The 115343-nt window shown below is 43.6% G+C and carries 70 protein-coding genes, 4 tRNA genes and 1 pseudogene (1 of these 75 only partly in view); 60 read left to right on the forward strand and 15 right to left on the reverse strand.

The genetic code is table 11. The features are described from left to right. The 8 genes and pseudogenes from AC1EKB_RS00200 to AC1EKB_RS00235 all read left to right on the forward strand — a co-directional run. On the forward strand, nt 1-2455 hold the 3' portion of the coding sequence (locus AC1EKB_RS00200) for a DNA-directed RNA polymerase subunit beta' (protein ID WP_481248496.1). Its footprint begins 1565 nt before the window's first position; only the last 2455 of its 4020 coding nucleotides appear in the window; the start codon falls outside the window, past its left edge; it ends in the stop codon at nt 2453-2455. A 911-nt stretch (nt 2456-3366) separates the two neighbouring features. Further along, on the forward strand, nt 3367-5268 hold the full coding sequence (locus AC1EKB_RS00205) for a SpaH/EbpB family LPXTG-anchored major pilin (protein WP_481248497.1): 1902 nt from the start codon (nt 3367-3369) through the stop codon (nt 5266-5268). Nucleotides 5269-5486: 218 nt separating this feature from the next. Then, nucleotides 5487-6554 carry a class C sortase gene (locus AC1EKB_RS00210; protein WP_481248498.1) on the forward strand — a complete coding sequence of 356 codons (1068 nt, stop codon included), beginning with the start codon at nt 5487-5489 and terminating at the stop codon, nt 6552-6554. A 58-nt stretch (nt 6555-6612) separates the two neighbouring features. Continuing rightward, nucleotides 6613-14744 (forward strand): annotated as a pseudogene (locus AC1EKB_RS00215) (cell wall-binding protein). Between the two features lie 132 nt (nt 14745-14876). After that, a complete protein-coding gene (locus tag AC1EKB_RS00220; protein ID WP_481248499.1) occupies nt 14877-15656 on the forward strand; it encodes a hypothetical protein in 780 nt (259 codons plus the stop codon). 355 nt (nt 15657-16011) lie between these two features. Further along, nucleotides 16012-20934, forward strand: coding sequence for a PD-(D/E)XK nuclease family protein (locus tag AC1EKB_RS00225; RefSeq protein WP_481248500.1), 4923 nt, complete (start codon nt 16012-16014; stop codon nt 20932-20934). After that, nucleotides 20924-25144, forward strand: a complete 4221-nt coding sequence (locus AC1EKB_RS00230; protein WP_481248501.1) for a UvrD-helicase domain-containing protein — start codon at nt 20924-20926, stop codon at nt 25142-25144. The genes AC1EKB_RS00225 and AC1EKB_RS00230 overlap by 11 nt, the downstream gene beginning before the upstream one ends. An 87-nt stretch (nt 25145-25231) precedes the next feature. Then, complete coding sequence (locus AC1EKB_RS00235) at nt 25232-25912, forward strand: GNAT family N-acetyltransferase (RefSeq protein WP_415694648.1); 681 nt, start codon at nt 25232-25234, stop codon at nt 25910-25912. Nucleotides 25913-26339: 427 nt separating this feature from the next. Here AC1EKB_RS00235 and AC1EKB_RS00240 read toward each other — a convergent pair whose 3' ends face one another. Further along, on the reverse strand, nt 26340-27755 hold the full coding sequence (locus tag AC1EKB_RS00240; protein ID WP_481248502.1) for an MFS transporter: 1416 nt from the start codon (nt 27753-27755) through the stop codon (nt 26340-26342). Nucleotides 27756-28283: 528 nt separating this feature from the next. Between AC1EKB_RS00240 and AC1EKB_RS00245 the strand changes: the two genes are divergently transcribed. From AC1EKB_RS00245 to AC1EKB_RS00270, 6 genes are all read left to right on the forward strand, one after another. Further along, entirely contained in the window at nt 28284-28427 is a 144-nt protein-coding gene (locus AC1EKB_RS00245) for a hypothetical protein (RefSeq protein ID WP_415694650.1), read from the forward strand. Nucleotides 28428-28617: 190 nt separating this feature from the next. Beyond that, the gene (locus tag AC1EKB_RS00250; protein ID WP_415694651.1) at nt 28618-30573 is read left to right on the forward strand and encodes a ribonuclease J; all 1956 of its coding nucleotides are present in this window, start codon (nt 28618-28620) and stop codon (nt 30571-30573) included. A 108-nt stretch (nt 30574-30681) separates the two neighbouring features. After that, nucleotides 30682-33294 (forward strand): aminopeptidase N, encoded by a 2613-nt coding sequence (gene pepN, locus AC1EKB_RS00255; RefSeq protein ID WP_481248503.1) that lies wholly within the window; start codon nt 30682-30684, stop codon nt 33292-33294. 165 nt (nt 33295-33459) lie between these two features. Further along, the gene (locus tag AC1EKB_RS00260; protein ID WP_481248604.1) at nt 33460-35040 is read left to right on the forward strand and encodes an aminopeptidase P family protein; all 1581 of its coding nucleotides are present in this window, start codon (nt 33460-33462) and stop codon (nt 35038-35040) included. Between the two features lie 290 nt (nt 35041-35330). Then, complete coding sequence (locus AC1EKB_RS00265) at nt 35331-36227, forward strand: carbohydrate kinase family protein (RefSeq protein WP_415694653.1); 897 nt, start codon at nt 35331-35333, stop codon at nt 36225-36227. 12 nt (nt 36228-36239) lie between these two features. Then, nucleotides 36240-36539: a hypothetical protein gene (locus AC1EKB_RS00270; protein ID WP_464405659.1), complete on the forward strand. Its 300-nt coding sequence runs from the start codon at nt 36240-36242 to the stop codon at nt 36537-36539. A 91-nt stretch (nt 36540-36630) separates the two neighbouring features. Here AC1EKB_RS00270 and AC1EKB_RS00275 read toward each other — a convergent pair. Continuing rightward, a tRNA-Ile gene (locus AC1EKB_RS00275) sits at nt 36631-36704 on the reverse strand. A 122-nt stretch (nt 36705-36826) separates the two neighbouring features. Further along, on the reverse strand, nt 36827-37543 hold the full coding sequence (locus tag AC1EKB_RS00280; protein WP_481248504.1) for an ECF transporter S component: 717 nt from the start codon (nt 37541-37543) through the stop codon (nt 36827-36829). A 469-nt stretch (nt 37544-38012) separates the two neighbouring features. On the opposite strand from AC1EKB_RS00280, the gene AC1EKB_RS00285 reads away from it, so the two are divergent. Continuing rightward, entirely contained in the window at nt 38013-39467 is a 1455-nt protein-coding gene (locus AC1EKB_RS00285; protein ID WP_415694656.1) for a bifunctional folylpolyglutamate synthase/dihydrofolate synthase, read from the forward strand. Between the two features lie 25 nt (nt 39468-39492). Here AC1EKB_RS00285 and AC1EKB_RS00290 read toward each other — a convergent pair whose 3' ends face one another. The 6 genes from AC1EKB_RS00290 to AC1EKB_RS00315 all read right to left on the reverse strand — a co-directional run bounded on the left by AC1EKB_RS00290 (nt 39493) and on the right by AC1EKB_RS00315 (nt 45187). Then, on the reverse strand, nt 39493-41274 hold the full coding sequence (locus AC1EKB_RS00290) for a UDP-N-acetylmuramoyl-L-alanyl-D-glutamate--2,6-diaminopimelate ligase (RefSeq protein ID WP_481248505.1): 1782 nt from the start codon (nt 41272-41274) through the stop codon (nt 39493-39495). 172 nt (nt 41275-41446) lie between these two features. Then, on the reverse strand, nt 41447-42217 hold the full coding sequence (locus AC1EKB_RS00295; RefSeq protein ID WP_481248506.1) for an exonuclease domain-containing protein: 771 nt from the start codon (nt 42215-42217) through the stop codon (nt 41447-41449). Nucleotides 42218-42425: 208 nt separating this feature from the next. After that, nucleotides 42426-42500: a 50S ribosomal protein bL37 gene (locus AC1EKB_RS00300; protein WP_369803150.1), complete on the reverse strand. Its 75-nt coding sequence runs from the start codon at nt 42498-42500 to the stop codon at nt 42426-42428. Between the two features lie 69 nt (nt 42501-42569). Next, nucleotides 42570-43070, reverse strand: coding sequence for a Cys-tRNA(Pro) deacylase (gene ybaK, locus AC1EKB_RS00305; protein ID WP_004130002.1), 501 nt, complete (start codon nt 43068-43070; stop codon nt 42570-42572). Between the two features lie 127 nt (nt 43071-43197). Continuing rightward, complete coding sequence (gene gap / locus AC1EKB_RS00310; RefSeq protein WP_481248507.1) at nt 43198-44253, reverse strand: type I glyceraldehyde-3-phosphate dehydrogenase; 1056 nt, start codon at nt 44251-44253, stop codon at nt 43198-43200. A 196-nt stretch (nt 44254-44449) separates the two neighbouring features. Beyond that, nucleotides 44450-45187 (reverse strand): thiamine diphosphokinase, encoded by a 738-nt coding sequence (locus AC1EKB_RS00315; protein WP_481248605.1) that lies wholly within the window; start codon nt 45185-45187, stop codon nt 44450-44452. 245 nt (nt 45188-45432) lie between these two features. Here AC1EKB_RS00315 and infC point away from each other — a divergent pair, with 245 nt between their 5' ends. The 5 genes from infC to AC1EKB_RS00340 all read left to right on the forward strand — a co-directional run bounded on the left by infC (nt 45433) and on the right by AC1EKB_RS00340 (nt 49515). Then, nucleotides 45433-46200, forward strand: a complete 768-nt coding sequence (gene infC, locus AC1EKB_RS00320) for a translation initiation factor IF-3 (RefSeq protein WP_481248508.1) — start codon at nt 45433-45435, stop codon at nt 46198-46200. Continuing rightward, a complete protein-coding gene (rpmI, locus tag AC1EKB_RS00325) occupies nt 46181-46375 on the forward strand; it encodes a 50S ribosomal protein L35 (RefSeq protein ID WP_004132712.1) in 195 nt (64 codons plus the stop codon). The genes infC and rpmI overlap by 20 nt, the downstream gene beginning before the upstream one ends. Before the next feature lie 55 nt (nt 46376-46430). Continuing rightward, nucleotides 46431-46814, forward strand: coding sequence for a 50S ribosomal protein L20 (gene rplT, locus AC1EKB_RS00330; protein WP_004114536.1), 384 nt, complete (start codon nt 46431-46433; stop codon nt 46812-46814). Nucleotides 46815-47087: 273 nt separating this feature from the next. Then, nucleotides 47088-48518 carry a phosphoglucosamine mutase gene (gene glmM / locus AC1EKB_RS00335; protein WP_481248509.1) on the forward strand — a complete coding sequence of 477 codons (1431 nt, stop codon included), beginning with the start codon at nt 47088-47090 and terminating at the stop codon, nt 48516-48518. Nucleotides 48519-48861: 343 nt separating this feature from the next. Next, the gene (locus tag AC1EKB_RS00340; protein ID WP_004130015.1) at nt 48862-49515 is read left to right on the forward strand and encodes a peptide deformylase; all 654 of its coding nucleotides are present in this window, start codon (nt 48862-48864) and stop codon (nt 49513-49515) included. Nucleotides 49516-49584: 69 nt separating this feature from the next. On the opposite strand, the gene glnA is transcribed toward AC1EKB_RS00340, so the two are convergent. Continuing rightward, a complete protein-coding gene (gene glnA, locus AC1EKB_RS00345) occupies nt 49585-51021 on the reverse strand; it encodes a type I glutamate--ammonia ligase (RefSeq protein WP_016819218.1) in 1437 nt (478 codons plus the stop codon). Between the two features lie 144 nt (nt 51022-51165). Between glnA and AC1EKB_RS00350 the strand changes: the two genes are divergently transcribed. The 5 genes from AC1EKB_RS00350 to AC1EKB_RS00370 all read left to right on the forward strand — a co-directional run bounded on the left by AC1EKB_RS00350 (nt 51166) and on the right by AC1EKB_RS00370 (nt 58486). Next, the gene (locus tag AC1EKB_RS00350; RefSeq protein ID WP_481248510.1) at nt 51166-52785 is read left to right on the forward strand and encodes an AI-2E family transporter; all 1620 of its coding nucleotides are present in this window, start codon (nt 51166-51168) and stop codon (nt 52783-52785) included. Beyond that, nucleotides 52782-54008, forward strand: a complete 1227-nt coding sequence (locus AC1EKB_RS00355; RefSeq protein WP_481248511.1) for a glycosyltransferase family 2 protein — start codon at nt 52782-52784, stop codon at nt 54006-54008. The genes AC1EKB_RS00350 and AC1EKB_RS00355 overlap by 4 nt, the downstream gene beginning before the upstream one ends. 148 nt (nt 54009-54156) lie before the next feature. Beyond that, on the forward strand, nt 54157-55020 hold the full coding sequence (locus tag AC1EKB_RS00360) for an ABC transporter ATP-binding protein (RefSeq protein WP_481248512.1): 864 nt from the start codon (nt 54157-54159) through the stop codon (nt 55018-55020). A gap of 20 nt (nt 55021-55040) precedes the next feature. Next, on the forward strand, nt 55041-56693 hold the full coding sequence (locus tag AC1EKB_RS00365) for a hypothetical protein (protein ID WP_481248513.1): 1653 nt from the start codon (nt 55041-55043) through the stop codon (nt 56691-56693). Between the two features lie 140 nt (nt 56694-56833). After that, nucleotides 56834-58486, forward strand: a complete 1653-nt coding sequence (locus AC1EKB_RS00370; RefSeq protein ID WP_481248514.1) for a D-alanyl-D-alanine carboxypeptidase/D-alanyl-D-alanine-endopeptidase — start codon at nt 56834-56836, stop codon at nt 58484-58486. Here AC1EKB_RS00370 and tilS read toward each other — a convergent pair. Then, complete coding sequence (gene tilS / locus AC1EKB_RS00375) at nt 58483-59562, reverse strand: tRNA lysidine(34) synthetase TilS (RefSeq protein ID WP_481248515.1); 1080 nt, start codon at nt 59560-59562, stop codon at nt 58483-58485. The two genes, AC1EKB_RS00370 and tilS, sit on opposite strands and share 4 nt — an antisense overlap. Nucleotides 59563-59631: 69 nt before the next feature. Here tilS and hpt point away from each other — a divergent pair, with 69 nt between their 5' ends. From hpt to AC1EKB_RS00415, 8 genes are all read left to right on the forward strand, one after another. After that, complete coding sequence (gene hpt, locus AC1EKB_RS00380) at nt 59632-60186, forward strand: hypoxanthine phosphoribosyltransferase (RefSeq protein WP_016636126.1); 555 nt, start codon at nt 59632-59634, stop codon at nt 60184-60186. A 170-nt stretch (nt 60187-60356) separates the two neighbouring features. Next, nucleotides 60357-63215 (forward strand): ATP-dependent zinc metalloprotease FtsH, encoded by a 2859-nt coding sequence (gene ftsH / locus AC1EKB_RS00385; protein WP_481248516.1) that lies wholly within the window; start codon nt 60357-60359, stop codon nt 63213-63215. Beyond that, the gene (locus AC1EKB_RS00390) at nt 63215-63724 is read left to right on the forward strand and encodes a DUF3180 domain-containing protein (protein WP_481248517.1); all 510 of its coding nucleotides are present in this window, start codon (nt 63215-63217) and stop codon (nt 63722-63724) included. The genes ftsH and AC1EKB_RS00390 overlap by 1 nt, the downstream gene beginning before the upstream one ends. Before the next feature lie 97 nt (nt 63725-63821). Next, on the forward strand, nt 63822-65498 hold the full coding sequence (gene ettA, locus AC1EKB_RS00395; protein WP_415701747.1) for an energy-dependent translational throttle protein EttA: 1677 nt from the start codon (nt 63822-63824) through the stop codon (nt 65496-65498). A 202-nt stretch (nt 65499-65700) separates the two neighbouring features. After that, a complete protein-coding gene (locus AC1EKB_RS00400) occupies nt 65701-66741 on the forward strand; it encodes a lipid II:glycine glycyltransferase FemX (protein ID WP_415694668.1) in 1041 nt (346 codons plus the stop codon). A gap of 511 nt (nt 66742-67252) precedes the next feature. Next, nucleotides 67253-67423: a hypothetical protein gene (locus AC1EKB_RS00405; RefSeq protein ID WP_481248518.1), complete on the forward strand. Its 171-nt coding sequence runs from the start codon at nt 67253-67255 to the stop codon at nt 67421-67423. Beyond that, complete coding sequence (locus AC1EKB_RS00410; RefSeq protein ID WP_481248519.1) at nt 67386-73181, forward strand: MiiA motif-containing surface protein; 5796 nt, start codon at nt 67386-67388, stop codon at nt 73179-73181. Before AC1EKB_RS00405 ends, AC1EKB_RS00410 begins: the two co-directional genes overlap by 38 nt. 760 nt (nt 73182-73941) lie before the next feature. Beyond that, nucleotides 73942-75816 (forward strand): DEAD/DEAH box helicase, encoded by a 1875-nt coding sequence (locus AC1EKB_RS00415; RefSeq protein WP_481248520.1) that lies wholly within the window; start codon nt 73942-73944, stop codon nt 75814-75816. A 137-nt stretch (nt 75817-75953) separates the two neighbouring features. Here AC1EKB_RS00415 and AC1EKB_RS00420 read toward each other — a convergent pair whose 3' ends face one another. Beyond that, on the reverse strand, nt 75954-76376 hold the full coding sequence (locus tag AC1EKB_RS00420; RefSeq protein ID WP_481248521.1) for a DUF3052 domain-containing protein: 423 nt from the start codon (nt 76374-76376) through the stop codon (nt 75954-75956). A gap of 237 nt (nt 76377-76613) precedes the next feature. Between AC1EKB_RS00420 and nrdD the strand changes: the two genes are divergently transcribed. The 6 genes from nrdD (at nt 76614) to AC1EKB_RS00450 (ending at nt 84725) form a co-directional block, all read left to right on the forward strand. Beyond that, the gene (gene nrdD, locus AC1EKB_RS00425; protein WP_481248522.1) at nt 76614-79061 is read left to right on the forward strand and encodes an anaerobic ribonucleoside-triphosphate reductase; all 2448 of its coding nucleotides are present in this window, start codon (nt 76614-76616) and stop codon (nt 79059-79061) included. Between the two features lie 149 nt (nt 79062-79210). Next, complete coding sequence (nrdG, locus tag AC1EKB_RS00430) at nt 79211-79918, forward strand: anaerobic ribonucleoside-triphosphate reductase activating protein (protein ID WP_481248523.1); 708 nt, start codon at nt 79211-79213, stop codon at nt 79916-79918. 404 nt (nt 79919-80322) lie between these two features. Then, the gene (locus AC1EKB_RS00435; protein ID WP_481248524.1) at nt 80323-82296 is read left to right on the forward strand and encodes an ABC transporter ATP-binding protein; all 1974 of its coding nucleotides are present in this window, start codon (nt 80323-80325) and stop codon (nt 82294-82296) included. After that, a complete protein-coding gene (locus tag AC1EKB_RS00440) occupies nt 82286-84421 on the forward strand; it encodes an ABC transporter ATP-binding protein (protein WP_481248525.1) in 2136 nt (711 codons plus the stop codon). The genes AC1EKB_RS00435 and AC1EKB_RS00440 overlap by 11 nt, the downstream gene beginning before the upstream one ends. A gap of 115 nt (nt 84422-84536) precedes the next feature. Next, nucleotides 84537-84610, forward strand: a tRNA-Asp gene (locus AC1EKB_RS00445). Nucleotides 84611-84652: 42 nt separating this feature from the next. Next, nucleotides 84653-84725 (forward strand) — tRNA-Phe (locus tag AC1EKB_RS00450). A 74-nt stretch (nt 84726-84799) separates the two neighbouring features. On the opposite strand, the gene galE is transcribed toward AC1EKB_RS00450, so the two are convergent. Continuing rightward, nucleotides 84800-85810 carry a UDP-glucose 4-epimerase GalE gene (galE, locus tag AC1EKB_RS00455; RefSeq protein ID WP_481248526.1) on the reverse strand — a complete coding sequence of 337 codons (1011 nt, stop codon included), beginning with the start codon at nt 85808-85810 and terminating at the stop codon, nt 84800-84802. A gap of 188 nt (nt 85811-85998) precedes the next feature. On the opposite strand from galE, the gene trmB reads away from it, so the two are divergent. The 7 genes from trmB to AC1EKB_RS00490 all read left to right on the forward strand — a co-directional run bounded on the left by trmB (nt 85999) and on the right by AC1EKB_RS00490 (nt 93984). After that, nucleotides 85999-86952, forward strand: a complete 954-nt coding sequence (trmB, locus tag AC1EKB_RS00460) for a tRNA (guanosine(46)-N7)-methyltransferase TrmB (protein ID WP_481248527.1) — start codon at nt 85999-86001, stop codon at nt 86950-86952. 145 nt (nt 86953-87097) lie between these two features. After that, nucleotides 87098-87169, forward strand: a tRNA-Glu gene (locus AC1EKB_RS00465). Between the two features lie 575 nt (nt 87170-87744). Further along, a complete protein-coding gene (locus AC1EKB_RS00470; protein WP_481248528.1) occupies nt 87745-88482 on the forward strand; it encodes a hypothetical protein in 738 nt (245 codons plus the stop codon). 25 nt (nt 88483-88507) lie between these two features. After that, nucleotides 88508-91231 (forward strand): HAD-IC family P-type ATPase, encoded by a 2724-nt coding sequence (locus AC1EKB_RS00475; protein ID WP_481248606.1) that lies wholly within the window; start codon nt 88508-88510, stop codon nt 91229-91231. 62 nt (nt 91232-91293) lie between these two features. Next, a complete protein-coding gene (locus AC1EKB_RS00480) occupies nt 91294-92772 on the forward strand; it encodes an L-serine ammonia-lyase (RefSeq protein ID WP_481248607.1) in 1479 nt (492 codons plus the stop codon). A gap of 267 nt (nt 92773-93039) precedes the next feature. After that, a complete protein-coding gene (locus AC1EKB_RS00485) occupies nt 93040-93447 on the forward strand; it encodes an FKBP-type peptidyl-prolyl cis-trans isomerase (protein ID WP_004132678.1) in 408 nt (135 codons plus the stop codon). A gap of 57 nt (nt 93448-93504) precedes the next feature. Then, on the forward strand, nt 93505-93984 hold the full coding sequence (locus tag AC1EKB_RS00490) for a GreA/GreB family elongation factor (protein WP_481248529.1): 480 nt from the start codon (nt 93505-93507) through the stop codon (nt 93982-93984). A gap of 187 nt (nt 93985-94171) precedes the next feature. Here AC1EKB_RS00490 and lexA read toward each other — a convergent pair whose 3' ends face one another. Then, the gene (gene lexA / locus AC1EKB_RS00495) at nt 94172-94894 is read right to left on the reverse strand and encodes a transcriptional repressor LexA (RefSeq protein WP_128813948.1); all 723 of its coding nucleotides are present in this window, start codon (nt 94892-94894) and stop codon (nt 94172-94174) included. Nucleotides 94895-95054: 160 nt separating this feature from the next. On the opposite strand from lexA, the gene AC1EKB_RS00500 reads away from it, so the two are divergent. Next, on the forward strand, nt 95055-95417 hold the full coding sequence (locus AC1EKB_RS00500) for a LysM peptidoglycan-binding domain-containing protein (RefSeq protein WP_481248530.1): 363 nt from the start codon (nt 95055-95057) through the stop codon (nt 95415-95417). Nucleotides 95418-95729: 312 nt separating this feature from the next. Next, nucleotides 95730-96176 (forward strand): transcriptional regulator NrdR, encoded by a 447-nt coding sequence (gene nrdR / locus AC1EKB_RS00505; protein ID WP_481248531.1) that lies wholly within the window; start codon nt 95730-95732, stop codon nt 96174-96176. A 246-nt stretch (nt 96177-96422) separates the two neighbouring features. On the opposite strand, the gene AC1EKB_RS00510 is transcribed toward nrdR, so the two are convergent. After that, the gene (locus AC1EKB_RS00510; protein ID WP_481248532.1) at nt 96423-98699 is read right to left on the reverse strand and encodes a HelD family protein; all 2277 of its coding nucleotides are present in this window, start codon (nt 98697-98699) and stop codon (nt 96423-96425) included. Nucleotides 98700-98898: 199 nt separating this feature from the next. Here AC1EKB_RS00510 and mraZ point away from each other — a divergent pair, with 199 nt between their 5' ends. The 12 genes from mraZ (at nt 98899) to AC1EKB_RS00570 (ending at nt 114984) form a co-directional block, all read left to right on the forward strand. Beyond that, nucleotides 98899-99687 (forward strand): division/cell wall cluster transcriptional repressor MraZ, encoded by a 789-nt coding sequence (mraZ, locus tag AC1EKB_RS00515; protein ID WP_481248533.1) that lies wholly within the window; start codon nt 98899-98901, stop codon nt 99685-99687. Then, a complete protein-coding gene (gene rsmH / locus AC1EKB_RS00520) occupies nt 99684-100754 on the forward strand; it encodes a 16S rRNA (cytosine(1402)-N(4))-methyltransferase RsmH (protein ID WP_481248534.1) in 1071 nt (356 codons plus the stop codon). Before mraZ ends, rsmH begins: the two co-directional genes overlap by 4 nt. Then, nucleotides 100754-101470 (forward strand): hypothetical protein, encoded by a 717-nt coding sequence (locus AC1EKB_RS00525; protein ID WP_481248535.1) that lies wholly within the window; start codon nt 100754-100756, stop codon nt 101468-101470. Before rsmH ends, AC1EKB_RS00525 begins: the two co-directional genes overlap by 1 nt. Then, the gene (locus AC1EKB_RS00530; protein ID WP_481248608.1) at nt 101470-103536 is read left to right on the forward strand and encodes a peptidoglycan D,D-transpeptidase FtsI family protein; all 2067 of its coding nucleotides are present in this window, start codon (nt 101470-101472) and stop codon (nt 103534-103536) included. The genes AC1EKB_RS00525 and AC1EKB_RS00530 overlap by 1 nt, the downstream gene beginning before the upstream one ends. A 22-nt stretch (nt 103537-103558) precedes the next feature. Next, nucleotides 103559-104740, forward strand: coding sequence for a UDP-N-acetylmuramyl peptide synthase (locus AC1EKB_RS00535; protein ID WP_481248536.1), 1182 nt, complete (start codon nt 103559-103561; stop codon nt 104738-104740). A 47-nt stretch (nt 104741-104787) separates the two neighbouring features. Further along, nucleotides 104788-106596: a UDP-N-acetylmuramoyl-tripeptide--D-alanyl-D-alanine ligase gene (locus AC1EKB_RS00540; protein WP_481248609.1), complete on the forward strand. Its 1809-nt coding sequence runs from the start codon at nt 104788-104790 to the stop codon at nt 106594-106596. Further along, the gene (gene mraY / locus AC1EKB_RS00545) at nt 106593-107696 is read left to right on the forward strand and encodes a phospho-N-acetylmuramoyl-pentapeptide-transferase (protein ID WP_018619883.1); all 1104 of its coding nucleotides are present in this window, start codon (nt 106593-106595) and stop codon (nt 107694-107696) included. The genes AC1EKB_RS00540 and mraY overlap by 4 nt, the downstream gene beginning before the upstream one ends. 79 nt (nt 107697-107775) lie before the next feature. Further along, a complete protein-coding gene (gene murD, locus AC1EKB_RS00550) occupies nt 107776-109344 on the forward strand; it encodes a UDP-N-acetylmuramoyl-L-alanine--D-glutamate ligase (protein ID WP_481248537.1) in 1569 nt (522 codons plus the stop codon). Then, nucleotides 109337-110704 (forward strand): FtsW/RodA/SpoVE family cell cycle protein, encoded by a 1368-nt coding sequence (locus AC1EKB_RS00555; protein WP_481248538.1) that lies wholly within the window; start codon nt 109337-109339, stop codon nt 110702-110704. Before murD ends, AC1EKB_RS00555 begins: the two co-directional genes overlap by 8 nt. Nucleotides 110705-110932: 228 nt before the next feature. Beyond that, nucleotides 110933-112141: a UDP-N-acetylglucosamine--N-acetylmuramyl-(pentapeptide) pyrophosphoryl-undecaprenol N-acetylglucosamine transferase gene (locus tag AC1EKB_RS00560; RefSeq protein WP_481248539.1), complete on the forward strand. Its 1209-nt coding sequence runs from the start codon at nt 110933-110935 to the stop codon at nt 112139-112141. Between the two features lie 2 nt (nt 112142-112143). Then, on the forward strand, nt 112144-113652 hold the full coding sequence (gene murC / locus AC1EKB_RS00565) for a UDP-N-acetylmuramate--L-alanine ligase (RefSeq protein WP_425663425.1): 1509 nt from the start codon (nt 112144-112146) through the stop codon (nt 113650-113652). A 138-nt stretch (nt 113653-113790) separates the two neighbouring features. Beyond that, the gene (locus AC1EKB_RS00570; protein WP_481248610.1) at nt 113791-114984 is read left to right on the forward strand and encodes a cell division protein FtsQ/DivIB; all 1194 of its coding nucleotides are present in this window, start codon (nt 113791-113793) and stop codon (nt 114982-114984) included. Nucleotides 114985-115343: the final 359 nt, after the last annotated feature.

Consider the following 115343-nt stretch of genomic DNA (forward strand, 5'->3'; position numbering starts at 1 on the left):
AATCCACTTGCCACCACTTGCTTGCGCAGCATTCAACGCAGACTTCGATGGTGACCAGATGGCAGTGCATTTGCCACTTTCCGCCGAAGCTCAAGCAGAAGCTCGCAGCTTGATGATGGCATCCGACAACATCTTGAAGCCAGCAGATGGTCACACCGTTACAATGCCATCTCAGGATATGATTTTGGGCTTGTACTACTTGTCTACCGTAATCGACGGTGCAAAGGGTCAAGGCCGAATCTTCTCCTCGCTTGCCGAAGCTCAAATGGCGCTAGACAAGCACGAGATTGACATGCAAGCTAAGGTGTTAATCCGCGTTCCTGCAGACTTTGTTTTGCCAAAGGATTGGGAGCCTTCCGAGCTTAAGGTCGTAGACCCAGAGCCAGGCAGCCCAGATGTTGTTCACGAAGAGCGTTTTAAGGATGGAACTGTTCTGTTTGCAACGTCTTGCGGTCGCGTGCTGTTTAATAGCACTCTTCCAGAGGACTATCCGTTTGTAAATCAGCAGGTTCCAAAGGGCGTGCTTTCTAAGATTGTTGACGACATTGCTACGCGATATTCCACCGCGCAAGTGGCGGCAAGCCTTGATGCTTTGAAGGATCTTGGCTTTACGCGCGCACCTTGGTCTGGCGTTACAATGGCATTCTCGGATATTGTGCTTCCTCCAAATCGCGAGCAGATTGCGCAAGATTACGAGGATCAGGCTGCAAAGATCAACTCCCAGTACGATATGGGTCTTCTTACAGACGAAGAGCGTCGTCAAGAGTTGATTAACTTGTGGACAGAATGCACCGATAAGGTTGCAGACGCAATGCGCGAGAACTTCCACGACGACAACAACGTGAACATTATGGTTCAGTCTGGCGCGCGTGGTAACTGGATGCAGATTCGTCAGATTGCTGGTATGCGAGGCTTAGTGGCAAATCCTAAGGGCGAGATTATTCCTCGTCCTGTTAAGTCAAACTACCGCGATGGCCTTTCCGTGTTGGAGTACTTCATCTCTCAGCACGGTGCTCGTAAGGGCTTGGCAGATACCGCACTTCGTACAGCAGAATCTGGCTACTTGACTCGTCGTCTTGTGGACGTTTCGCAGGAAGTTATTGTTCGCGAAGAAGATTGCGGCACAAAGCGTGGTCTTATGATGAAGATTGCGGATCGCGACGAAAATGGCAATTTGACGCTTGTTAAGGCTGCTGATGGTGGCCCATACTCGCGCTTGCTTGCTGCAGACGTGCTCGATCCAGCAGACGGAACAACAGTTTTGGCAAAGTGTGGAGACGCGCTTTCTATGGACGTTTTGCGTGACTTGGTTGCGCACGGCGTTGAAGAAGTTAAGGCTCGTTCTGTGCTTACTTGCGAGTCTAAGCGTGGCGTTTGCGCAAAGTGCTACGGCTGGTCTTTGGCTACAAGCTCTCTTGTTGATGTTGGCGAGGCTGTTGGTATTGTTGCAGCACAGTCCATTGGTGAGCCTGGTACGCAGCTTACGCTTCGTTCCTTCCACTCTGGTGGCGTTGCTTCGGCAAGCGATATTACGCAGGGTCTTCCTCGTGTTACCGAGCTTTTTGAGGCTCGTACTCCTAAGGGCGAGGCTCCAATCGCAGAGTTCCCAGGCGTTGTGAAGGTTGAGGACACTGACCACGGCCGTCAAGTCACTTTGACTCCAGACGATACAACCGTTGAGCCAATCGTTTATCCAGTAACTCGTCGTGCTCCAATGCTTGTTAAGGATGGCGATCACGTTGAGGTTGGCACGCAACTTATTGAGGGTTCTGTGGATCCTAAGAAGATTCTGCGAATCCTCGGCCCGCGTGCAGCTCAGGTGAATATTGTGGAAGAAGTTCACAACGTTTACCGTTCTCAGGGCGTTGATATTCACGATAAGCACATTGAGGTTATTGTTCACCAGATGCTCCGCCGTATTACGGTGATTGATTCTGGAGACACCGAGTTGCTTCCAGGTGAGCTTGTGGATCAAGCAAAGTTCCGCGAGGCAAATCTTGCTGCCGTTAAGAATGGCGGTAAGCCTGCTGCTGGTCGACCAGAGCTTATGGGTATTACCAAGGCTTCTTTGGCTACGGATTCTTGGCTTTCTGCCGCATCCTTCCAGGAGACTACACGCGTGCTTACTGAGGCTGCTTTGAGTCAGAAGGAAGATGATCTTAAGGGTCTAAAGGAAAACGTGATTATTGGTAAGCTCATCCCAGCTGGTACTGGTTTGGCGCGCTACCGTAATGCGGATGTGTCTGCGGATCCAGAAGTTCGTGACGCTATGTATCCAAACCTTGCTGTGACTGCTGAAAATAGTACTCCATCAAACTTTGGTGAAAGCGACATGGCAGATGTTGACTTCTCTAACATTGATTTTGGAGACATGAAGCTCGGTGATGATTTTAATCCAGATGATTACCTTGACGATCAAGGTGGCCAGAGTGATTACGATGATGACATTGAGTAATTGCTTAACTAAGTGATTGCTTGATTGTGTGATTGCTTAATTGCAAATCCGCTTGATTGGGTGATTGTGTTATTAAGCGATTGCTGAATTAAGCAAATCTGCTTCGATTAGCCGTTGCAAGTTGTTTTACGCATCTTGCAGCGGCTTTTGTTTTTTGCACGCGAATCGACTTGCATGAGCGCTTAAAGCGTAGAGCGCGAATGCACTTCGATTCGCTGAGCCGCTCAAAGCAGAAGCACTGCTTCTGCGCGGCGAAGACGTTCGCGCGCTTAGACCGCGCGAACGATGACTTGCATGGGCGCTTTGACTGAGCTTGAAATTGCATAACGCATTTCAAGCTCCTTCAAAGCGTGATTTGGCTCAGATGTAAAGTCCAGTGGACTTTACATGCCAAATCAGCCGAACGGCTACTAATAGCCGTGAGGAATAGCGTAGAGCGCGAATGCACTTCGATTCGCTGAGCCGCTCAAAGCAGAAGCACTGCTTCTGCGCGGCGAAGACGTGAGCGCGCTTAGACCGCGCGAACGATTACATGCGCGAACGATAACGACGCGGTTAATTCGACACGCCGATGGGCTTGTTTTGTCAAAAATTTGGAAAGAATTCTAAAAAATTTAAGCAATTTTTATTCTTTATAGGTCGTAAACTCCAAGTATTGCAACAATACCTGGGGGGGGGGGTATCAAAAGCTTAGTTTAGTAAGCTTTTATTAGTATATTTTTCATTTTATTAAAATGATATTATTTCCTTGATAGATAATACTAGGCGAGCGCTTTTGCGTGCCTAGAAGCTCGGTGAGAGGAATCTGTAATTCGCAGTATTTATGCGAATTGTGATTGGGAGACTAATCACGTGGGCGATTGTTTGAAAACAAAATTCTAATAATGCGGATTCCAAAGAAGAGAGGAAACATGCGTTTGAAAACAAATTCACTAAAACGCACCGTTGCTGTTTTGGCTGCGGTTTGCACGCTTGGAACATGCTGTATTGCTGGCTCTGTTGCTTTTGCGCAGGGTGAGACTAAGGGCGCTGACACTGGAAACATTAATAAAGATACGCCAGTTTCTTTGTCTATTCACAAGTATAAGGGTCCTGCAATAAAGACGACAGATGGTAAGAAGACAGATATACGTTCTAACGGTACTGATCAGTCAAAGTTGTTTACAGGTGATAACGCTAGGAAACCAGTTAAGGGCGTTGAGTTTACGCTTTACAAGGTTCAAAAAGACGGAAAGGATATCAATTTAGCAACATCAGATGGATGGAAGCAGATTACATCAATTACTGATGACGCTAAAACGCCTTCTGACCTTGTAAAGACTGGTAAAGATGATAAAAATGCAAAGCATGTGTTTACTATTTCTGAAGTCGGTAAGGGCACAACGAATTCTAAAGGTCTTGTAAAGTTCGAAAAAACAAAATCTGAGAATGCTGGTGATGACTCTGGAGAATTTGCAGTCTCAGACTTGAAGATGTCTCTTTACGTAGTTAAAGAAACCAATACAGATGGTGCAATTATTGATGGAGAACATGTTACGGTTACCGGTCGCGTAGATCCGTTCTTCGTAACTTTGCCATTGGCCAATCCGAAAGATAATACCTGGAATTACGACGTTCACGTGTATCCAAAGAACGACACAACAAATCAGGTGCCAACAAAGACAGCTAGTGACCCAACTCGTATGGATGTAGTTGCTGATTCCAGCAAAGATAAGACAGATGGTACTCGTATCACTTGGAAGATCGCTATCCCACTTCCATCACCAGCTAAAGGTCAAGCGTACGATGCTATCGGCTTTAGCGATAAGTTGGCTAAGGGCTTGACTTTCGATAAAGTTCAGAACGTTAGGCTTGTGAAGTACACCACAGATGGAAAACCAGTTACTACTGGTACTGGTAATACAGAGGATCTCAAAAAGGATGATACAAATACTGATTACACAGTCACACAACCTACTGATGATAATAAACAAGTGCTTACGTTCGACTTAACTAAGACTGGTACAAACGGTTTAGCCAAGGCTTACACTTTTTATTCCGCTGCTAAGAAGGCTGGTCAGATTGCTAAGCTCGAGGCTGAGGTGGTAACTAAGGTTGGTGCAGATGTGAAAGACGTGAAGAACATCGCCAACACTTGGGCTGATAACAACAAGACTGGTAAAAAAGATAATCCTTGCGATCCTGATGTTGTACATAATGGTGATGGATGCGATACTGCACCATCAGATACTTCTTATTACGGCACATTGAAGGTCATAAAGGTAGACACTGATAACAACAAGCGTTTGGACGGTGCAAAGTTCGATGTGTACGAAATTACTGATACTACTAAAAAGAAAGATGATGTAAAGTCTGCCACAGAGAGTAATGGCACTTACAGTTTCGCAGGGGATAATAACACTGCTATTGCTAGTAAAAAGGTCGGAAGTTCTTTGGAAACAAAGACAGTTGGCGAAAATGCCGACAAAGAGAGCGGTGTTGACTCTGTAAAGTTGTTCGTAAGAAAAGAAAGCGATAAAAAGACCACGAACAAGACATATTGCATAGTGGAAACTGAAGCTCCAGCAGGTTACGATGCTATAACTACTCCAACTTGCTATGACCTTGTAGAAGATAGTGCAAATACTGCTGCTACAGCAAATGTGAATACTGTTAAAGATGCGAAGTCGACTCCAATGGGCAAGATCCTTGCAGCACTGCCATTAACAGGTGCGCGCGGCTTGGTTCTTCTTACAGCTTGCGGCATTGTTGGCTTGGGCGGCACGTTGTTCTACATCATCACCCGTCGTCGCAAGGAACAAGAAGAAGCGTAAGGCTTACTTGGTTTTGTGATTATTTTGTGATGGTTTTGTGATTAAAGCTGTATGCGAGTGTTTGCGTATTCAAGTGAGTGAATTGCGCGGATTCGCGAATACTCGCATCGGCTCACAAAATCGAAAATCAAATCGCAGATTAAGTCGCAGATTAAATCGCAAATAAAGTCGCAAATAAAATCACAAGTCCAGTTTCAAGTCCAATCGCAAAGCAACAAATGCTCAGGTTTTTATTCTTAAATCGAAACGTTGCGGTTAAGCATAAGAAACGCGATAAACGAAAGTGGAGATTTTCTAAATCTTCTATCGTTCCAGCGATTCTATTAACAGCATCGTTTGCCTCACTGTTATACCCACATGCAGCAATGTGGTTAAGCCAGTATCACATGTCGGAAGTAGCTGCGGAATACGCTAAGCTAATCACGCATGCTGTTCCGGCTCCGCATGAGCAGCTGCAGCGTGCGCGCGAGTATAATCGCCAGCTATCCGTAGGTGCAATATATGAGGCGAATACTAATATTCCAACATCCCATGGCGAAACGTCTGACGTTAGTCAAAACTATTGGGATCAGTTGAAAGCGAATGACGATGGTCTTATGGCTCGCCTTCGCATTAAGAAAATTGACCTAGATTTGCCTGTGTATCACGGTACGCAGGACGATACTCTTCTTAAGGGACTTGGGCATTTGCGCGGCACTTCTCTACCAGTTGGAGGATTAGGAACTCGTTCCGTGATTACTGGTCATCGTGGTTTGGCTAGTGCGGAAATGTTTACGAGGTTGGATGAGATTGGCAAGGGCGATTCTTTTACGATCGAGGTTTTTGACGAGATTCTCACTTACAAGGTGATAGAAAAAATTGTTGTAAACCCAGATGAAACAAAGAAGATTGCTGCAGTGCCTGGTAAGGATCTTGTGACTCTGATTACTTGTACGCCGCTTGGAATCAACACGCAGAGAATCTTGGTGACGGGGGAGCGAGTAATACCGACTCCTGCCGCGGACAAGTCTTTGCTTGGTAAAAAGCCGGATGTGCCTAGATTCCCTTGGTGGATTGTTGGGAGCATTGCAAGCTTGGGTGTAGTTTGTGGCTACATTTACTGGGCTGGTCTGCCGATTGTTAAGAAGAAAAAGAAGAATAATGACGAGCATGCTGATGGCGAGCATACTTATATGGATTCAAAAGATGCAAGAAGACTTAGTCAGCAATCCTTTGAGTCGATTATTGATGGTTTTGCTCAAGGCAAGCGTCCGAAGGCTTCTAAGCTTAGAAAGATGAAAAATTAATAAGTTAAATTGAGATTTTGAAAACAATGCGTTGATTATTACGGAGATTTTGTCACACATGAGTTTAAGCAAAACAACTAGAAGTATTTGGACGATTTTGCTAAGCGTTATCGTTTGGATTGTGTGTTTAGCTATGAAGGCGACTAAGGCTACGCTTATTTGCGTGATTTCGGTGGCGATGTGGCTGCCGATGTGCCTAACTGCAAACACTGCTGTAGCTGCTGATAGTAACACTGCTTCGACTGTGGCTAGCTCTGGTAATTCTGATAAAAAGGCTGATAATTCTAGCGATAAAGCTAAAGATGGTAAAAAGGCTGGTAAGGCTTCCGATAAGGTTGCTGGTAAGGCTGCGGGTAAGGCTAATGCTAGGTCTGCTGATAATCTTAATGCCAGTAATAGTGCCGATACTGCTGGTGCCGATACTGCCGATATTTCTGCGCCATCGCAAACTCCAGTTTTTGTAGATGGACCAAAAAATGCGTTTGCAAAGCTGCAAATGCAAAATGGTGTAAATAATAATCTTTCCAACAGCGCCGCTAAGGGTGATGGGTCTGTCAAAGGACTTATTGACAGTGCCATGATGAGCGCTGCTGAAGGTATGGCTTCGCAAAGCGGAGCTTACGGAGCTTTTGTCAATACTGATCGTGCTAGCAGTGGTAATCGCTCAAGCAATAGTAATCGTGATAGTAATCGCAATAGCAAAATGGAGTTCCGCCCAGGTTGTTATAAAGAGTACGCTCGTTCTGAATGCATTACTGATGACGGCGATAAAATGGGTCACCGCGCATCTAATGGTGCTGATATGGAACGTAAACCTAATCCTTGGAGTACTGTATATAGCAATTTTGCTAGTCCTCAAGGTATTTACACTGAAAATGATCCAAACTTTACGCCGTATCCACGCGGAACGTATTTACAAAAACGTCTTCGTAATTTGCCGTATGATGCAGGCAAAAGCGGTGTTGATCCTTTGGCCTTTAATCAGCTTGATGATGTGCACGATTACATTTTTATGAAGCGTACTCCTAAACGTGATGGTAGTGGATATATTTGGGATGTGCTCGTCAATATGGGTGCGCGTATTCATGGTGCTGCTAAAGCTTTGACCTATTTTGTTGTTCCTAAAGATCAGAAACTCGACGCAAGTAATGGTCAGTATGACCAGTATGTGGAACGTTTGCATTTTAATGCAGATAATCGTAATTGTGGAAAGAATTGGGTTAATCCTAATGGTTTTTGTACTGATGAAGGTACTGTTAAGACTCCACTTGAGGATAGTGAAACTCTCGATAAAGCATGGACTCGTCTTGGCAATGGTGGAACAATCGAGAGCGTCGGTGTTTTTGAAGGTGGTACGCAGCGTAGCAGAAACAATAGCAATCGTGGTCTCGGTTTGTGCGAATCTTACGGTTTTGATTGCTATCACAGTACTAATTATGCTTTCCCAAGTGACGGAGAGCACAAGGGCGGTACTCGTCTTCCTCCAGACGGTTCGCAAAGATTCAATGACACTTATATAAAATTAATAGATAATCTATTTTTTGAACTTAGAGGACCTGATGAAGAGCCTCGAGCAAAGATCTTTGCATTGCGCAATCAATTTGATGAACAAAAGTCACCTTATAGTTACCATATTCATTATACGACTTCAGATAATGGACAATATGGAAAGCTAAGTACTTCCTATTACGGTGCAGGAACTTATTACGGTAATACGTGGCATGGTCCAGGAACTCGATATGGTCAAAACGATCCGTATCAACACAACAAAAAGTATTCATTAGCTGATTGGCGTTTAGGTAAAGGTCACACTACGTACGAGTACACGACTTTGTACCAACAGTGGTACGGTATACCAAATCTAGTTGATATGCGAGTCCCGCATTTCCAGTTCCTTCGCGGTACTCATTTAGGACCTTTAACAAGCAATAATGGTCAATTATTGGCAAAGACTAACAATATTGGTGTTGCAAGCTTACTTTTCCGCCCTTCGAGGCAAAGAGTGTGCGAGGGGGCCAATGAAGATCAGTGCACAGGTAAAGTATGGGCAAAGGGTCAGATTTCTCTTTATCCAAAATACAATTCCGCAGATAATAAGTATGCGCGAGGAAATCGTTGGTGGAGAAATCCGTTAGATTCAAACACTCATATTAATACTCAAGATTCTTCTTTTGGCCCTCACCAGATGACAGTAAAATATTGGAACGATAAACTTCAAATGGGCTCGATCATGCCTTTTAAGTACGACATTATTGGCCAAGCGGACGTGTTTAGACCTTTGCAGACTCAAGAATGGAATGATAACGCTAAGTATCGTTCTCAAAAAGATAAGCTTAAAAATCCGTTGGATTACGTGCAATACTTAGATAAAAAAGGAGACATTTACGAGTTTGCGCATGATTTGAATCCAAGATTATACTGGCCAGATTCGCACAGTGGCAGAAACATAAGTCTGTATAAGGATTACTCTGATGCTAATGAAACTGTTTACTACGGTTCTATTAAAGATGGTAAGAATCCTAATGCTGACGACCACTATGGTTTAGAATACCCGCTCACTGAAGCCTATAACTATAATGATGAACTAGGGGCGAGCAAAGCGATTAAAGATCGTGCAATTTATAGTGTTGATTGGACAGATGAAAAAGGTAGCGTTAAAAAGTCAGACACCTTGCAAGATGCAGAAACAAAGATTGCTGTAAAAGTTCCAGTAGTAAACGTAGTAGATCCTTGCGAAGGCGACGATGATAAAGCTGCAGATAAAGCTGCAGATAAAGCTGCAGATAACGCTGCTGAAAAGTCTGCAGAAGATGATGCGAATAAAGACGGTGGTTGCAAACCGCAACCGTTGAAAAATACGAAGCGTTATATTTGGAAACTGTATGATGCGCCTCAAGGTAAATCCGTTGATCAGAAGTTGAGTGAAACTGAGAAAACAGAATATTACAATCGCGCTGTGAAAGACTTCTCCAAGCCAGTAAAAGAAGAATACGCAACTCCAACTAATTCTAATAACGACAATCGTATTATGATGCAGTCTGACAAGCAGCCTGAAGTAAAGCCAGTATACGTATTAGCTAAGTATGCGAAGATTACGTACTGGGATGAGTCTAAGGATGTTTTGCCACTCGTATTTACGCATATCGACAGCGAGAAGCCGACTATAGACGTGAAAGTAAGCGTTGACGGTGGCGAGCCTCAGTCTGTTCATGAAAGCGGATTGAACGTATCTGTTGGTAGCCGCGTTAGATTCTTAGTAACAGGTCATGACGATATGCATGTGCATATGGGTACTAAGGAGAATGTGCCTCATACTAATAGCACAGATGTTTTGGAAGCTAGTAAAAAATGGCATAACAGTTTTAGTAAATATGATCAGAGTAAACAAGCTTGCGGTAAAACAGCGTGTGTTGATACTCTTAAAGATCAATCCGGTTATGTAACTACAAATGATCCTAATGGTTCTCCGGCTTCGGCTAATGATGGTCCGTCTAAAGAGTTTACATTCCATGCTTGGGATGATGCTGGAAATAATGTTCAAAAAACTGTGAAGTTGAATATTATTGATGGCAATTTTATTGTTCCTAATGTGCGTTGGCAGAAGCAGAATGATGGTAAGTATGTTGGTAAAGTGACGCTTTCTAAAAACGCTACATCAGTGAAAATGTTGGTAGTGCGAATTTGGGGACGTGGGAAAACTAAGCCTTTTGAAGAAAAAAATGGAACTCAAACAGATATTTATAGGACATGTAACGCTCGTACTGATGGTTGCCAAGGAATAATGCTGCATCGTCAAGACGAAAAACACGATTGGACACAGCTAAATTCTCAAAATGATACGACTTTCACAAAAATTATGCCATATGAAAAAGAGATTACTTTTAATCCAAAAACTGGTGAAATTACTATTCCAGAAAATTTGACAGAAATCGGTTCAAGAATTTATGTTGGCATAGGAAGATATGACGGTACTATTAATACTAGTGACCACGCTGTTTCGCAGCCGCTTCCGCTTGAGATGAAATGGCCAGACGATGACATGGTTCAAGTGAGCCCGTATGAGCTGAATCCTTCCGAAAAACAGGGTTTGATAGATAGAATTAAGCAAAAGAATCCGCGTTTGTTCGATTACCGAAAAGATGAGATTGGTTGGTCGAAAGATGAAACTAAATATCTTGGCGGAAAAGCGATAAGTATTCTTGCGCGAACAACACAAAGCAGTATAAAATCTGCCTTTCTGTAACTCCTGACGGTAAAAATACTGGTCAAAATAAGTCTGGTTCAGAAAAGACTTTTAATGTAGTAAAAGCAACTGGCACAGGCACTGACACTCAAGATGATCAAAAGCAGGAAACTGTGCTTGATCCAAAGCAGAAGAAAATCACGCGATTTGTTAATATTCGTGCAGATTATGATTGGTCGTACGGAAGTGGAAAAATAAACGGTCGTAACACAGACGATGGCTTCATGTGGTATGGTCGTGATGAGAATAGTACGCAATTTTTAGTGTATAGATTCAATATCAACCAAGGTAAAAACTTCAATACGAATGACGCTTTGAGCTTATTCAAAGGCACAAAGAAAAAATGGCTTAAAGACCAAATACAGCCATCATTGTACGACATGTTTACAGGAAAAGATGATGCTACGAGTAAAATCGGAGTTGAAGGCGCATGGAATAATGGCTGGAATGGTCTTCCTAAAAGAGCTCAAGACAATGGTAATAATGATCGTTCGTATGCTAAGTGTCCGCTGCATGAAACAGATAAAAATAAGAAATGTAGTGAAGATAGTCAACGCGGAGAATGGGTTAATATTGTCGATTTAGTAAATGAAAACCTTGGTGGCGCAATAACAATAGATACTAATAATATTACTGATAAAAATAGTTCCTTGCAGCCACAAGGTTACCTTATGCCTGGTGGTGAAGGCTATAATCAGCAGGCTTCAGGCGCAAACTTAGGATCTGCAATTCTTAAGAATGGTCAGAAAACACCAATACGCACTCAGCTCTATATTTTCAACGGTAGACCATGGAAAGATTTGGAAGCTCGTGGCGAAGGTGATAAAACTCAAACTCCAAATGTAATTAACGTGTGGTTTGTGCCAGTAGACAAGAATAAGCCGTGGATTTCAGTAAAAGATCCTAATAAGAAGCTTTTAGGCGAGTGCAATCCTACTAAAGATAAGGCTGATTCTTGCGGAACTGCTACGAATATTGATATGAATAAGACTGATATTACAAAGCAGTCGGGCTTGTTCAACGTAGTTGATTTGCTTGCAATGGATGATGATTTCAATGTGGCAAATCCTGAAACACATGTAAGCGAAGCTTTGAAGAACACGCTGAGCATAGATATTGAAGCAGACGGTGTAGGCATAACAGATCCAAAAACTAAAAAAGCTCCTCGCGTAAGATTTGTTACAGGCGGGAATATCAATAAGGAACTGTTGCGTGCATTCATAGAAAAATGGCGTGGGAATGATGCTACAAAGTCTCCAACCTTCAAGATGATTGCTCAAGTAACTGACGATTCTAGAAATAAGAGTAATGAGGCAGTAGTAGGCAAATTCAAGTTCAGTTGGACTGTAGCTAAAGCTCCAATTGTGCGAGCATACGATGGTCATCATTATGGTGACTCATCAAAATCTGTCGTGTGGCTTCATGATTGGGAAGGAGCTGTTGCGGATAGGTACTACAATGCTGTGTCTGTTGTTGCAGGGGAAAATGCGACTCGACTCGTAGTGTATTTCACTCGTGCGCTACAAGAAAAATCTGCTAGCTTACAATCTAATAATAGTAATAATCTAATGTATAGCTTTGGTGCGCAGTCTAGTTTGAGTAGTAACAATGCTGCTTCTGCAAGCGATACCGATACGAGTGAAGCATTAGCATTATGCAAATCGGAATCAACGAATAAGTGGGAAGTCTGTGAAGGTTATACGCTACCTCAAGGCGCTACGTTGAATTCTAATGACGAAGGAAAGAATAATTCTGCAATAATATTTAATCTTGGAATTTTGGCTCCTGGAAGCGTAGTGCGCGCAAGGGATCGAGCTGGTTCTTATGGGCCTTGGTCATATATGCCTGGCGTTAAATCAGGAAATTTGGATGAGTTATCGAATAACACAAATTCATCTCAATCAGGCGATAGTGAGAATCCAACTCATGTAAGTAGCTCTGTAGATAGCAATTCGACGAATAATGACGCGTCAAATGTGTTAAAAGAAAAAGAAGAAGACATGCGCAACGTGCTATCTGCTGACTCAATGGTTGCGCAACGTAGTAATGTATGTAGGCCTGAAACAAAGTCGCCAAAAGATTGGAACTCTCCTTCAGATTGCGTATTCTTCCCAGTCGTAGTAAATAAGAAAGTTGTACAAGTGCATCCATTGCTGCTGAACGACTCTGAAAAGCGTGCTGTGAATCATGTGTTGCGCAACGGAAATGCGGGAGGCAAATGGCTTGGTTTTGGAGATGCTGACCGTCTTATAAGCGTGGATGATAATGATACACTTTCTGCAAACCAGTCAGAAGTTGCTTGGAAACGCGGACAATATGTTGCTCCTACTGAGCAGAAAGATAAACGCAATAATTACTCTGATGCAGCAGGAAACGAGCAGGATTCGTTTATTCTTTTGCGCGGATGGCGTAGGCGAAATGTAACGCCAGAGCCAAGATATAATGTTGTAACAAGATTCGCTAGGTTGCGAAGTGTTGGTAAGGATGCTGCTGACTCTGCCGACTACACGATTACTTGGGATAAGAAGAAGCCATATATTGGCGAACGTTCTAGCGACCCAGGATTTGAGCTGGTTGGCGCGCCTGGTCATCAATCGCTTGTGTACCGTTATAACGCGAGTAGTAGCGGTCAAATCGGTTTAGGTGATTTGCAGAATGCGTTAAAGCTTATGCCAGTAAAATTGGAAGAAGCAACAAAAAACAAAACTGGCAAAGAGCTACAGGAAGCTAAAGATGCTTTTGCTAAAATCCAGCCATCCCTACGTGTTGTTAATGGCACAGATAAAGGTGATGCTGAACATAATGAGAATGGTTTCAAGCGTCCTGGATTCTTCACGCTGAACGATGAGTTTACTAACGCGCCTGACTTGGTTACTGCAAATGGTTATTATGGCGGTGGTAATAGCGTTTCAGTTCGTAATTCAAATAATGGTATGAGTGCTAGTGTTTTGGGAAACGATCAATATAACAAGATGACGCCGAAATCAGCTGATATACCGGAGTGGGGAATAGGAGATGTAAAGTCGTCTCAATTCACGCTAGATAAAGTCCTTGGTGGTCTTGACGGCATAAAATACGTTAATAATTCCTCAAACTCTTCGCACTATGTGCTTTCACTTTCAAACCGTTATGCTAGGGAGAGTCTGCAAGGCACATACGGCTATGAAGCAAAATCTGACTTTAGCGATATTGCTGGAGCGCAGTCAATTCTTCCAGTATATGTAGTGCCGATTGATGTAATAAAGCCTAAAGCTGAATCTATAGGTTCGCTTAATAAATCGACTATGGATGAGCCTTACGAGGTTACTGCTAACGATATTAAGTTCACTTTTACAGGTAATCCAGATGCTAACGGTAAAGTTAAAGGCAAAGAGCTGTTAGTAGACGCTAGCGATGATTTTGATTCTCGAGATGTAGTTGAGAAGAATCTTCAAGTATGCGTGCGATGGATGAACAATAACAAGCCTCAAGATAAAGATTGCACGCCTATTTTGAAGCGCGATAATAGCGGAAACGCAAGTGTAGATTCTGACAAATTGCAGCAGATGCTTGTCACTCATGGAAATACGGCTGTTTACGCAGTGTACGCGCAGACAAAAGATCAGTCAGAGAATAAGAGTGTTGGATATGATGAGAGTAAAGAAAAAGCTCCAATCATAGGCTATATAAAGATTACTGGCATCAACGTGTCGCCAATTCCGCTGCCGTTTACTGGTGGAAACGCTGCTATTACGTACACCTTCTTATTTGGCATATTGATGGCGCTCTTCATAGCGTCGGGCGCATTCGGTAGGCGCGGATGGTTGGTGTCTGTGCTTAGCGGAAACGGCATCAGTGGCGAGCTAACATACAGCAAGCATTGCAACGCTTCGGCAGAATCCTTGCGATGCGGCAGATTGTTTGGCGGTCGCAAATTGTTTGGCATTATCTACAAAAATCGCCATTGAATTTTGCACGTTTTGCTATTCCTAGGTCGGAGTCAAGTATAGTAAATCTTATTTATGTAAAACGAAACATGTTTATGTGAAAAATCGAAGAACATAAATAAGAATTACAACTTATTTGAAAGCGAGCTTAAAATGAGCGAAACACTAGTTCTAACGCGCAAAGAGTACGTTGTGCGAACTGTAATCCGCATTATTGCAATCGTATGCTCCGTGTACGGAATGGCAATGTCTTGGGATTCAATGGCGCTAACGTATTTTACGAATCTTTCTAACTTGATGATTTGCGCGGCGTTGCTCGGCTCGCTGATTTTAGACACACGAAGTGCTCTTAAGTCTAAAAGCGATGAGCAGGGTGAGAAGGCTGAGCAAAGTGAGCAAACTGGCGGATGGGTGGATTCAAAGCCAAACGCATGGTACATTTTTAAGTTTATGATGACGATTTCAATCGCCGTCACTTTTACGCTGTACCTGTGCTTTTTGGCTCCTACAAACAAACTCGGATTTGTTGGCGCGTACATGAATAATGGGTGCTCAAGCTTATGCGTGCATTTTATAACGCCGTTGCTTGCGATTTTTGACTTTATTCTTTTTGATTACAAGTACAAGTCCAGCCGCGCTCACGTTTATTTTGCTACGATTCCGCCGCTAGCTTACGTTGCGTACGCTGTTGCGCTAAGCGAGTTTTTGGGGTTGCGTTGGGGGGATCATGCTATGGCAGCGCCGTACAATTTTTTGAACTACAAGGCTCCTGCAGGGTGGTTTGGATTTGCGCCAAATACGTTTAACTCCACCACACTTGGAGTGGGCGTTGTTTATTTGCTTGTGATTTTTACGCTGATTTTTATTGGCATTGGAATAGCATTTCTTGCGATTAAAAACGCTCGCGCTAAGCGACTTTCTAATCAACAATAGTGCGCGCGACGACCTGCCTTTTTCGCTTAAAGCGTAGCGCGAAAAGGCAATTCGGAGCGCTGAGCAGCTCAAGGCAGAAGCACTGCTTCTGCGCTGCAAAGCGCTTTGACTGAGCTTGAAATTGCATAGCGCGTTTCAAGCTCCTTCAAAGCGTGATTTGGCTCAAATGTAAAGTCCAGTGGACTTTACATGCCAAATCAGCCGAGCGGCTACTAATAGCCGCGAGGAATAGCGCAGCTAATCTGCGCGAACGACTTTCCCGAGTTTGTTCCCAAAATTGGCTGAAATGTAAACAAACGTGGGGGAAAAGAAACAAACGCAGGAATAGCTCGCGCCAGTTGGTAGAATTGTGTCTATGTGTACGGAAGATTCTGCGCTGGCTGCTGTTCAATCGTTGTTAAATGGCACTCTTAAAAACGCGCATGGACGCAACACCAATGTTTTGCTTGTTTTTGGAGCTCCAAACGCTGGCAAGTCAAGCTTTGCGCTTAACGCGTTGCTTTTGGGTTTGCGTTTTGATTGGAGTGCGGCAGATGGTTCGTCGTGCTCGCTAGATAGCGGCGCTGCGCAGCTTTTGCTAAAAAATGCTATTCGCAGTGATATCGCTGTTGCTGCTGCTCAGAATCGCTCCACTGCTGCACGAATGTCGGATTACGTGATTCAAAACTTGGGTGTTTCACACCAATCGCGACCAGTTGGAACACTTTCCGCGCTTGCGTTTAGTTTGATTTCCGCGCGAAATAAGCTTTTTGGCATGCCTGCGCCTAAGCTACTTAATGGCGCCGAGCAAGACGCGCTTCTTCGCGAAGTTGTGCGCGTACACGTTAATCACGTTTTGCAAGGCGATAATGGCAATTGCAAAGTTTGCGCTCTTTTTAGTGAGTATTTTGCTGGCGACTATTCCAATGATTCTTCTTCTAAAGATTCTTCGTCTAAAGATTCTTGGATTTACACAATTTCTAAATTACAAAACGCGCAAAATAGCGATTCGCTCGATTCACCTGATTCGCTAGATTCTAATTACATCTCTAACATCTCCGTAAATACCGCTTTTATTCACCAACTTCGAGATATGCTCGCGCGCTTAGACGAGATGGGCATTGTAAGCGATTTTGCGGAAAAAAATATGCTGAACAGCTTGGACTCGCATCTTAGCGTTCACTCGGATTTTGTATCGTCTATTATTGTTAGCCGCATTAGAACTCAATGGAATTTGGCTTTTGCTCTTAGAAGCGAGTATGCGGATTGCGTGCGCAAAAAGTACCCAAACGCTTTTAGGCTTGATTCTTCTAGGCTTTTGGCAAGTGGCGTTCAAATTTTGAACGATATTTTTAATAATTTACATTGCAATAGTGCTAATGAATCTTGCGAATCTTGCGATTCTTCCCTTGAATTTTACGCTCTTAAACTCTTCCTTCCGCGCATGTTAGTTGTTGACGATTTTCACGACGTAACGCTTGCTGGCTTGGCTTTTCTTGAGTCGCTAGCGCGCTTGGGCGTGAAAATTGTTTTAACGGCAAATCCCGACGAATCCGTTCAATCCTTCCGCGGATCGTACCCAGATTACGTTGTTGAATCAGCGCAAAATGGCGTTATGCAAGCTGCTGTTTCTAAAATTTGCGATTATAAGGTCGAAGGATTTGGCGAAGATTTTGCAAAACAGGCGTCGCAAGATGTAAAGCGCCAAGAATCTCAAAATATACACGATTTTCTAAACCATTCCGATCGCTCAATTGCGCTAAATCTTTTTTCTGCGCGCGTTTCTCTTTCGATTGCTTCGCTTATGCCAACGCAAACGCCAATGGCCCGCAGGGCTTGGAAAATGGCCAATATTCAAGGTGCTTTTCCTATAGAAAAAATCGAATCAAATTCGCAAAAAACAGAAAATTCTTCGGTTTCTGGCGATTTGTACAGAACTCCTAGCCAAGAGATGGATTGCGTTATTTGGCAAATAAAACGCTCTCATTTAGACAATAAGATTCCTTGGAAAAACATGGCAATAATTGCGCACGATAATGCAACAGTTCGCGCGTTTGGTGAGCGTCTTAGAAAAGACGGAGTTCCTGTGCGCTATTCGAGTGTTACGCGCGCGCTTAGAGATGAGCCGTTTATTAAAGCGCTTTTTGCGATTATTGAGTTAGCGCAATTTAGCCAAAAAAGCGTTGACGATTTAGCAAAAAGCGTGCATTCGGGCAATTACACGCTTTATTCGATTGCGCATTTTGTTCGTTCTAGAATAAAGACGGTTTTGGAAAGTCCGCTTGTGGATTTTGGCGACTACAATTGCGCAAGTTTGTCTGCTGTTGACTCGCTTATGCGCTCAATTTGTTCGCTTAGTGAAGTGATTTCAGGCGCAAACGCAAGCGGTGTAAAGGCGAACGGTGTAAATGCAAGCGAAGAAAATTCGCCATTACACGGTCTTATAGAGCAATGGAAAGTGCTTAGCAATCGCCTTTTAAGCGCAAACGAGCCATCTGCAATTGAAAGCGCAAGCGTTACGGTTGACAATCGCGTTTTTAGCGCGCAACCGAACGCAAATAGCACGCAATTTAGCATTGAGTCGTGTTATCTTTTGATTCTTAAGTCGCTTATTGACGGCTGCTCTGCGGATTCTGGTGATTCTGCGGATTCAGGTGATTTAGGTGATTTAGAAAACGAAGAGAATCAAGGCGCAAAGTCTACAGAAATCTTTTCTGTTTTGCAAAAAATGCGCCCAAACAGTGTTCATATGCGTGCGTTGATGCGCGTGTTTAATATTGTTCTAAGACTTTCTAAAAATCTAAAAAATAACCTTGAAAAAGTTAAAAACAGCGGAGAAAATCAAGTTAGCTACGTTTTAGGCAAGGCTTGGAATCTTTGCAATTGCGCTAAAAAGTGGCAAATTCAAGCGCTTAGCAACAATGATGAAGGCCGCGCGGCAAACGATAGGCTAGACGCTGCAATGAGGCTTTTTGAGTATGCGAATTCGTTCTCGTATACGGTTGCGCAAGAACAGCAGACGCCTAATGGAGGTTTGGCTGCTCCAACAATCGCGGAGTTTATTGATCAAGTTCGCCAAATGGAAATTGAAGCGGATTCGCTTGCAAGTGTGGCGCCTCTTCCAGACGCTGTGACTCTTACAACGCCTTCTGGTTCGGTTGGAAGACTTTGGGATTACGTGTGGATTCCTGCGGTTCAGCAGCGAGTTTGGCCGAATACGGCCGCTAGAAGTACTATGTTTGCTTCGGAAACGCTTGTTGATATTGTGCTAAATAGCAGGATTTTGAGTGGAGAAAGTGGCGATAAATCCGATAGTAGCGATATTAACGATATAACGTACTTCTTTGATGCGTATTCTAAAAATCCTAATGGCATTTGCGTAAGCGATAAACAAGCGATTTTTACTGGCGAACAGCGAAGTTTGCTAATGGCAATTACGCGCGCTCGCAAACATCTTTGCATAAGCGCGGTTAATAGTGATGATTGCGTTCCTTCGGACTTTTTGTACTACTATTTGCCAGAGATTTATTGGAGAAATCAAGACGGAAGCTGCGATTACACAGATTTTTGTGGCGATTTTGCGGCGGTTGATGCCGATGCAAGAGGTCTTGTTTGTGCGTCTAGAATCACGCTTGCTAAAGAGGAGTGTGGCTCTAATAATGGCCATAAAATGGCAAAAAATTCTACGATTCAAGATGCGTTAGATGCGTTAAATCTGCTTAAAAACAACGGAGTTGATGCAGCAAATCCAAATAATTGGGATTTTATGCGTAAAAATTACGATTCTGCGATTGATTCTGCGAAGTCAGAATCGCCAGCAACCGCAGAATCGCAAGAAGAATCGCCACTAAAATCACAAGAAAAATCACAAGAAAAGTCACAAGAAAAAGTCTCCACTAGTAAAAATCTTGTAACTCTATCTCCTTCAATGGTAGATAAACTTTGGTCTTGCCCAGTTTGTTGCCTTTTGGAAAGTAAATTTGCGGGGCCTGCCGTAGGAAGCACGGCAGCACAATTTGGTACGCTTATTCACGAAACTGCAAGGTGGGCAAGTCAAGATGAGCATTTAGACAATGATTATTTGCGCAAAAACTACCCACAGCTTGAAGCTTTTGTTAGTGGGTTTGTTGGCGCTCGAGCGCAGGAATTTTCGGACTTTGATTTTTCGTTTGAATCGTTTAGCGCTTTGCAAAAAAAGGCGATTGAAGATGTTGCGAATAAAATGATTGATCATTATTATTCGATTTGCCCAAGTGATTCTAGTATTTCTAATGTAAAAGACCGCTACCGTTTTATAAAAAACGATTTGAATGTTCGCCGCGCGCTTTATACGATTGCTCAATATTTTGTAGGCTCGCTAAACGGGCAAAATTACCCGATTCTTGCGCAAAAAGACGAGGATGGTGTTGTAACAAAGATTCTGCCTGCACCCGAAAAGTCAAAAACAGCAAAGCCGACTATTGCAGATGTTCCTTTGGGTAGTCTTGAGGAAGCTTATTGCGAGTGCCAAATAAACGCCACTTTTGGCTTTGACGATATTCTAAACGCGTACAATCTTGCTGCTAAATCGCAAACAAGCGTGGAAGATCTTTATTCAATAATGGGATTTTTGGTAGGCGGATGGCCTAATGGCGGCTCATGCGATTTGCGAGTTAGAATCAAGGGGCGAATCGACCGCATGGAACTTAGAAAGTTAAACGACAACACGCAACAAATTCGCCTAATCGACTATAAAACAGGAAAAGTTCCTAAAACACAGCAAGTTTTTAACGATTTGCAGCTTATTTGTTATCAGCTTGGAATTGTTTTTTGCTCAGAAAATAATAAAGACTATGAGCAATTGCTAAAGCTTAAGCACACAAAAATCGCGCGAAGTGCGCTGTTCCACGTTGTGTACAAGGATTCTCCTGCGCAAGATAATGGCGTTGCAGAGAACATTTGTCAGCCTTCGCTGTTTGATGAGGATGGCTCGCTAAGCGCTAGTGAAATCACAAGTCGTTACAGATATTCTAACAATAATCGACTTTACGATCTTCCAAGCATTGATGCTCAAAATCCTGCGCAAGGCGTAAGTCAAAGTGCGTGGGCGGATTTTGTAGGCTTGCCAATGCGTGCAAAATGGTCGCTTATGATGATATCTCGCGTATTTTTTGCTGCTGCTGCTGTTAAGTCAACAAGTTTTGCTGTAGAGCCAAAAGCGGATCATAAAAATTATTGTAGATGTTTAGACGTTTGCCCTGCGTGTGCAGAAAAAGTGGACACTGTTTACGAAGTGATTGAAGGTAAAAATGAGCAATAACAACGTTAGCGCCGTAAAATCCACGCCTAATAGTGCTCCGAGTTTAGAGCAAAAAAACGTTATAGAAGCGCCGATTAATCAAGACGTGCTAATTGTTGCTGGAGCTGGAAGCGGCAAAACGTACACTATGACTCGCCGCGTAATACATTTAATTAAAAGCAAAGTTCCACCAGAGTCCATATTGGGTTTAACGTTTACAAATAAAGCTGCTGCGGAATTGCTAAGTCGCGTTTCTTCGGAGGTTAGCGCAAGCGGAGCAAAGTCATTCTTAAAGCCAGAAGTTATGACGTATGACGCGTTCTTTCAATCAATCGTAAGAAGATACGGGCTTTTGGTTGGCTTTAATCAAAACACAATGCCATTAAGCGACGCTGGCGCGATGGAAATCATAAAAAGTATAATCGGAAAATATTTAGATAATCCACAAAATAACGCTAAAAATTTAAGTAAGCTATATAATTTTGACACTTTGTGTGCTGATGTTATTAATCTTTGTGCCGAAATATCGTGCTCGATGATTGGAGTAGATAGTATAGGCGAAACGTGCTCAAGCGTGCCTCAAGCTGTTCAAAAAATACGCGAGTGGAATAATGAGTTTGCAAAACACTTAAAAAATGTTATTGGAGATAAAAAGGTAGAATCGCCACTTGCGTCAAAAGCTCCAGCGATTCCAAAATACAAAAAAGTCAAAAAAACGGCTGGAATGAGTGAGCAAGACGTAGCGAAAGTTTCTGCGGAAAAATTTAAGAATGCGTGCAAAAATTACGAAAAATATTGGGATGATTCGTGCTTGCAATTTTGCATAAATCTATACAACGCTTGCCTAAAACGAGACATTTTGCTAGACCTTGTTTTGCAATTTGACGCCGAAAAAAAGCGCGTAAACATGGCGCAATTTAGCGATTTTACGATTGCAGCTTATTATTTGGTTACGCATTTTCCTTCGATTTGCGCGCAATACAGGAATCAATATTCGCAAGTTCTTTTAGACGAGTATCAAGATACTTCTACAACGCAAGCAATGCTTATAAATACGCTGTTTTATGGCGGTTTTGATGCTGTAGAGGGGGGTCGCACGCATGTTATGGCAGTAGGCGACCCATTCCAAGCAATCTACTCGTTTAGAGGTGCTTCGACTGGAGCTTTTTGTAAGTTTGAACAAGACTTTAACATAAGCGCGCAAAACAAGTATTCGCTAACTGTTACGCGCAGAAATTCGCTGTTTATACTAAAAGTTGCAAACGCGCTAACCGAGCCGATGCGCGCGGAAAATGGCGATAATTCAACGCAAAACGCAAGTCGTAGATTTAGCAGCATTGACGATCGCGAAGTGCAAGTGGAAACTTTAAAGCCAAAAGATGATGCGCCAAATGGAACTGTTTGCGCGTTGTTTATGCCAAATCAAAGCGAAGAAATTGATGCAGTTGTGCGATTTGCTAAAAAAATCGTTGAAAAATATGGCGAAAATCCGCTCGAACCGCAACTTGCGATTCTTTTTAGAAGTAAAGCAAAAATGCCACAATATGCTCAAAAGCTGGAGGATGCTGGTATTCGCACGAGCATAGTTGGCTACTCTTCGATTATTGAAAAGCCTGCTGTTAAAGATGTTTTGAGTTTGTTAAGAGTGATTCAAGACCACAGCGACTCCAATTCGCTTATGCGTCTTCTTGCCACTCCTCGTTTTGCGCTATCTACCGCGGATTTGGGTGTGTTGGCATCAATCGCAAATAGTGCGAATACGGAATATCTTTACAACGTGTACGCAGCGGCTGGTCTTGTTGAGGAGGGATTGCCTAGAAGTCAGTGGGATTGTGCTGTTCGAAATCTTAGGAATAAGGCAAATAGTGGGGAAATATCGGCGCAAGTCATAAATATTTATGGCGGAGTGTATTTGGCTGATTTGATTATGCGCGATTTTGGGGATTTTGGGGCGAGTGGCGCGAGTGGCGCTGCTTGCGATTATTGGGTTAGCCAAATGCGAGAAAAGCTGAGCGCGCATGCATTCGCTGCCGTAAGCCGACTTAGTAAAATCCTAAATAAAGTTGATCGCGTGCAAAGAAATTCGCTAACAAGCGTTATGCAATCAGCTGTTGAAGCGCTTAACGTAGATATTGATAGCGCTGTTGGAGCGGCCTTAAAATACAAGGATTTTAGCAATCAAACAATGCTTAACGACATGCACAATGTGCTAGATTCGCTAAACGCGATTGTAGAAACGTATGTGCAAGAGATGGGCGAGTGGCAAGATGTTAGTTTGCGCGGACTAATCAATTGGATTGACTCAGCAAAAACGCTTGATTTGCAAGCTTCCGGAACAGAGCAAAATAGCGCGCAAGTTGTTTTAATGACAGTTCACCAATCAAAGGGTTTGCAATGGCCAGCAGTTGCTGTAGTTGGGCTAAACGAGGGCGCTTTTCCAAGTAATCAAGGCGATTCGCTAAAAGTTGATGATAATGGGCAAGCCAGCGCTCGCATACCGATTGAGTTTGCCGCAAGCGTGCCTTCTGCGTTGCGCGTGGATGCCAATATTTTGCCGCATTTTCCGCATACAGTAACGCGTGCCGAGGCAATGCATCCCCAAAAATCCATGCAAAGTTTAGATAGTGTACAAAAGATTTTTGACGAGATTAAGCCAAATAGAATCAAAGCTTTGTGTGATTTCGCGGCTGCTGTTCAAGAGGTGGATGCTGGCTCTGCGGTTGCTGGCGATTTTTTGAGCGAAGAAACTCGCAGTGTGTATAATGCGTATAAATCCCAGCAAAGCGTTGATTTTATGCCATTTACGCAAAGTGAGGAGCGCGGAATCCAGCTTCACATGGACGAGCGCCATCTTATGTATGTTGCTCTTACGCGCGCAAAGTTTGCAGCGCTTTTAACTGGTTCAGCAAATTCGGGAGATTCGGAAGAAAATGGGCGTAAGCGCGCCGCTTCGGTGTTTCTTAAGGAGTCGATGGAAGCTATAAAGTCGCTTAATGGTGTGATTGAAGTTAAAAAATGCGAGGCGGAAAATTCTGACGATTCCAGCGAAGACGTTTTTGGCCTTATTGCAGGCGATTTTGCAGGTGAGCTTTCTAAAGAGTTTGGAAAAATTAAAGTTCAAAGCGATTCGCGTGCTAAAGAAAGCGTGCTTGAATGGCCTTGTGCTTTGAGTGAAGATGTAGAAAATGCGCTTCAAGAATCTGCAAAACTTGTTAAGAGTGAAGATGTTAAAAGTGAAGATTTTGATGGTGATTTTAGTGGCGATTTTAGTGGTGATGCCGATGGTAATGCCGATGGCGAATCTTCCTTAATATCACATCAAAAATCGCTTTATTCACGCGCAAAAGCGTTTGTTCAAGACGCCGATTTAACATCGCAAAACGCTGGCGATTATTCTCTAGAAGACTTAGCAAAAAAGGTGGAAAAGATTTCCAACGGATCTAGGCTTAACGTAACGTCTTTGCAAAAAATAAGCAAAGTTGCGCAAAATTCAGATGCAAATGGCGTAAATGCCAATGCAAATGGCACAAACGCTAGCGCTATCGCGCGCGAAAACGACCGAGTTTACAACAATCTATTGGCTTGCATTCGACCAATTCCGTCCGTTTCGTCAATGGATGCAAATCTTGGTACAAAATTCCACGCGTGGGCGCAGCAATTTGTGGATTCGGCAGTGTCTTCTAGTGCATCCGAGTGTGCTAAGTGGCGTACTATTGTAAAAAATGGCGCTTTGTTAGATGAGCAATTTATTCCTCAAGATCGCAAAGATTTGCTTTACGAGTTTAATCAAAATCGCGAAGCTTCTGATCCTCAAAGTTGCGCACTAAATCAATGGAAACAACGGCTTATAGAATCGCGTTGGGCAAAACGAGTGCCGCTAGCTGCAGAAATGCCGATTTTAATGCAAGTCGATAATACGGAGTTTGCAAATAGAATTATCAACGGCACTTTGGATGCTGTTTTTGCAGGGGGATTAGACGCTAGCGATGAATCGAAACTCTACACAATTGTTGACTGGAAGACGGGTAAGCGGCCAAAAACCGCGGAAGATATTCGCCTAAAACTTGAGCAGCTTGACTGGTATAGGCTGCTTCTTGCGCGCGCTACAAACGTTGATTTAAGCTGCATAGACGCTACTCTTTACTACGTTAGCGAGGCGCGTGCGGAAAATCGCGAGATTCACGCGCTGAGCAAAACTCGTGACGAGATTTTGAGCGAGGCGTCTTTTTAGAATCAACGTATTTGGTAATCTAAAAGTAGGGCATAAGCCGATTTAAGTTAGTAAAAGTTAAGTTAGTAAAAGTAAAAGAAGGACAAAATGACGGTTGAGTTTCGTCCAGTTAAAATTAACGACATTGACGCAATCGTAGAGGAATACGAGCGCACATGGGGGATTGCGAATGCTGTTGGAGCAGACGCTTCGCGCAATCTTTCTAGGCGATTTGTGCTTCACTATTTGGAGCCTTCTACGTACGGAACTGTTGCAACAATAAACGGCAAATTTATGGGACTTTTGCTTGCGCGCGTGTACGGAGATAAGGTGCTGTTTAAGCAAGTGCAGAAGATGCTAGAAGAGCAAGAGGCAAAGATGTCTAGCAAAGACGATTCTTTGCACGCAAAAGCGTTGGATTCTGCGATTTCAATGGGTCAGATTGAGCGCAAGTTGGAGGCGATGAGCCACATAAACGACTTGACTCAGGCAGAGTTGGAGCTTTTTATTGTTTCTCCAGACGCTCGCGGGCACGGAGTTGGCGGCGGATTGTGGAAGCGCACAATGCAACATTTGCGTAGTCGCGGAGTGAATCGCTACTTTTTGCACACAGACACGGCTTGCGATGTTAGTTTCTACGATTATCACGGTCTTAGGCGAGATGCTACGTGGGCTAAAAAAGATCATGAAAAGTATGCGGATCGCGTAAAAGATCTTGTTGAGGATTTGTACATATATTCGGGCGAGCCGTTTGTAAACCGCGCCAGACGCACGCATCAGTCGCGCTGATTAATTTCTACTGATTTGACTGATTTATATGAGCAACTTTCTTGCTTTTGTTTCCCATTTGACCAAATACGTAAACAAATGTGGGGAAGTGTTCACGCTTTTGTTTCCTAAAACACTAAGAATGGGAACAAACGCGGGCGAATCGACGATTTCGAGCTGCGTAATGCGCGGGCGCGACGACCTGCCTTTTCGCTTAGAGTGTAGTGCGAAAAGGCAGGTCGGAGCGCTGAGCTTGCTTAAGGTTGAAAGCACGGTGTGCTTTCAACGCAAGCGAAGACGTTCGCGCGCTTAGACCGCGCGAACGACGACCTGCCTTGTAGCGCGCTGTAACGCGCGAACGATTTTCCCGCTTTTGTTTCCCCAATCGACCAAAAAGGGAACAAACGCGGGAAAAAAGAAACAAAATGCGGAAGATTGCTTGCGCTGATTAATCGCGCTTTCGCGTTACAATAATCCACCCAATTGATGCGATTGGAATAGCAATAAGCGTAGAAATCCACGGAACCATCATTCCTCCGTGCGAACTCCACGCGTCAATCGCAAAGCCTGCAACCATGGATCCAAGTGAAGCGCCAGTAGCCGATGCTGTTGGCAGCCAAGATAATCCTTCGGTAAGCGAATGCTCTGGAATCGTGTCTTTAACAATAAGGTTTCCAGTTGCAAAAATCGGCGAAACACACAATCCGCTCAAAAGCTCAAAAATGCTTAGAAGTATAAGCCTATCTATGTTAATGTTCATAAGAATAAAGCCAACAGTGAGCAGGCTTAGAAACACAATTAGATGAGACCAATTAGATCCGCGGAATTTGTGCGAGCCAAAAATAACAGCTCCGACTAAAGACCCGCACGCAAACAGCGCAAGTTGCAAGCCGATCAGTTTGTCTAATCCTTGCGCGCGCATTGCTGCTGTAACGGATACGTCAAAAGCACTAAAGCTCATGTTAAAAACAAGGAACATAATAACAAGCGGTATGATTCCGCGGTAAAGAAGCACGTTTTTTGGCTTGTTTTTGCGATTTGCATTTCTTAGTTGTTTTAGCGAAAGCTTGTCTCTAAGATTTTTTGCGATTATTTTCTTGCCATTTTTTGACGAGTCTTCCACCGAGTTTCCCGCCGAGTTTTCCGATGTGCTGTAAGGGCCATTTTCCAGAGCAGCTCGCACATCTTCATCATTTGCGGGAGCGCTTTCTACTTGCACAATTTTAACAACCGCAGGCTGCGTGTTTTTAAGCGATAAGAACCAAGCTCCGCCTAGTCCGCTTGCCAAAACTGGCACAAAAAGCTGCGATACAGGGTGAACGCTAGTGGCAAGCCATGCTGCAAGAATTGGACCGAATATAAACACAATCTCGTCAATTCCAGATTCCAGCGCATATGCAACGTTTAGCAGCGTGTCGTCAGTTTGACTTTTAAGAGTGTATGCCCAGCGAGTTCTAACAAGCGCGCCGAACGCAAATTGTGTAACTCCCATTAAAATTGCAAGCGCAAAAAGTATTGGCAAAGGTATGTGGAAAAGTGCGGCGGTTGCAAACGACAGCATGCAAACAACTTGCGCACTTAGTGCGAGTACGCCGACTTTTCTTTGTCCGAATCGGTCAAAAAGCTTTGCGTATAATGGCGTTACGGCTGCTTGCGATAGAACGTATGCGGCGCTCATTGTTCCAGCAATTGTCCAATTGTTGTAAATGTGGTTTAATGCCAGGACTATTCCTAAACCCATCATCGAAATAGGCAGCCTTGCTATTGCTCCAGATATGCAAAACGCTCGTGTTCCTTCAAAAGAGAACAATTTTGCGTAGTTTGACATAGGCGAAGACTTTTGCTGCGCCGATTGCGATGACATATTCACTTCCCTTAAATTTGTACGTGTTTAACTTGATTAACATGATTGATTTTTGAGTGTCTTTCTAGTCTACATTATGGCGTCAAAGTTTGCTGATGCAGTTTTGTTTCTTTGTGCCCGCATTTGTTCCCTTTTTTGGTGTTTGGGTAAACAAACGCGGGCGCGACGACCTGCCTTTTCGCTTAAAGCGTAGCGCGAGAGGCGCTTTGACTGAGCTTGAAATTGCATAACGCATTTCAAGCTCCTTCAAAGCGTGATTTGGCTCAAGCATAAAGTCCAGTGGACTTTATGTGCCAAATCAGCCGAGCGGCTACTAATAGCCGCGAGGAATAGAGCGCTGAGCCGCTTAAACGTAAAGTCCAGTGGACTTTACGTGCGGCGAAGACGTGAGCGCGCTGTAACGCGCGAACGATTCCCCGTATCGCTCGCGATTATTGCGATTATTTTGATTGTATATAGAGATTATCTTTTGAAGAAAAGTATTGTAGAATTGTGTTATAGACTTCAAACAAACTGGGAAGGCAAGAAATGTTTGGTTCACTTATTTGCTCGGCGGCTGGATTTGCTAACATTCAATCAGGTTCTGCAATACTTGGCTCCATGATTTTTGCAATCGTGGTTGTTCTTGTTGGTATTGGAATTAAGATTTGGAAAAAATACGGCAAGCACTAGAGCGCATTAGAGTATTTGATTGCTAGAGCATTAGATTTAGCTTAATATTTTCGACTTTTATTTTTTGCGGCATTTTTGTTGGCATTTTAATACAGCCTTTTAAGATGGCATTTTTGTGATTGCCGCTTTTGTTTACGTGCGAAGTCGCAGTTTTGTAAATCCGTTGAGGCTTAACGCTACAATAGAGCAGATGAGTGATACAACGATGCAATCGATGGATGAGATTCTTGCAGAGATTGTAGACTCTGTAAAAATTCCTCAATCCTCAGATATAAACAATAAAAAGTCAATAAAAACTGTGAAAAAAGAAAATAAAACTACAAATAAAAATACAAAAACTAAAAAAACTAAAGACGCTGAATCGAATAAGGCGAGTAGGGCATCTAAAGGATTTAAGTCGTCTAAAAGCTCTAAAACAACTTATAACGCGCTTCCACCAGTTGTAAATGATCAGCGAGAAGGTGCGCTTATTGCTCCGCCGAAGTATCGCAAGGGTTCAATGCGAATCGTTCCGCTTGGCGGTTTGGGTGAGATTGGCCGAAATATGAACGTTATTGAATATAATGGTCATATTTTGCTTGTGGATTGTGGCGTATTGTTCCCAGAAGAAGAGCAGCCAGGCGTGGATCTGATTTTGCCAGATTTCCACTACATTCAAAACAGGCTAGACAAAGTAGATGCGCTAGTTTTAACGCACGGCCATGAAGACCACATTGGCGGCGTGCCGTATTTGCTTAAGATGCGCCCAGATATTCCACTAATCGGATCTAAGCTCACTCTTGCGTTTGTTGAAGCAAAGTGCGAAGAGCATAAGATTACGCCAAAAACAATTCATGTAGAAGGCAGAGACAAGCTAAAAGTAGGGCCATTTAACCTAGAGTTTATTAGCGTAACGCATTCAATTCCAGACGCTCTTGCAGTGTGTGTAAAAACGCCAGCAGGAACGATTATAGACACTGGAGATATAAAGCTAGATCAGCTTCCACTAGACCATAGGCTTACTGATTTAGTTGAATTCGGAAAGCTTGGCGAGCAAGGAATTGACTTATTAATGGCTGATTCCACAAATGCTGAGGTTCCAGGATTTGTTAAGCCAGAAACCACTATTGGGCCGGCTTTGGATCAAGCGTTTGCTAACGCATCGCGCAAGATAATCGTAGCAAGCTTCTCTAGCCACGTTCACCGTGTTCAGCAAGTCGTAGATGCTGCGCACAAGTATGGTCGAAAAGTGGTGTTTGTTGGGCGATCGATGGTTAGAAATATGTCGATTGCGGCCGATCTTGGCTACTTGCATATTCCAGAAAATACTGTTGTAGATCTAAAGCAAGCAAAAGATATTCAAGACGACAAGCTTGTTTATATGTGCACAGGATCTCAAGGCGAGCCAATGGCAGCACTTGGGCGAATCGCAGACGGAATACACAAAGATATTACAGTTAACGAGTTCGATACCGTTATTCTTGCAAGCTCTCTAATTCCAGGAAACGAGCACGAAGTTTATAAGGTTATTAACAAGCTTGTGCAAATGGGCGCTCGCGTAATCAACAAAGACAATGCTGCAATCCACGTATCTGGTCATTGCAACGAGGGCGAGTTGCTCTATTTGTACAACATTGTTAAGCCAAAGTGCGCTATGCCAATTCACGGAGAACATAGGCATCTTGTTGCAAACGGTTTGATTGCTGTTAAAACGGGCGTGGATCCTAAGAATGTTGTTTTGGCAGAAGATGGCGATGTTGTGGATTTGTACCACGGAAACGCTGCTGTTGTTGGCTCTGTTCCATGCGGATACGTGTACGTTGACGGCGATTCCGTTGGCGAGCTTACAGACGAAGAGCTGGAAAAGCGCAGAATCCTTGGTACGGAAGGCTTTGTGTCTAGCTTTGTAGTTGTAAATACAGATAGCGCAGACATTGTGGCTGGTCCTAAGATTTACTTGAATGCTGTTGCAGAAGACGAGTCTGATTTTGAAAAAGTTCGATCTCAAATTGTTTTCCAGCTTCAAGACGCCATGATGCATGGCGAGAAAGACACGCACAAGCTTCAGCAGATTATGCGAAGAACGCTTGGAAGTTGGATTGCGCGCGCGTTGCGTAGAAAGCCAATGATTGTGCCTGTTGTTGCGGATCTTGCGCAAAAGGATTAGTCAAGTGATTAGTCTGCGATTAGTCAAAACTAATCAAGAATCAGAAAAATAGTCAAAAATATAAGAAAAAATATAAGAAAAAATAAAGGAAGATATAAGGGAGTTAATATGCCAGGAGCAAATCTTACTCGCGTAGAAGCTGCGGAGCGTTTTAGCGCAATTCAAATGCCAATTCACTACACTGTTTCGCTTGATTTAGGCAAGGGTGGCCGCGATTTTACTTCGCGCACAAAGATTGAGTTTGATGCAAAAGCTGGTGAAACAAGCTTCCTTGATTTGATTGCAAACAGCGTTGAATCCGTTGTGCTTAATGGCGTTTCTCTTGACGTTTCTAAGGTTTTTGCAGATAGCCGCATCGAGCTTGCCAATTTGCTTGAGCATAACACCGTAGAAGTCGTAGCAAATTGCCAATATTCAAACACGGGCGAGGGCTTGCACAGAAGCGTTGATCCTTCTGACGGAAACGTGTATTTGTATACTCAGTTCGAAGTGCCGGATGCTCGCCGCGTTTATGCTGTGTTTGATCAGCCAGATTTGAAAGCTGTTTTTGACTTTAGTGTAGACGCTCCGGAAAGTTGGATTGTGACTTCCAACATGCCAGTCGCCAGCGAAACTGCAATTGAAGGCCGTAAGACGGAAGACGGCACTTTGGAAAATGGCGCTGTAGAAGGAATGAAGCGCTGGGTGTTTGAGTCAACTCCAAAAATGAGCTCTTACTTAACTGCGATTTGCGCAGGCCCTTACGCCGAATGGCATACGTCTTATAACAATGAAGATGGCCGCGTAGTTCCAATGGCAATGTACTGCCGTCAGGCACTTAAAGACGCTTTTGCAAAAGACGTTGACTACTTGTTTGATATTACAAAGAAGGGCTTTGCTTTCTACGCTAAGACTTGGGGAGTGCCATACCCATACGCAAAGTACGATCAGATTTACGTGCCAGAATACAACGCTGGAGCTATGGAAAACATTGGTATGGTTACTATTCGAGACCAGTACGTGTTTGAATCCAAAGTTACGGACGCTTATGCTGAGCGCCGCGTTGTAACAGTTTTGCACGAGCTTGCACACATGTGGTTCGGCGACTACGTAACTATGAAGTGGTGGAATGATTTGTGGCTTAACGAATCCTTCGCAGAATTCACTTCTACTCTTGCAACTGCTGAAGCAACCGAATGGCATGACGCTTGGAGCACTTTCAACTCCGGCGAAAAAAGCTGGGCGCTTAATCAAGATCAGCTTCCAACAACGCACCCAATCGTGGCTCCAATCAACGATTTGAACGACACTTCCGTCAACTTCGACGGCATCACTTACGCAAAGGGCGCTTCCGTATTGAAGCAACTCGTAGCGTACGTTGGTCGCGAAAAGTTCTTTGAAGGAATCCACAACTATTTGAGCAAGCACGCTTATAGCAACGCAACTTTGGCTGATTTGCTGCACGAGTTAGAGCTTACAAGCGGACGCGATCTTAAGGCTTGGAGCGCGCAATGGCTTGAAAAAGCTGGAATTAACACGATTTCTACCGAAGTCGAAGAAGCAGCTGATGGCACTATTGCGGCTTTGCGTTTGCGCCAGAGCGCGCCATCTGAGCATCCAGTTTTGCGCGCACACCGCTTGGCTGTCGGATTCTACAATGTAGACGAAGAAACTGGCGAAATTAAGCGCACAAAGCGAATCGAACTCGATGTTGATGGCGAAGTGACGGAAGTTGCTGAAGCGCGCGGCGAAAAAATGCCAGCACTTATTCTTGTAAACGACGACGATTTGACTTACACAAAGCTACGTTTTGACGCAAAGTCGCTTGAGTTTGCTGCCGAAAATCTTTACCGCTTTAAGGATTCTTTGACCCGCTCGCTTATTTGGCTCGCATTGTGGGATATGACTCGCGATGCGGAATTCCCAGCAGAACGCTTCGTGGAACTCAGTCTTAAAGCTTTGGCAACTGAGCGCGAATCTACGACTTTCCGCTATGCTCTTGGTCAAGTAAAGGTAACTGCAAGCCACTACGTTGTTCCAGAGCGCCAAGCAGAAGTCGCAAAGCATGTTGCTCACGAACTATGGCAGTTGGCTTTGGCAGCTTCTGCAGGCTCCGACGAGCAATTCCAGTTGCTTAAGGCTTATCTTGGATATGGCGAAGTTGGAGATGCTGAGTTTGTGCGTGTAGCTAACGGATTGCTTGACGGCTCTGTGCGCTTAGAAGGCTTGGAAATTGACAACGACTTGCGCTGGAGCATTCTTATTGCGCTCGCAGGTGTGAATGCTTTGGACGAAGCTGGAATTGATGCGGAACTCGCTAAGCGCGATACGACTGAGAATCGTGAGTATGCATATCAGGCTCGTGCGGCTCGCTCAACTGCAGAAGCTAAGGATTGGGCTTTTGAGCAGGCTTTGCGCAATCTTGATTTGACTAATATGCAAATGGGTGCTGTTGTTGCTGGATTTGCAAGCACCGCTAAAGGCGATTTAGTTAAGCCATACGTTAAGCGCTACTTTGCGGAAGTTGAGTGGATTTGGAAGAATCGCACATTCCACATGGCAGAAACTTTGATTGAAGGCTTGTATCCAAATTACGCAAATGTAGACGAGTTGGTTGAAAGTGGGCAGAGCTGGCTTGATGAGCATAAGGATGCGGATCAGGCTTTGCGACGCATGGTTCTCGGCAAGCTCGATTCTTCTCGTCGCACGCTTAAGGTGCAGCATTACAACGCTTCGCTTTAGTCTTTTGTAATAAAATGGCGATTTTCAATGTACATTCCTAATAAGAAAATAGGGAAATGTATATTGAATCTAAGCTGATTAAAGATTAGGTTGATTAAAGATTAAGCTAATTAAAGTTAGGTTGATTAAAGATTAAACTCAAGGAGTCGCAAGATGGCAGAAGATATGCATCAATCAACGCCAACAATACATGGCGAGCAGCTAAACGCGGATGGCACGCAAAAAGCGCAAGACCGCGTAAATAATCGATCTTTGCGCCCAAACAGCGATTCCTTCAAAGAGTTTATGACTAGCGGCTGGGATAACCAGGAGCCACAAATCGAACCGCTCGAATCGTCAAAATACACGCCAGCGCGTCTAGAAGCGCTTGGCAAGCGATTCCCAGGTGAGCGCCTTGTTATTCCAGCAGGTCAGCCAAAAGTGCGCAATAACGATTGCGACTACGCTTTTAGGCCAGACACAACTTTCGCGTATTACACTGGCTTGGGTCAGGATTACGAGGCTGGCGCTGTTCTTGTGCTTGAGCCAGTGCAAGCAGGCAGCGACGAGGAAGCGGCTGGCAAAACTCACATTCCGCAGCTTTTTGTGGCTCCTCGCGCAGACAATAGCACTGCCGCATTCTACAAAGATCCGCACTACGGCGAATACTGGGTTGGTCCTCGCGCAGGACTTAAAGAGCTTAAGGCTATGACTGGTATTGAAACGCGCGATATTGCTGAGCTTGATGATGCGATTGCAAGAAACGTTAGCGACGATAATAGCGCTGCAGAAAGCGTGCGCGTGCGAATTGTGCGCGAGTCGGACGCTGATTTAACTGCGCGCGTAGATGCACTAAGGGAAGCAAGCGGATTTAGCGACGAAGATGCAAATATTGCTGCAGACGATAAGTTGCACGAAGTAGCAGCCGAAGCTCGTATGCTTAAAGACGCTTACGAGATTGGCGAAATGCGCAAAGCTATTGCTGCTACAAAATTAGGCTTTGACCGCATGCTTACGCGTTTGCCACAAGCTTTGGGCAAGGAGCATTCTGAGCGCATGATTGAAGGCGCTTTTAACTCCGTTGCTCGAGAAGTTGGAAACGAAGTTGGCTACGATACGATTGTTGCTTCAGGCAAGCACGCTCCAATTTTGCACTGGATGCGCAACACTGGCGTAGTTTCTAGCGGCGAACTTTTGCTTATCGACGCAGGCGTAGAAGTCAACAGCCTTTACACTGCAGACATTACGCGAACCTTCCCAACCAATGGCAAGTTTACAGATTTGCAAAAGAAGCTTTATCAGTGCGTTCTAGACGCTCAGCAAGCTGGTTTTGAGGCTGCTAAGCCAGGTGCCACTTACAGCGATATTCACCACGCTTGCATGCGCGTGCTTGCGGAGCATTTGCACGAGTGGGGTATTCTAAAGGTTAGCGTTGAAGAATCGCTTTCTCCGCAAGGTCAGCAGCATCGCCGTTGGCATGCTTGCGGTGTTGCTCACCACTTGGGTCTAGATGTTCACGATTGCGCTCAAGCTCGCTACGAGGCGTATCAGGGTGCAAAGATTACTCCAGGAATGATTTTTACAATCGAGCCTGGCTTGTACTTTGCTGCCAATGATCTTATGCTTCCGCCAGAGATGCGCGGAATTGGAATCCGCATTGAAGACGATGTTTTGATGACGGAGAATGGTCCTGAGTGGCTTTCTATTGATATTCCTAAGAAAATCGAAGATGTTGAAGCTTGGATGGCTCAGCGCGCGTCAAAGTAGCGTTCTGCTATCTAAACGGATTATTTGGGATTATCTAAGACTATCTAAGATCGTCTAAATTAATTATCTAATCTTTACGCAATAATGTTGTTATAGCACTTAGTTGTTATAACAACATTACTTTATTGCGGCTTGTATGATTTGTATGACTTGCATGGCTTATATTTTTGCACGTCTTGTACTGCTTATATGACTTGTATGGCTTAATATACGTCTTATATGACTTATTGCAATAAAATGTTTAATTAACGAGTCGCAGCAAAATCATCGATACTCTCGAAAGGAATACAATGACTAAGCCAATCGTTCTTTCACTTGGAGAACTACTGTGGGATTTGCTTCCCCAAGGAAAACGAGTTGGAGGTGCTCCAGCGAACTTTGCGTATCACGCGCAATGCAATGGTGCAGAAAGCTACGTTATTAGTGCTGTTGGAGAAGATACTCTTGGCAATGAACTTGTTGACGAAGTCAAAAAAGCAGGAATTAAGCACGTTATTCAGCGCAACGCTTGGCCAACTAGCACGGTAGACGTTTCGCTTAGAAATGGCATTCCAGAGTACACAATTGTGCGAAATATTGCGTGGGATCATATTGTTTATACGCGCGAACTTGTGGATCTTGTTAGCAAAGCAGATGCGATTTGCTTTGGTACGCTTAGCTTAAGATCGCAAGAAACTCACGACACTGTTTTGGAGCTTCTAAAGCACACAAAGCCAAACGCCATGAAGTTCTTCGACATAAACATTCGTAGTGATCATTATTCAAAAGATTTGATTGACGCCCTTCTTAAAGAGGCAACCGTTTTTAAGCTTAACGATTCCGAACTGCTTCTTCTTAGAGATATGTTCAATATTCGCGAAACTTCCGACAATGAGGCTTGCAGATGGTTCCAGGCTCGCTATGGTTTGGATTACGTGATTTTGACTGGCGGATCTACTTTTAGCGCAATCTTTACTAAGACGGGCGAAAGCTCTACATACCCAACTCCTCATGTGGAAGTTAACGACACGGTTGGTGCTGGCGATTCGTTCTCTGGCACGTTTACTGCAAGGATTTTAGCTGGCGATTCGCTTAAAGACGCGCATCGTGCTGCAATCAACACTGCTGCGTACGTTTGCACTCAAGCAGGAGCGTGGCCAGAGTATCCGAGCGAAATCCCAGACTATCTTGCTCAAGCAGGGCTGTAGAAAGGTATGCTCATGACTGATTTTGTTTGGGACGATAATAAGGCTAAGCACTATGATGGCAAAGAATCCAAGCAGATGATTCAAGCAATGTTTATGCGTGCAGCAGATGATGCGCCAGACATTGATACTGCTGTGAGGCTCCTAAGAGCTGGGAGGCCAAGAGTAGAGGAAAAACGAGAACAGACTGTTGCGATTAATGCACGATTCCCTCAATCATGGACTGATTGGATTGATGAACAAGCTAAGAAATTAGGAATTAATCGCAGTCAAGTTATTCGAGATACTTTCTACCGCGGTATGCAAAGAATATAAACAAAAAGCTTCAACTTGTTAGATGAATTAGGATAATCCTAAAACAAAACGAGTTGAAGCTTTTTTATACGCCATTAAGGCGATTATTTAGTGGGGCCTCAGGGGCTTGAACCCTGGACCGACGGATTATGAGTCCGTTGCTCTAACCGACTGAGCTAAAGCCCCACGCTAACAAAGTTAGCAACGACTAGATTAGCACACACCCATAAACGTTTAACACGCTGTTTAACACGCAAAATCGCATGAGTGCGCGCAAGACAAGTCGCAAGCAGCTTTAGAGCAAATAGCTACGCTACTACTTCTTGGTCTCTTCCAGAAGCAAAATTGCTTAAAGCTCCAGTCTTACGAACTGCAACGAATAGAAGCCAAGGAACAATGCCTGCAATCACAAAGCCGCTTATAAGCTCGCAAATCATGTGAATTGTAAGATAGTTTGCGCTCTTTCCTTGGTAAACCACAAACATTAAGTAAATGCCATATTCAAGAGCGGTAAGCGTGCCAGAAATTACGCTTAAAGTAAGATTGTACTTTTTGTAGCGAGCTATAGCAAAAGGAAGCTCACTAAACACGGCTTGCAAAGCGGCAGAAGCCAAAACCATAAACGCAGAGTATTGCTGGCCAAGAATGTTCTCAAACACGGCGCCAACAACGTTTACGTAAATCGCAGCACCAGGCTTGCGGATTAAAAGAAGAGCAAGTGGGCCAGAAAGGTACCAAACGCCGTGCAAAATGCTGCCAAATCCAGGCAAAACTGTGCGCAAAATAGGGGAGATTTGGGAGAAGAACACAATTGTAAAGCCCCAGTAGATTATGCCAAACAAGGCAGCTAGAGCAGCGCCGAGCGATATGTCTGCAACGCGCCATTTAAGACTTGCGATTGTTGTTGGTTCAGGATTTGCGTTTGCACGAGCCTTATCGGTTATTGGAGTTTCGGATTGCGCAGAGCTTTGCGCGTTTTCTTCGCTTTGATTATTTGCGGATTCGTTGTTTAGAATATCACTCATTAGTGTTCCTAACTATTGATTGCTGCGCATTGTAATTTCTTTGAGCGTTCCCTGACCTACGCAGCCTGGGCAGAAACGCCAACGTGTACTCTACCATCTAAGAGTCATGAACACGCCTTTATGCGCGAAGTTTGTGTGATTTGTAACATTTTTGACTATTGCAGAAATCTATAACGCGCTATAAAACTGTTAGTACATTACGTAATTCACATTACGTAATTCGTAGCCCTCAATTTCCCCGAGTTTGTTTCCATATCGAGCATAAATGGGAACAAAAGTAGGAATTGATCGTACTTTGTAGTGCGTTTGCGCGCCGACCTACCTTTTCGCTTAGAGCGCTTAGACCGCGCGAACGACACGACACGCCGTAAATCAGGTACAAAAACACTACAGTTATTAATCTAGATAGTTGGAAAAATGAGCAAAAACGTAAATCCGAAAGCGTAAATCAAATATAGGGGAGCACAAAATGTCGATGGAACATCCAAATCGCACCAATGAGCGAATTGTTGACGTTGAGCGAGATATTATGAGCCGCGCTCCAGAGCATAATAAGACGAATCTTGATTTAGATAGAATGCGCCTAATTCTTGATATTTTGGGGCATCCAGAGCAGTCGATGCACGTGATTCACATTACTGGCACAAATGGCAAGGGCTCCACAGCGCGCATGGCGGAGGCGATTTGCCGCGCGTATGGCTTGCGCACTGGCCTTTATACTTCTCCGCATTTGCAGCGTATAAATGAGCGAATCATGATTGACGGCCAAGAAATTAGCGACGACCAGTTTGTTGACGTGTTTGATCAAATGAAAGACATTATAAACATGGTTGACGCGCGCATGGACGCCGAGGGCAAGCCGCGCATGAGCTTTTTTGAAGTGCTTACAGCTATGGCGATTTGGGCTTTTGCCGATGCTCCTGTAGATGTTGCTGTAATGGAAGTTGGCATGGGTGGCGAATGGGACGCTACCAATGTTATGAACGCGGACGCTGCGATTATTGGCCCTGTAGACATGGATCACATGCAATGGCTTGGCAACACGGTTGAAGAGATTGCGCGCACAAAGGCAGGCATTATTAAGCCAAATTGCACTGTGATTTTGGGGCCGCAGCCACACGAATCGCAAGTTTTGCCGATTATTCAAGAGGTGGCAAATCGCAATAATGCCAAGCTTTTGCGTGATTTTAGTGATGGCAGTGGCGAGCTAGAGGTTATTTCGCGCACTCCAGCTGTTGGCGGTCAAGTGGCCACTTTACGAACTCCAAATGGCACTTATGAAGATGTTCCAATCGACAAGTTTGGTGTGCATCAGTCGCATAATGCGCTTGCGGCGCTTGCTGCTGCGGAGGTTGTTTTGCCTGTAAATGGCGCTTTAGATGGCGATTTGGTTGCCGAGGCTTTGAGCCAGGTTAAGGTTCCTGGCCGAATTGAGCAAGTGCGTACTTCTCCAACGATTATTATTGACGGCGGTCATAATGTGAATGCTGCCGAGTCGCTTCGTAAAACAATCGAAGAAAACTATAATTTTGAGCAGCTTATTGGCGTTGTAGCAATGATGGCAGATAAGCAAGTTGAAGAATACTTGGGCGTTCTTGAGCCGATTTTGACTAAGATTATTGTTACGCGTAACTCTTGGCGCGACCGCGTGATGGACCCTAAAGACCTAGAGAAGATTGCGATTGGCGTGTTTGGCAAAGATCGCGTGATTCGCGTTGATGATCTTCCAGACGCTATTCAAGAAGCTGTGAATCTTGTTGACGAAGACGATGAGCTTGGAGTGGGGTATGGTCACGGAGTGCTGATTTGCGGCAGCTTTGTTACGGCAGGAGATGCGCGCACTATGTTGATTGAGCGCGTTGATCCAGACTTAAAGAAGCCAAAAGATCAACGCGCTAACATTCATCCAAATCTTGCGGATTGACTTTAGACTTTAGCTAAAGAGATGCTTAGCTAAATAAGCGCTTAATAACAAGCGAATCGCTTTCGTAAGGAACGTGCTTGTTGTTGTGCTTAATCCAGCGTTCGTCGCCTTTTCCAATAATGAGGATTACGTTTAATAAATCGTTATTCTCATCGCTTTCATTGCGTTCTCTAGCTTCGTTTACGCTGTGCTCAATCGCTTGCGTTCTGTCGATTACTATTTGCGACTTAACGCTTTGGCTTGTTATGCAAGATTTCATATCGTTGCAAATATCCATTGGATCTTCGGTGTTTGTGTCTTCGATTGTAAACACAAACTCATCGATTCGATTTTGCGCAGCTTGAACAATCTCTTTGCGTCTGTCGTAAGCTTTGTTTCCAGCAGACCCCGTAACAAGAGTAGTGTATAAACTCTTGCTTGCGTATCTTTCTTCAACAAAGTCCAGTAGCGCCTTTACAGAAACGTAATTATGTGCGTAGTCAACGATCGCAATCGTGTTGGATTTTGGATCCTTAAAAATCTCCATTCGCCCTGAAATTTCAACGTTTTCAATCGCGTGCAAAGCTTCAACATTGTTGATTAAATTTGGTTGCGCGTTTTGTGCGATTGCAATCGCAGCCAATGCGTTCTCGTAGTTAAAGTCGCCAGCAATTTTTAGATTGAATTTGTCTATAGCGCTGTAATTAGGCATGTCTTGATTTACGTACTTGCTAGCTTCGCCTTCCAAAATCGCAATACAATGCTCCTGTGAGCTTGGTAATTCTTGCAATCCTTGCGATTCTTGCGACCCTTGCGGCTCTGGTATCGCTACATACCTTGGCAAAACAAGCTCTGGGTATTTTTCGCTATTTTCGTAAGGGTGAATATCGGAATAATCGCTGCATTCTGAGCAATTGCAAGTGTTTCCGTCTAGTTCTTCTTTGTGTATTCTTGAAAAAGTCGTGACTTTTACGCCATTTTTTTGTGCGTCTTGAAGAAGCAAATCTGCATGCGCGCAATCCGCATTAAGCACAAGCGCATCCGTATTTTTTACGATTTGACGCTTGCAATACAAATAATCTTCAAAAGTAGGATGTTCGATTGGGCTTATGTGATCTGGACTAATGTTCAAAAATGCCGCAACATTAAAGTGCAATCCATACACGCGGTTAACTTTGTATGCTTGCGACGAAACTTCCATAATAAGGTATTTCATGCCATTTTCTACAGCTTGGCTCATCATTCTAAACGCGTCTAGGCTTTCTGGCGTAGTCAAGTCCGATTCAACATATGTTTTGCCGTCTAAACAATTGTCTACAGAAGAGAATAGCGCAGCTTTGCCACTAGAATATGCGTTCAAAATAGCATGAGTAAAGTATGCTGTTGTTGTTTTGCCCTTTGTTCCCGTAATGCCAATAGTAGTAAGCTTTTCTTGCGGATTGTTAAAGAATGCAGCCGAAAGTACGCTCATTGCTTTACGAACGTCTGTTACAATCAGCCCAACCGCATTTGTGTATTCCGCGTAGCAATCCTGCGCAACGTATGCATTTAAGCCGTTTTTATCTGCGTCTTTAAGATATTCTGGCTTAAAATTGCCTTTAATAAAAAGCAACGTGTTTGGCTTAATATCGCGCGAATCGTACGTTATGTGGCTGTACGGCTTTGAGTGGCCATTAAAATCGCTAGCATCTATTGACCAAGTTTGGTCGTTTTCGTGCGTTAAATCGTCATGTTTTTGCGCACTTTTATTTTGTATTATTTCTCGCAAAAGATTTTGCTTTAACAAAATATTGCTTGCTTCGTCTAAAGATAATTTTTGTAAAGACATTTCGCTTTTCCGTGTTATTTTCCGTGTTATTTTTGTTATTTGCGTTTTTTATTTTATTTGATTTTATTTTATTTTAGTTGTGCTTATTTGATGTGTGGCTGCTTGCGATTTTTCCGCGCGCAAATTGTGTAAATTGTGCAAATTGCACAAAATGCGCGCGAATCGCCATTAATCACAACCAGCTTCCTTCGCTAGCTGGTCTTCCTTTAGACTTAAGCCAGCTATCAAAGCTTAATTTCCACTTTGCGTAAGCGTCTCGCTGCCAAGTCATAATCTCGCATAGCTTAAGATTTGCAACGTTTTCGTGCAACTCGCTTATAGGCTCAATCAAATCAACTGCAGCAACTGTATCTGCTGTAGCATCGTGAAAATTGCCAATTGGCTCCACTCCATAAAATTGCGTTGTGTACGTAAGTGTGCGTTTGCCAGTGCGCTTAGAAATAGCTCTGTCTATAACAAGTGGGTCTACAACAAGCATCTCGCCGTCATTAACCGTGCTTTTTGGGCGATTTTGCAACGAATCAAGATTCCATCTTTGCAAATCATGGTTTAGCATTTTAACGTCAAAAGGCGCATTGTATGCAAGAAGTGGAATATTCTTGCTTTGTGCAAGGCTAATGGCTTTTCCAAGCAATTCGATTTCTTGAGTTGGATCGCCTCCGTTTTCTTGCAAAAACTCGTTCGTAAAGCCGTTTACTTCGCTTGCTTTAGGGTTGATTGGCTTATGCGGGTTTACAAGCCACGTTGCAATAACGTCATTGTTACGCCCGCGCGCTGGGTCTCTAAAAACGAGCGTTGCGGAGCATATTGAATCACTGCCAATAATCGCGCCCGTTGTTTCTGTGTCGAAGCCAAGCAGCATTGATTTGCACAATGTTGTGTTTTTATCTTGCTGCGATGCTTTTTCTAGTGCTTCTAGCAACTCATCTATGTTCTTTGCCATGCAATAATCCTAGAATGCAGCGAAGACCCTTGCGCGTGCTTAAGTCTTTGATTGTTTAAGTGTTTGATTGTTTGAAGATTCGATGTTTTGACTATTCGGCGATTTGACGATTCGATTAAAAATCACGTAAACAAAAAACCCACGGTAATAAATCCGTGGGCTTTTAGTTACAAATTTATACGCAAATCAAACGTATTAAGCATTTGCATTAAGCATTTGGCCTTTTGCCGTGATTTGCTGCCTTTTTGCGGCGAGCCTTGCGCTTGCGTCCACGCATACCCATAATAAACTCCTAACGATTAAAATGAACAACCTTACGGATTATCGCACGTTGCCACGACGTTTGCTAGTTTTAAGCTAGAATATTTGCCACAGTTGCGTTAAGCAAGCTAACCAAATCGTTTGGATTTAGAACAACGTCTAGTCCGCGTTTTCCTCCAGAAACAAGAATCTCGTCAAAGTGCATAACGCTAGCATCCAGAACGGTTTCGTGATGAGTGCGCTGACCAAATGGGCTGATTCCTCCAACAACATAGCCACTTTCTCGTTGAGCTACATCCGGGCTAGTCATGCTTGCTTTTTTGGCATTTACTGCGCTAGCAATTGCCTTCATGCTTAATCGGGCGTTTACTGGCACAATGCCGACTACGCGCTTTTCGCCTGTGTCTACCATAAGCGTTTTGCAAACTTGTTCAGCATTTACGCCTAACTTTTGCGCTGCTTCCATGCCGTAGCCGTCGTCCATGTGATCTGCATCGTGCTCGTAATCAACAACGCGGAATGTGATTCCAGCGTTTTCTAGCTGTGCGATTGCTGGCGTTGCTTTGCCTGTTGCAGCATGTTTTTTGCCCATTTTTACCCCCGTGTGCAATGCGTTGCGAAAACCCCCTGCGATGAGTCACCGCAAGGGGTTTGTAGCTTTATTTAGCTTTACTAGGCTATCTTTACTAGCCTAGTAAGCTTTATTTGTTTCGCTAATTTTACTCAGCAATCTCAGCGAAGTAAAGCAATGTGCGAATCATGTTAGCAGTAAAGCCGTACTCGTTGTCGTAGAAGGTAACGGTACGAGCCAAGGTTACGCCGTCAACAGTGTTAACGTCGGTTTGGGTTGGATCGAAAACGCCACCGTGGGTGTCGCCGATGATATCGGAAGACACGATGCTGTCAGCATTGTAACCGAAGTACTCGCAGTTTTCGAAAGCCTTCTTGAAGGCTTCGTTGATTTCTTCGGTGGTTGCTGGCTTCTCGAGAACGGTAGTCAACTCGGTAACGGATCCATCTGGAACCTGAATACGCTGAGCGTGACCCTGAAGCTTGCCATTAACCTCTGGAACAACCTTGCCGATTGCCTTAGCAGCACCAGTGGAGTGCTCGATTGTGTTGCAAGCAGCAGAACGGTTGTTGCGTGGCTTGGAGCCGCGTGGGCCGTCGAGAATCATTTGGGTGCCAGTGTAAGCGTGGATAGTGGTCATAAAGCCGGACTTAATGCCCCACTTATCTTGCAAAAGCTTAACCATTGCAGCCATGGAGTTGGTGGTGCAAGAGCCAGCGGACACAATGTTGTCGGTTGGCTTTAAGATCTCTTGGTTCACACCAAACACAACGGTTGGGGTGGTTTCGTCTTTAGCAGGAGCAGAGATAAGAACCTTCTTAGCTCCAGCGTTCAAGTGAGCCTGGGACTTTTCTGCAGAAGTGTAGAAGCCAGTGCACTCGAGCACGAACTCAACGCCATCGTTCTTAACCCATGGAATGTTGTTTGCGTCTTTTTCGGCGTAAACCTTGTAGGTCTTGCCATCTACCACGATTGCGTCTTCGGTAGAAGTCACCTCAACTGGGGTGCCATCGTCGTGGCGGAAAGTGCCATGAGTGCTGTCGTACTTAAGCAAGTAAGCAAGCATTGAAGGAGTGGTCAGATCGTTGATGGCTGCGACTTCAATATCGCCAGCTTGACCGCCGCGAGCTTGAAGCTCAAAAATACGACGGAATGCCAAACGGCCGATACGTCCAAAGCCGTTAATACCAATCTTGACTGTCATGTGGAATCTCCCTTGAGTGAAACCTCAACGCACGGTTTTTGCGATTTTTCGCGATTTTTAACAATACGTTTTCGGTTTTCGTTATTAAACTAACGTGTCCATTTTAATGTGCGGTATGTACTACGTTAGTGCATCATTTTGTACTACACTTGCGCAAGTTTTGCCTTGCTGCATCGCGCATTTGCGATTATTTACGCTATTTTGGCGAAACGGCGAGAGCGCTTGAAATGCTAGTGTTTATATCTCCCAAATCGCCAACTGGACGCTTAAACCAGCTGACTTGCGGCAGTGGAGCGTCTATAGGGAATGTGATTACAAGAGTGCCTTCGTGAACGTCAATATGCGCAGGAGTGTCGTTTAGTAACTCGTTGCTTAGGCCTTGAACGGCATCGCCATACATAGTTTCGTGCTGAAGTTGATATTTAAGCCCAATCTCGTTTACATCGCTAGAAATAGGCGTGTGTGAGAACACAGAAACCATGCGTCCTTCGGGCCCATTGGACGCAGGAAAGTCGAGGGAACCGTTGTGAATTGCTGTAACAATCGTTCCGTCTCCATACAAGAATCCGATTCCACCTCTAACGGCAAGTCGAACCATAAGTTGAATGTTGGAAATCGTGTGGTCAACGCGTCCGCCTAATCCGCCAAAAATATGGAATTCTCTAGATCCTTTAGACCAGCCAACTTTAAGAGCAGAAAGCAAATCAGGGTCATCTTTTTCGGCAGGAAGTCGCGTAATCGCAGCGTCTGTTGGGAGCTTTAATCGCACAGAGTCAAAGTCGCCAATTAGAGCATCAACATGCAAACCAAGTCTGCACGCATGATCCCAGCCACCATCTGCTGCAATAGTTAAAGCGCGATCAGGAACGTGTTCGCGCGTATGGTCGTAATAATCTCCAGCTGCTAAAACAACGCAGCGCTTCAAAGGCTCCATAGTCATATAATATCGCGCGCGCGGAATTGCGATTATATAGCGTGTTTTGTTGATATTTAATGCGACTTGTTTAGTATTTTTGAGCATGTTTGACTATTGTCAAGTCTCCAAGTAAAATAGACATTTGGCTTGAGTAATCAAGAAAGTGGTATATCCCACCTGGAAGCCTAAAGGGTTTCGGGTTCATGACTTCGGTCACGTGGCAATATGCTTGCTACAGCGCTATTCTTGAGCGCATTTGATTGATGTTTGAACTTGAATTTATCTTTGACCTTTTGGTGTGCTGTTCCACTGTTTTAACAAGGATTGGAGTCATCATTAGCGACGAACCACGCATTAACGAAGAGATTCGCGTCTCACAAGTACGCCTTATCGGTCCGAAAGGCGAGCAGGTGGGTGTTATTGCGACCTCGGTAGCGTTGAACCTGGCAAAGGAAGCAAACCTCGATCTTGTAGAGGTTGCGCCTACTGCTAAGCCTCCTGTAGCCAAGCTTATTGACTACGGTAAGTACAAGTACAACGAGAAGATTAAGGCTCGTGAAGCGCGTCGTAATCAAAGTACGGCCGAGATTAAGGAAATTCGTTTCCGACTCAAGATTGACGACCACGATTTCGACGTTAAGAAGGGTCATGTTCTTCGATTCCTAAATGGTGGAGACAAAGTAAAAGTCACCATTATGCTGCGCGGCCGCGAGCAGTCGAGGCCTGTAGGTGGAGTTGAGTTATTGCGTAGGCTTGCAGATGAGGTTTCCGAAAGTGGAACCGTGGAGTTTGCCCCTAAGCAGGAGGGTCGTAACATAATAATGACTCTCGCCCCTAAGGGTAAAAAGATTCATACTCAGTCTGAGCAGCGTCGTAGAGGCGCCGAATCGCGCGCAGAGCGTCAAGCTCGTCAAGCAGCACGACTTGCGGCAAAGCAAGAGGCTCAGGCAGCGGCCGATGTGTCCGCAAAAGCTTCTGTAGAATCTGATCAGAATCATAAGGAGGGCAGCAATGCCGAAGATGAAAACTAATTCCGCAGCGTCCAAGCGCGTTCGCCTCACCGGCACTGGTAAGGTAATGCACGATGGTAGCGCAATGCGCCACAACTTGGAGCATAAGTCTGCTCGTAAGCGTCGTGCTTTGTCTGCAGATAAGGTTTTAGCTACAGCACAGAGCAAGAATTTGAAGGGCTTGCTAACTAAGTAAGTTGCAGTAAAACGAAGACGCAATTAAAAATTTTTAAGAAAGCTGAGGAATACTTATGGCACGAGTAAAACGCGCAGTTAATGCTCACAAGAAGCGTCGCGTTGTTCTTGATAGGGCTTCGGGTTATCGCGGTCAGCGTTCCCGCCTTTATCGCAAGGCAAAGGAACAGCTGCTTCACTCATTTACTTATAACTTCCGCGACCGCAAGGCTCGCAAGGGCGATTTCCGCAAGTTGTGGATTCAGCGTATTAACGCTGCTGTTCGCGCAGAAGGAATCACCTACAACCGCTTTATTCAGGGTTTGCGCTTAGCTGGCATTGAATTGGATCGCCGCGCTTTGGCTGAGCTTGCTGTTAGCGACGTTGAAACCTTTAAGGCAATCGTCGAAGCTGCTAAGGCTGCTTTGCCTGCAGACGTTAATGCTCCAGTAGAAGCCTGATTTTAGATTATCGGTTTTATTTGAGTGATTTAATCACTTTAAGAATTAGATAGCATTAAATAAAGCATTAAATATTAAGTCCGTCTTTTTTAGGCGGGCTTAATTTTTTTTGTGGTCTTTTTTGTGTCTACGATATTGAGCCTATAATCCTATTTTTGGGTGATTAATTGTTAACTACGCAAGTCGTAGTGTGCAATTGTGGCGCGTCTAGCGTATTGCAGAGTAAAATGGAACGCAGTGTGTTTTTTGAAATCTAATTGAAAGAGTCTGATTATGCCAAATATGTTCGGTACCGATGGCGTTAGAGGATTAGCGAATCGCGATTTAACTGCACAATTAGCGCTAGATTTAGGCGATGCTGCCGTTCGAGTTTTAGGAGAATCAACAGAATCAACAGAATCAACAAGTGAGTGCGATTCTAATAATCGCGTTGCACAAACAAAAATGCACGCTAGGAGAAGGGCGCTGGTTGGTCGCGATACTCGCGTTTCTGGTGATTTTCTAGCGTCTGCTTTAGCTGCAGGCATGAGTGCAGGCGGATTTGACGTTATAGACGCTGGCATAATCCCAACTCCTGGTGTGGCCTTTTTGACTTCTGTTCTAAACGTAGAAATGGGTGCCGTAATATCTGCTTCGCATAATCCAATGCCTGATAATGGAATTAAGTTCTTTGCACGCGGTGGTTTTAAGCTTCCAGACAGTAAAGAAGATGAGATTGAGGCGGTTTTAGGCAAGGATTGGCAGCGTCCTACAGGCAGTGGTGTTGGGCGAATCAGCCACGATACCACTACAGCTACAAATCTTTATATTGATCATCTTGTTTCTTCTGTAGCACCTTTAAGCAGTGAATCTTCTACTCGTCCTAAGCCGCTTGCAGGTCTTAGAGTAGTGGCAGATTGCGCAAATGGTGCAACGTCTGTAGTAGCTCCAGAAGCATTGCGCAGAGCTGGCGCAGAAGTGATTGTGATTAACGCATCTCCAGATGGCTACAACATTAACGATCATGCTGGTTCCACGCATCCCGAGCAATTGCAAGCTATGGTTAAGGCATCTAAGGCCGATTTGGGAGTAGCTTTCGACGGAGATGCGGACCGATGCTTGGCTGTAGATGAAAACGGAAACATGGTTAATGGCGACCAAATTATGGGCATTCTTGCGCGCTCTAAGAAAGCCGAAGGCAAGCTGAATCATAATACTCTTGTTGTTACTGTAATGAGTAATCTTGGATTAAAGCTTGCGCTAAAAGACATGGGCATTTCCACTGTTCAAACAAGCGTTGGAGATCGCTACGTTCTAGAAGAGATGCTTAGAGGCGATTATTCTCTTGGCGGCGAGCAGTCGGGGCACGTGATTAATCGCGAGTTTGCAACCACGGGAGACGGCACGCTTACAGCGCTTACGTTGTGTCGAGAAGTTGTGCGAGAGGGCAAGAAGCTTTCGCAAATGGCTGCCGACTTCCCGCAGCTTCCACAATGCCTAGTAAATGTGCCAAACGTAGATAAGATGGCTGCTAAAACAAATGCTGCTGTTCTTAATGCAGTAGATAAGGAGAGCGCGCTTTTGGGAGACACGGGTCGCGTTCTTCTTCGTCCAAGCGGAACTGAGCCACTTGTGCGCGTTATGTGCGAAGCTGCAACGCAAGAGCAGGCAGATGAGGTGTGCGCGCGTCTTGCACAAGTTGTAACGGATAATCTTAAGCTGTAGATTTTCCCGAGAATGTTGTTCAAATCGGCATATTGAGCTACAAAGTCGGGAATAGCGCTCGCGCGTTACAGCGCGCTCACGTCTTCGCCGCGCAGAAGCAGTGCTTCTGCCTTGAGCGGCTCAGCGCTCCGAATTACCTTTTCGCGCTACGCTTCTCAAGCGAAAAGGTAGGTCGTCGCGCACTTTTGTTGTTAGACACGCCGTCTAGAGCTACAAAAAGCGGATAATCTTGATATACTAGCTCTTTTGGTATTGTTGTTGATATATATGCCATTAGCAATAGTCGAATTTAGATTTATAGATTACTTTAGAAGTTTTATGAATCGCCTGGTAAAGGAGTCCTATGTTTACGCATCACGCAAGTGTCGATACTAAGCTTAGCCGCGCAGTAGAGCGACTTTTGGATTCTGCTACAGAAGATGGTGTTTTGTCGATTGTTCAAGCAGGGGAGCCTGTTTTAAGGCAGCGCACGGTTGCTTACGATGGTCAGCTTACGCGCGCAACGCTTAACAAGCTTATTTCGCTTATGCACAGCACTATGCTAGACGCTCCAGGAGTTGGTTTGGCCGCTCCGCAAATCGGTCTTGGCTTAGCGATTGCGGTTGTAGAAGATCACGTTAGAGACGACGAAGACGACCCTAGAGATATTGCGGAATTGCCATTTAGGGCGATTATTAACCCGCACTATGAGCCAATTGGCACGCAAACGCGCAGCTTCTACGAGGGCTGCTTAAGTGTTGCAGGGTATCAAGCTGTTCGTCAACGCTGGCTAGACATTCAAGCCACTTGGCAAGACGAGGATGGAAAGCAGCATTCGCAGCGCTTGCATGGTTGGCCAGCGCGAATCTTCCAGCACGAGACGGATCATTTGCGCGGTGAGCTTTACATTGATCGCGCAGAAATGCGCTCGCTTTCTAGCGACGAAAACCTTGAGGATTATTGGGCAGATGAGGCTGTTCCTGTAAACGCTGCTAGAACACTAGGCTTTGCGATTTAAAATAAAAGACGAATGCAAAATAAAATCCCCCACAAGTTTTCTTGCGGGGGATTTTATTAATCACAAATATCAGATATGGAAGTAAAGCTCGTACTCAAGTGGCGTTGGAGCCAAACGAGCCATATCCATCTCCTCATGCTTTAGATTAAGCCAAGTTTCAATCAAGTCGCTAGTAAACACATCGCCTTGCATAAGGAAGTCGTGATCTTCTTCCAAAGCTTGCAAAGCCTCGCCAAGCGAAGAAGGAACCTGCTTAATGCCGTCGTGCTCTTCTGGAGGAAGCTCGTAAAGATCTTTATCAACAGGAGCAGGAGGCTCAATGTGGTTCATAATGCCGTCTAAGCCAGCCATAAGCTGAGCAGAGAACGCCAAGAACGGGTTGCAAGAAGGATCTGGCGCGCGGAACTCAATGCGCTTAGCAGCAGGAGCCTCTCCAGCAAGAGGAATACGAATAGCTGCAGAACGGTTACGAGCAGAGTAAACCAAGTTTACAGGAGCTTCGTAGCCTGGAACCAAGCGGTGATAAGAGTTAAGCGAAGGATTTGTAAAAGCAAGCACAGAAGACGCGTGCTTAATCAAGCCGCCAATGTACCAACGCGCAATATCGGAAAGCTGAGCATAACCAGTTTCCGCATAGAACAATGGCTTGCCATCCTTCCAAAGCGACTGATGGCAGTGCATGCCAGTTCCGTTATCTCCAGCAATTGGCTTAGGCATAAACGTTGCAGCCTTGCCAGCCAAAGCAGCAGTCTCGTGAACAACGTACTTGTACTTCATTAAGTCGTCGCCAGCGTGAACAAGCGTGTTGTAACGGTAGTTAATCTCCTGCTGGCCTGCGCCGCCAACCTCGTGGTGGGAACGCTCAAGAATCAAGCCAACCTTTTGAAGATTGTAAACCATGTCGTCGCGCAAGTCTTGGTTGTGATCAACAGGTGGAACAGGGAAGTATCCGTGCTTTACGCGGTTCTTAAAACCAATGTTATTGCTGCCATCGTCTTCGGTGTCTATGCCAGAATTCCATGGAGCCTCGTTAGAATCCACCTCGTAGAAGGAACGCTGCATGTCGTTTGCAAAACGCACCTTGTCGAAAATAAAGAACTCTGCTTCTGGAGCAAAGCTTGCGGTATCGGCAATGCCAGTGGCCTTTAAGTAGGCTTCGGCTTTAATTGCAACTTGGCGAGGATCCCTAGAATAAGGCTCGTCTGTTACAGGATCCACAATCGAAAAAGCAACGTTCAAAGTCTTGTGCTTGCGGAATGGGTCAATGTATGCGGTGTCTACGTCTGGAATAAGCTTCATGTCGGATTCGTTAATAGCCTGGAATCCTTGCATAGAAGAGCCGTCGAAGGCCATTCCATCTGTAAATGCGCTGTTTAAGAACTCGCTTGCAGGCACAGTAAAGTGCTGCTGAACGCCAATCAAATCAGTAAATCGAACAGATACGTACTCAATGCCTTCTTGCTTAATCAAAGCCTCGGCATCTTCTTTAGTTTGCAAAGTGGTCATGCCACGATCCTTTCATAAAAATCTCAGTAAATAGTTTAGATTGTTGCATAAGATTTTGGATTTCAGCGACTCGACTATCTGGTTACGATTGTGTTACACGCTTTGTTGATTGTGTTACACGCTTTGTAAAGTACAATGGAATTTATGACAAATAAAGAAAACTACGAAAGCCGTATGGATAGCAACGGCACAAGCGCAAAAATCGACTTAGCTTCGATTTTTCCAGCTAAGGGAGATAATCGCAGGCCTCCTGATTGGCTAAGTCGCGCGCTTATGTATGCGGTAATCGCCGCGTTTGTTGCGATTTTTGTTTGGTTCGCGTGGGGAAGTATAGCTTTTATAGTTTTCGACGTTGTAATCTCCATTTTTATAGCGTTGGCAATAGAGCCACTTGTTGTGCGCCTTATAAAACACGGTTGGAGTAGGGCTTTTGCGTCTTTGGCAAGCTTGGTTGGGCTGCTTGTGGTTATTATTTTGCTGCTTGTTCTTTTTGGCAATCTTTTTGTGCAACAGGCTGTTTCCATGGTTCTTGGTTTACCTGATTTATACAACCAATTTGCGCATTTTGTGTTAAATTCCACTGGATTTAGGATGCCGAATATCGAGCAGCTTGGAATGGAGATTTTGCGCAACATTCAAACATCGTGGGTTGTGGATTTTGGCGGTTTTGCACTTAACACCACCTGGGGTTTGATGGCCGCTTTGCTTGATTTGCTTACCATTTTGATGGTTACTTATTATATTTCGGCTGCAGGTCCTGCAATGCGCCGAAGTGTGTGCCGCCTGCTAAATCCTAAGTCTCAAAGGCGATTCTTGTTTATATGGTCGGTTGTTCAAGAACAAATATCTAGCTTCTTGTTCTCGCGCACAATTTTGGCTGCGATTAATGCAACGGGTACTGCGATTTTCCTAATATTTATGAAAGTTCCGTACTGGCTTCCGCTTGCGCTGTTTTGTGGAATAGTTTCGCAATTTGTGCCTACGATTGGTACGTATTTAGGCGGAGCTTTGCCAATTGTGTTTGCTTGGGGTTCCAACGGTTTTGCATCCGCTTTGGCTGTTCTTATTTTTGTTACGATTTATCAGCAGATTGAAAACATGGTTATTTCTCCTAAGATTTCCGAGAAAACAATGGACTTAAATCCTGCTGTAGCATTTTTGTCGGTGTTGATTATGGGTGCTGTTTTTGGCGCTCTTGGCGCGTTTTTGGCTCTTCCTGTTACTGCCAGCTTGCAAGCTATTCTTAAGGTTTGCACAAAGCAGTATAAGCTTGTTGATTCTCCATTAATGAACGATCCAAAGCCTAATCGCAAGTCGATTATGGTTACGAGTGTTGAAGCGATTGGCAATAGTTTTGTAAAGCCTGTTAAAGATAGTGTGCTTAGAGTTATGAAAGGCTCGTCTTCTAGAGTTTCGATTAATGAAGACATTATGTATTGGTATAAGCAAGCTTATGTTTCTTCTAGTGATGCTAACGAAAATCAAAATTCCCAAGAAGATTCTGGATATATTGCTACTATGGCGATTTCGCGCGATGTTTTAGACGCTGTAAATAAGGATATTGCTAAGAAGCGTGCGGAAAATTCGGGTTTGGATAAGTCGCAAGCAGCCGATGAATCGCAAGCAGCCGACGTGTTGCATGCAAATGCTAAAGGTAAGTCGCAAGATAAGTCGAAAGCAAATAAATCTGCTACAATTCCAAACGAAAGTAAAAACAAAAAATCGAACACAAACACAAATCCACGAAGCGGGTGGAATAAATGATTCTTTTGTCTATTTTCGACGTTTTAGTAATTATAATCGGCGTTAGTAGCGTTATTTACCAAGGCGTTTGTGCAGTTGCGTCACTTGTTGCAAAGCCAGTGGTTTTCCCTCCAGCGCCAATGGACAAGCATTACGCGGTTTTAATATCTGCGCGAAATGAGGAAGCTGTAATCGGCAATCTTATAGAGTGCATACAGCATCAAACTTATAATCAACAGCTAATAGATATTTGGCTAGTTGCCGACAATTGCACAGATACCACTGCGCAAGTTGGGCGAAATTACGGATGCAATGTTATAGAGCGATTCGATAAGCAGCATATTGGCAAGGGCTACGCGCTTAGCTACCTTTTGGACCACATAATGGAGCTTGGAAAAGACAAAGATTACGACGCATACTTTGTTTTTGACGCCGACAATAAGCTGGATTTGCATTATTTTGAAGAGATGAATAAGGGATTCCACGCAGGGTATCAGATTTTAACAAGCTACAGAAATTCCGTGAACCTATCGGATAATTGGGTGTCTTCTGGGTCCGCATTGTGGTTCATACGCGAATCGCGATTTACCAACAATTCGCGCATGCTTTTTGGGTCTAGCTGCCACGCAGGCGGAACGGGATTCATGTTTTCGCGCGAGATTATGCACAGAAATCGTGGGTGGAAGTTCCATCTTCTTACAGAAGACCTTGAGTTTACAATGGACTCGATTTTGCATGGCGACAAAGTTGGCTATTGCGGGTCAGCGGTTCTTTACGACGAGCAGCCTGTATCGTTTAGGCAAAGCTGGAGGCAAAGACTGCGTTGGAGTAAGGGCTTCTTGCAAGTGTTCCGATATTACGGAGCGGCTCTTATACGGCACGGAATTCGTGAGCGCGATTTTTCGTCTGTTGACTTTACGCTTATGCTTTGCCCGTTTATGGTGCTTGCGATTATTCGCCTTATACTCGGATTTATATTTGCAGCATTTGGATTTGTTACGTGGGCAAGTCAGATTGATTCAACGCTTAGCTTTATAACTACTACTGTTACAAGCGTTTTGGGCATGATGGTGTTTGTTTCGCTTACCATTCTTGTAGAACACGATAAGCTTGGGGCCACTAACAAAGAGCTTTTTGCGTACGCGCTTAGCTTCCCGATTTTTATGCTTTCGTATGTGCCGATTGCGTTCCAAGCTGTGTTCTCTAAGAGCGAGTGGAAGCCGATTCATCACACGGGGCGATAGTTTTGCTGCGTTCTGCGCGAACGACATGACCTGCCTCGTAGTGTGTTTATACGCAAGATATGAGATAATGGAATCCTTGATATAAACGTGCGATTGCGCAATTAATGTGGCGCAATACGTGCGTTTATCTGTATGTTGCGAGGTTTATATGGTGGATTCTGTTCCAGTTTTTGGTGCAAACACTTATTCGAGTGATGCAAGTGATAGCAATTCAGAAGTTCCTGCGGTTTCTATTCGCGGATTTGTTAAGACTTTTGGTAAGAAAGTTGCTGTAGATAATCTTTCGCTAGATATTCCAGCAGGCTCTTTCTATGGATTAGTAGGCCCTAATGGTGCTGGCAAAACTACTACTATTAAGATGCTTACGGGCTTGCTTATGCCAGATGCTGGCTCGGCTTCGATTTTTGGCAACGATGTTTGGAGTGATGTAAATAGCGCTAAGCGTGCAATCGGTTTAATGCCTCAAGCAGACGAGATTTTTAAGACGATTACTGGCCTTCAGCTTTTAACTTACGCTGGCATGCTTCGCGATATGAGTCGCGCGGAATCCGTAAAGCGCGCAAACGACTTGCTTTCTGCTTTCGACTTAACAGAAGCTGCAAACACTATGGTTTCGGACTATTCAACTGGTATGACTAAGAAGATTTGCCTTGCAACAGCAATGATTCACAGCCCTCGTGTGCTTGTGTTGGACGAGCCTTTTGAGGCAGTGGACCCTGTTTCTAGCGCGAATTTGAAGGATATTCTCGCCGAGTATGTTTCTACTGGCGGAACGGTGATTATTTCTTCGCACGTTATGGAATTGGTTGAAAAAATGTGCTCGCACGTGGCAATTATTAACGAAGGTCATGTTGCGGCTGCTGGCACTCTTGAAGAGGTGGCTCAGGGCAAAGATCTTGAAGATCGCTTCATGGAGCTTGTTGGCGGGCGTCACGCGGCTGCGCGCATTGACTGGCTTAATGGCGGCGAGTCTTATAACGCAACGCCAATCGCAAGCAACCACAACGCGTGAGCGAAGGGCGGTAAGTAATCATGTCTATGATTTTTACAATGGTTCGCCTTCGTTGGGCGCTTACTTTTTCCGTTATGCGAAAGTCGATTTGGCAAAAAATCGGCTTTGGTATATCAATTGTTTTTGGACTTGCGATTATATGTGCTCTTGGTTTTGCAGGCTGGGAAGCAGGAAAGTATCTTAATCCAGGAATGCTTGCAGACGCTAAAGATTGGCAGGAATTCCAATTGATTCCAATAATGATTGCGTCGATTGTGTCAATTTTTACGCTGTTTATAAACCTGTTTATGTTAGGCAGCGACACAACGCTAAAATCGCGTAGTTTTGCGCTTTACGGTATTCCTCACGTAAAGCAGCAAGCTGGCATGCTTCTTGGCTCCCTTTTTGGAGCGATTTCAATAAGCTGCACAATCGCGCTTGCTTTGTGGTCTTTAGCGTACAGAAACTTTGGAATTGTGCCAGTTTTAGTAAGCGTAATTGCAGCTCCGCTTTACGTTGCAACAATCGTGTCTTTAAGCAAAATGCTTATTGAGCTTTTGGACACTATTTTAATAAACAAGCGTTCAAGAAACATTTTTTACTTTGTTATTTTTGTGGCGTATATGCTTTTTGTTGCGTCAATGAATACGCATAGCCCCTCGTCAATTGTAATTTCGCTAGGTACAAGTTTCTGCGCTGTGTCTGCTTTTACTCCATTAAGCGCTGCTATGGCTTTGCCTCTTGACGTCATTAATGGCAATTGGCTTGCGCTTGTTATTCGCTTCCTTATTTGCGTTGTAACGATTGCTGCTTGCTTTGCAATCTCTGTATTTTGCGCAAAATTAGAGCCTAAGCTACTTCGCGGTGAGCAAAAAACAGTTGTTAAAACTAAGGGAATCGGCTTCTTTGCATCAGTTCCAGACAACATAGTTGGTGCGATTATTGCTCGAATTGTTAGCGTTATGAGAAGAGATATGCGTCAACTGTTTTTGCTTATTGCGCCGCTTTTTATGCTGGTAGTTGCAGGAGGAACTAGTTTTAATGCTAAAGGATTTGGTTCTATAGCACAGGACATAGGTGTTTCTGGCTGGATGATATATGCTGCGACGCTTATGGGAATGGTTGTTGGAAACAATATTGCATACGATGGAACATCTTTTACTATGCATGCGATTATTGGCGTAAAAGGTTTGCACGATCGTTTAGCGCACGCAATAGTTTGGTCCGTGATTTGCGCTGTGTACTTTGCAATTCTTGGAATAGGGGTTTACGCTTTCCTTTTCTTTGTAGCAAATGTTCAGCAAAATATGAATGCAGTTATGTTCCAAACTCTTTCTCCAATCGGAGTAGCTTTTGCTACCATAGGCATTGGCTTAATTTCTTCGTGCATTGCAATGTACCCTGTAGCGTCAATCGAAAAGCCATTTTCTAGGCCGCAAGGAAGTGCTGGCGGGCGAAGTTTTGCAGCTATCGGCTTTATGCTTCTTTCTGTAGTTTGCATGATTCCTTCGGCTGCGGCTGTGATTGCGTTTATTATTCTTGCGCCGCAACTGCTGTGGATTGCATGCATTCTGTTCGTAGTGAACGGCGCAATTGTGTTGGCTGTTGGCGTAATTATTGGTGGCAAAGTAATGGATAAGCGCATGATTCGTATTGTAGAAAACTTGCGCAGATTTGCCTCGATTACTGCTTGAGTATTAATGCGCACGTAAGATCTGCGATTTATGTGTGCAAGCGTATAGCTTATGTAGACTTTATGTAGTTCTTATATAGTCTACATGGCTTGTATAGTTATACAGAGTTGCAATTAATCGGTAAAACAGGCGGCGTGCGCATGCAAGACGATGAAAACGTTAAGAATCCAGATAATATAATCGAGATTCCAGAAGATGCTTTTACGTCTAAAGAATCAAGAGAAAAAGCTGGATTTACGTCTAGCTTAGGTGCGCAAAAGCCGCCAAAGTCACGTAATCGCGCTGTTGTGTGCTTAATCGCAGCTGCAAGCGTTGTATCACTAATGTGCGGATACATCCTGTTTGATAGCAAAGATCTTTTGCAAAATCGCGATTTTATTCAGTCGCGAATGGCAATTAAAAACAATAAATCTTTGCAAGAGCTAAGCAGTCCAAAACCTAAGAAAATAGCGCATTACGCGTCTTTAATAAAGCAATTAGATAAAAACAAGCCAGTTGACAAAGATGCTGCGGAAAAGGTTTTGCAAACATTCCTTGAAAATCCCGCGCTTGGGCCAAATGCGGCAGCTGTTATAGCGGATGCAAACGGGAAGATTATTGCTGCAAAAAACGAAGATCTTGCTTTGCAACCAGCGTCTACAATGAAAACGCTTACAGCTCTAGCGGCCTCGCATACTTTAGACATGGCTTCAACGCTAGACACGCTGGTTTATGCAAGCTGCGACGAGAGTGGGAGTGCTGCGCGAATTGTTTTGCGCGGCGGCGGAGACATGCTGCTTGGGGCTGGGCAAAGCGACCCGAATCACGTAAACGGTAGAGCAGGTTTAGAAACTCTTGCAAATAAAACGGCTGCAGCTCTTAAAAAGCGGGGCGTTAAGATTGTTCAGTTTGCTGTTGACGATTCGCTGTTTGGCGCAAAAAGGTATCCTGATCTTATTAACGAGAACGATGAAGAAGGTAGATTCTACGCTCCAACTTCGTCTGTTGCGGTAGATGAGGGGCGCAATCGCGATTTTGCGGCGTGGGTTTCGTACGGAAACGACGCGGACGATACCGACGATTATCCGCTTTTAGACAGGCATCCTGCTGTTAGTACGGGTTTGATTTTTGCAAATTTGTTGCAAAAATATGGCATTGACGTTCGTGAATGGAAGGGCGATTCTGCAAAAATCACTAAGGCAGCTAAAATTTCTGGCGCAGACTCCATGCATGTTAGCTACAAAAAATCGCTTATTTCCGCCGATTTTAGCCAGATTGCGCGCGTTTGTTCTGCTCCGCTAAGCGAGATAATGGCGTACATGCTTAGACATTCCGACAATTCCCTTGCAGAAGAGTTTGGGCGTTTAACTGCGCTCGCTATGCGTAAGTCAAATTCTCCAAAGGGTGCAACTTTGGCTGTGCAAGATGTTTTGCGCGATTTAGGTATTGACATAAACGGATTGCATATGTCGGATTGCTCGGGGCTTTCTCCTAAGTCTGCTGTTCGCGCGGTTACTTTGATTCAGGTTCAAGCGCAAAATCTTAAGGCGGGGCTTGGCGCGGCAGCAGCAGAAGGTTTGGCTTTGCCAGGCGTTTGGTGTACTTCTGCTAGAAAGCGTCTTGTTGATAAGTCGGCCGCTGGATTAATGCGTGTTAAAACTGGATTTTTGGGTGATGTTTCGTCTATGGTTGGCAACGTTTCTAGAAAGTCGGGAGGCGCGCTAACTTTTGCGGTTGTTGTTAATCCGCCTGGAGACGTTAACTACACTTACGTTGGCGTTAATAAGATGATGGCAGATTTGACCAATCTTTAGTAGCGTTCACGAATCGTTATAGTCTGCGATTTTCTGCTTGCTTCATATCCTTCTGGAAGAGCAATCGGCTTTTGGCCATGCCAGTTTGTTATTAGCTCGTCGATTGATTCTATATGATTTGACGAAAAGCGTATTCCAGCAGCACTTAGCGCGCGAGCTACGATTCGTCGCCTAATCGAGATGTGGCTGTTTGCTAAAGTCGCAAGTTTGATTTTGACTTTGCAATCCTCTTTTACAATCGCCTCTTTTTCTACAAGATTTACTTGAGAGTTTATGTAGTCTAGGTCGTCTTGAGCAAATTTTGCTCCCTTTGCAAGCAGCAAAGTCATGTCTGACGCAAAAAATCGCGAAATATACGGCATAAGGGTATGCCTGATTCTAGATCGCAATGGGTAGGCTTTTGGCAGATCAACATTACTTGGCGTTAAATCGCCGTTTGTTGGATCATCCCACCATTCAACGCCCAAATCCTTGCAAATCTGCGTGGTTTCAAGCCGCGTAAGATTAATCAGCGGCCGCGCAAATAGCACATTCTCCCTAACTGTAACGTCTTTCATTCCAGCTACGGCCTCCAAGCCAGCAGAATCGCGCAATCCCATTAAAACCGTTTCTGCTTGGTCGTTTGCTGTGTGTGCTAAAAGAACCGCCGCCGCGCGCAAATCTTTTGCAACTTCAATAATCGCAGCGTATCTAGCATCCCTAGCTGCGCTTTCTTCTCCCTCTTCGTTATCTTTAACTTGCACAGATTTAACAAATACGAGTGACTCGTCTACTCCAAGTTTTGCAACGGTTTTAGCTGCATTAAACGCCACTTTGCTGGAGTCTTTTTGAAGATTATGATTTACGATTATTGCAGCGCATCGAATCCCTCTGCTTGCGCACACTTTTGATGCAAGCGCCGTTAGCGCAAGTGAATCGCGACCGCCAGAGCAGGCGACCAACACAATCGGAGCGGATGGCAAAGTTGCATGCTCGCCGTGTTGCAAGAATTGAGCGTCTTGCACTTCTAACCCAATATTACTAAAGCAACGTTTTACTTGGCCGATTCCTTTGCGCCAACAAGATGAGTACACCATGCTTATAGTCTAAATCCTAATGCGTAAGTTGTAACACGTCCGTCATTCTCTTATGTAATTATAGTTAGCATGCAAGTTGCAGATATAAGAGATGATATTGATTACGAATTAATCAGCCACGAAGAGCTTATGAAGCGCATTCGCGAGGTTGCCGCTCAAGTTAGCAAAGACTACGAAAACCGCGATATTTTGCTTGTTGCCGTGCTTAAAGGCGCTGTAAACACGCTTGCTGTTTTCTCGCAGGAGCTTAGCCTTAACGCGCCGATGGACTTTATGAGTCTTTCTAGCTACGGCAGTGGTACTAAGACCAGCGGCCAAATTACGGTTCGCGAGGACTTAACTACAGATGTTCGCGGCCGAGATGTGCTGATTGTAGAAGATATTGTTGATTCGGGCAAGACTCTGGACTGGCTTGTTAGGGAGCTTAAGGGCAGGGGAGCCGCAAGTGTAAAGGTGTTTGCGCTTTTAACAAAGCCAGCTCGCCGAGAAGTGGAAGTAGATATTGCGTACACTGGCTTTGAGATTCCAGACGCGTTTGTGGTCGGTTTTGGCATGGATTACGACGAAAAGTACAGGAATCTTAATTCTATTGCGGTTCTTAAGCCTTCTGTGTATGAGTCTTGATTAGATGGTTGCAATTGAGTAATCTTGATTGATTACATGCTATTTATTTAGCAATTAATTAAAGGGATTAATTACAGCGATTACAGCGATTGCGCTTTGGTTGCTTGCGATTAGTGATTACGTGTTTAGACGAGTGTTGTTAGTTAGAATCCTGAAAGGAGTCTGATTGTATGGGCGCTTCTCCAATGTCGCCTCGCGGACCTATGGGTGGACCTATGAAAAGTCCTATGGGAGGAAACGGCAACAATCCGTTCTTGCCTCCTAATTTCGGAAACAATTCAAATAAGAATAAGAACAAGAATCGTAATAAGAATAATGGAAATCAGAATAACGCCAATCCAAAGGATGGCAATAATTCCGATTCCAATCGTAAATTCTTTAAGTCGCCTTGGACTTGGATTGTTATTTTAGTTTTGCTTTCTGTAGCTGCATTCCAAATGTTTGTGCATAATGGTTCGCAAACAATCGACACTCAAGACGGCCTAGAGTTGCTCGATAATCGTAGTGCAAATTACGTTGAAGTTATAGACAATAAGCAGCTTGTTAAGCTTACTCTAAACAATAAGTACGTTAAGTTAGATAAGCGAGATAAGCAAAAGCACGATTACGGAAAAGACGTTCAGTTCTACTACACGATTGCTCAAAGCAAGACAGTTGTGCAAAAGATTCAAAAGGCTAAGCCAACAAACGGTTGGACTGTTAGCATACAAACTTCTAGCATTTTCTCGTACTTGATTACGTCTATGCTGCCGATTTTGATTCTGCTTGGACTTGTTTGGTTCATGTTTGGCAGAATGGCAAGCGCAGGCGGCGGAATGCTTGGCATGGGTGGCGGCCGCGGTCGCGGAAAGCTTTTGGAAGGTCAGACTCCTAAAACTAAGTTTGCGGATGTTGCAGGAGAGCAGTCTGCAGTAGAAGAAGTTGAGGAGATTAAGGAATTCCTTAAGGATCCTTCTCGCTACAAGGCTTTGGGCGCGCGCATTCCGCGCGGCGTGCTGCTTTACGGCCCTCCAGGAACTGGTAAAACTCTTCTTGCGCGTGCAATTGCAGGCGAAGCTGGCGTTCCGTTCTACGCAATGGCTGGATCGGACTTTGTTGAGATGTTCGTTGGTCTTGGCGCTTCTCGCGTGCGCGAGCTGTTTGACGAGGCTAAAAAGAACGCTCCAGCAATCATCTTTATTGATGAGATTGACGCTGTTGGTCGCCGCCGCGGAAGTGGTATGACTGGCGGCCATGATGAGCGTGAGCAAACGCTTAATCAGCTGCTTGTAGAGATGGATGGCTTTGATAACGACACTAATTTGATTATTATTGCCGCTACAAACCGACCAGATGTGCTTGATTCTGCGCTTTTGCGACCAGGACGATTTGATCGCCAGGTGGCTGTGGAAGCTCCAGATTTGGAAGGTCGCGAGGCGATTCTTAAGGTTCATGCTAAGGGCAAGCCTTTTGTTCCAGACGTGGATCTTCATATGGTTGCTGTTCGAACTCCTGGATTTACAGGCGCAGATTTGGCTAATGTGCTTAATGAGGCGGCTTTGCTTTGCGCTCGTTCTGGTGCTCAGCTTATCGATAATCGTGCTATTGACGAGGCGATTGACCGCGTTCAGGCTGGCCCTAGAAAGAAGTCTAAGGGCATGGCTTTGGATGAGTTGCGCAACACGGCTTATCACGAAGGTGGTCACGCGCTTGTTGCTGCTGCTTTGCATCACACGGATCCTGTTACTAAGGTTACGATTTTGCCTCGCGGACGCGCTCTTGGATACACGGCTGTTATGCCAACTAGCGACCGCTATTCTCAGTCGCGAAATCAGCTGCTCGATCAAATGGCGTATGCTATGGGCGGCCGCACTGCGGAAGAGGTTGTGTTCCACGATCCAACTACTGGCGCTTCTAACGATATTGAGAAGGCTACGGCAATCGCTCGCAAGATGGTTGTTGAATATGGCTTCTCGTCTAAGCTTGGTGCCGTAAAGTGGATGGATGCAGATCAGGATTCTTCTGGTTCTTTGGATTCTTTGCAATCGCGTAAGTTCTCTAATAAGACTGCGGAAGTGATTGACGAAGAAGTTCATAAGCTTATTGAAACAGCTCATACCGAGGCTTGGCAGATTATTAACAATAATCGCGATATTTTGGATGAGCTTGTTAGCAAGCTTCTTGTTAAGGAGACGCTTAACGAGAAGGAACTTGAGCAAATCTTCTCTAAGATTCGTAAGGCGCCAGAGCGCGATTTGTGGCTTTCTAATGCGGATCGCCCAGATTCGCCGATTCCTCCTGTAGAGATTCCTGAAAGCTTAAAGAGGAATGTTTCAGGTGCGAGTTTAGAGAAGAGTACTAAGGATTCGGATTCTAAGGCGGATTCTAAGGCTGGTGTTGCGGTGCAAGAATCGCAAGCAACTGGCGATTTGCCAGCAACTAGCGAATCGCAAGCAACCGCCGAGTCGCAAGAATCGCAAAAATCTTCCTATAACTCAAATGTTGCAAATGTCGCAAATGCTACAAATGCCCTAAATAGCCCAATGCAAACAACTGCAGTGGTTTCTATGCAAGGCAAAAAAAGCGATTCAACAATGCACGCAATGCTAAACGTGTTAAGCGGACTTGAGCATAAAGATTCGCATAGCGTAACTCAAGTCGAAGGCGTTTCGGCGCTTTACCAGGCAAGCAATGCAAACGGTGAAGATTTTTTCGCGGTTGTAGTGGCGTCTACAACAATGAGCAATCAGGAATTCGCGCAAAGAATCGAGCAAATGCAGCGCGATCAAAATTTTGCCGATTCTACCAGCTCTTTGGATTTGCAATTAAACGTTGTTGGAACCAGGGAATACGGCTTAGATAGCGCGTCTACAAAGTCAATGGATTCAAGCAATCCTTTGCACTTAAGCGCCGCGCAATTGGAGCCGTGGATGCAAGTTGAGCCAGACGCTGCAATTGATGGAGAGCCAGTCTCTTACAAACTTGCGCTTTTGCAAGATGCTTCGCAAGTTGGCATTTATTCTGAGCGCTGGATTATTGGGGAGTGCTGATGAAAGCTTATCGTACGCCTTGGTGGTATTTTGCGCTTGGACTGTTGTTTGGATTTGTATTCGGCGCGTTTTTGGTGTCGGTTACAGAATCGAGCGCAATATCGCTTTCGGGCGCTCCTTGGATTGTTTTGGCTGTTATGATAATCGGCGGAATAGTAACGTTTGTTCTTGCTTGGCAAACGCATCAATACGCTACTTCTAAGCCAAAAGATCGCAAGCCTTTTAACATGCAAATGGCAGTCTCGGCACTCATGCTTGCAAAATCGCTTGGAATGGCTGGCGCTATTTTAACGGGCTGGTATGCAGGTCAGATTTTTGTTTGCTGGCCGCATGCGGATATTCCGCTTTATTCCAACGTTATTCGCGAATGCGTTATTGCTGGAATTGTGTGCATTATAGACATGATTATTGGCATTGTTGGAGAATGGATGTGTCAGATTCCTCCAGAAGATGGAGCAGATTCGGCTGGCGATTCTGCGGATCGAGCGAAGCAGGCGGCGGCAGTTTAATGGCGGTTAGCTGCGACTAATGGCAACTAACGGCGCTTAGTGGCAATCAAAATAGCAATCAAAATAGCGGTTTAACAATTTTAAGAAAGGTATTACTTTGGCTGAATTTATTTACCAAATGATTAAGGCACGCAAGTCTTACGGAGATCGCGTAATTCTAGACGACGTTACCTTAAGCTTCTTGCCGGGCGCAAAAATTGGCGTTGTTGGCCCTAATGGCATGGGTAAATCAACGTTGCTAAAGATTATGGCTGGATTGGAAAATGTTTCAAACGGCGAAGCTTCGATTACGCCAGGCTACACTGTTGGCATTTTGCAACAGGAGCCGCCGCTGGATGAGACTAAAACCGTTGGTGAAAACATTAAGATGGCTTTTGGCGAGATTGCTCAAAAGGTTGATCGATTCAACAAAATCGGCGAAGAGATGGCAAATCCAGATGCCGACTTTGATGCATTGATGGAAGAAATGGGCAAGTTGCAAACGGAGATTGATGCAGCTAACGGTTGGGATTTGGATTCTCAGCTTGAGCAGGCGATGGACGCTTTGCAATGCCCAGATCCTGATTCGCCTGTTTCCGTGTGCTCGGGTGGCGAGAGGCGTCGAGTGGCATTGTGCAAGCTTCTTCTTGAAGCTCCTGATTTGTTGCTTTTGGATGAGCCTACGAACCATTTGGATGCGGAGTCGATTCTTTGGCTTGAACAGTTCTTGCATAAGTACGAGGGTGCTGTTATTGCTGTTACCCACGATCGCTACTTTATGGACAATGTTGCAGAGTGGATTTGCGAGGTGGACCGCGGTCAGCTTTACCCATACAAGGGCAATTACACCACTTACTTGGAGACCAAGGCCAAGCGTATGGAGATTCAGGGCGCTAAAGATGCAAAGCTTGCTAAGCGTTTGAAGAATGAGCTTGATTGGGTTCGTAGCTCGCCTAAGGCGCGTCAGGCTAAGAATAAGGCTCGTTTGGAGCGTTATGACCAAATGGAGCAAGAGGCACGCAATTCCAAGAAGCTTGATTTTTCGGAGATTCAAATTCCAGCAGGTCCACGCTTGGGATCGCAAGTTTTGGAAGCGAAGCATATTCACAAGGCTTTTGGCGATCGCGTGTTAATCGACGACTTGTCGTTTACGTTGCCTCGTAATGGCATTGTTGGCGTGATTGGCCCGAATGGTGTTGGTAAGTCTACGCTTTTCAAGACGATTGTTGGTTTGGAGCCACTTTCTAGCGGCGAGCTTACAGTTGGAGACACTGTTAAGATTTCGTACGTAGATCAGAATCGCGCAGGCTTGGATCCAAATAAGAATCTGTGGGAAGCTGTTTCGGGTGGACTTGATTTTATTGAGGTTGCAGGCGTTGAGATTCCTACTCGCGCATACGTTGCAAGCTTTGGTTTTAAGGGTTCGGATCAGCAAAAGCTTACGGGCGTGCTTTCTGGCGGAGAGCGTAACCGCTTGAATTTGGCTTTGACTCTTAAGCAGGGCGGCAACTTGCTGCTGCTTGATGAGCCTACTAACGATTTAGATGTTGAGACTCTTGAAAGCTTAGAGAACGCTTTGCTTGACTTCCCAGGATGCGCTGTGGTGGTGAGCCACGATAGATGGTTCCTTGACCGCGTTGCAACGCATATTCTTGCTTGGGAAGGCACCGACGAGAATCCTGCAAATTGGTACTGGTTTGAAGGCAACTTCCAAGCGTACGAGGAAAACAAGATTGCGCGCCTTGGTGAGGAAGCTGCTCGACCACATCGCTTGCACAGAAAGCTTACGCGTTAGAAGTTGTGGGTTGTTGCGGCTGGAGGCTAATCGCAAGTCGCTAGTCGCAAGCTTCTACTCGCAAATCGTAAATCGTAAATCGTATAAATCGCAAGTCGTATAAATCGTGTAAATCGCATAAATCGTCTTGTAAAACGCTAAAGGCAATATCTTAAACGGTAGTCGCGCTAAAATCGTGTATTGAGCTAAAAAAGGAGTGCAAATGCCAATACTAGATAAAAATGATTCTGCTAAAGTTAAGGAATACGAGGACTTTGTAAAAAATTCTCCGTACACTAATGCAATGCAAGACATGGCATGGGCAAAGGTTAAAAACAACTGGTCTAGCGAATACGTTTATCTGGAAGAAAACGGCAAGATTACTGCTGCAGTGTCTATTCTTGGCATTAAGGCTGTAGACGATAAAACGCTGTTTTACGCTCCTAGAGGCCCAGTTTGCGACTTTTACGACGTTGAAACCACTAAAAAGCTAATCAACGAAGCAAAGCCACTTTTTGAAAAGTACAACGCATTTTTGCTTAGAATGGACCCTTGCGTTCAAACCGACGAGGCTCTTATAGAAAAGTATAGGGCAGCTGGCTACACGTTTAGAGGCCAGGGATTCCACCCTAAGTCTTACTCCAACCCGCTTCACGAGATTATGCTTAAGGTTGAAGGCAAAACCGAAGAAGAGCTTATGGCTGGTTTTAGCACGCTTACAAGAAGGCATATTCGTGCTGGCATTAAGGCTGGTGTTGCAACTCGCTGGAGTAGGTCGGAAGAAGACTTGAAAACCTTCTACGAGCTTACAAAAATTATGGCCAACAGGCACGGCATTAAATATAGGCCATTTGAATACTTTGAGCGCTTGCTTGCTGCCTTCCCACAGATTGAGATTTGCACTTGCGAGTACGAAGGCGAGCCAGTTGCAAGCATGCTTTCGTTCCCGTACAAAGACACTTTGTGGTACATTTACGGCGCAACTCAGACTATGCACGGAAAGGTTGCTCCAGGCTATACGTGCATTTGGAATTTGATTCTGCGCACTAAGGAGCTTGGCTTAAAGTGGTTCAACATGGGCGGAACTTATTCGCTTAGCATGGACGAAGGCCTTTACTTCTTTAAGAATGGATTCTGCAGAGCGAATGATCCTTTCACTTGGATTGGCGAGTTAGACGTTGTTATTGACCAGGATGCCTACAAGAAGTTTGTTGGCAGATGGGATGATTTGCCAGAGGCGAAGTCTGCGTCTGAATCTGCCTGAGTGCTTAGAGCGTAGCGCGCGGTTTTCTTACTTGGTATTGCGCGAGGTTTGAGTATTTCTCTCCTCGCAAGTCCCGTCGCTACGCTCCTCTTTTATTGCTCGTAGAGAAATACATCAAACCTTCTGAATATCTAGAACTTTTGTGTATCTTTCATCACCGAGATTCTCGATTTTTCTTGCTGCTTCAGCGAATCACCATTTCATGCTGAGGTTCGCTTCATCCGCTGCGAAAAATCTCGAATCTCTACCTCACTTGTTCTCCGACCTGCCTTCGCGCTTAGAGCGTAACAAGCGAACGTAGAATCACCCAGCCCTCTTACGTACTTTAACAATTGCGTAGCTTTCATCACCGAGATTTTTGTGGGTTGCGCGTGCTAATTACATAAAAGTCATCATACGAATCAATCTTAAATTGTATAAAACAATTAGTAAAATATACCTTGCGTTATTGTGTGGATTTTGTGGTCGGATTGGCACATTAATCCAAAGAATAAGATAATGGAGTAAGAGTATGTCTAAGAAGATTCGTGTAGTTAAGCACTATTCTGGCGTTTATTCTGGTGTTAACACTGGTGTTGGGGTTGATTCTCGTCCAGTTCTTTCAAAGAGCGTGTGCGCTGCTATGCTTGCTGGATCAATGTTGCTTGGGGGGGGGGGTATTCGTTTCTCCTGCCTATGCTGATGGTTATGTAAGTGGTGACGGTGCTCGCGTTTATTACGGCTACAGAGCTGACGCTGATTACAGTAAAGATCGTTTGCTGATTAAAGTAACATATTATAAAACTAAGGCTGACGCGCTTAAAGGTGAAAACGATGGTGTTGATCCGCTTGGTAAGTTTGTGCGCGTTGAATATACTTCTAATAATCCTGAGGATTCAAAGAAAGAACCAGATAAGTGGGCTTTAAGACCAACTTGGTGGTTTGGTGTGCCAAAAGGTTTGAAAACAGATACGATTTCCCAAATTCGCTTGGTAAGGAATGAGCGAGGAACTCAGGAGGCTTCTAGCCCAGATACTCCTGGCGCTAAAAAGCTTAGTAAAGCTTTAAGAAAAGGCTATGTTGTAGCAAGTGACCACACGTATAACAACATAGATCAGTGGAAACACAGTGTTTCGCGCGATTATTACTCTGGTGACGATCAGACCATCGATGGCAAGGGTTGGCAGCGCATGGTCGGTATTACTAAGAATGAGAAAGATTACGATAATTCTGGTAATACCAAAGGTCAGTGGGATATTTATAAGGACGGTAATGCTAACGGTCTCCAGGGTATTTTTGCTGACTGGGAGTCTGCTGGTCAACGCTACTACGAAATGTCGTATGTGGCAGAAATGACGGATGATGCTTGGAAGCAGCGCGATCAGAAGCCGCTGTTGTTTGTTGCAGGTATTTACCGTGGTGTTGGCAATTGGCGTTACGTTGCAGGTACCACGATGCGTGCGCCAAAGATTGCGGATCATTTGGAATTGAAATATCCTAAGCCGACGCCTGTAAAGGATCTTGAAAAGCTTGATAGTAATGAACAGGAAGCAGTAAAAACTGCTATTAATGGTGCTAATAAGAGTGCGGATACAAAAAATCCAAACTTATTTGATCAGCTGGTAGCAGAAAACGGCGTTAGCGTTGATACTAAAGGTAATGCGACTATTACTTTTACAGACGGCACTAAGCGCGTTATGCCAGCTAGCTTATTGGTATTAAAGAACGAAACCGATAAAGACAAGTACAAGCCAACGCTTCCAGCTCGTACGCCTGTAGTGAAGCCGTCTAAGTTGACCGATGAGGACAAGAAGACTGTTATTGCTGCGTTTAAGAAGGCTAACCCTGATAGTAGCGAATTTAGCATGCATCTTGCTAAGAATAATGCTATTGCTTTTGATGCAGACGGCAAGAACCTTGTTGTGACTTACGAAGATGGTTCAACGCTTGAAATTCCTGCGTCTGATTTGGTGTATCAAGGCGCAACTATCGCCGATTGGGCGCCGTATCGCGTTCCAGTTCCTACGGAAGTAGATGACCCATCTCAGGCATTAACTAAAGATCAAAAGACTGCTATTGCGTCGGCATTTGATGAAGCAAATAATAGTTTCCCTGTTTATCAAGATGCTAAAAAGCATAACAAGAATACGTCTCCTGTAACGTTTGATGACAAGAACAATGCTGTAATTACTTGGGCAGATGGTTCACAAACTACCATTCCTGCTTGGCAGTTCTTGAAGAAGAAGCAGACGCAATCTCAAAAGACTGAGCAAAAGCAAACTACCAAAGAGTTTACGGTTGATTTACCAGCAACACCTGCGGAAGTAACTTTCGATCCATTTGATAAGACTGCAACAATTGATCAGAAGCAACTTACCAACCTTGAAGCTTCATTGCAAGCTTTAACAGCTAAGGATGCAAGTGATAGTAATAAGACTGTAACTCTTACTTCTGCAAAGATTGATATTGCAACTGGCACTGTAACTTTTAAAGCTAAAGGATATGAAGATAGAAAGTATCCAATCGGCATCTTCTATAAGAAGCAGTCAACTGGAACTGGTACACAGAATCCTACGCAAAAAAATGAAGAGACTAAGGAAGGATATAAATATAAAATTCCTCATATTAACATTGCTGGTGATTCTCCAACGCTAGAAGAGGGGAAACAGGCTCTTAAGCAGTTCATTACGTTGAATTACGACGGTAAAGTTCCTGAAATAAAGTACGACGGTAGTAGTAACACTATCACAATTGAGGATTCTGGTTTAACTGCAAAAGACCAATCAATGACTCCTTATGGTGGTAGTGGAGATGGTCATATTGTAGACGTAATGGTTTCTCATTTGGGAGACATTACAATTAATTATGATCCTACACCTGCGAAGGATAAAGATGATCCTAACGATCACGAGACGACGCTATCGATACTTATTAATAGCGAAGATATTTACATCAAGAAGAATAACAATAAAGACAACACCATTGATCAGCTGAAGGCTCTTGCTAAGCAGCTTTTGAAGGAAAAGAAAGATCTTACTAAATCTGACTTTACAAGAGCTGGTTTGGATAAAGATAAAATAACTGATAAAGCTATTGATGAGATGACTGATGCTGGAAAGCTTCGTGATCTTATTAAGAAGCTGAGTGAAGCAAAGCATGCTGATCGTACGTACAATTCTATTGGTGACGTTGTGGTTAAGGATCCAAAGAATCCTACTAAAGAAGATTTCGAGAAGGCTGTGGAAGCGTTCGTAAAAGCTAACTACGATAAAAGCGACAATTTCCATGCTAATGATGTCACTACAACTTTACCTACTGATTTAACTTCAAAGTCTGGCACTATTGACATGGATATTGCTGACGATAATATCAAGTCAGTTACTTCCAGTAAGACTGGTGATACTGATGATTATAAGTCAATGGTATTTAAGGATGCCAAGGCTACTCAGCTTTTCACTGTTGCTATTAGCTACAAGAAGAAGGAAGAAACTCCAAAGCTTAGCGACAATGAGCTTAATGAGATGAGAAAGCAAGCTAAGGAAACTATCGATCATAATCCAAATCTGACTAAGAAAGATAAGGAAGGTTTTGATAATCGTATTGATGTAGCAACTAATGCTGAGCAGATTCAAGAGATTTTGAATGAAGCTGCAAAGAAAGCTGCTGAAAACGCAAAATCTACAAATCCAACAGTTAGTAACGAAATAAGCGGCAATCAGAATGGTACTGATGCTGAGAACCAGCAGAAGCTCGATGCTGCTAAAGAAGCTGCTAAGGATATTATCAGCAAGCTTCCTAATTTGAGTGATGATGAAAAGAATACTCTTAAGGGTAAGGTCGATAAAGCAACTAGCGTTGATGGCAAAGACGGCGTGAATAGCGTTGTTGATGAAGCCAAGAAACTCAGCGAACTTAATACCGCTAAGAAGGAAGTTGAAGGAGCACAGCTTTACTTCCTTGATCACGGTACTGGTGACGATAAGAACAACGCCGCGACTACTCATGCTGATGATGTAGCCTTGCATGAGTTGCTTGGTGGAACTTCTGTTAAGGATCAAACGCTTACCGATTTGGAAGATGCTCTAAAGGCTACTAATGCTACAGCTGATAGTATTAATAAGGCTCTTGCAAAAGCAAAGCTACAGAATACAAGTAACGAGCAGAATGCCAAGAATGCTGGTATTGCGAAGCTTGAAGCTAAGAAAGCAGAGCTTGATGCAGCATATAATGCGTTGACTGAAGAGCAGAAGAAAAATGCAACAAAAGATTATACTGCTGCAACTACTGCCATTGAAACTGCAAAGACTACAGTTGACTCTGCAACCAAGCCTTCTGATATCACGGGCGCTCTTAACAAAGTGAATACTGCACTTACGGCAGCTAATACAGCAGTTGAAAACGCCAAGGGCAAGCGCGATACTTCTAGTATCACCAACGATCAAAATTCTGAACTTAATAAAGAAAAGGAAGCTCAGAAGAAGCGTATTAACGGTAGTGATCTTCCAGATGCTGAAAAGCAGAAGGCTATTAAGGACATCGAAGCTGCAACTATGCTTGGTGATCCAACCGGTATTGCTAATCGTTACTTGAAAGCTCAAAAGATTGAGGATGCTAAGAAGCAGATTGCTGCGCTTGAGTATTTGAACAAGGCTCAAAAGCAGTATTATAAGGATCTTCTTGATAGCACTGATGCCTCTGATCATGTTGATGAAGCTGGAAAGCCTACTGGCAAGGATGACATCGATGATGCTCTTGACCAAGCATTGAACTTGAACGGTGTGATGAAGCGTCTGGCTGATCTTGCTACGAGTGCGGACGCGCTTAAGAAAGATGATAAAGATAAAAAGTATTCTTCTGCTGATAAAGCTAAGAAGGATGCTTTCGATGCTGCTTTGAATGCTGCAAACACTCAACTAGATAAGGTTAAAGGCGCAGACAGCGACAATATTAACGCTGACGGTGCTAACGCTTTGTACAACGATTTGCTTAAAGCTATGCAAGCGCTTGATAGCTCTGTTAAGGGTGTTGGTTTATACACTGACGACTTGCAAAAAGAGTACAAGGCTGATGTTGATTTGAAGGAAAAGCCTGTATACAAGAATGCAACGAAGAATGTGAAGGAAGCATTCGACAAAGCTCTTGAAGATGCAAAGGCTGCTCTTGACAATGCTAAGGATGCAAATAAAGTAACTCAACTTGGTGCTACGGCTGCAGTTCAGCAGAATGCAATCGGTGCTGCTCTTGCTAACTTAGTGAATGCTCGCAAGGCTCTTGATGGTAAGAAGACAGAACCGACCCCGACTCCTTCTGTTGATAAGAGTGGTTTGAAGGATCTTGTTGATGCTGCTGTGCAGGTGAAGGATTCTGACGCGTATAAGTATGCTGATGCTGATAAGCAGGGTGCTTATGATAAGGCTATTAGTGATGGTCAAAACGTGTTAGCCAAGACTGGTGCTACGGCTGATGATGTTGCTAACGCTGTTCAGGCTATTACTACTGCTAAGACTGCGTTGGATGGTAAGAAGACAGAACCGACCCCAACTCCTTCTGTTGATAAGTCTCACTTGCAGCAGGGCATTAATGGTAGCGGTGATGTGAAGAAGTCTGATGATTATACGAATGCTCCTTCGGATAAGAAGCAGGCTTATGATCACGCTTTGGATCACGCTAACGAAGTGAACAATAATCCGAATGCAACTCAGGATCAGGTAAATCAGGCTGTTGAGGATTTGAAGAAGGCTGAGCATGATTTGAAGCCAACTCCAAACCCACTTCCAACTCCTGGTGCTGGAACTGGCAATACTGGTTCTGGTTCTGAAGCAGGTTATGGTGTGAATGATAACGCGCCTACTACTGTGGATAAGGGCGAGTTGAACATTCAGATTGATAGTGCTGAGTCTGATTTGCAGCCTGGCAATGCTGGCAACGGTAATGCTGGTACTAACAACGCTGGTAATGCTGCAAACTCTGGCGCAAACGTTGGTAATGCAGGTAACAACAACACTGCTAATAACAATGCTTCCAACGCAAACGCCAATGCTGCTAACGCTAATAATGCTAATGGCGCAAATTCTGCTGCTGTGAATTCTGCTGTTGAGAATAATTCATCTGTAAAGCAGGCGGATGCTGCTGTTAAGCAGGCTGCTGCCACGCTAGACGAAGCTTTGGCGCAAGCTAAGCGCGTTGCTGCCGATCCGCATGCAACTCAAGAGCAAGTTGACGCTGCTGCTGCTAAGCTTGCGGATGCACGCAAGGCTCTTGCTGACGCTCAAGCCAATGCCGCAAAAGTGCGTGCAGCTGTTCGCAGCCGCGTTATAAAGGGCATGCGTTCTCGCGGGAATGCAGGCATTGCGACTGGTGCAAACGTTGCGACTACTGGATTGATGGCAACTATGATTGCTGCAATCGGCGGAGCATTTGTAACTCGTCGCATGCGCGCAAAGCACGCTAATCGCGATTAATGCTTGGCTGTAAGCTAATTAGCTTGGCTGGTGCTTTACTGCTGACTGATTAGCTTTACTAGTGCTTATAGCTACTCATAAGCCTCGTTTGGTCTTTTGCCGAGCGAGGCTTTTGTTTATGTAGTGTGTTTGTACTGGATTTCGGTGTTTTTTGATACAAACGCATTACAAGGCAGGTCATGTCGTTCGCGCGGTCTAAGCGCGCTCACGTCTTCGCTTGCGTTGAAAGCACACTGTGCTTTCAACCTTAAGCAAGCTCAGCGCTCTATTCCTCGCGGCTATTGGTAGCCGCTCGGCTGATTTGGCATGTAAAGTCCACTGGACTTTACATTTGAGCCAAATCACGCTTTGAAGGAGCTTGAAATGCGTTATACAATTTCAAGCTCAGTCAAAGCGCCTCTCGCGCTACGCTTTAAGCGCTCAGGCAGGTTGGCGCGCACTACAAGACTCCGCATTTTTAGTCCTACACGCTGGTTTGAGATACAAAGTCGGGAAAGTGTTCTTGCTTTTGTTTCCCAAAACACTAAAAATGGGAACAAACGTGGGCAAAAAATAAACAAACGTGGGCAAAATGTGAGTGCGCTGTAGCGTGCGAACGACTACATCACCTAGTCCTCTTAGGTACTGGAATAATTGCGTATATCTTAAACACCGAGTTTTTGTGTGTTTTTGTGTGGGGTGTGTGCTAATCTCGGTTAGTTCATGACTTTTTATAGATTCGTCAATCGAATTGTTCAATCATAAAATACGAAAGGCTATTGTGCCACATACTCATTATGATGCGTTTGCTAAAACGCAAGGCTCTAAGAAAACTGCTGCTAGAAAATCGAATAGTAAAAAATCCGCTGTAAGTCAAAGCGCTAATAAGAATTTTTCTAAAAAAGGCTATAAGTCCAAAGAAAATCCGTTTGAATATAGAAGAAATCGCAAGAATAACGAATTTAACGCGCGTAAGAACCGCAATCGTAAGGCAGATAAAGCTAGAAGTCGCGCCAGAGAAAAAGCTTTGCAATACGAAGAGATGGCAATTCAAGAAGCTGAGCAGGACTTTGGAGAGCAGGACTTTAATTCGCAGAGCTTTAGCAAGCGCGATTTTGATAAGCGTGATTTTAAGAATCGTGACTTTAAGAATCGTCATCTAAAAAATCATGATTCAAATGAGCAGAATCCAAATAAGCAAAATCAATATAATCGTAATCCAAATAAGCAAAATCAAGAAATCACAAAAAACTCCGTAATGATTCCAAATGCAGCTGTGGAATCACGCGAAAACTACAGCGATGACGTGACCTTTGCGCAGCTAGGCGTTCCGCAGCCTTTGGTGGAAGTTTTGCGCGCAGACGGCAAAAACACGGCTTTTCCAATACAGCAAGCGACTTTGCCTGACTCTTTGCAAGGCGCGAATATTCTAGGACGCGGCCGAACGGGAAGTGGCAAGACGCTAGCGTTTTCAATTCCGCTTGTTGCGCGATTGGTTGAAAACTTTGTTGATTTAATCAACTCGGGTCGAGCTTCTAGAAAAAACAAGAATCGCGAAGAAGGCGATATTCCAGCGCCTCACGCAATGATTTTGGCGCCGACTCGCGAGCTGGTGCATCAAATCGACGACGTAATCGCGCCTCTAGCGTCTGCTTACGGCATGAAAACTGTAACGGTTTATGGCGGTGTGCGTTACAAGCAGCAAATGGCGCTTCTTAAGCAGGGAGCGCAAATCGTAGTGGCTTGCCCAGGGCGATTAGAGGATTTGCTGCGTCAAGGCGCGTTAACGCTCGAAAAAGTGATGGTAAGCGTTTTAGATGAGGCCGACGAAATGGCAGATATGGGATTTTTGCCAGCCGTTACGCGCTTGCTTGAGCAGACTGATCCAAATGGTCAGCGCATGCTGTTTTCTGCTACTTTAGATAAGCAAGTTGCGACTATAGTAAATCGCTTCTTGCCGAATGCTCTTGTTCACGCTGTGGACGACGCGGATTCGCAAGTAGACACAATGACACATTACGTTTTTGGCGTTTCTGCGGCAGATAAGTACGAAGTTTTGAGAAAGCTGGCTTCGGGCAAAAAGCGCTCAATATTCTTTACGCGCACAAAGTATCAAGCCAAGAATATGGCAAAGAAGTTTGTGCAACAGGGGATTCCTGCAGTTGATTTGCAAGGAAACTTGTCGCAAAATCAACGCGATAGGCATATGAGCGTTTTTGCTAGCGGAGATGTGCGCGTGCTAGTAGCTACTGATGTTGCTGCGCGAGGCATTGATATTAGCGATGTGGCGCTTGTTGTGCAAACGGAGCCACCAGAGGATCCAAAGTCGTTCTTGCATAGGTCGGGGCGTACTGCGCGCGCAGGCGAGTCGGGCAATGTTGTAACTCTTGTGTTGCCGAATCAAAAGCGAATGGCGCACACTATGTTGAGGCGTGCTGGCATTAACTCTAAAGCGCAAGACGTTAAGCCAGATTCGCCGATTTTGCAAGATATTGTTGGGGATTTTGCGGATTTGCAAGAGGGTTGGAGTATGCCAGAACCAGAGCAGCCAAAGCGCAAAGGCAGGGGTAGAGGCCGAGGTAGAGGCCAAATTCGAGGCAAAGGACGCTCGCACAGTTCACATGACTCGCACAGTGATTTGCGCAAACGTAGGTAGGCGTATTACAATCGATTCCCGCTTTTGTTCCTAGAATTGTGTTAAAAGGGAACAAACGCGGGGAATCTTCCGATTTTTATTTCTGATTTTAGCGTTTAGAGCTACAAAAAGCGTCGGCTATCTAATGCGCTAATGCGCTACTTGCTTTGACCTTTGCCGAACGCGCGCAAGCGAATACCATTCCAATCTTCGCTAACTGTTAAAGGCGTTGCGGCGTTCATTCCAGCAGTCATTGCTGCTGCTTGAACAGTGCTAGAGCTTGGAGAACCAGCACGCCCTGGCTTAGGCGTTAAAACCCACATAGGTGCGTTGCTGTCCAACATGTTTGTTGCATCCATAATGGTGTCTGCTAGCTCGTCCTCATCGTCGCCATCGCGCCACCAAATAATCACTCCGTCAACAGTGGAGTTGTAATCTTCGTCAACAAGTTCTTCGCCAGTCAATTCTTCTATATTGCTGCAAATCGCATCGTCAACGTCATCGTCCCACAGCCACTGCTGTACGATGTCTCCAGGTTGGAATCCAAATTCTTCTGCATGTTGAAAAGCTGTCTGTTCCACGTGACTCAATATATCAAAGCGTCAAGAATTTGCGCGACTCGCCCTATCTGCACGCACGGCACGCTGAGACACGCCTGGAAAATCGCCAGAAACCACAAAATCACTATATGTAGTTTGTTATTTATGTAAATTACCCTAGATATTGTGCATGCTATGGGCTATAGTAGAGCAAGTTGTTGCGAATCATAAGTAGATTTGCGATTCAAAATACACGTTAGCTTGAGAAAGGTCTGTAGAATGCAGGTCTCTGATATGACTTTAGAGGATGCCACTTTGCAAGATGAAGAAGCCGTCACTTTGGGTGATTTTAATGTAGCTTCAAACGACTCTTCTAAGAAGTCTCGCGTGCAAGTCGAAAAGCGTGATGGCCGCGTTGTTGACTTTGACCATATGAACATTATTATGGCAATCAAGGCCGCTTTTAAGGATTTGCGCAAAGAAGTCGGTCCTCAAGAAGAGCAGATGATTCGCGATATTACGGATCATATTGAGGCCGAAATTCAAGATCGTTACAATGGCCCTGCAAAAATCGAAGATATTCAGACTCTTGTTGAGCATGGTCTTATTGAAAATCATCTTTACGAGGTTGCGCGTTGCTACACAAGCTACCGCCTGAACCGAGATATCGACCGCGCTAAGGCAACCGACATCAACGAAGCTGTGAATCGCCTTGTAAACCGCGATGAGTCGCTTGTGCGCGAAAATGCCAACAAAGATTCCAACGTTTACGCCACTCAGCGCGATCTTCTTGCAGGCGCTGTTTCTAAGGCTTCTGCGTTCTCTATGCTTCCACACGCAGTTTCTAACGCGCATATGAAGGGCGATATTCACTTCCATGATGCTGATTATTCGCCATTTACTTGCATGAGCAATTGCTCACTTCCAGATTTTGGAGATATGCTCGCTAAGGGCTTTGCGCTTGGAAACGCTATGATGGATAGCCCAAAGTCGATTGGCACGGCAGCTACTCAAGTTACGCAGATTATTAAGGATATTGCAGGCGCTCAATACGGCGGTCAGACTGTGAATCGCGCAGACGAGATGCTGGAGCCTTACGCTAAGTGCGATTACGACAAGAATCTTGCTATGGCTCAGGCGATGATTCCAGACTCTACGCCAATCGAAGTTGCTAAGGCCATGATTGACGGCCTTAAAGCTCAGGAGCCTAAGAATCTTCATTGCTCAGATAGGGATCCTCTTCCAGCAGACACTCCTTTTGACGAAAACTTGAGCGAGCTTGATCAGATTCGCGAGATTTACGCAAAGATTATGACGCGCAAGGCGATTTACGACGCTATGCAAACAATGGAATATCAAATCAATTCCAACCGCGTTTCTAACGGTCAAACTCCGTTCGTAACTGTTGGCTTTGGCCTTGGTACGTCTTGGTTTGCTCGCGAAATTCAGCGCGCTATTTTGCTTAATCGCATTCGCGGACTCGGCAAGGACCGTCATACTGCTATCTTCCCTAAACTTGTGTTTACTATTAAGCACGGTGTTAATGCAGATGCGGGCGATCCAAACTACGATTTGAAGCAGCTTGCGCTTGAGTGCTCTACAAAGCGCATGTACCCAGACGTTGTGTTCTACGAGAATATTATTAAGATTACTGGCTCCTTTAAGGCTCCTATGGGTTGCCGATCCTTCCTTCAGGGATGGATTGATCCAAAGACTGGAAAAGACGTGGAAGACGGCCGCATGAATCTTGGCGTTGTAACAGTTAACGTGCCTCGCATTGCGCTGGAGTCTCACGGAGACGTAAATCGCTTCTGGAAGCTCTTTAACGAGCGCATGGAAGTTGCTCATCAAGCTTTGCGATTCCGCATTATGCGCTGCAAGCAGGCCACTCCTGTAAACGCTCCAACTCTGTTCCGCTACGGTGCTTTTGGCCGTTTGGGAGCTAACGAGAGCGTGGATCAGCTGTTCCGCAATGAGCGCGCAACTGTGTCTCTTGGCTATATTGGATTGTATGAAGCTACATCCGTGTTCTTTGGCAAGGATTGGATGCAAGATCACAGCTGGAATGAGGATGGCAAGCAATTTGCGCTTTCTATGGTTCGCCGTATGAATCAGCTTTGCCAGCAGTGGTCGAAGGCGGAGGGATACCACTACTCGGTGTATTCCACTCCTGCTGAGTCTTTGACGGATCGTTTTAATCGCATGGATCGCCAGAAGTTTGGCCATGTGGAAGGCGTTACCGATCACGACTTCTACACCAATTCCTTCCATTACCCAGTGTGGTTGCAGCCAACTCCTATGGAGAAGCTCCGCTACGAGGTTGACTTCCCGTATCTTGCTTCCGGCGGATTTATTAACTACTGCGAGTTCCCATGCTTGCAGGCGAATCCTAAGGCTTTGGAAGCTGTTTGGGATTATGCTTATAAGATTGGCATTGGCTACTTGGGTACGAACACTCCGATTGACCATTGCTTTATTTGCGGATTCCAGGGCGATTTTGAGCCGACTAAGGAAGGCTTCCGTTGCCCAGAGTGCGGAAACAGCGACCCAGATAAGTGCAATGTGACTAAGCGCACTTGCGGATACTTGGGCAATCCTGTTCAGCGACCAATGGTTCACGGCCGCCACGAGGAGATTGCTCACCGCGTAAAGCACATGTCGGGCGAAACTGGCCATGTTGTTCTTAACAATGGCGAGTCGCGCGAGTGGTACGAGGAGACAAAGTAGCGCGTAGGAATGCGGTATAAAATTGCGGCAATTGCGGAAAATTGCGATATAAAGTCGAGTAAAATTGCATTCGTCAAGTCGCATAAAGTCGCATAAAGTCGCATAAAATAAAGTAAAAGCTAGGCTAAATTACTAAAAAGGTTGGAACCATGGCTCGTATAAGTTTGCACGATTTTGCACCTGCAGACGTTAACCGCGGGCCTTGGATTCCAACCTCTCTTTCTAATAATCCGCGCGCAGGGCAGTGGTCCAGTGAGCGCATGAGCAAGGGCATGATTGCGGATTATAAGCGATTTCTTATGACGGATGGCGAGGGAATCCGCTGTTCGCTGTATGTTTCTGGCTGCCCGTTCCATTGTGTTGAATGCTATAACGAGTCGATTTGGGATTTTCGCGCAGGCTACCCATACACGCAAAAGCTTGAAGACCAGATTATGGAAGATTTGGCGCTTCCGTACGTGCAAGGATTGACTCTTCTTGGCGGCGAGCCGCTTCTTAACACTGGCATTTTGCTGCCACTTTGCAAGCGTATTCGAAGCGAGTTTGGCAATACAAAAGACATTTGGAGCTGGACTGGTTACACTTGGGAAGAGCTTATGCGCAAAGGCGAGACTCCCGATAAGCTTGAGCTTTTGCAATATATTGACATTCTTGTCGACGGGCGATATATGAAGAATCTTCACGATTCGCTATTGCAATTCCGCGGATCTAGTAATCAGCGGATTATTGACGTGCCAAAGTCGCTGGAAAATCCAGCCGAGCCGCCTGTAATCTGGGCAAAGCTTCACGATCAAGAGCGTTTTATTCCATCAATCTACGGCAAGGATCGAGCGCAAGGCGAAGGTGACGCGAGTTAGCTAATGGTTGTGATAGTGCGTTTAGACCGCGCAAGTGATTTTCCTACTTGGTATTGCGCGAGGTTTGAGTATTTCTCTCCTCGCAGGCGCTTTGACTGAGCTTGAAATTGCATAACGCATTTCAAGCTCCTTCAAAGCGTGATTTGGCTCAAATGTAAAGTCCAGTGGACTTTACATGTCAAATCAGCCGAGCGGCTACCAATAGCCGCGAGGAATAGAGCGCTGAGCTTGCTTAAGGTTGAAAGCACAGTGTGCTTTCAACGCAAGCGAAGACGTTCGCGCGCTTAGACCGCGCGAACGACACGACCTGCCATGTAGCTGATTTACGGCGTGTTGTGGTACAAAGTACTACAAGTCAGAGGTGATATGATTAAGCGTATAAATTCGTTTAATAGAGAGGTTGCATGAAAGCAAAATCGCAGCAAAAACCTAAGAATTACGCGCCTCATGCGTTTCGCACAATAATGCCGTTGTTAAAGCGCTATCGCATGCTTGGCGTAATCACGTCTGCTGCGATTTTTGTAGAAGCGTCTATGCAAATTGCGATTCCAACAGTAATGTCTAGTCTTATTGACTTTGGAATTGACGCAAAATCCCAAAATGCTGTTAAATACTACGGCTTGCAATTACTCGCTTTTGCCGCAATATCAATGATTTTCGGCGTTATTTCTGGCGTTTGTTGCGCTCATTCTAGCGCTGGTTTTGGCAAAAATTTGCGATGCAAGATGTTTAGTCGCTTGCAATCGTTGAGTTTTTGCGATCTTGACCGTTTTTCTACTGGCACTGTTGTTACGCGATTAACTAGCGACGTTTCTAATATTCAATTTGCGTATCAAATGGTTATTCGCGCAGGCGTTCGCAGTCTTGTGATTATTGTTGCAGCGTGGTGGTTTACTTTTTGCATAAGCCCTTCTATTTCTTGGGTTTTTCTTAGTCTTATTCCAATTGTTGGCATTATTTGTGGTATTGGTGCCAAGATTGTTGCGCCCACTTTTGCGCGAATTTACGGCACAATTGACAGCATGAACAGCATGGTTAGCGAAAATTTGCGCAATATTCGCATTGTTAAGTCGTATGTTAGGGAAGACTACGAAAACCACCGTTTTAGGCGTATATCGCATAAGATTTACAGCTATTTTTTAAAAGCAGAGTATGTTCTAAATTGCAGCATTCCGCTTTTTAACCTGTGTTTTTATGCGTGTTTGCTTCTTATTGCGTGGATGGCTTCTAAGCAAATCGTTGCTTCGGGAAATAATCCTGCACTTGGCTTGACTACGGGAAATCTTGCGGCGCTGGTTGTGTATGCGTTGCAAATTTTGTTTGCGTTGGCTAATTTGGTTGTAATTTTTGTTATGACGGTTACTGCGCGCACGTCAATGCATCGTGTTGCAAATGTTTTACAATCACATAACAGTGAGTATGTTCATAAAAACCCGATTACAGAGCTTGCGGATGCTTCGATTTGCTTTAATAATGTTGATTTTGCATATGATTCTGCGAATGATTTTGAGCATGGTTTTGCGCGCGTTAATGGCGATTCATCTAAAGATGCTGGCGATTCATCTTCGAAAGCTTCCGACTCGTCTAAAGATAGTCAGGAAATTAAAGGTAGTCAGGAAATTTTACACAACATAAATCTAACCATTCCTTCTGGCTCTACTGTTGGGATTGTGGGCGCAACGGGTAGCGGAAAGTCAAGTATTATAAATTTGGTTGCGCGCCTTTATGATGCAACAAAAGGCACTGTTTTTGTAGGCGGATCAGACGTTCGTTTTTATGATTCCAAAAGTTTGCGCAACCAAATAGGAATTGTGTTACAAAAAAATATTCTGTTTAGCGGCACTATTGCGCAAAATCTTCGATGGGGCAATGAGGATGCCAGTGACTCCGACTTGCGCGAAGCGTGCAAAATCGCTTGCGCTCAAGAGTTTATAAACGATTTGCCACATGCATATAACACGAATCTTGAGCAAGGCGGCAAGAATCTTTCGGGCGGTCAAAAGCAGCGACTTTGCATTGCGCGCGCGTTGCTAAAGCGGCCAAAAATCTTGATTTTAGACGATTCAATGAGCGCGGTAGATGTTAAAACAGACGCCAAGATTCGCGAGAATTTAAGGCATTTTATGCCCGATTCCACGCAAATCATTGTTGCGCAACGCGTGTCTTCTTGCATGTATGCGGATTTGATTGTTGTTCTTAAAGATGGGCGTGTTGTTGCTAAAGGGAAGCATAGCGAGTTGATGGAATCGTGCGAAATTTATAGAAAAATGGCTATTTCTCAAAGCGCAAAAATGATTGAGTCTAAAAACAGCGAAGGTAGCGAAGGCGTCGAAGGTAGCGAAGGTAGCGAAGGTGGCAGGATTAACAATGAAAAATAATGAAAAGTCGCAGGAAAACTTAGAGCAAAAATCGCAAGAAAAATCCGCTCTAAATTGGCGCGTTCTAAAGCGCTTAGCGTCTTATATTATGGCCTACAAGATGCAAGTTTTTGTTGTTATTGCGTCAATTATTGTAAGCTCCATTGTTCAAGCTGTAAGCGCAATGTTTTTGCAATCGCTTGTAGACGCGTACATTTTGCCTCTAATCGGCAAGCACAATCCAAATTTTGCGCCACTTTTGCGAATGATTGCAATTATGGCATGCGTGTGCGCTATTGGCGTGTTCTTTAGCTGGCTTTGGAGCAGGCTGGTTGTAAAAATCGCGCAAAGTGTAATGCGAAACCTTAGAAATCAAATGTTTAAGCATCATCAAGATCTTCCGCTTGGGTACTTAGATGCTCATGGATATGGCGATGTTATGAGCCGATACACAAACGACACGGAAGCGCTCCATGAAGCGATTTCTTGGTCTTTTCCCGACTCGTTTAGCGCGCTAATGTCTATTGCGGCTGCGTTTTGCGCGATTGTTTGGCTTTCGATTCCTGTTGCGATTTTTGTTGTGATTTTTACTGCAATTCTTTTACTTCTAGTGCGTTTTATGCTTAAGCGTTCGGGCAAGCTTTTTGTGCAATTCCAGGCAGCTTTGGGTGATTTGAACGAGTTTGTAGAAGAGGCGGATTCTGGTAGAAAAGTTATTAAGATTTTTAATCACGAGCGCGCGGCGGTGGAAAAATTAAGTGATTTGGCTTCTCGTGTGCAAAAAATTTCTGCTAGCGCCAATTCTTACGCAAATAATGTTATGCCTGTGATTAGTAACGCGAGCTATCTTTTTTACGTTTTGCTTGCGATTTTTGGAGCGTGGGCTGTAAATGCTGGCGTGCCTTCTGCTGGGTTGAGTGGCGCGTTTGGGGGCGATGCATTGAATAATTCAAGCACGCTTACAATCGGCACGCTTATATCGCTTCTTACGCTTTCTCGCGCGTTTATAAATCCGATTGGCGAGATAACAATGCAATTAAATTCGCTTATGATGGCGGCTGCAGGCGCGAATCGCATTTTTGCGCTTTTAGATGAGTCTGTTGAAAAAGATGATGGAACAGTTAAGCTCGTTAAAATTCGCGCAAAAATCGTTGAGTGTTGTAGTGGCGATAGCGGAGATAAATCGCTATCAGATATTGATAAATCGCAAGTAAATCAAGTAGATTTTACAGCATCTAAACATTCTTATTTGCAAGTTTTTAACGAAGTAGGCGAAGATTCTTGTGGGAATAACGTGTATTGGGCGTGGAAAAATTGCTCTGAAAAGTCAAGCTACGATTCTTCAAGCTGCGATTCTTGCAAAGATGCCCAAAAACACGCGATTTGCTCTAAAGACGGCGTGTATACGCTTGTTAGGGGAGATGTTCGCTTTGAAAACGTTACGTTTGGCTACGAGCCTTCTAAAACCGTTTTGCACAACATATCTTGGTATGCGCACGCGGGTCAAAAAGTTGCGCTTGTAGGTGCCACTGGCGCTGGCAAGACCACAATCGCCAATCTTCTTACGCGTTTTTACAACATTGCAGATGGTCAAATCTTGTATGACGGGATCGACGTTCGCAATATTTGCAAAAGTGACTTGCGACATGCTGTTGCAACTGTTTTGCAAGATGTTGGATTGTTTAGTGCAAGCATAATGGACAATATTCGCTACGGACGCCTTAATGCTAGCGATTCGGATTGCGTTGCTGCCGCCACTCTTGCGCATGCGGATTCCTTTATTTCCAAGCTGCCAGACGGCTACAACACGTATATTAAAAACGGCGGAGCAGAGCTTTCTCAAGGCCAAAAGCAGTTGATTGCGATTGCGCGCGCTGCTGTTGCGAATCCGCCAGTTTTGATTTTAGACGAAGCAACTTCTTCGATAGACACGCATACGGAAGCGCTTGTGCAAAGCGCGATGGATGCTTTGATGCAAGATCGAACCGTGTTTGTGATTGCGCACAGGCTTTCCACAGTGCGAAACGCGGATGTGATTATGGTTTTGGACCATGGTCGCATTGTTGAGCGTGGGTCTCATGAAGACTTGATGAAAAAGCGTGGTGAATATTATCAACTTTGCACGGGTGCAATGGAGCTGGAGTAGCCAGCGTCGTGTTTGCTTGATATTCTGCGGCAACACGCCGAATACGCTTTTGAACTTGCATTTTGGCGTGGATTCTGTAAGATAGTAACTCGGCTGTTCAATGGAACAAAGCCACGGCCCCGTAGCTCAGTTGGTTAGAGCGCCGCCCTGTCACGGCGGAGGTCACCGGTTCAAGTCCGGCCGGGGTCGCGATTAGTAAAGGCCCGGTTCGCCGGGTTTTTTATTCATCATGGCTCTGTAGCTCAGTTGGTAGAGCGAGCGACTGAAAATCGCTAGGTCAGCGGATCGATCCCGCTCGGAGCCACAAGTAAATAAATAAAAACTAAATAACAAAACGCGCAGCATTTTTGCCGCGCGTTTTTTGTTTATCTGAGTTGACTAGTCAACTTGTTTCCATGATTCAACATCAATATGATGATTTGGATTTGCTTGCCAAGCAGCCCAAGCAGATTCCACAATATCTTTAACGCTGTAGCGCGCGTGCCATCCCATCTCTTCGTTAATGCGCTTTGTGCTTCCAATCAATTGTGGCGGATCGCCAGCTCTACGCCCTAAAATCGCCTCTCTAAATGGCAATCCAGTAACGCGCCTAACTTCGTCTACAATTTGACGAACAGAAGTGCCTTTGCCTGTTCCAACGTTAAAAGCGTCGTACTTACGCTCGTTGCGATCCAAATAAGTAAGCGCTGCAATGTGTGCGTCTGCAAGATCAGAAACATGAATGTAGTCGCGAATGCAAGTGCCGTCGGCAGTAGGGTAGTCATTACCAAAAATCGCAGGAGCTTTGCCTTGTTGCAATCTATCTAAAAGCATAGGAATCAGGTTCAAAATCGCAGGATCTTCTAACTCTACAGGCCCGCATCCAGCAACGTTAAAGTAGCGAAGCGCGCAAAAACGAATTCCGTAAGTGTGTTCGCAAGCGCGTGCCATCCACTCGCCAAAAAGCTTAGTTTGGCCGTATGGATTAATCGGAAGCATTGGCACAACGTCTTCTGGCACAACTTCTACAGGCGGCTCGCCATACGTGGCTGCGCTAGACGAAAAAACAAGCTTTTTAGCACCGCTTTGGCGCATTCCTTCTAAAACGTTAAGCATGCCGTTAATGTTCTGCTGGTAGTACCAAAGCGGCTTTTCTACGGACTCTCCAACTTGCTTTCGCGCAGCAAAGTGAATTACAGAATCAACGTTATTTTCTTTCATTATTTGCGCAAGTCGCGCTCCAGCGTCTGGGGAAGCAATGTCCATTCCGTAAAGTCGTGCGCCTTCGATTCTTGTAGGCTTTCCGTAGCTCAAATCGTCTACAACTACAACGTTTTGCTTAGCTTGGTGAAGAGCGTGTACAACGTGTGCGCCAATGTAGCCGCATCCGCCTGTAACTAGAATAGTCATTGTTTACCGTTTACCTTTCTTACATATGCTGTTTTTGCACAATGTTATAGGGAAATTATAGCGCTTGAATCATATTGTGTTTTTGTGATTGTTTGACATTGTTTGTGAGTGTATTGGTATTTGTGTTGGTATTTGTGCCAGTGTTTTGCGCGTTTGATATTATTCGATGAGTTGTGATTAAGTCGCGTATGCAAGAAAATAAGGAAGATTGGCTAAAAATGAACGATTTTAATGTAGATAGTGCAAGTGACGATTTGCATAGTGGCCACTCTTTTAGCGATTTGACTGGTTGCGAGGATGGTCGCGAGGGTGGTCGCGAGGATGCTTGCGACTCTTCCAAGCCTAAACAAACGTACGCATCTGCTAGGGCTATTCTTTCGTTTGTGCGAAGGTCTGCTAGGCTCGACGCGCGCTTAGAGAAAGCCAAGCAGCGCTACTCGGACGCGTATTTGCTATGCATTGCGGATGGTGTTGGTTCTTTGCGCGTAAAAAGCGATTTATGTGTGGATTCGCAGTGGATTGAGACCAATTGGGGCAATGCTAATCCGCTTATAGTAGAAATCGGCTCGGGTCAGGGCGAGAACATTGTTGCGGCTGCTGCTGCAAACCCGAATACGAATTTTCTTGCGCTAGAAGTTTACGACCCAGGCGTAGCGCACACTATGCTTTTGGCTGGGAAGCAGGATTTGCATAATTTGCGAATTGCTCAAGTTAACGCTCCTGATTTTTTTGCAGCGTGCAAAAGCGGTGTTTTGGCAGAAGTTTGGACATTTTTCCCAGACCCTTGGCCTAAAATGCGTCATCACAAGCGACGAATTGTTCAGCCATCTTTGGCTAAGTCTGTGCATAATGCGCTTGTTGCGGGCGGAGTTTGGCGAATTGCTACAGATATTGAGGATTACGCGTTGCATGTTCACGAGGTTATGGATTCTTTGGCGTGCTTTGAAAACGCTGGAGATTTGCGCGTGAGCTTGCCTACGGAGCATGTTGGCAAGGGGAATGCACAAGATGCTGGCGATTTGCCTCACGCTGATTTTGTTGAGTCGCGTCGCTTTGATGGGCGTGTTTTGACGAATTTTGAGCGCAAGGGATTAGAAGCTGGTCGCGTGATTCACGATTTGACGTATGTTGTTAAAAAGTGAGTTGCGCATTTGATTGTGATGCAGTGCGTAATGCGTAGCGCGTGCTTGTGTTGTGTGCTTTGTTAGAATCGCGTTATCTTCCTTCAACACGCCGTAATTTGCAAGAACTGCGCATGAGTGTTAATATCATATGGTTTGGTTAAAAGCCCCCTTCGTCTAACGGTTAGGACACCAGACTTTCAATCTGACAACAAGAGTTCGACTCTCTTAGGGGGTACAAATTTTACGCCGCTAGTTTTAGCGGCGTTTTTGTTATCTACGATGTTTACCGCTTGCTCGAACTCTTGCGCTGTTCTTCTACTCGGGTTATGGGTTATAGGCCAAAAAGTGTGTAAAGCTAAGCTGATGAATCTTATGGTGTATAAGCCACAGCCCACACACCGTTAAAAACTCAACTAACCAACTGAGAAAATAACGGTCGCGTGTTACTACTGTGGCAGTACGTAATCTGCACAAGTAACATCGTTTGACGATTTATTGTTAAATATTCAGCTAATACAGCTTCGAATGTCATTGCGCATAAGAAATAACCCACATCTGTATATCACAAGCTCTACTGCCGTAAGAGTTATGAGCTGATTTTTACACACTTTTTGTCCAGGTGTCGAATGTGCAGGAAACAGATTCGATTACCACAAAACACTTGTATTGCAAGGCCTAAGGCATGATTTTTTACACACTTTTTGTCCTATAATCCACGATGTTTACATCTTGGTGGGTATAGGCCAGAGTTACGAACTCTTGCGCTGTTCTTCGATATGCTTCGTGCGTGATTTGTGCTATAAAAGTCTTATGGTCTTTATGTGCAAAACAAAACACGTTCTTATGCGTGCGATTCGTGCTGTTTTGTGCAAACGTAATTATGTTGTTTTGGCTTTTGCGTCCGCATTGGTGATTTTCTTATTCGCGTCTCTAAGTGCTTGCACGCCTCAGAGCCAAGCTGTTGGCGATAGTGGTCATTTGGACGACATTGTTCATGATGGCATTGATGTAGAAGACATAAAGTTGTTTGTAGTTGGATCTAGGCAGGCGGCGCTTGATTCTAAGCTTTTGCATATATGCGAGAAATTTGGTTTGCATGCATCATATACTTCGATTGCAGACGTAAAAAATACTAATTTTGCTTCACAAGAGGCAATTACAGACGCTTCAAATCAGCCTGTGTCTATTATTTTGATAAACAATATTAATGTTGATAGGGCAGATCGCGTTGATTCTAGCGTTAAAAGCAATGCTGGTGGTGCACATGTTGATCTAAAAGCGCGCAAATCTTGGACTAATGCGCTTGAATATGCGCGCTCTGCTGGTATTCCTGTTGTGCTTGTTAATCCGCAAAATCCACCTAAGGATCGCACTTTGTATGCAGCGAAGCTTTATATTCTTAAGGATTTAGATGGCGAGAATCTGTTTGACGCAAATCTAATTAAGAGTTTCGGTAAAATTCAACATTCTAGTCTTCTAAAAATCGTTCAATCTGTGATTGATAATACGCCTCACAGTAGGGATGTGGTTATAAATGACAAAGATTAGCGCTAACGTTACGAGTTCGCAAAAAATGCATGGTTCGCAAAGCTCTGCAAACTCTACAGATTATACAGATTCTGTGAATATCTCTGATTTCCCTGATTTGCCAGATGTCAGCGAACAAGGTTTAACGCAAAGCGAAGTTTTTGATGCTGTAAATCGCGGATTTGTAAATGTTACAAATAATCGCACATCTAGGTCCGTTCTTTCTATTGTGCGCGCAAACGTGTTTACTCTTTTTAACGCAATCATTTTTGCAGCAATGGTTGTTGTTCTTGCCACTGGTTCTTGGAAAGATGCTGTTTTTGGCTTTGTGATTCTTATTAACACGGGTATTGGTGTTGTTACGGAGTTGCGCGCAAAGCGTACGCTCGACCGTCTTTCGATTCTTGTTGCTTCCAAATCGATTGTTCGACGCGAAGGCAAAAATGTTTATGTTGATCATAGCGGTATTGTGCTTGGTGATTTGTTGTGGGTTCGTTCTGGCGATCAGGTTCCTGCAGATGCAAATGTTGTTAAATCTTGGGGCTTAGAAGTGGACGAGTCCATGCTTACGGGCGAGTCTGTGACTGTTTGTAAAGCTGCGGACGACTTTGTTTATTCTGGGTCTACTGCGGTTTCTGGCGTTGCTTTAATGCGCGTTACAGCTGTAGGAGATAACAGCTATGCGTCTAAGCTTGCTGCACAAGCAAAGGTCTATACAAAAACAATCTCCGATTTGAGTCGTGGAATTAACACGATTCTAAAGTGGATGACGATTGTTGTTGTTCCTCTTTGCGTTTTGCTTGTTTGGTCTCAAATCAATAAGGTTGGCGGATTTGCTGTAGCTTTACAGACGGGGCAGTGGAAGAGCGCTGTTGTTTCTGCTGTTGCTGGCGTTGTTGGCATGATTCCAGAAGGACTTGTTCTTTTAACTTCGCTTAACTTTGCTGTTGCTGCAATGCGTCTTGCGCGTAAAAAAACGTTGGTTCAGGAGCTTGAATCTGTTGAAACTTTGGCTCGAGTGGATTGCCTTAATCTAGACAAAACTGGCACGATTACGGATGGCGGAATCGCGTTTGTTGGTGTTGACTTGATTGGTGATGGCTCGAATCGTTTGGTGAATCAAGCTTTGTTTGACTTATCTAACGAAGAAAATCCAAATGCTACAGGTTCTGCCATTATGGAAGGCCTTAAAAATCAAGGTGTTTCCGCTGCTTCTAGTGTTAGCGCTCGCTTGCCATTTTCATCTGCAAGAAAGTGGAGCGCAATACGCTACGCGCTAAAAGACGGTAGATTTGAAACGTGGTATATGGGTGCTCCAGAGGTTTTGGCAACTGCGATTTGTTCACGCGAATCTATCACTGTTTCTAGCGATTTGCACGGTTCTATTGCTCCAGCGGTTGCAGAAGGCGGAATCAGCGATTCTGCGGTTTTTGGCGATTCTACTTTCGATAATTGCCATTTAACGGATTCGTTTAAGCAAATTTTGAATCGTGTAAACGAATACGCTCAACAGGGTAATCGTGTTCTTCTTCTAGCTGTTGCTTATAGTAATTTTGGCGATTCTAATGATGCAACGTTCTCCAGTTCTCCAGTAGTGTCCACAAGCGCTCGCCCTGTTGCTTTAGTTCGATGCTCAGAGAAAATACGTGCCGACGCTCGTCAAACTCTTGCTTGGTTTAGACAGCAAGGCGTTAGGTGTCGCGTTATTTCTGGCGATAATCCAACAACTGTTGCATCTGTTGCCGAAAAAGTTGGTCTAACTGGTGACTCAAAGCCTGTTTCAATGGACGCAAGACAGTTGCCTACAGATATAAATCAACTTGCCGAGGTTCTTGAAAACGTTGACGTTTTGGGTCGCGTTTTGCCTAATCAAAAGAAGGCGATTGTTCAAGCTTTGCACTCTAAAGGACATGTTGTAGCTATGACTGGCGATGGTGTAAACGATACACTTGCGCTCAAAGAGGCAGACTTAGGCGTTGCAATGGGTAATGCTGCTCCAGCTGCTAAGGCTGTTGCTCAAGTTGTTCTTGTTGACTCACGTTTCTCGCATCTTCCAGACGTTGTTGCTAGAGGTCGTCAAGTAATGGCAAACATGGAACGTGTTGCAGGACTGTTCCTTGTTAAAACAGTGTATTCTGCGCTGATTTCTGCAGGTGTGGTTTTGCTTGGTCTTAATTTCCCATATTTGCCTCGTCACATAACCTATATCGGTTCGTTAACCATTGGTATTCCAGCGTTTTTGCTTGCTTTGGCTCCTAATACAAGGCGCTATGTTCCTGGATTCTTGCATCGTGTTGTTCGTTTTGCTCTACCAAATGGTATAGCTGTTGCCGTGTCTGTTTTGGTTGTGTCCATTTTTGCTCCTTTAATGCTTGCGCGCGGTCTTGATTCTTCTAACGTTAACGCCTCTAGGCTTATTGTTGAATCCGTGCACGCTGTTGGTGTAACTCGCACTATTTGTGCTGTTACTGTTTTTGTGCTCGGTGTTGCAGTTTTGGCCACAGTTTCTAAGCCACTTATATCTTGGCGTGGAATTATGGTCTTATGTTTTGCTGCTGCTGGCGTTATTGGTGCATTTATACCGTTTGTTGCGCATTTCTTTGATTTGCATGTTCCTGTGAGTGGAAATGCAATGTTTGTTATGATTTGTGCTGTAATTTTTGCCTTTGTTATCTGGTTGGTTTTGCATCTTGTTAGTCACTTGATTGAAAACTGGATTGATAATGTAAACGATGGTAGTGTTTTGCACTCTTATGATAGTGATCGTTGATGTAGCGTGTCGTGCCTACTAATAATTGTGCTTACAATAGATATGTGTTCAGTATTTTAGAAATGTTCTCGGTTGGTGTAGGTCCTAGTTCTTCACACACTGTTGGTCCTATGCGCGCAGCGAATGCTTTTGTGACTTCTCTTCAAAAGAATGGAAAGCTTAAAGACGTTTCGCATGTGCGAGTCACTCTATATGGCTCCTTGTCTCTTACTGGATTGGGGCATGGTACGGATCGTGCATCGGTTGCTGGTCTTGAAGGTAACCTTCCAGATGATGTTGATACAGAACACATGATGACTATTCGCGAAGATTGTAAAAAAAGCGGAACTCTAACGCTTGCACATAGTCATACAATTAAATTTGACTACGATTCAGACGTGGTTTTTGAAAAGTGGCGGCGCATGGCTGCGCATCCTAATGGCATGCGGTTTGTTGCTTTGGACTCCTTTGGTAATACTGTTGACGAACAAGTTTGGTATTCGATTGGTGGCGGATTTATTCGCAAAGGCAATGCAAACGATAAGATGATTGGTTTGCATGACCGCGTTGATGAAAATGTGGAAGAAAGTGAAGATAGTCCTAAGGATTCTAATCCTAAAGATTCTGAATCTTCTAGTGATTCGCATGAAGACTCTTCTGTTCCATATCCTTTTACAACGTGCAAAGAACTTATCTCGATTTGCAAAAAAGAGCATAAGAGCATAAGTGACATTGTTTGGCAAAATGAACTTGCTTTGCATAACGGTAATTCCGAATATGTTCGTTCCTATTTGTTGCATGTTTGGGAAGTTATGGAAGAGTGTGTTGAACATGGATGTAACTCTAGGCAGCAGATTCTTCCAGGCGGACTTGAGGTTCATAGGCGTGCTCCGCGTATGTATGCTCGTCTTGCTGCGAATTCCGATATGCTTAAGCAAAATCGTAGGCGAGCTGATTGTGCTTTGGAAGCTTCTGACTCTGCCTGGGTAAATCTTTTTGCTCTTGCAGTGAGTGAAGAAAACGCTGGAGGCGGTCGTATTGTTACAGCTCCGACTAATGGATCCGCTGGTATTATTCCAGCCGTTTTGCAATACTATTGGCGTTTTGTAGATAGTTCTAGCGAGGAGGGAATAATAAAGTTCCTTCTTGCTTCTGGTGCTATTGGCTATTTGTTTAAGCGCAATGCCTCTATTTCTGGCGCAGAAGTTGGGTGCCAGGGAGAAGTTGGCTCTGCGTGTTCTATGGCTGCTGCAGGCTTGTGCGAAGTTCTTGGCGGAACTCCTCAGCAGGTTGAAAATGCTGCCGAAATTGGTATTGAGCATCATCTTGGTCTCACTTGTGATCCGGTTGGTGGCTTGGTTCAGATTCCTTGTATCGAGCGCAACGCTATGGCTGCCAACACTGCTATTAATGCTGTTAGAATGGCTCTTTTAGGTGATGGCTCTCATATTGTTAGCTTGGATAGTGCTATTAAAACTATGAAGGAAACTGGCCAAGACATGATGTCTAAATATCGCGAAACATCTAAGGGTGGCTTAGCTGTAAACGTAGTTGAGTGTTAGTTATAGTCTTTGCGGTTATAGTTATTTTTGTTACGTTTTCCTTAAGAATGTTTGCATATTTGCTTGCATTGTGTTGCTATACTGTTGTGCAAGTTACATACGTATTGGCATAGGTAGCGGTTGAGTGCTAATCTAAAACACGCTATAAAATTGCAAAACTGTTATAATATTCAAAGTTTTTAATGAATAGTTTGTAAATGTTAGTGGCTTTTTGCAAGCATTTACACATGTTTGTAAGGGATTATAAGAGGTTATAAAGGAGGCAAAATGGCACAGGATATGCCAGAAGTAGTTGCGGAATTTGGTGCTACGCCAACGGTGACGTTCCCAGCGCTTGAGCCGCCAGCAGGGCTTAAGGTTGTTGAATTGGTAGAAGGCAATGGGCCTTTGGTTCGTGCTGGAGATACTGTTACCGTTAATTACCACGGTGTTGTTTGGGGAGCAAGTGAGCCTTTTGACTCTAGTTTTGCTCGACATACACCTGCCAGCTTTGGTATTGGTGTTGGCCAGGTTATTCAGGGATGGGATCGTACTGTTCCAGGACATAATGTTGGTTCTCGCTTACTTGTTTCTATTCCGCCTGAGTATGGTTATGGTTCACGAGGTGTTCCGCAGGCTGGAATTGGTGGTTCGGACACACTCGTTTTTGTGATTGATATTATTTCTACTCGCTAAACGCGAGTGGTTATTTTGTTACTTTTACTCTTTGTTCTTTGTTAAGGAGATTGCAAAATGGCTGAAGAAAAAATAATTCTGTTGACTAAAGAAGCCTACGATAAGCTTAAGGAAGAATTAGCTCATCGCGAAGGTGAATATCGTGATGAAATCACCGAGCGTATTGCTGCTGCTCGCGCCGAAGGCGATTTGTCTGAAAACGGTGGCTATCAGGCTGCTCGCGAAGAGCAGGGCAAGAACGAGGGTCGTATTAACGAGCTTATTGTTAAGCTACGCAACGCAAAGATTCTTGAGGCTCCAAAGGAAGGCCTTGTTGGCAATGGCTCTGTTGTTACTCTAGATCTTGCTGGTCGAGAGATGACTTATGTTCTTGGCTCTCGTGATATTGCTGTCGCTACTGATTACGATGTTATTAGTCCAGAATCTCCGATTGGTGCTGCAATTATCGGTGCTAAAGCGGGTGATACTGTTAGCTACTCTGCTCCAAATGGTCGCCAAATTTCTGTAACCATTAAGGACTCTCATCCACTCGCTTAGAACAATGAATTTGTTTTAATAAGCGAGCACATACTTGTTATCCATCTATTTTCTCTAATCGCTGTGATTTAGAATCTATATGATTTATAGATCACAGCGATTTTATTTATATGCTTATTTGTGTCCGTTTAACAGTATCGCTCTTTAGTTGTTTTAATCTCTTAAATCTTTTAAATCTCTTAAATCATTAAATTTTTCTTAAAATGGTAACAACTTTGCCCATTATCTTTGCGTGAGACCCATCTATAGGTGAATACGCTGGATTGTGAGGCATAAGCCAAACGTGACCATTTTCTTTTCTAAACGTCTTTACAGTTGCTTCGTTATCTAGCAGCGCAGCAACAATATCTCCATTTGTTGCTTCGTTCTGTTCTCGCACAACAACATAATCTCCGTCGCAAATTGCTGCGTCAATCATTGAATCTCCATGCACTTCTAGCATGAACAGATTTCCGCTTCCAGTAAGTCTTTCTGGTAAACGCATAACATCTTCAACATGTTGTTCAGCTGTTATAGGTACTCCTGCAGCGATTCTTCCAACAAGAGGAACATCGTGAGAGTTTATCAAAGACTCACTGTTATATAAGCTCACATCGATAGCTGATTGTTTTTCAAGCAATGCATGAGCTTTTTCTTTATTCTTTTGTATAAAATCTCCAATAACTTCAATTGCTCTACCTTTATTTGCGCTTATTCGTATTAATCCTTTCATCTCGAGTGCTCGTAATTGATGTTTTACGGAAGAAGGACTTCTTAAGCCTACAGCTTCGCCTATTTCTCTAAAAGATGGAGGGAATCCATGTTCTTCGAGGCATTGCTGTATAGCATCCATGATTTTTCTTTGGCGATCTGTTAGTGGCTCAGCGTTGTGCGCCGCAGAATCACTAAGCTCGTTTTGGGTGGTATTCATGGTGTCTCCTTTCGTTGTTTTACATTCTAATACACTTTTCTAAAAAAATCAAACATATGTTCGACACGCCGTTGCATCTTTAGAACAAATGTGTCAAGATTAATACACTTGTTCGATAGAACAAATGTTCATGTCAATTAAAACGTAAGAAAGGATAGTTATGTATAAGAAGTTGAACTCTTTTGATGGCGTTAATTATTCAACACCAAATCGTGCTGTTTTGACTAATAAGAGTTACAAAAAACGCAAAAATAAATTATTTATGCGTTTTATAGTTTTTTCTGCGTTAGTTTGCTTTGCTTGGATTATTTTTATGCCAAAGCCAGCTGTTTCAGCCGTATCAAAATCCTTTATAACGTATACAGTTCGCCCTGGAGATACATTGTGGAGTTATGCAAAATCCATAACAGATAAAAATGGCAATATTTCTGATTCTGTTGATTACCTTATGCAATTAAATAATCTTGAGTCTCCAGATTTAGAAGTAGGGCAGTCTATACGAGTACCTTTTATTGACAACTAATTTTATTATTACAAATATTATTAGAATGGAGTATTCATGAGTCCAAATTATGAATATAATTCGTCAGATTCATATGATTTGTTTACATTATATTATTGTGATGATTTTGCATGTTGTAGTTGTCATGATTTAAGCGTTAAACCAATTGTTGAACCACTTGTTGTTATGGATGTATCTATATATCCATCTATTCGAGTGTTTTGTAATAAATTTTATAAAATATACGAGGAAAAATATGAAAAAATCGATTTATTTATATAAAATATTGAAATATATATAACATATTCAATTAATTTTTAGTATGCTGTATATATGCATTGTCCTTTTTGTAAGAATCCTGATACTAAGGTTATTGACACTAGAATTAGCGAGGACGGATATTCAATCCGTCGTAGGCGTGAGTGTCAGATGTGTGGCAATCGTTTTACAACGGTAGAAACTACGCAATTGCTTGTTATGAAGCGTTCTGGTTCTGTGGAACCTTTCGATAGAGCAAAAGTGGTTGCTGGTGTTGGAAAAGCTTGCCAGGGTAGACCAATAGATTCTGAGGAGTTAAAGGCTCTTGGAATGGAAGTGGAAGCTGATTTACGCGCTCGTGGATTAGCTCAAATCACATCCGAAGATGTTGGAAAAGCAATATTAAAGCCGTTGCGCGAATTAGACGAGGTGGCGTATCTTCGTTTTGCTAGCGTATATCAGAATTTTACTGGTTTGAAAGATTTTGAGCGTGCAATAGAAGATCTTAAGAAAAGTAAGTAATTGTGCAACGTTTTACAACGTTTTACATTGAGTGAACGCTTTGTGAATATTGCTAAATAAGTATAAGTTTGAGTATTTGAGTTTGTGTAAATGTTGATTTGCCATTTGTTAGCGAATCGTTGAGTCTTAGAATAAATGTGGTTATAGTGTGAGGGATAACCTGATTTGTTTGACCCAATTAAAGGGTCAAACAAATAACAAGGTTGTTAATAGTTGGGTTTACTCAGTACTGTTACTTTGTGATTATTACTTTGAAAAATTAGCGTCGTCTTGTGTGCGTAAGACAACAAGGCGCTGTGTTGGTCTTGTCATTGCAACGTATAGATTTGCCGCTGCGCTAAGTCTGGATACTGCTTCTTGTTCTATAGCAGAAGGTTGCATTAGGATTATCGCATCGTATTCCAATCCCTTAACATCTTCCGCACTGCAAACGCTAATTTGGCTATCGTCAAAGTTTTGCTGAATTATGCGTGCATATTCCTTAGGTGGAAGATTCTTGCTAAGAGTATTTTTAACGATTTTGTTTGCATGCTCTATTAGTTCTTGAGGAACAATAATTGCTACGCGCCCACTTCCGTCTTCGGAAACAAATTCGTTAAATAGATCAATGCAATATTTAGCAAGCATATTATTAAGCTCATTTTGATTCTGAACCGTATGCGTAACAAGCGAATCGGGAACGGATCTAACTGCATTAACTGTTGATATATATAAGCCAGAATTATCTGCCACTTTTCCTGCAGCCTCAGAAACTTCTCTAGGATTACGGTAGTTAATTGTTAGCTCATAAAGATCCCAGTTGTCATTTCCAAACAATGAGCTCATGTTTTTTTGCCAACTATGTGTACCACCCAAAGAGGAGGTTTGTGCAACATCTCCAACAATGGTAAATGAGCGCGAAGGGCATCTGCGTATTAGCATTCGCCAATCCATTGCAGTAAGCTCTTGTGCTTCATCTACAACAACATGACCATAAGTCCATTCTCTATCAGACGCTGCAAGATTTGCAACCATACTTGCATCGTTACCTTGAATATTCTCAATAAGCATATCTGCGGTAACAATGCCATTTCCTATGCCATTTTGTGCAAGAGTATCGGAAGCATATTGCTGTTCTTCAAGTTTTTTACGAGCGAGAGCAGCGTTTTGTGCTTCGATCTTTGGATCTGGGCCTAAAAGCTCCATAGCTTCGTCAAGAAGTGGGATGTCGGACTGAGTTAAAGGACTTCCTTTTGGTCTAATTAATGCACGAATATCATTTTCACTTAACCAAGGAGCATATATGCGAAGCTGTTCAGGTTTAGAAAAGAGTTGGTCTATAAGCCAATTGGCATTCATAGGTAGCCAAGCAAGATTTAATGTAATCTTGAGCTTATTTTCCATTCTAAGTTGCGAAGTAATATCGGATATTTCCGCTTGGGAAGGAACATAATCAAGTTGTTCTAGATACCTGTTTCTAAGCGAACTTATAACTGACTTTACAAAGGTTTTACGAGCCTGGTTATGAGGCTGGTGTGTGCGCTGAGCGTCTAATTGTGCAAGCTCTATATCTTCCTTTTTTAATTGCACAGCGAAACCATTTATGCGTAGTGTTGGCAAATCTTTAGGAACGCGTATTCTTGCGCAAATAGCATTTTGAATAACGTTTTTCATGCGGTACATTCCCTTAAGTTTTGCTGCATGAGGAGTGTCTTGCACTGTTGCATGAATATTTGGGATTAAATCCGCTATAGTTCTGCTAACAACACCAGTTTCACCCAAAGATGGCAAAACTTGATCTATGTATCTTAAGAATGCAGAGCTTGGTCCTACAATCAAAACGCCTGATCTTTCAAGCTTTCTACGGTGTGTATAGAGCAAGTATGCTGCTCTGTGCAAAGCTACTGCAGTTTTGCCTGTGCCAGGTCCACCTTGAACAACAATTGTACGGTCTAAAGGAGCGCGAATAATTCGGTCTTGTTCTGCCTGAATGGTTGCAACAATATCCGTCATTTTTCCAGTTCTACGAGAACCTAGAGAAGCAAGCAATGCGCCTTCGCCAGTAAGTGTTCCTTGCTTAGACGCTTTGTTTACCTCGTCTGAATGAATATCTAGAATCTCGTCTTCAACTCCTACAACTTCTCGGAATTTAAGAGTTATGTGCCTACGCATAACAATGTTTCCATGATTTGAAGGAGTTGCTTCGTAGAATGGTCTGGCTGCTTCTGCTCTCCAATCAGTTAAGATTGGGTCGTGATTTTCGCTTAGTAAACCGATTCTTCCAATGTAACGTCTTATGCCTTCTTGGTCGTCTAGTCTGCCAAACACAAGTCTATCTTCTACAGCTCTAAGTTGCGTTAAACGATCTTCGTACATTGTTGCAAAAGAATCTCGTTCTGTTCGCTGAGTTGGTGAGCCATGCGAGCCTGCAGCGCGTACAGAATCAAGCCTTGTGCGGATTGTTGAACGCAAGTTATCTAATCGATTGTAAGCGCAATCAACCGCTTGTTGTTCTTCGCTGAGTTGTGAGGAGTACGTAGACATTTGTGTCCGTTCTTCTTAAAAGTTGGGCTAAAACTAGGCGTTTAAGTATACCTCGAGGCTAATACACGTTGCATGTTTCCAATCTAAGTTAAAAAAATATTATTTTTTTACAAAAAAGTGGGGATTTTTGGTGAGGAATGGGGTAAAATGGTGAACGATGTGCAAGTGGCATATTGCATGTTGAAAAGGAGGTGGATTTATGGCTAGTAACAATGCTGGCGCAAATGCGCAAGATAAAGCCAATTCCTCCTTTAAGCATGCTCAAAATCCATCTGGTTATGATTCTCAAAATACGGCTCAAGCTAATGCCCAAGATGCGCATATGCCAATGCAAAATTCTCAAGCGTACGCTCAGCCTTATTATGTGATTCCGCAAATGCAGCAAGTGCCGCAAATGTATCAAGCGCAGCAAGTGCCGCAAATGCCTGTTATGCAGCCTGTTATGCAATCTCAACCTACGTCTTCGGCTTTTACATCCACTCCTTTGCCGCAAGACGCAGTTTTTGGTGCTAATAATTTGCAAAGTCAGGCTAATAATCATGTAAAGAATCCGATACTTCTTGGAACTTATTCTCCAAAAATAGATGCCAAGGGTCGAGTGGCTTTACCAGCAAAATTCAGATCCCAATTGGGCAATGGTTTTGTTATGGCTCGCGGACAAGAGCGATGCGTTTACGTTCTTCCAATGCAAGAGTTTGAACGTATTACAACTCAAATTCAGCTCACATCTATGAGTAATAAGTCTGCAAGAGACTACCTTAGAGTCTTCCTTTCTGGTGCTGTTGATCAGGAGCCAGATAAGCAAGGACGTATAGTGGTGCCTCCAATGCTAAGAGATTATGCCAATCTTGGAGATGAGATTGTTGTAATTGGTGTTGGAACTCGTGCAGAAATATGGAATAAATCTGCTTGGAACAATTATCTTGCAGATAAAGAGCAAGATTATGCTGATATTGCAAATGATGTTCTTCCGGCGGTGGCACAATGAAAGATTTATCTACAATTCATGCGCCAGTGTTGTTGGAAGATTGCGTAGATCTTGTTTCTCCAGCACTAGACCATAAAGACTCTATTGTTGTTGATTGCACACTGGGTCTTGCGGGTCATGCAACGGCTTTTCTTAAAGCTGCTCCACTTGCAACGCTTGTAGGTATAGATAGAGATAGTGAAGCTCTTGAATTAGCTACACGAAGAATGCGCGAAGAAGGATTAGAAAATCGTTTTATTCCAGTTCATGCCGCTTTTGACGAAGTTGACAAAGTTCTTGAAGATTTAGAAATCGATAGGATTGACGCAGCTTTTATGGACTTAGGTCTTTCTAGTTTGCAAATAGACGAGGAAGATAGAGGATTTTCTTATTCTCATAACACAGTCTTAGATATGCGCATGGATACAACTCAAAGTGTTACTGCTGAAACCATTCTTGCGACTTATAGCGCATCCAGTCTTGCTCAAATATTCCGTGAGTATGGTCAAGAACGTTTTTCTGGCCCAATCGCAAGAAAAATAGTGCAAGTTAGACAAGAGAATCCAATAAAAACGTCTGGTCAGCTTGTTGATTTAGTGGATCATGTTATTCCGCGTGCTCATCGTGCTCCAGGAAATCCTGCTAAACGAGTTTTTCAGGCTCTTAGAATCGAAGTTAATGGAGAACTAGATAAGCTTTATAGGACTTTGCCAAAGCTTGCTTTGCGCTTAAATAACGGTGGCAGAATTGTTGTTGAGTCTTATCATTCTTTGGAAGATATTACAGTTAAGCGTTTTATGAATAAAGGCTTAGAAGTAGATGTTCCAGCAAATATGCCAATTATTCCGCAAAGCGCACAGCCTTTCTTTAAGTCTTTAACGCGTGGAGCTATTAAAGCATCTGAAGAAGAAATTGCAAATAATACAAGGTCTTCTTCTGTTCGCTTACGCGCAGTGGAGCTTATTAGAGATATTCCAGATAGGTGGATTAAAGACTTTACAGCTATTGCTCAAGGAGAAGATTCATCTTTGCATCGTTCTTCTGCTAAATCGAATGGTGTAAATAACAGCAAAGGAGGCAGGTTCTAATGGATAAGCCAAGTAAAAACCGTGCTTCTAGGATTGCTGCGTCTTATGCCAGTTCATCTGCTCCTGCTGGGCGAGTAGACGAGAAAGCGGCTGGTAATAATTCAAGGCAAAATCGCGTTTTAAAGTCGATTCCATTAGTGTTTAGTGCCTCTGATCGTAGGTCTTACACAGTAATGAATCACTTACATAGAGTTATAGAGTGGAGTAATACTCGTAAGGCTCCTCTTTTTAACTTGATTATTGTTGTTATTTTCCTTTTTGTTACGCCTACTACGTCTTTGTTGTTGCGCACAAAAATGGCGGAGATATCTTTTGAACAAGCTGCCACTCAATCAAGTATCTCTAGGCTTCGTCAAGATGTGGAAACAGCGCAAACAAAGTTAGACGCTTTAGAAGCGGATCTTCCAGCAAAAGCACAGGATATGGGAATGATTCCACAACAGGGAGCAATAACAGTTGATCTAAGTGCTTATGCCAATAAAAAGAAGGCAGAACAAGCTGCTATTGAAGCTCAAAAAGCTAAACAGGAACAAGCTAAACAGGAACAAGCTAAACAGGAACAAGCTAAACAGGAACAAGCTAAACAGCAGCAAGCTAAACAGCAGCAAGCTAAGCAAAAACTTAAACAACAGAAAACTGAACAACAAACTAAACAAGACCAAAATAAACAACAAACTAAACAACAGCCAGAACAAAAAAATAAGGAGAAACATTGATGAATCGCCTAATCAAGCAACGTTTCGCCAAATACTCAGGCAAAATGAAAACAGTATTGTATTATGCCAAACTTTCTGGTAAAAAGTTGCGCTCTATTAAAAGCTCTATTAAAAGCAGAGTAAGCAAAATCAGCCAAAGCAGATTCAATACGCGTAAGTTGTACAAATCATACAGCAACAATGCCGCGCGTTCTGGTTCTGCTTTTGCTTCTTCTGGAGCTAATGCACGTTATGGCGCTCAAACTAGCGTTATACGAAACACGGTTTTTGCAAAAAAGTGTATTGTTGTTGCAATGCTATTCGCGTTTATTGCATCTATAGCAATAGTAAAGCTTAGCTTTATACAGTTAATTAATGCACGTTCTACTGCTCAGGCGGCGCAGGCAGAACGTAGCAGAACTCGTCCAATACTTGCTCGTAGAGGTCGTATTTTAGATGCAAACGGTGCTGTTTTAGCTCAAAGCGTTGAAAGATACAACATAATCGCAGACCCTATGAACGCTCAGTCCTTTAAGCCAACTCCTTGCACAAAGCAAACTGCTGGTAATTGTCATGCAATTAATGGCAAAGATGTTGAAGGAACTGGCGCTGTTGCTGTAGCACGCCTTTTGGCTCCTATTTTGCATATGAGCTCTGTGGAAATTGGCGGTAAGATTGCAGGCGTAGGACGTTACGCTGTTATTAAAAGAAATGTTAAGCCTTCTGTTAAGCGCGCAATAGACAAGCTTAATCTTTCTGGTTGTGTTTATGCAGAAAACAGTAGCGAACGCGTGTACTCCAGTGGCCCTATTCTTGGTGCTTTAATCGGCTCTGTTAAAGATGCTGAAGAAAGTGCTCGTAAGGAAGCAAAGGGTAGAAGAGGTGAAATTGGTGAATCTGGACTAGAGCTTTCTCAAGATAAGGTTCTAACTGGTAAAGATGGATATCAAAAATATCAGGGAAATAACGTTGGAAATGAGAAAATTCCTGGAACGGTAAGTGAATATAAAGATGCTGTAAATGGTAATGACATAAAGCTAACCATTGATAGTGATGTAGATTGGTACGTTAAGAAGGTTCTTCTAGACGGCATAAAAAAGTATAGAGCTGGATGGGGCGTTGCTGTTGTTCAAGATATTCGCACTGGAGAAATCGTTGCTCTAGAAGATAGCGATAGTATTAAAGCTGGTTCTGCCGAAGCTAGAGCGTCTGTTTCTAAAGCTGTTAGCCAAGTGTTTGAGCCAGGCTCCATTGGTAAAGTTTTCTCAGTTGCAGGCATGCTTCAGACGGGCGCACGCTCGTTATCAGATAAGTTTGCTGTTCCAGGAAGCATTGAAAAGCAAGGTCAGCTTTTCCACGATGCTCATAATCATGGTGTTATGAGGCTCACTTTGGCAGGCATTTTGAAGGAATCTTCTAATGTTGGCATGATTATGGCTGGCGAAAAATATCCAAATAACAAGCGTTATGAGTTTTTGTCTAAGTTTGGAATTGGGCAATATACTGGATTGGGCTTGCAAGGTGAGTCCCAAGGTTTGCTTCCGAGTGTTCAAGCGTGGGATGGTCGTAAGCAAAACACCGTTTTGTTTGGTCAAGGTTACGCAACAAACGCTTTGCAAATCACTAATGCTATATCAACAATCGCAAATAAAGGTGTAAGACTTAAGCAATCGATTATCAAGTCTGTAATTGATTCTCATGGTAGAGTTACGGAGCGCAAGAGGCCAGAAGGCACTAGGGTGTTGGATGAGCATGTTGCTGATCAAATGTTAAATGCTATGGAGTCCACTGCAGAATATTACGGTAGCTACATATCTGTTAATGGATATCGCATTGCTGCAAAGAGTGGTACTGCAGAAGTTGCTGGATTTGGCGGAGCGCTTAGCTCTATTGTTGCAGACTGCGCAGCAATATTGCCTGTTGATAATCCACGTTTTGCAATAACTGTAGCATTAAGCAATCCAGAAGGTACATTCGGTGTTTATACTGCGGCGCCTATTATAAAAACAATAGGCGAGTTCCTAATGCAAAAGTACAACGTTCCAGTATCGACGCCTCGCACCAATCCTATTGCTGTACAATGGTAATAGATAGCGAGCGAGGGCGAGTATGAATGCTGTTGATGAATTTTCCAGAACAAGAGTAACTCTTGGTTTTGCTGCGCAACAATATGGTTTTGAAGTAATACCATCTTTTGCTTCTGGAATAACAATTACTTCTTTAGCGTGCGACGTTAGGAATGTTAAGCCTGGGTGTCTTTTTATTCCTGCAAATCGCGTAGATAAAAGACAATTGGAAGCTGCTAGAGATGCTGGAGCATACGCAGCAATGGTTACTCCAGAGTTTAGATCCGAAGCAATGAGCGTTGGTATTCCACTTTTAGTTTCTTCCAACAATCCAGTAACTTTGGGTAAGCTTGCTTGCGATGTTAATAATGACCCATCTTCTTTTATAGCGACTTTTGCGGTTGCTGGCGATGATGATGACGAAGTCTACGCAAATGTTATACGTTTAGCAGATTTTCTTCATATGCTTGGCAACCCAATTGGTGTTATAAGCGCTGCAGGGTCTAATTCTCTTCAGCGAGAACTGGATTTAGAATATCCGCTTGGAATCGTGGATATTCAGCACAATTTGTCGGTATGTGTAGAAGATGGTGCTGCAGCTGTTGTTATAGCGTTAAATTCTGCAACTCTTAAAAAAGACGCTTTGCAATCTGTAAACATTGATGTTCTTGGAGTTGAAAGCAATAATGCTCTCGCAATGGCTGGAAGTCTTGATTTGTATAAGTCAGATTCCAGTTCGCAAGCTATTGAACACAGTAGTAGCGATTTGGCATATGATTCAAGCTTGGCAAATTCAAAAGATAAGTCGCAAGCAAGCGGCGCATTAGAAGCCAAATCTAAAGAGGATGCTAATTCAGAAGATTCGCAAGATTCGTATGAGTCTAAGTCTAAAGGATTATCGGAATCACTTATATATAGTAATAAAAAAGATGATTCTAAGATTGATTCTAAGATTGATTCCAAGATTGACGGATCAAGCATAAAATCTGCGCGCCCTGTAATGAGTTTTTATAATTTGCAACAAAGGTATGGATTTATAAGTCACGAAAGATCTTATTGTGTAATGCGTTCTAGGGAATCCGATGAGCTAGCTGCATTAGCAGATCAAATCGGCGGAAAAAGTGTTAGTAAACACCTTTCTCTTTCAATCGCAATGGTTCTTGCTGCTGGTGTTAGAAGAGGAACAATTAAGAGCGCGTTGCGAGTATCTCACGAACTAAAATAGAAACCAATATTTAAGAGCAAAAAATGTTTTCAGTAGAGCAAAATAGCATGCAAAATAAAATTACAAACACTGTTTTTACGCAAGATAGCACTCATATGATGCCTATGAGCATTAAAGAGGTAGCAGATGCTGTTAATGCAAGTGAGCTTTTATGTGGTTCGTCGGCATCTTGCGATTCGGAGTCTTGCGGTTCGGTAAAAAGCACCGACATTGTTAATTCCGCCACAAGTGATTCGCGTAATGTTTCTTGCGGAGCGGTATTCATTGCTATAAAGGGCGAACGAGTAGATGGACACGATTTTGTTCAAAAAGCGGCTCAGCTTGGAGCCAAAGCTGCGATTGTGGAACATGCTGTTTTGTTGGATGAAAGTGTGCAAAACAAGATTGCTCAAATCGTTGTTAAAAATTCGGTTGAAGCGCTTGGACTTTTAGCAAAACATAATCTAGCTAGTCGCCGAGCGTTAAACACGCCGTTTAGCATTATTGGCATAACTGGTTCCGTTGGAAAAACTACCACAAAAGATATGCTTAATGCCTTGCTTTCAACACTTGGGAATACTGTTGCGCCTGTTGGCTCTTTTAATAACGAGATTGGATTGCCATTAACGTCTTTGCGTGTAAACGAGAATACGCGATTCCTTATTGCAGAAATGGGTGCAAATCATGTTGGCGAAATCGCAATGCTCACAACTATTGCGCCTCCTGATTTATCGGTTGTGTTAAAAGTCGGTGTTGCTCATTTGGGCGAATTTGGATCTGTAGAAAAAATTGCGCAAGCTAAGAGTGAGATTGTTAGGGGACTTTTGCCTCATGGTGTTGCAATTTTGAATGCAGATGATTTTCGCGTTGCGGCTATGAGCAAGCTGGCTGACCAAGATAAAGTTCGCTGGTTTGGCTTAAATGTTGATAGTAATGGCAATTTTGATGCATCGAATAATGGCAATTATCAATTACGCGCGCAAAATATTTCTTTAGACGAAAGTGGTTGTGCAAAATTTACGATTATCGAAAGTGAAAACAGCGCAACTAGCGCAACTAGTGAAAACAGCGAAGATAGTGAAAACAGCGCAACTATACATCTTGCGCTTCCTGGCGTGCACAATGTTATGAATGCTCTTGCTGCATCAAATGTTGCACGATATTTTGGAATGAGTCTTAAAAACATTGCTCTAGTTTTGAATAAAGTTTCGCATATTAGTCCGCATCGCATGCAAATTTCTGTTATTTGCAAAGATGATAAAAAATTTACACTTATTGACGATTCGTTTAATGCAAATCCAGACTCTATGAAAGCAGGAATTGATGGATTATGCTCTTATGAGTCCGATGATTCTTCTAATTCTGCTGATTCTTCTGAATCCGACTATTATGCAGATTCCGTAGACTCCGCCGATTCTGCCAAGTCTTCGTCCACTAAACTTTTTAGAATCGCTGTTTTAGGCTCAATGTTGGAACTTGGAAAAGACGAATATAATATGCATGAGTCTATAGGAAAATATGTTGCACAAAAGAATATTGACGCAATAATTTCCGTTGGATCTTCCACAAATGAAAAATTAGATGAATTAGCTTCTTGCATAGCTAAAGGTGCTAGAGATAATTGGCAAAATAACAGAAATAACAGTGTAAATAAGTATCAAAATAACAATGTTGATTCTAAACACAACGTGTACTTTGTACATGATTGTATTGAGGCGAATAATATTGTTTGGAGTCTTGTGGCTGAGCATTCTAGTACTGTTGTGTTGTTAAAGGGGTCTCATGCTTCGGGGCTGAGCGTTTTGGCTGAAAGCTGGGCTAAACTTAGTAAGAGCCTTAACGCTAGCCTTAACAAAAATACGGAGGTTAACCTGTGATTGCGCTTATTGTGGGAATAGTGGTTTCGCTAATAGTCACTATTGTTGGCACGCCGCTTTTAATCCGCTTAGTACACCGATTAAATTACGGACAATACATTCGCCAAGACGGCCCGCAATCCCATTTAGTTAAGCGTGGCACTCCTACAATGGGCGGTGTTGTTATTAATCTTGCTGTTGTAGTTGGCTGGGCTGCATCTGCTTTATACAGGTATTTTTCTGTTGGCAGAACGCCTTCTTGGTCTGCAGTTCTTGTTCTTTTTGCAATGCTTTCAATGGGCTTTTTAGGTTTTGTTGATGATTTTGCAAAGGTTAGAAAAAAGCAGAATCTTGGCCTTTCTGTGCGAGCAAAGTTATTTGGTCAAATTATTTTTGCAAGCATTTATGCGCTTTTGGCTCTTATGCTTCCAACTCAGTCGGGCATTGCAAGCGCGCAGCCTGGCATGAGTTTTATAGAAAAGCCATTCTTTGATTTTTCTATGTTTGGCAAAGCAATAGGAATTGTAATTTTTATTGTTTGGGTAAACTTTTTAATGGCTGCATGGTCTAATGCCGTAAATCTTACAGATGGATTAGACGGTCTTGCTGCTGGATCTTCTATGATTGCTTTTGCGGGATATGCGCTTATCGCTTTTTGGGAAAGCTACCACGTTAAAGGCGGCGGTCATTTTGGATTCTCTTATGCTGTATCGGATCCGCTTGATTTAACAATTATTTCTGTTTGTGCTGCTGTTGCTTGCTTTGGATTCTTGTGGTACAACTCAAATCCTGCTCAAGTGTTTATGGGAGACACTGGCTCCTTGGCATTAGGTGGCCTTTTTGCTGCGCTCTCCATTGCTACTCACACAGAGTTTTTGGCTGTTATTTTAGGCGGACTTTTTGTTGCAGAAACTTGCAGTGATGTGATTCAGGTTGGTTGCTTTAAGTTGACGCATAAGCGCGTGTTCAAAATGGCGCCAATCCACCATCATTTTGAGCTTGTTGGTTGGGCAGAAGGCAAAGTTGTTGTTCGTTTTTGGATGATTGAGCTTATGTTTGTTCTGTCTGCGTTGATGACGTTCTATGCGGATTGGGCAGGTCGTTCTGGACTGTTGATTTAGCCTGATTTAGCCTGATTTAGCGTGATTTAATGTTATATAGCGTAATCTAAAATAATCTAGTGTGATTTAAGGTGATTATATGAGCAGCGTTGCAAATGATTTGTACAAAGATTTATATTTGCACAATGAATTCCCGTTCCATAACGTTCTTGTAGCAGGATTAGGTGTTTCTGGCATAGGAGCTATGGAAGTGCTTAAAACTGTTGGTGTTAATGCGATTAGCGCAGACGAACGCAAGTCGGAAGCACAAATCCACGATTTTTCTAAAATCGATTGGAACACGATTGATGCCGTTGTAACATCGCCAGTTTTTAATCCTAGAACGCCATTTATTCTAGAGGCTCAAAAGCGCAATATTCCAGTCATCAGCGAAGTGGAGCTTGCGTGGCTTGTGCGCGTAAAGTCGCTTAAAACCAATCTTCCAGCTGCATGGGTTGGAATTACTGGAACAAATGGCAAAACCTCTACAACAGAGATGACTTCCGAGATGCTTACATCTTGCGGACTAGATGCTCCTGCAGTCGGCAATATTGGCAAGTCTGTTTCTCACGCTGCACTAGAAAAAGAACACGATGCGTTATGTGTTGAATTAAGCTCTTTCCAACTTCATTTTACTGATTCTTTAGAGTTGGATTGCGCTGCTATTACTAATATTGCGGCTGATCATTTGGATTGGCACGGCGGCATTGAAGCTTATGCAAAAGATAAGTCGAAAGTTTTTAATGGTGTTAGAAAGGCGCTTGTGTACAATGCTCAAGATTCACGAGTTAGCGAATTAGCAAAAAATGCACAAGTCAAAGATGGTTGTAAAAAAATCGGTTTTACGCTCAGCGCTCCAAAATGCGGAGAAATAGGCGTTGAAAATGGCTGGATTGTAGACAAAAGTGGCGTTGCTGGCGCAAAAATTGGCGAGCCAGTTAAAATAGTAGCGCTAAAAGAACTAAAACATTTATGCGAGCCAGATGGAAGCGTGTATCCTCATCTTCTTGCAGACGCACTAACTGCACTAGCTTTAACTCTTGGCTTAAAACAAGACGTTGAAAATGCAGTCAAAGCATTGTGCAACTTTGCTCCAGGAGGGCATAGGATTCAAACTGTTGCAACTCTAAAAGCTAAAGATAATCTTCCAGAACACTCGATTCGTTTTGTGGACGATTCAAAAGCTACTAACGCTCATGCTGCTGCCGCTTCTATTTCTAGTTTTGGCAAAAAATCCGTAATTTTGATTGCTGGAGGCCTTGCAAAAGGCGGTCATTTTGAAGATTTAGTTAATCAAAATCGCAATATTATTAAGGCTGTTGTTGTTATTGGATTAGATCAAAAGCCGATTATAGAAGCGCTTAATTCCAAAGGTCAAGGTATTCCTGTAACAATAGTTTCCGCGAATGGCGAAAGTTGTAAATCCTTTGATTCTGTAGACGATTGCGTTCTTAAAGAGGTTGAGGAATCGCCAATTCTTAACGCGGATTCTACTTTGGGTCAAAAAGTTATTTCTACAGCTGTTCAAGCTGCTGGAGGGTACGCGCAACCTGGAGATGTTGTTCTTCTAGCGCCAGCATGCGCTTCTATGGATCAATTTGTTTCTTACGCCGATCGTGGCAATCGTTTTGCTAAAGAATCTGAGCGATGGGTTAAGAGCCATGAATGAGAACAATAAAAAAGCTAGCTCATCAAGTTCTAGAAATCCTAAAAAGCTTAAAAAGCACGGTTTTGGCATTTTTGGCGGTTTTGGTGGCAGATCTTCTGGAACTAAGGCAGATTCATCTACTAATATTTCGGGTGTTCAAGAAACATTTAGTGATAATACAAAGGCTTTTAAGCAATACGTTGGTATTCGCAGTATTTTTAACCCATTGTGGTGTCTTTTTGGACTAAGAATATCTGTTGTAATATTAACCGTTTTTGGCTTATTTATGGTGTTTTCAAGCTCGTCGGTAACGATGATTACCTACGGAGCTGGCCCTTGGGGTTCTGGAATGAGCCAACTGTTTTATTGCGTTATTGGTCTTGTTGGATATTTGATTTTTTCACATCTTCCTGTTGATTTTTATAAAAGCAGGATTATTACCATTTACGCAATATCGGTTTTTATGCAATTTTTGACTTTTGTACCAGGTATTAGGCACGAGGTTAATGGTAATGCAAGCTGGATTAAAATAGGCCCGTTTACAATGCAGCCAGCAGAAATCACCAAGCTTGCTATATGCATTTGGCTACCAATGGCACTTATTCTTGCAAAAAAGGCTTATAAGCGTGTTGCTATGCGCGCCTATATTCCAACCGTTGTAGCTTTGGGTGTTTCGGTTCTTTTAGTTGTTGCAGGCAAGGATCTTGGTACTGCTCTTATTATTTTGCTTATTGCTGTTGTGGCATTTTATGTGGGAGGATTCCCTACAAAATGGCTTGTTGTTGCACTTTTAACGGCTTGTGCAGCGGTTTTATTGCTTGTTATTACTAGCCAAAATCGTATGCGTCGTATTCTTGCTACGATTCATGGATGTGATGCAAAGTCGATTAGAGGCGTTTGTTTTCAGGCGATTCATGCGCAATACGCAATGGCGTCTGGTGGAATAATGGGAGTTGGCATAGGTAATTCTAGAGAAAAGTGGAATTATTTGCCGTATGCTCACAACGATTTTATTTTTGCAATCATTGGCGAAGAGATGGGCTTTATTGTTGCTTCTTGCGTAATCCTTCTTTACATTGTGATTGGATGGTGCTTGCTAACTTCTGCTTTGCAATCAACAAATAAGCTTGTTTCAATATCTCTTATTAGCATTGCTACTTGGATTGTTGGCCAAGGACTAATAAACATTTTGGTTGTTGTGCAGATTTTGCCAGTTATGGGCGTTCCTATGCCATTTGTTTCCGCAGGTGGATCTTCTCTTGTTATGTGTCTTCTTGCGATGGGTGTTGCGGATAGTTTTATTAAGAGCAATCCGAACATAAAATTTGGGAATAAATGGTCATTAAAGCGTGCAAAATCGCGGCAGCAAAGTGGTGATTAATACGCTCAATATCTAAACAAGTGTTAATCAAAATCAAGTGTTAATCAAAATTGGGAAAGTATTATAAAATTATAAAATTATAAAAATCCGCTTTTCATAAAAATTTTGTTTAATTTATATTTAATTGTTAAGTCATATATTAAAGTTTTAAGTAGATTAGTTCTGATTGGTATTTCTGATTGGTATTTCTGATTGGGATTATTAAATAAGCAGATTGTAGGTGGCGAATTGGCACAAGATCAATATAAAGATAGCAATTCTTTGCATGTTGTTCTAGCAGGCGGGGGCACTGCTGGTCACGTTAATCCTCTTCTTTCTGTAGCGCATGCATTAAAAGATTTAGATGAGTCGGTAGAAATCAGTGTTATTGGCACTAATGCTGGTTTAGAAAAAACGCTAGTTCCTAAGTCTGGTCTGCCATTAGACGTTATTGAAAAAGTTCCATTCCCTAGAAAACCTAATTTGTACATGCTTAAGTTTCCTTTTAAGTGGATTCGCGAAACGCGCAAGGTTGCTAAGATTCTTGAGCAAAGGCATGCGAATATTGTTGTTGGATTTGGCGGTTACGCGTCTGCGCCAGTTTATGCACAAGCGCATAAGATGCATTTGCCTATTGTGATTCATGAGCAAAATGCGCGCGCTGGAATGGCAAATAAGCTTGGTGCGCGTTGGGCAAGCATGATTGGGTGCGTTTACGAAGGCACTGGTTTAGTCGCAAGGGCAGCGTCGAATAGCAAAGCTATAAGAGTTGGTCTTCCTCTTAGAAAATCCATATCCGATTTATGCGCAAAGATTACTCAAGACATTGATTTAGCTAGATTTGAAGGCGCTAAAAATCTTGGACTAGATCCTAGCAGGCCGATTATTCTTGTAACTGGAGGGTCTTTAGGTGCTAAAAGCATTAACGAAGCTGTTTCTATTGCTGCTGGCGATTTACTAAAATGCGCGCAAATCATTCATCTTACGGGTAGCGGAAAATCTAAAGAAGTTAAAGATAATGTTGCGCGCTCGGCTGGTCTTAATCAAATAAACGACATTAAGCCAGAGCATGCAGGCCTTGGTGATTACCATATTTGTGAATATTTAGAGCGAATTGATTGGGCTTTTGCTTGCGCGGACTTGGTTATTTGCCGATCGGGGGCTGGAACTGTTGCAGAAGTGTCTGCGATTGGCGTTCCTGCAATCTACGTGCCGCTTCCAATTGGAAACGGCGAACAGCGATTTAACGCGCAGCCTGTTGCAAATGCAGGGGGAGCGATTATTGTAAACGATTGTGATTTTAGCGATGATTGGATTCGCGCTAACGTGTTGAAATTGCTTAATAACCCAGACGAGCTTTGCCAAATGCGTGAAAAAGCTTGGAAATACGGCATTCGCAATGCCGCAAGAGTAATGGCAGAGCATATTCTTAAGATTGCAAAAGAAAGCAAAAAATAATCATGGAAATTAATATGAATCCTATTTGTGCTGCATTTAGTAAAGATCAGACTGTAAGCTCTTTAGGCTCTGTGCATTTTATTGGCATTGGTGGCGCTGGAATGAGCGTTTTAGCAGAGATGTTGCACGAAGAAGGCGTTAGCGTAAGCGGATGCGATAGTAAAGAAAGCGACCACACAAGTCGCCTAGAAGAACTCGGCATAAATGTACAGATTGGTCAAAGTGCAAGTCACGTAAAAAATGCGGATATTCTTGTGTACTCTAGCGCGATTAAGTCAAATAATCCAGAAGTAGTGGCTGCTGCACAAAATGGCGTAAAACTTGTTCATAGAAGTGACATTTTATCTTTACTTTTAAGTTCTAAAAAAGGTGTGACTGTTGCGGGAGCGCATGGTAAGACCACAACGAGCTCTCTTTTGGCTCACATTTTGAAAGTTTGCGGTAAATGCGATTTAGCAGACCCGAGTTATGCGATTGGCGGTTCGATTCAAGCGCAGGGCGGCGGAGAATTAGACGGAGGTCACGCTGGCTGCGGAAGCGTTATGGTTGCGGAGGCGGACGAATCCGACGGCAGCTTTGAAAAATACAATCCATATATTGCAATTGTTACAAACGTAGAAGCGGACCACCTAGACCATTATGGAAATGCGCAAAATTATCGCGCAGCGTTTGTTGAGCATTTAAGCCACGCTCTTGGATATATTGTGATTTGTGCAGATGATGATGGCGCTCGCGCTGTTCTAGAGGATTTAAGCGATGACTCTCTTAAAAAAACAATCGCATACGCAAGTAGCAAGAATAGTGTTTCTTGCCTAAGTAATAGAGTAAAAAGCCTTGTAAAGTTTGCGTTTATTAATCACGAAAGCGAGCAGACGGGTAGTGGTAGCGAGTCGTTTGTTATTGACTTTAACGGTGATTCTATAAACGTTAACCTTATGATTCCAGGATTGCACAATGCTAGAAACGCGTGTGCTGCGATTATTGCAGCAACACTTTTGGGCATGAATCCTAAAGATGCAGCAGATGGAGCTTCGAGCTTCCTTGGTGCTTCTAGGCGATTTGATATTCGTGGATGCGTTGGTGGAGTAACGGTTGTAGACGATTACGCGCATCATCCTACAGAGATTGATGCTCTTTTGCGCGCTGCAAGAAGAAGGTACCCAGATTCTATTATTCGCGTGCTTTTCCAACCACATCTGTTTTCTAGAACGCGCTCTTTTGCGCACGAATTTGCTTCTGCTTTGTCTCTTGCAGATGACGTAATCGTCACTGGCATTTTCCCAGCTCGAGAAAAGCAGGAAGATTTTCCAAATATTCACGCTTCGACTATTGTTAACGCAGCTAAAGAAGATGGGCTTAATTGCAATATTGAAGCTGTAGAAGACATGAAGGATGGTGCTTTGCTTCTTGCACGCAGAGCCAATAGTGGAGATGTACTTTTTACGGTTGGTGCTGGAAGTATTACCACTATGACGTCTGTTATGCTAGAAGAGTTGCGATTAAAGCGATAAGCTAAATTGGCAATAATAGTCGGTAAAAGTGATAATAAGCAAACTGTAAAGTCGCAAGAATAGTAGTAAATAAAGTAGCAAGTAGAGTCGCAAGTAAAGTCGCGTATAGATACAAGCGGAAGTAGGTGAGTGATAGCTATGGGTCGAATGATTTTTGGCAAGTCTGCCGTCAATAACGAATCCAACGAGCCTAACGAGCCTAATAAGCCTAATAAATCTGCTAGCTCTATTAAACATACTAGGTCTATCACATCCACTTTTGCTACAACCGATAATTTTGCTACAACTGATAATTTCCCTAAGTCTTCTAATTTTTCTAAGTCTTCTAATCTTGATGCGCATAAAAGGTCAATTCAATCTAATCTAAACTCACAAGATTCTACAAGATTAGCTAAGGTTGATTTATCTAATAGCAAAAAGGTGACTACTAGTAGCCCATTAGAAAATCAATCTGCTAAAAATGCTTTTGTAGATGCAAGAAGGCTTTCCGTAGTTGATTTTGTAAAGCAGACATTAAAGTCTAGCTCGGGTCCTCTTGGAATTGCATCTAGACCTAAAGTAATAGATTTTAGCGCTCGCGAAAAAGAAAAGAATTTTGCTAAAATACGTACCATTTTGTTGCGATTTGCTTACACTTTTCTTGCTGTTGCGCTAATCGCTTTGCTTTGCTGGATGCTATTTTTATCTCCATTCTTCCGTCTTGATTCTAAAAATATACACATTTTTGGATCTAACGAATGGGTGAGCGAACAGAAAATCGCGTCAATTGCGTCTAATCAAGTAGATAAGTCGCTGTTTTTGGTTTCTTCTCAGCAAATAATTGAGCAATTAAACAACATACCTGGCGTAACAGAAACAAAGGTTGTAAAGCAATTCCCGCACGGTTTGCAAATAACTGTTCATGCGCAAAAGCCTGCTGCAATGCTTAAAGCAAAAGATGGCGAAAAACTTACGGCTGTAGATGTTAAAGGTAGAGTATTAAACGCTGTTCAAAACGTTTCTACGAGCGGAATACCAGTTATAGAAGTTAGCGACGTTAGTAAAAGTCTAAACAGCAGGGCTGTTAAGGAAGCGTTGAGAATTGTAAGCTCGCTTTCTCAAGATTTTAGGTCTCACGTTATTCGTGTTAGTGCAAAAACGCAGGATTCTGTTGAAACAGAAGTTTCTTACCCTGGCCCAAGTGGAGACGTTCATAGGATTGTTGTTTGGGGCGATTCTTCGGATTTGGAGCTTAAAAAGGCGATTGTGGAGACGATTATTAGCGATCCAAGTAAAATCAGCAATCGTCAGCTTTTGGATGTTTCTGCTCCTGCAAGGCCGATTCTTAAGTAGCTTGCTTAAGTAGCTTGTTTAAGCGGTTTTAAGTAGTTTTAAGTAGTTTTAAGTAGTTTTAAGTAGTTTTAAGTAGTTTTAAGTAGTCTACTTAAGCAGCTCCAGTGCATAGTTGCTTAAATGGTTTTTAATTGTCAAGCAAATGTGTATAATAATACTTTGTGTGTGCCAACGGCGTGCCTTATGTAATAGGCGTGCTGGTTGGGATATCCCAAGTGCCAAAGATAGCGCGCAGTAATGTGCGTCTGGAGGCGCAAGGGCCATCGGGCCGGTGGACTGTGGCTTTTCTCTTTAACCGATTCAGGTTTAAGGTGTGCTGCAGTGCCGCGGTTTCACCAAATAGAAGACATTAATGAATC

Source organism: Gardnerella sialicivorans subsp. sialicivorans (assembly GCF_056746795.1).

What these genes read in the sequence shown, in the direction of transcription:
- AC1EKB_RS00360 (WP_481248512.1), top strand. Translation starts at nt 54,157, where the DNA reads ATGGTGGATTCTGTTCCAGTTTTTGGTGCAAACACTTATTCGAGTGAT.
- AC1EKB_RS00205 (WP_481248497.1), top strand. Translation starts at nt 3,367, where the DNA reads ATGCGTTTGAAAACAAATTCACTAAAACGCACCGTTGCTGTTTTGGCT.
- AC1EKB_RS00405 (WP_481248518.1), top strand. Translation starts at nt 67,253, where the DNA reads ATGTCTAAGAAGATTCGTGTAGTTAAGCACTATTCTGGCGTTTATTCT.
- AC1EKB_RS00435 (WP_481248524.1), top strand. Translation starts at nt 80,323, where the DNA reads ATGAAAGCAAAATCGCAGCAAAAACCTAAGAATTACGCGCCTCATGCG.
- tilS (WP_481248515.1), bottom strand. Translation starts at nt 59,562, where the DNA reads ATGGTGTACTCATCTTGTTGGCGCAAAGGAATCGGCCAAGTAAAACGT.
- AC1EKB_RS00500 (WP_481248530.1), top strand. Translation starts at nt 95,055, where the DNA reads ATGTATAAGAAGTTGAACTCTTTTGATGGCGTTAATTATTCAACACCA.
- rsmH (WP_481248534.1), top strand. Translation starts at nt 99,684, where the DNA reads ATGAAAGATTTATCTACAATTCATGCGCCAGTGTTGTTGGAAGATTGC.
- AC1EKB_RS00265 (WP_415694653.1), top strand. Translation starts at nt 35,331, where the DNA reads ATGACTAAGCCAATCGTTCTTTCACTTGGAGAACTACTGTGGGATTTG.
- AC1EKB_RS00280 (WP_481248504.1), bottom strand. Translation starts at nt 37,543, where the DNA reads ATGAGTGATATTCTAAACAACGAATCCGCAAATAATCAAAGCGAAGAA.
- hpt (WP_016636126.1), top strand. Translation starts at nt 59,632, where the DNA reads ATGCAAGTTGCAGATATAAGAGATGATATTGATTACGAATTAATCAGC.
- AC1EKB_RS00220 (WP_481248499.1), top strand. Translation starts at nt 14,877, where the DNA reads ATGAGCGAAACACTAGTTCTAACGCGCAAAGAGTACGTTGTGCGAACT.
- infC (WP_481248508.1), top strand. Translation starts at nt 45,433, where the DNA reads ATGTTTGAACTTGAATTTATCTTTGACCTTTTGGTGTGCTGTTCCACT.
- AC1EKB_RS00235 (WP_415694648.1), top strand. Translation starts at nt 25,232, where the DNA reads ATGACGGTTGAGTTTCGTCCAGTTAAAATTAACGACATTGACGCAATC.
- AC1EKB_RS00250 (WP_415694651.1), top strand. Translation starts at nt 28,618, where the DNA reads ATGAGTGATACAACGATGCAATCGATGGATGAGATTCTTGCAGAGATT.
- pepN (WP_481248503.1), top strand. Translation starts at nt 30,682, where the DNA reads ATGCCAGGAGCAAATCTTACTCGCGTAGAAGCTGCGGAGCGTTTTAGC.
- glmM (WP_481248509.1), top strand. Translation starts at nt 47,088, where the DNA reads ATGCCAAATATGTTCGGTACCGATGGCGTTAGAGGATTAGCGAATCGC.
- ybaK (WP_004130002.1), bottom strand. Translation starts at nt 43,070, where the DNA reads ATGGGCAAAAAACATGCTGCAACAGGCAAAGCAACGCCAGCAATCGCA.
- AC1EKB_RS00440 (WP_481248525.1), top strand. Translation starts at nt 82,286, where the DNA reads ATGAAAAATAATGAAAAGTCGCAGGAAAACTTAGAGCAAAAATCGCAA.
- AC1EKB_RS00535 (WP_481248536.1), top strand. Translation starts at nt 103,559, where the DNA reads ATGAATGCTGTTGATGAATTTTCCAGAACAAGAGTAACTCTTGGTTTT.
- AC1EKB_RS00480 (WP_481248607.1), top strand. Translation starts at nt 91,294, where the DNA reads ATGTTCTCGGTTGGTGTAGGTCCTAGTTCTTCACACACTGTTGGTCCT.
- ftsH (WP_481248516.1), top strand. Translation starts at nt 60,357, where the DNA reads ATGGGCGCTTCTCCAATGTCGCCTCGCGGACCTATGGGTGGACCTATG.
- nrdD (WP_481248522.1), top strand. Translation starts at nt 76,614, where the DNA reads ATGCAGGTCTCTGATATGACTTTAGAGGATGCCACTTTGCAAGATGAA.
- AC1EKB_RS00315 (WP_481248605.1), bottom strand. Translation starts at nt 45,187, where the DNA reads ATGGAGCCTTTGAAGCGCTGCGTTGTTTTAGCAGCTGGAGATTATTAC.
- AC1EKB_RS00245 (WP_415694650.1), top strand. Translation starts at nt 28,284, where the DNA reads ATGTTTGGTTCACTTATTTGCTCGGCGGCTGGATTTGCTAACATTCAA.
- AC1EKB_RS00355 (WP_481248511.1), top strand. Translation starts at nt 52,782, where the DNA reads ATGATTCTTTTGTCTATTTTCGACGTTTTAGTAATTATAATCGGCGTT.
- glnA (WP_016819218.1), bottom strand. Translation starts at nt 51,021, where the DNA reads ATGACCACTTTGCAAACTAAAGAAGATGCCGAGGCTTTGATTAAGCAA.
- AC1EKB_RS00260 (WP_481248604.1), top strand. Translation starts at nt 33,460, where the DNA reads ATGCATCAATCAACGCCAACAATACATGGCGAGCAGCTAAACGCGGAT.
- AC1EKB_RS00540 (WP_481248609.1), top strand. Translation starts at nt 104,788, where the DNA reads ATGCAAAATAAAATTACAAACACTGTTTTTACGCAAGATAGCACTCAT.
- AC1EKB_RS00365 (WP_481248513.1), top strand. Translation starts at nt 55,041, where the DNA reads ATGTCTATGATTTTTACAATGGTTCGCCTTCGTTGGGCGCTTACTTTT.
- AC1EKB_RS00530 (WP_481248608.1), top strand. Translation starts at nt 101,470, where the DNA reads ATGAATCGCCTAATCAAGCAACGTTTCGCCAAATACTCAGGCAAAATG.
- AC1EKB_RS00230 (WP_481248501.1), top strand. Translation starts at nt 20,924, where the DNA reads ATGAGCAATAACAACGTTAGCGCCGTAAAATCCACGCCTAATAGTGCT.
- rplT (WP_004114536.1), top strand. Translation starts at nt 46,431, where the DNA reads ATGGCACGAGTAAAACGCGCAGTTAATGCTCACAAGAAGCGTCGCGTT.
- mraZ (WP_481248533.1), top strand. Translation starts at nt 98,899, where the DNA reads ATGGCTAGTAACAATGCTGGCGCAAATGCGCAAGATAAAGCCAATTCC.
- galE (WP_481248526.1), bottom strand. Translation starts at nt 85,810, where the DNA reads ATGACTATTCTAGTTACAGGCGGATGCGGCTACATTGGCGCACACGTT.
- AC1EKB_RS00210 (WP_481248498.1), top strand. Translation starts at nt 5,487, where the DNA reads ATGCTCAGGTTTTTATTCTTAAATCGAAACGTTGCGGTTAAGCATAAG.
- AC1EKB_RS00525 (WP_481248535.1), top strand. Translation starts at nt 100,754, where the DNA reads ATGGATAAGCCAAGTAAAAACCGTGCTTCTAGGATTGCTGCGTCTTAT.
- lexA (WP_128813948.1), bottom strand. Translation starts at nt 94,894, where the DNA reads ATGAATACCACCCAAAACGAGCTTAGTGATTCTGCGGCGCACAACGCT.
- nrdG (WP_481248523.1), top strand. Translation starts at nt 79,211, where the DNA reads ATGGCTCGTATAAGTTTGCACGATTTTGCACCTGCAGACGTTAACCGC.
- AC1EKB_RS00270 (WP_464405659.1), top strand. Translation starts at nt 36,240, where the DNA reads ATGACTGATTTTGTTTGGGACGATAATAAGGCTAAGCACTATGATGGC.
- gap (WP_481248507.1), bottom strand. Translation starts at nt 44,253, where the DNA reads ATGACAGTCAAGATTGGTATTAACGGCTTTGGACGTATCGGCCGTTTG.
- AC1EKB_RS00290 (WP_481248505.1), bottom strand. Translation starts at nt 41,274, where the DNA reads ATGTCTTTACAAAAATTATCTTTAGACGAAGCAAGCAATATTTTGTTA.
- trmB (WP_481248527.1), top strand. Translation starts at nt 85,999, where the DNA reads ATGCAAGAAAATAAGGAAGATTGGCTAAAAATGAACGATTTTAATGTA.
- murD (WP_481248537.1), top strand. Translation starts at nt 107,776, where the DNA reads ATGAGCAGCGTTGCAAATGATTTGTACAAAGATTTATATTTGCACAAT.
- AC1EKB_RS00225 (WP_481248500.1), top strand. Translation starts at nt 16,012, where the DNA reads ATGTGTACGGAAGATTCTGCGCTGGCTGCTGTTCAATCGTTGTTAAAT.
- nrdR (WP_481248531.1), top strand. Translation starts at nt 95,730, where the DNA reads ATGCATTGTCCTTTTTGTAAGAATCCTGATACTAAGGTTATTGACACT.
- AC1EKB_RS00510 (WP_481248532.1), bottom strand. Translation starts at nt 98,699, where the DNA reads ATGTCTACGTACTCCTCACAACTCAGCGAAGAACAACAAGCGGTTGAT.
- AC1EKB_RS00470 (WP_481248528.1), top strand. Translation starts at nt 87,745, where the DNA reads ATGGTCTTTATGTGCAAAACAAAACACGTTCTTATGCGTGCGATTCGT.
- AC1EKB_RS00390 (WP_481248517.1), top strand. Translation starts at nt 63,215, where the DNA reads ATGAAAGCTTATCGTACGCCTTGGTGGTATTTTGCGCTTGGACTGTTG.
- AC1EKB_RS00485 (WP_004132678.1), top strand. Translation starts at nt 93,040, where the DNA reads ATGGCACAGGATATGCCAGAAGTAGTTGCGGAATTTGGTGCTACGCCA.
- AC1EKB_RS00295 (WP_481248506.1), bottom strand. Translation starts at nt 42,217, where the DNA reads ATGGCAAAGAACATAGATGAGTTGCTAGAAGCACTAGAAAAAGCATCG.
- AC1EKB_RS00400 (WP_415694668.1), top strand. Translation starts at nt 65,701, where the DNA reads ATGCCAATACTAGATAAAAATGATTCTGCTAAAGTTAAGGAATACGAG.
- AC1EKB_RS00350 (WP_481248510.1), top strand. Translation starts at nt 51,166, where the DNA reads ATGACAAATAAAGAAAACTACGAAAGCCGTATGGATAGCAACGGCACA.
- AC1EKB_RS00340 (WP_004130015.1), top strand. Translation starts at nt 48,862, where the DNA reads ATGTTTACGCATCACGCAAGTGTCGATACTAAGCTTAGCCGCGCAGTA.
- murC (WP_425663425.1), top strand. Translation starts at nt 112,144, where the DNA reads ATGGAAATTAATATGAATCCTATTTGTGCTGCATTTAGTAAAGATCAG.
- AC1EKB_RS00475 (WP_481248606.1), top strand. Translation starts at nt 88,508, where the DNA reads ATGCATGGTTCGCAAAGCTCTGCAAACTCTACAGATTATACAGATTCT.
- AC1EKB_RS00555 (WP_481248538.1), top strand. Translation starts at nt 109,337, where the DNA reads ATGAATGAGAACAATAAAAAAGCTAGCTCATCAAGTTCTAGAAATCCT.
- AC1EKB_RS00490 (WP_481248529.1), top strand. Translation starts at nt 93,505, where the DNA reads ATGGCTGAAGAAAAAATAATTCTGTTGACTAAAGAAGCCTACGATAAG.
- AC1EKB_RS00570 (WP_481248610.1), top strand. Translation starts at nt 113,791, where the DNA reads ATGGGTCGAATGATTTTTGGCAAGTCTGCCGTCAATAACGAATCCAAC.
- AC1EKB_RS00285 (WP_415694656.1), top strand. Translation starts at nt 38,013, where the DNA reads ATGTCGATGGAACATCCAAATCGCACCAATGAGCGAATTGTTGACGTT.
- AC1EKB_RS00370 (WP_481248514.1), top strand. Translation starts at nt 56,834, where the DNA reads ATGCAAGACGATGAAAACGTTAAGAATCCAGATAATATAATCGAGATT.
- rpmI (WP_004132712.1), top strand. Translation starts at nt 46,181, where the DNA reads ATGCCGAAGATGAAAACTAATTCCGCAGCGTCCAAGCGCGTTCGCCTC.
- AC1EKB_RS00240 (WP_481248502.1), bottom strand. Translation starts at nt 27,755, where the DNA reads ATGTCATCGCAATCGGCGCAGCAAAAGTCTTCGCCTATGTCAAACTAC.